At 38.7% G+C, this 105,051-nt stretch carries 92 protein-coding genes, 4 tRNA genes and 1 riboswitch; of the genes, 68 read left to right on the forward strand and 28 right to left on the reverse strand.

Features of this window, described 5'->3' with window-relative positions:
- The first annotated feature begins 585 nt into the window (after positions 1-585).
- The gene (locus tag H4J67_RS21255) at positions 586-900 is read left to right on the forward strand and encodes a phage integrase N-terminal SAM-like domain-containing protein (RefSeq protein WP_259368598.1); all 315 of its coding nucleotides are present in this window, start codon (positions 586-588) and stop codon (positions 898-900) included.
- Positions 869-1,354 carry a tyrosine-type recombinase/integrase gene (locus H4J67_RS21260; RefSeq protein WP_259368599.1) on the forward strand — a complete coding sequence of 162 codons (486 nt, stop codon included), beginning with the start codon at positions 869-871 and terminating at the stop codon, positions 1,352-1,354. Before H4J67_RS21255 ends, H4J67_RS21260 begins: the two co-directional genes overlap by 32 nt.
- A 1,064-nt stretch (positions 1,355-2,418) precedes the next feature.
- Here H4J67_RS21260 and H4J67_RS12890 read toward each other — a convergent pair.
- A complete protein-coding gene (locus H4J67_RS12890; RefSeq protein WP_182171763.1) occupies positions 2,419-3,513 on the reverse strand; it encodes a hypothetical protein in 1,095 nt (364 codons plus the stop codon).
- A gap of 941 nt (positions 3,514-4,454) precedes the next feature.
- Positions 4,455-4,898 (reverse strand): ferric iron uptake transcriptional regulator, encoded by a 444-nt coding sequence (gene fur, locus H4J67_RS12895; RefSeq protein WP_182171760.1) that lies wholly within the window; start codon positions 4,896-4,898, stop codon positions 4,455-4,457.
- 186 nt (positions 4,899-5,084) lie between these two features.
- Here fur and H4J67_RS12900 point away from each other — a divergent pair, with 186 nt between their 5' ends.
- Positions 5,085-5,552, forward strand: a complete 468-nt coding sequence (locus H4J67_RS12900) for a DUF4442 domain-containing protein (protein ID WP_182171757.1) — start codon at positions 5,085-5,087, stop codon at positions 5,550-5,552.
- A 69-nt stretch (positions 5,553-5,621) separates the two neighbouring features.
- Here the strand turns inward: H4J67_RS12900 and fldA are convergent, their stop codons facing one another.
- From fldA to H4J67_RS12920, 4 genes are all read right to left on the reverse strand, one after another.
- Positions 5,622-6,149, reverse strand: coding sequence for a flavodoxin FldA (fldA, locus tag H4J67_RS12905; protein WP_182171754.1), 528 nt, complete (start codon positions 6,147-6,149; stop codon positions 5,622-5,624).
- Between the two features lie 12 nt (positions 6,150-6,161).
- Entirely contained in the window at positions 6,162-6,455 is a 294-nt protein-coding gene (gene ybfE / locus H4J67_RS12910; RefSeq protein ID WP_070376276.1) for a LexA regulated protein, read from the reverse strand.
- Positions 6,456-6,464: 9 nt separating this feature from the next.
- Positions 6,465-6,686 (reverse strand): DUF2788 domain-containing protein, encoded by a 222-nt coding sequence (locus H4J67_RS12915; RefSeq protein ID WP_070376277.1) that lies wholly within the window; start codon positions 6,684-6,686, stop codon positions 6,465-6,467.
- 172 nt (positions 6,687-6,858) lie between these two features.
- Positions 6,859-7,626, reverse strand: a complete 768-nt coding sequence (locus H4J67_RS12920) for an alpha/beta fold hydrolase (RefSeq protein WP_182203971.1) — start codon at positions 7,624-7,626, stop codon at positions 6,859-6,861.
- Between the two features lie 158 nt (positions 7,627-7,784).
- On the opposite strand from H4J67_RS12920, the gene seqA reads away from it, so the two are divergent.
- From seqA to H4J67_RS12950, 6 genes are all read left to right on the forward strand, one after another.
- Positions 7,785-8,372 carry a replication initiation negative regulator SeqA gene (seqA, locus tag H4J67_RS12925; protein WP_182171748.1) on the forward strand — a complete coding sequence of 196 codons (588 nt, stop codon included), beginning with the start codon at positions 7,785-7,787 and terminating at the stop codon, positions 8,370-8,372.
- A 52-nt stretch (positions 8,373-8,424) separates the two neighbouring features.
- The gene (gene pgm, locus H4J67_RS12930; RefSeq protein WP_070376280.1) at positions 8,425-10,080 is read left to right on the forward strand and encodes a phosphoglucomutase (alpha-D-glucose-1,6-bisphosphate-dependent); all 1,656 of its coding nucleotides are present in this window, start codon (positions 8,425-8,427) and stop codon (positions 10,078-10,080) included.
- A gap of 237 nt (positions 10,081-10,317) precedes the next feature.
- The gene (astE, locus tag H4J67_RS12935) at positions 10,318-11,421 is read left to right on the forward strand and encodes a succinylglutamate desuccinylase (protein ID WP_182171745.1); all 1,104 of its coding nucleotides are present in this window, start codon (positions 10,318-10,320) and stop codon (positions 11,419-11,421) included.
- Between the two features lie 243 nt (positions 11,422-11,664).
- A complete protein-coding gene (locus H4J67_RS12940; protein ID WP_146798941.1) occupies positions 11,665-12,849 on the forward strand; it encodes a thiamine pyrophosphate-dependent dehydrogenase E1 component subunit alpha in 1,185 nt (394 codons plus the stop codon).
- Positions 12,849-13,826, forward strand: a complete 978-nt coding sequence (locus H4J67_RS12945) for an alpha-ketoacid dehydrogenase subunit beta (protein ID WP_070376283.1) — start codon at positions 12,849-12,851, stop codon at positions 13,824-13,826. Before H4J67_RS12940 ends, H4J67_RS12945 begins: the two co-directional genes overlap by 1 nt.
- Positions 13,827-13,836: 10 nt before the next feature.
- Positions 13,837-15,432 carry a dihydrolipoyllysine-residue acetyltransferase gene (locus H4J67_RS12950; RefSeq protein WP_182171742.1) on the forward strand — a complete coding sequence of 532 codons (1,596 nt, stop codon included), beginning with the start codon at positions 13,837-13,839 and terminating at the stop codon, positions 15,430-15,432.
- Between the two features lie 89 nt (positions 15,433-15,521).
- On the opposite strand, the gene H4J67_RS12955 is transcribed toward H4J67_RS12950, so the two are convergent.
- A complete protein-coding gene (locus H4J67_RS12955) occupies positions 15,522-16,244 on the reverse strand; it encodes a hypothetical protein (protein WP_182171739.1) in 723 nt (240 codons plus the stop codon).
- Between the two features lie 154 nt (positions 16,245-16,398).
- Between H4J67_RS12955 and H4J67_RS12960 the strand changes: the two genes are divergently transcribed.
- On the forward strand, positions 16,399-18,240 hold the full coding sequence (locus H4J67_RS12960; protein WP_182203973.1) for a protein kinase domain-containing protein: 1,842 nt from the start codon (positions 16,399-16,401) through the stop codon (positions 18,238-18,240).
- A gap of 1 nt (position 18,241) precedes the next feature.
- Positions 18,242-18,544 carry a VOC family protein gene (locus tag H4J67_RS12965; RefSeq protein WP_182171733.1) on the forward strand — a complete coding sequence of 101 codons (303 nt, stop codon included), beginning with the start codon at positions 18,242-18,244 and terminating at the stop codon, positions 18,542-18,544.
- Positions 18,545-18,727: 183 nt separating this feature from the next.
- On the opposite strand, the gene H4J67_RS12970 is transcribed toward H4J67_RS12965, so the two are convergent.
- The 3 genes from H4J67_RS12970 to cmoA all read right to left on the reverse strand — a co-directional run bounded on the left by H4J67_RS12970 (position 18,728) and on the right by cmoA (position 21,894).
- Positions 18,728-20,068: an anti-phage deoxyguanosine triphosphatase gene (locus H4J67_RS12970; protein ID WP_182171730.1), complete on the reverse strand. Its 1,341-nt coding sequence runs from the start codon at positions 20,066-20,068 to the stop codon at positions 18,728-18,730.
- Between the two features lie 120 nt (positions 20,069-20,188).
- Positions 20,189-21,151, reverse strand: a complete 963-nt coding sequence (gene cmoB, locus H4J67_RS12975; protein WP_070376289.1) for a tRNA 5-methoxyuridine(34)/uridine 5-oxyacetic acid(34) synthase CmoB — start codon at positions 21,149-21,151, stop codon at positions 20,189-20,191.
- 8 nt (positions 21,152-21,159) lie between these two features.
- The gene (gene cmoA / locus H4J67_RS12980; protein ID WP_182171727.1) at positions 21,160-21,894 is read right to left on the reverse strand and encodes a carboxy-S-adenosyl-L-methionine synthase CmoA; all 735 of its coding nucleotides are present in this window, start codon (positions 21,892-21,894) and stop codon (positions 21,160-21,162) included.
- Between the two features lie 181 nt (positions 21,895-22,075).
- On the opposite strand from cmoA, the gene H4J67_RS12985 reads away from it, so the two are divergent.
- The 23 genes from H4J67_RS12985 to H4J67_RS13095 all read left to right on the forward strand — a co-directional run bounded on the left by H4J67_RS12985 (position 22,076) and on the right by H4J67_RS13095 (position 44,203).
- A complete protein-coding gene (locus H4J67_RS12985) occupies positions 22,076-24,922 on the forward strand; it encodes a transporter substrate-binding domain-containing protein (protein WP_182203975.1) in 2,847 nt (948 codons plus the stop codon).
- A gap of 175 nt (positions 24,923-25,097) precedes the next feature.
- The gene (gene aspS / locus H4J67_RS12990; RefSeq protein ID WP_182171721.1) at positions 25,098-26,897 is read left to right on the forward strand and encodes an aspartate--tRNA ligase; all 1,800 of its coding nucleotides are present in this window, start codon (positions 25,098-25,100) and stop codon (positions 26,895-26,897) included.
- Positions 26,898-27,283: 386 nt separating this feature from the next.
- Positions 27,284-27,820 (forward strand): crossover junction endodeoxyribonuclease RuvC, encoded by a 537-nt coding sequence (gene ruvC / locus H4J67_RS12995; RefSeq protein ID WP_182171718.1) that lies wholly within the window; start codon positions 27,284-27,286, stop codon positions 27,818-27,820.
- 75 nt (positions 27,821-27,895) lie between these two features.
- The gene (ruvA, locus tag H4J67_RS13000) at positions 27,896-28,519 is read left to right on the forward strand and encodes a Holliday junction branch migration protein RuvA (protein WP_182204013.1); all 624 of its coding nucleotides are present in this window, start codon (positions 27,896-27,898) and stop codon (positions 28,517-28,519) included.
- 123 nt (positions 28,520-28,642) lie between these two features.
- Positions 28,643-29,647 (forward strand): Holliday junction branch migration DNA helicase RuvB, encoded by a 1,005-nt coding sequence (gene ruvB, locus H4J67_RS13005; RefSeq protein WP_182171715.1) that lies wholly within the window; start codon positions 28,643-28,645, stop codon positions 29,645-29,647.
- A gap of 505 nt (positions 29,648-30,152) precedes the next feature.
- Positions 30,153-30,563, forward strand: coding sequence for a tol-pal system-associated acyl-CoA thioesterase (gene ybgC / locus H4J67_RS13010; protein WP_182203977.1), 411 nt, complete (start codon positions 30,153-30,155; stop codon positions 30,561-30,563).
- A complete protein-coding gene (tolQ, locus tag H4J67_RS13015; protein WP_182171709.1) occupies positions 30,553-31,236 on the forward strand; it encodes a protein TolQ in 684 nt (227 codons plus the stop codon). Before ybgC ends, tolQ begins: the two co-directional genes overlap by 11 nt.
- A gap of 15 nt (positions 31,237-31,251) precedes the next feature.
- Entirely contained in the window at positions 31,252-31,677 is a 426-nt protein-coding gene (gene tolR / locus H4J67_RS13020) for a protein TolR (protein WP_182171706.1), read from the forward strand.
- A gap of 4 nt (positions 31,678-31,681) precedes the next feature.
- Positions 31,682-32,578, forward strand: coding sequence for a cell envelope integrity protein TolA (tolA, locus tag H4J67_RS13025; protein WP_182203979.1), 897 nt, complete (start codon positions 31,682-31,684; stop codon positions 32,576-32,578).
- Positions 32,579-32,634: 56 nt separating this feature from the next.
- Entirely contained in the window at positions 32,635-33,981 is a 1,347-nt protein-coding gene (gene tolB / locus H4J67_RS13030) for a Tol-Pal system beta propeller repeat protein TolB (protein WP_182171700.1), read from the forward strand.
- Between the two features lie 52 nt (positions 33,982-34,033).
- Complete coding sequence (pal, locus tag H4J67_RS13035) at positions 34,034-34,579, forward strand: peptidoglycan-associated lipoprotein Pal (RefSeq protein ID WP_182171697.1); 546 nt, start codon at positions 34,034-34,036, stop codon at positions 34,577-34,579.
- Positions 34,580-34,591: 12 nt separating this feature from the next.
- Positions 34,592-35,404: a tol-pal system protein YbgF gene (ybgF, locus tag H4J67_RS13040; RefSeq protein ID WP_182171694.1), complete on the forward strand. Its 813-nt coding sequence runs from the start codon at positions 34,592-34,594 to the stop codon at positions 35,402-35,404.
- 162 nt (positions 35,405-35,566) lie between these two features.
- Positions 35,567-35,642 (forward strand) — tRNA-Lys (locus tag H4J67_RS13045).
- Between the two features lie 82 nt (positions 35,643-35,724).
- Positions 35,725-35,800 (forward strand) — tRNA-Lys (locus H4J67_RS13050).
- 90 nt (positions 35,801-35,890) lie between these two features.
- Positions 35,891-35,966, forward strand: a tRNA-Lys gene (locus H4J67_RS13055).
- A gap of 542 nt (positions 35,967-36,508) precedes the next feature.
- The gene (nadA, locus tag H4J67_RS13060; RefSeq protein ID WP_182203981.1) at positions 36,509-37,552 is read left to right on the forward strand and encodes a quinolinate synthase NadA; all 1,044 of its coding nucleotides are present in this window, start codon (positions 36,509-36,511) and stop codon (positions 37,550-37,552) included.
- Positions 37,553-37,813: 261 nt separating this feature from the next.
- Positions 37,814-37,903, forward strand: a tRNA-Ser gene (locus H4J67_RS13065).
- A gap of 249 nt (positions 37,904-38,152) precedes the next feature.
- A complete protein-coding gene (locus H4J67_RS13070) occupies positions 38,153-38,683 on the forward strand; it encodes a sigma-70 family RNA polymerase sigma factor (RefSeq protein WP_182171688.1) in 531 nt (176 codons plus the stop codon).
- Positions 38,680-39,378, forward strand: a complete 699-nt coding sequence (locus tag H4J67_RS13075; protein ID WP_182171685.1) for an anti-sigma factor domain-containing protein — start codon at positions 38,680-38,682, stop codon at positions 39,376-39,378. The genes H4J67_RS13070 and H4J67_RS13075 overlap by 4 nt, the downstream gene beginning before the upstream one ends.
- Positions 39,379-39,818: 440 nt before the next feature.
- A complete protein-coding gene (locus H4J67_RS13080) occupies positions 39,819-41,372 on the forward strand; it encodes a DUF4331 domain-containing protein (protein WP_404842797.1) in 1,554 nt (517 codons plus the stop codon).
- An 11-nt stretch (positions 41,373-41,383) separates the two neighbouring features.
- Positions 41,384-41,926, forward strand: coding sequence for an Ig-like domain-containing protein (locus H4J67_RS13085; RefSeq protein WP_182203983.1), 543 nt, complete (start codon positions 41,384-41,386; stop codon positions 41,924-41,926).
- 35 nt (positions 41,927-41,961) lie between these two features.
- Complete coding sequence (locus tag H4J67_RS13090) at positions 41,962-43,038, forward strand: lipopolysaccharide assembly protein LapB (protein ID WP_182203985.1); 1,077 nt, start codon at positions 41,962-41,964, stop codon at positions 43,036-43,038.
- 55 nt (positions 43,039-43,093) lie between these two features.
- Positions 43,094-44,203 (forward strand): HupE/UreJ family protein, encoded by a 1,110-nt coding sequence (locus H4J67_RS13095; RefSeq protein ID WP_182203986.1) that lies wholly within the window; start codon positions 43,094-43,096, stop codon positions 44,201-44,203.
- Positions 44,204-44,407: 204 nt separating this feature from the next.
- Here H4J67_RS13095 and katG read toward each other — a convergent pair whose 3' ends face one another.
- Positions 44,408-46,582: a catalase/peroxidase HPI gene (gene katG / locus H4J67_RS13100; RefSeq protein ID WP_182203988.1), complete on the reverse strand. Its 2,175-nt coding sequence runs from the start codon at positions 46,580-46,582 to the stop codon at positions 44,408-44,410.
- 378 nt (positions 46,583-46,960) lie between these two features.
- Here katG and H4J67_RS13105 point away from each other — a divergent pair, with 378 nt between their 5' ends.
- A complete protein-coding gene (locus H4J67_RS13105; RefSeq protein ID WP_182203990.1) occupies positions 46,961-49,747 on the forward strand; it encodes a hypothetical protein in 2,787 nt (928 codons plus the stop codon).
- Between the two features lie 175 nt (positions 49,748-49,922).
- Complete coding sequence (locus tag H4J67_RS13110) at positions 49,923-52,616, forward strand: TonB-dependent receptor domain-containing protein (RefSeq protein WP_182204014.1); 2,694 nt, start codon at positions 49,923-49,925, stop codon at positions 52,614-52,616.
- A gap of 174 nt (positions 52,617-52,790) precedes the next feature.
- On the opposite strand, the gene H4J67_RS13115 is transcribed toward H4J67_RS13110, so the two are convergent.
- Positions 52,791-53,150, reverse strand: a complete 360-nt coding sequence (locus H4J67_RS13115; RefSeq protein WP_182171664.1) for a DUF3718 domain-containing protein — start codon at positions 53,148-53,150, stop codon at positions 52,791-52,793.
- Positions 53,151-53,609: 459 nt separating this feature from the next.
- On the opposite strand from H4J67_RS13115, the gene H4J67_RS13120 reads away from it, so the two are divergent.
- The 24 genes from H4J67_RS13120 (at position 53,610) to H4J67_RS13235 (ending at position 74,985) form a co-directional block, all read left to right on the forward strand.
- Positions 53,610-54,287: a methylamine utilization protein gene (locus H4J67_RS13120; RefSeq protein ID WP_182171661.1), complete on the forward strand. Its 678-nt coding sequence runs from the start codon at positions 53,610-53,612 to the stop codon at positions 54,285-54,287.
- 443 nt (positions 54,288-54,730) lie between these two features.
- Positions 54,731-55,972, forward strand: coding sequence for a hypothetical protein (locus tag H4J67_RS13125; protein ID WP_182203992.1), 1,242 nt, complete (start codon positions 54,731-54,733; stop codon positions 55,970-55,972).
- A gap of 103 nt (positions 55,973-56,075) precedes the next feature.
- Positions 56,076-56,489, forward strand: a complete 414-nt coding sequence (locus H4J67_RS13130; protein WP_182203993.1) for a GNAT family N-acetyltransferase — start codon at positions 56,076-56,078, stop codon at positions 56,487-56,489.
- Positions 56,490-56,571: 82 nt separating this feature from the next.
- The gene (locus H4J67_RS13135) at positions 56,572-56,883 is read left to right on the forward strand and encodes a hypothetical protein (RefSeq protein WP_182203995.1); all 312 of its coding nucleotides are present in this window, start codon (positions 56,572-56,574) and stop codon (positions 56,881-56,883) included.
- 27 nt (positions 56,884-56,910) lie between these two features.
- Positions 56,911-57,261, forward strand: coding sequence for a hypothetical protein (locus H4J67_RS13140; protein WP_182203996.1), 351 nt, complete (start codon positions 56,911-56,913; stop codon positions 57,259-57,261).
- 272 nt (positions 57,262-57,533) lie between these two features.
- Complete coding sequence (locus tag H4J67_RS21265; RefSeq protein WP_220471653.1) at positions 57,534-57,854, forward strand: DUF1801 domain-containing protein; 321 nt, start codon at positions 57,534-57,536, stop codon at positions 57,852-57,854.
- 107 nt (positions 57,855-57,961) lie between these two features.
- Positions 57,962-58,354, forward strand: coding sequence for a hypothetical protein (locus tag H4J67_RS13150; protein ID WP_182171649.1), 393 nt, complete (start codon positions 57,962-57,964; stop codon positions 58,352-58,354).
- Positions 58,355-58,458: 104 nt separating this feature from the next.
- The gene (locus H4J67_RS13155) at positions 58,459-58,698 is read left to right on the forward strand and encodes a hypothetical protein (protein ID WP_220463218.1); all 240 of its coding nucleotides are present in this window, start codon (positions 58,459-58,461) and stop codon (positions 58,696-58,698) included.
- A 321-nt stretch (positions 58,699-59,019) separates the two neighbouring features.
- Positions 59,020-59,526 (forward strand): helix-turn-helix domain-containing protein, encoded by a 507-nt coding sequence (locus tag H4J67_RS13160; RefSeq protein WP_310650627.1) that lies wholly within the window; start codon positions 59,020-59,022, stop codon positions 59,524-59,526.
- 136 nt (positions 59,527-59,662) lie between these two features.
- A complete protein-coding gene (locus H4J67_RS13165; protein WP_182171643.1) occupies positions 59,663-60,022 on the forward strand; it encodes a hypothetical protein in 360 nt (119 codons plus the stop codon).
- A gap of 116 nt (positions 60,023-60,138) precedes the next feature.
- Positions 60,139-60,873: a hypothetical protein gene (locus H4J67_RS13170; RefSeq protein WP_182203998.1), complete on the forward strand. Its 735-nt coding sequence runs from the start codon at positions 60,139-60,141 to the stop codon at positions 60,871-60,873.
- A 107-nt stretch (positions 60,874-60,980) separates the two neighbouring features.
- Positions 60,981-61,541: a flavodoxin family protein gene (locus tag H4J67_RS13175; RefSeq protein ID WP_182171637.1), complete on the forward strand. Its 561-nt coding sequence runs from the start codon at positions 60,981-60,983 to the stop codon at positions 61,539-61,541.
- 556 nt (positions 61,542-62,097) lie between these two features.
- Positions 62,098-62,556, forward strand: a complete 459-nt coding sequence (locus H4J67_RS13180; protein WP_070376337.1) for a GNAT family N-acetyltransferase — start codon at positions 62,098-62,100, stop codon at positions 62,554-62,556.
- Positions 62,557-63,023: 467 nt separating this feature from the next.
- Positions 63,024-63,815 carry a DUF3450 domain-containing protein gene (locus H4J67_RS13185; protein ID WP_182204000.1) on the forward strand — a complete coding sequence of 264 codons (792 nt, stop codon included), beginning with the start codon at positions 63,024-63,026 and terminating at the stop codon, positions 63,813-63,815.
- A gap of 10 nt (positions 63,816-63,825) precedes the next feature.
- On the forward strand, positions 63,826-65,220 hold the full coding sequence (locus H4J67_RS13190) for a MotA/TolQ/ExbB proton channel family protein (RefSeq protein ID WP_182204002.1): 1,395 nt from the start codon (positions 63,826-63,828) through the stop codon (positions 65,218-65,220).
- A 3-nt stretch (positions 65,221-65,223) separates the two neighbouring features.
- Positions 65,224-65,754 carry a MotA/TolQ/ExbB proton channel family protein gene (locus tag H4J67_RS13195; RefSeq protein ID WP_070376340.1) on the forward strand — a complete coding sequence of 177 codons (531 nt, stop codon included), beginning with the start codon at positions 65,224-65,226 and terminating at the stop codon, positions 65,752-65,754.
- A gap of 27 nt (positions 65,755-65,781) precedes the next feature.
- Complete coding sequence (locus H4J67_RS13200; RefSeq protein WP_182171628.1) at positions 65,782-66,195, forward strand: biopolymer transporter ExbD; 414 nt, start codon at positions 65,782-65,784, stop codon at positions 66,193-66,195.
- A gap of 3 nt (positions 66,196-66,198) precedes the next feature.
- Positions 66,199-66,828, forward strand: a complete 630-nt coding sequence (locus tag H4J67_RS13205; protein ID WP_231907376.1) for an energy transducer TonB — start codon at positions 66,199-66,201, stop codon at positions 66,826-66,828.
- A 10-nt stretch (positions 66,829-66,838) separates the two neighbouring features.
- On the forward strand, positions 66,839-68,176 hold the full coding sequence (locus H4J67_RS13210) for a lipopolysaccharide assembly protein LapB (RefSeq protein ID WP_182171625.1): 1,338 nt from the start codon (positions 66,839-66,841) through the stop codon (positions 68,174-68,176).
- Between the two features lie 232 nt (positions 68,177-68,408).
- On the forward strand, positions 68,409-69,944 hold the full coding sequence (locus H4J67_RS13215; RefSeq protein ID WP_182204004.1) for a Re/Si-specific NAD(P)(+) transhydrogenase subunit alpha: 1,536 nt from the start codon (positions 68,409-68,411) through the stop codon (positions 69,942-69,944).
- A gap of 11 nt (positions 69,945-69,955) precedes the next feature.
- Positions 69,956-71,359, forward strand: coding sequence for a Re/Si-specific NAD(P)(+) transhydrogenase subunit beta (gene pntB / locus H4J67_RS13220; RefSeq protein ID WP_070376344.1), 1,404 nt, complete (start codon positions 69,956-69,958; stop codon positions 71,357-71,359).
- 150 nt (positions 71,360-71,509) lie between these two features.
- Positions 71,510-72,913: a sodium:alanine symporter family protein gene (locus H4J67_RS13225; protein ID WP_220463217.1), complete on the forward strand. Its 1,404-nt coding sequence runs from the start codon at positions 71,510-71,512 to the stop codon at positions 72,911-72,913.
- Positions 72,914-72,991: 78 nt separating this feature from the next.
- Complete coding sequence (locus H4J67_RS13230; protein WP_070376345.1) at positions 72,992-74,311, forward strand: DEAD/DEAH box helicase; 1,320 nt, start codon at positions 72,992-72,994, stop codon at positions 74,309-74,311.
- A gap of 20 nt (positions 74,312-74,331) precedes the next feature.
- Positions 74,332-74,985, forward strand: coding sequence for a hypothetical protein (locus H4J67_RS13235; RefSeq protein WP_182171616.1), 654 nt, complete (start codon positions 74,332-74,334; stop codon positions 74,983-74,985).
- A 10-nt stretch (positions 74,986-74,995) separates the two neighbouring features.
- Here the strand turns inward: H4J67_RS13235 and H4J67_RS13240 are convergent, their stop codons facing one another.
- The gene (locus tag H4J67_RS13240; protein ID WP_182171613.1) at positions 74,996-75,886 is read right to left on the reverse strand and encodes a GGDEF domain-containing protein; all 891 of its coding nucleotides are present in this window, start codon (positions 75,884-75,886) and stop codon (positions 74,996-74,998) included.
- 249 nt (positions 75,887-76,135) lie between these two features.
- Between H4J67_RS13240 and H4J67_RS13245 the strand changes: the two genes are divergently transcribed.
- Complete coding sequence (locus tag H4J67_RS13245; protein ID WP_182171610.1) at positions 76,136-78,103, forward strand: monovalent cation:proton antiporter family protein; 1,968 nt, start codon at positions 76,136-76,138, stop codon at positions 78,101-78,103.
- 530 nt (positions 78,104-78,633) lie between these two features.
- Here the strand turns inward: H4J67_RS13245 and H4J67_RS13250 are convergent.
- The 10 genes from H4J67_RS13250 to H4J67_RS13295 form a co-directional block, all read right to left on the reverse strand.
- Positions 78,634-79,788: a patatin-like phospholipase family protein gene (locus tag H4J67_RS13250; RefSeq protein ID WP_182171607.1), complete on the reverse strand. Its 1,155-nt coding sequence runs from the start codon at positions 79,786-79,788 to the stop codon at positions 78,634-78,636.
- A gap of 199 nt (positions 79,789-79,987) precedes the next feature.
- Positions 79,988-80,347 (reverse strand): DUF3718 domain-containing protein, encoded by a 360-nt coding sequence (locus H4J67_RS13255; protein WP_220463216.1) that lies wholly within the window; start codon positions 80,345-80,347, stop codon positions 79,988-79,990.
- A 63-nt stretch (positions 80,348-80,410) separates the two neighbouring features.
- Positions 80,411-80,510, reverse strand: a riboswitch (cyclic di-GMP riboswitch).
- Between the two features lie 235 nt (positions 80,511-80,745).
- Positions 80,746-81,405 (reverse strand): 3-oxoacid CoA-transferase subunit B, encoded by a 660-nt coding sequence (locus H4J67_RS13260; RefSeq protein ID WP_182171571.1) that lies wholly within the window; start codon positions 81,403-81,405, stop codon positions 80,746-80,748.
- A gap of 20 nt (positions 81,406-81,425) precedes the next feature.
- The gene (locus tag H4J67_RS13265) at positions 81,426-82,133 is read right to left on the reverse strand and encodes a CoA transferase subunit A (protein ID WP_182171568.1); all 708 of its coding nucleotides are present in this window, start codon (positions 82,131-82,133) and stop codon (positions 81,426-81,428) included.
- A gap of 68 nt (positions 82,134-82,201) precedes the next feature.
- Positions 82,202-83,119 carry a hydroxymethylglutaryl-CoA lyase gene (locus tag H4J67_RS13270; RefSeq protein WP_182171565.1) on the reverse strand — a complete coding sequence of 306 codons (918 nt, stop codon included), beginning with the start codon at positions 83,117-83,119 and terminating at the stop codon, positions 82,202-82,204.
- Positions 83,119-85,143 carry an acetyl/propionyl/methylcrotonyl-CoA carboxylase subunit alpha gene (locus tag H4J67_RS13275; protein ID WP_182171789.1) on the reverse strand — a complete coding sequence of 675 codons (2,025 nt, stop codon included), beginning with the start codon at positions 85,141-85,143 and terminating at the stop codon, positions 83,119-83,121. Before H4J67_RS13275 ends, H4J67_RS13270 begins: the two co-directional genes overlap by 1 nt.
- A 34-nt stretch (positions 85,144-85,177) precedes the next feature.
- Positions 85,178-86,002 carry an enoyl-CoA hydratase/isomerase family protein gene (locus H4J67_RS13280; RefSeq protein ID WP_182171562.1) on the reverse strand — a complete coding sequence of 275 codons (825 nt, stop codon included), beginning with the start codon at positions 86,000-86,002 and terminating at the stop codon, positions 85,178-85,180.
- A gap of 11 nt (positions 86,003-86,013) precedes the next feature.
- Positions 86,014-87,621 (reverse strand): carboxyl transferase domain-containing protein, encoded by a 1,608-nt coding sequence (locus tag H4J67_RS13285; protein WP_182204005.1) that lies wholly within the window; start codon positions 87,619-87,621, stop codon positions 86,014-86,016.
- 123 nt (positions 87,622-87,744) lie between these two features.
- Positions 87,745-88,914, reverse strand: a complete 1,170-nt coding sequence (locus H4J67_RS13290) for an isovaleryl-CoA dehydrogenase (RefSeq protein ID WP_182204007.1) — start codon at positions 88,912-88,914, stop codon at positions 87,745-87,747.
- 39 nt (positions 88,915-88,953) lie between these two features.
- Complete coding sequence (locus H4J67_RS13295; RefSeq protein WP_070376356.1) at positions 88,954-89,355, reverse strand: MerR family DNA-binding transcriptional regulator; 402 nt, start codon at positions 89,353-89,355, stop codon at positions 88,954-88,956.
- Between the two features lie 251 nt (positions 89,356-89,606).
- Here H4J67_RS13295 and H4J67_RS13300 point away from each other — a divergent pair, with 251 nt between their 5' ends.
- Positions 89,607-90,791 (forward strand): acetyl-CoA C-acyltransferase, encoded by a 1,185-nt coding sequence (locus H4J67_RS13300; RefSeq protein ID WP_070376357.1) that lies wholly within the window; start codon positions 89,607-89,609, stop codon positions 90,789-90,791.
- Positions 90,792-92,037: 1,246 nt separating this feature from the next.
- Positions 92,038-92,511, forward strand: a complete 474-nt coding sequence (locus tag H4J67_RS20720; RefSeq protein WP_259368600.1) for a PEP-CTERM sorting domain-containing protein — start codon at positions 92,038-92,040, stop codon at positions 92,509-92,511.
- On the opposite strand, the gene H4J67_RS13310 is transcribed toward H4J67_RS20720, so the two are convergent.
- The 5 genes from H4J67_RS13310 to H4J67_RS13330 form a co-directional block, all read right to left on the reverse strand.
- Positions 92,485-92,811 (reverse strand): hypothetical protein, encoded by a 327-nt coding sequence (locus H4J67_RS13310; protein WP_182204008.1) that lies wholly within the window; start codon positions 92,809-92,811, stop codon positions 92,485-92,487. The genes H4J67_RS20720 and H4J67_RS13310 overlap by 27 nt on opposite strands.
- Before the next feature lie 99 nt (positions 92,812-92,910).
- A complete protein-coding gene (locus H4J67_RS13315; RefSeq protein ID WP_182204009.1) occupies positions 92,911-93,330 on the reverse strand; it encodes a hypothetical protein in 420 nt (139 codons plus the stop codon).
- Between the two features lie 160 nt (positions 93,331-93,490).
- Entirely contained in the window at positions 93,491-93,646 is a 156-nt protein-coding gene (locus H4J67_RS13320) for a hypothetical protein (RefSeq protein WP_182204010.1), read from the reverse strand.
- A gap of 511 nt (positions 93,647-94,157) precedes the next feature.
- Complete coding sequence (gene recQ, locus H4J67_RS13325; protein WP_182171544.1) at positions 94,158-95,954, reverse strand: DNA helicase RecQ; 1,797 nt, start codon at positions 95,952-95,954, stop codon at positions 94,158-94,160.
- 309 nt (positions 95,955-96,263) lie between these two features.
- Entirely contained in the window at positions 96,264-97,187 is a 924-nt protein-coding gene (locus H4J67_RS13330; RefSeq protein ID WP_182204011.1) for an AraC family transcriptional regulator, read from the reverse strand.
- Between the two features lie 177 nt (positions 97,188-97,364).
- On the opposite strand from H4J67_RS13330, the gene H4J67_RS13335 reads away from it, so the two are divergent.
- The 5 genes from H4J67_RS13335 to gmhB all read left to right on the forward strand — a co-directional run bounded on the left by H4J67_RS13335 (position 97,365) and on the right by gmhB (position 104,545).
- On the forward strand, positions 97,365-100,745 hold the full coding sequence (locus H4J67_RS13335) for a methylmalonyl-CoA mutase family protein (protein ID WP_070376364.1): 3,381 nt from the start codon (positions 97,365-97,367) through the stop codon (positions 100,743-100,745).
- 113 nt (positions 100,746-100,858) lie between these two features.
- Positions 100,859-101,902, forward strand: coding sequence for an oxidoreductase (locus H4J67_RS13340; protein WP_182204012.1), 1,044 nt, complete (start codon positions 100,859-100,861; stop codon positions 101,900-101,902).
- A gap of 49 nt (positions 101,903-101,951) precedes the next feature.
- Entirely contained in the window at positions 101,952-103,058 is a 1,107-nt protein-coding gene (locus H4J67_RS13345) for an enoyl-CoA hydratase/isomerase family protein (RefSeq protein WP_182171532.1), read from the forward strand.
- Between the two features lie 19 nt (positions 103,059-103,077).
- Positions 103,078-103,839 (forward strand): SDR family oxidoreductase, encoded by a 762-nt coding sequence (locus H4J67_RS13350; protein WP_182171529.1) that lies wholly within the window; start codon positions 103,078-103,080, stop codon positions 103,837-103,839.
- Positions 103,840-104,008: 169 nt separating this feature from the next.
- Positions 104,009-104,545, forward strand: coding sequence for a D-glycero-beta-D-manno-heptose 1,7-bisphosphate 7-phosphatase (gene gmhB, locus H4J67_RS13355; RefSeq protein WP_182171526.1), 537 nt, complete (start codon positions 104,009-104,011; stop codon positions 104,543-104,545).
- The last annotated feature ends 506 nt before the right edge of the window (positions 104,546-105,051 follow it).

Raw genomic sequence — 105,051 nt, forward strand, 5'->3', positions numbered from 1 at the left:
TTGCACTCACACTTTCTTCACAGCCCCCTTTAATGGCAGTGTGACTTTCAGACGCAATGCTACTGAATGATAAAATTGTGATAAAGAAAAGAAGATAATGCACTCATTCTCCAAGGGAATATAACAGCTTATTATGGATACTTCTCAGTAATGTCCGTTCCATAATTTTTATTAATTATCACTTAATGTTTCACAATTTCAATAAATTAGAAAGATTAATTTAACTAAAACTTATTGTGTTCGGATATTACTGAGAAGTCTCAGTAATATCCTACCAACACACAAAAAAAAAAGCGTTTCTATTCAGTAAGATAACTTGAAATTTTACCGGTATATCAGGGTTTTGGTCATTTACTGAGACTTCTCAGTAATATCCATTTGATAAAATATTTGATCTTTATTTAATTGAAACCTATAACTGTGTATAAGCACAGTTATAGGTTGGTAATAATGTCTACATCGCATTTTATTGAAAGTATCCGTCATATCCTTCGTACAAAACATTACAGTATCCAAACTGAAAAAGCGTATTTTCTTTAGATTAAACGCTTCATTCTTTTTAACCAAAAGCGACACGCCAAAGATATGGGAGAGCAAAAAGTAAGTAATTATCTCAATTACTTAGCTGTTGATGGGCAAGTAACGTCTTCAACCCAAAACTTAGCGTTATGCTCAATTGTTTTCATGTACAAGCATGTATTTAAAAGAGAACTAACCCTCTTATCTGATAAGGTTAGGGCTAGAGCGCGTACTAGGATGCCAATGGTATTATCAAACCAAGAGGCTACTGCTATTATCAAAGAATTAAAGCCTCTGTACCACCTTATTTTCAGCTTGTTATATGGGTGGATTAAGAAAAGCAGAACTATTGAGATTGCATATCAAAGATATCGATTTTGACGGTAATTCAATTTACGTTTTTAGGTGGAAAGGGGCTAAAAACAGAATGACCTTATTGCCTAAAATACTCATAGAGCCACTTAAGGCCCAAATAGATAAAGTCGAAGACTTGCATAGTAAAGATTTAGCTGAAGGAGAAGGTAAAACGAGTTTGCCTTCAGGATTATCACGCAAATACTCAAAAGCAATTACTCAGTTTAAATGGCAATATTTATTTCCCTCAACCGTGAGGTGTAAGCATCCAATGGACGGCTATTTTTGTCGTCATCACTTACATTGGACCTCATTAACCAAAGCTCTGAGATCTGCCGTTGTGAAAACTGATATTAGAAAGCATGTCACAGCACATACTTTCAGACACAATTTTGCGACTCAGTTACTGTTAAATGGAGCTGATATTAGAACGGTACAAGGATTACTTGGCCAATTACATGAATATAGATTTGAAGACTAATCAAATCTATATTCATGTAATTTTTCAGCATTCTTCAGTGACTCTTAGCCCCATTGATAGATAACTTAACCATTAGAAAAAGTATCTTTTTTTTTATTTTGCTGATGCCCTCAGTTAGCATTGACTGTTTGATGATGAATGACCGCTGTGGTGGCTTTTGTTGACTATCAAGATGAAGGTAGCTAACGTCTAATGAACACTAATAACAGCTCGGGAATCCATTGATGTTAACGTCCGCTTTCGTATCTTTGCTGACCTTGCTGGATCGTTGACGAGTTACAAAATTTTTATCAGGTATAACTTGAATGTTAAATTTCCTAATCGTGTGACGCATTTCTCATTATTTGTGACGAACCACGTAACTTATTGCAGACAATTGCATTTTTGATTAAATATTTGTAAGACATATCTTACGTTAATGTAAGATATTGAGTAAGTAGATGTAAAAATAAAGACGTGTTATATGCTTTAGTTGTTGATTATATTGGTTTTTGTTTATCTGTATGCTTGTTACATTTTTATATCGTTAAATATAAAATATTATTATGGGTACGAATAAATCTTAATTAACGTAATATTTACCACATCAGGAAGATGCAGGTCAGGAAGACCGATAGAGTAGGGTACTCTAAAAAGGACGCTTGAAGGAATAGGCCCGATGACAGGAGTCATCGAAGGAATTAAACGGATTTAGGTTAAAGGAATAACGGCTGATGGAACAAGCCAGATGACAGGAGTCATCGAATGAACTAAATGGATTTAGGTTAAAGGAATAACGGCTGACGGAACAAGCCAGATGACAGGAGTCATCGAATGAACTAAATGGATTTAGGTTAAAGGAATAACGGCTGACGGAATAAGCCCAAGGATGAAATATCACTATTGATGTGACTTAGGACGAGTTGCAATCACGGAAGATGAATGGAAAGCAAAGGATTATTAGGAAACACTACGGACAGTTCTTTATGGATGAAGCGAGACACATATAATATGCAGGATGCATATAAGCTAGTTCAGGAAATACGGCTCTTAGAGCCGTATTTTTTTGCTTGAAATATAGGGATTTAATTCTTAAGAAATGTTGAATAATATGGGTGCTTACCTAAAATGGCTTGGCTACCGTTTAGAGAAAAGGTATAACCACACAAGGTAAAGCTGCTTCTAATGGCAATATTCTTGATTATCACTTTAGTATCTAGTGGTGAAAACCGCGCTAAATAGTCACCATTATTTTCTTGATTAACGTCCAATGTTCTAATCACTTCACCACTATCATAAGAGATAACCTGACAGCTTTTATCACCTTGTGCAATCATTTGTTGCCATAAAAAACCACTAATAGATTTGTCACCCTGCCATTTTATAGTAATACCATCAAAAGATGATACGAATAAAGAAAAGTTATCAGGTAGTGTAACTTCGTGTCTCAGGGATAATTTTGATTGCTCTATTGCTGTTGTTTCATTAGTGTTTGCTGCTATAACGTCATCATCAACTGAGGTAATACTCGATGGCAGAATTATTGCCGTTATGATGATTAATATCAGTACTGTTAACGCTAATACCTTCTGTTTATTGTTAAGTAGCTTCAGCCTGATCGCTTCACCGATATCATTAGCAGGTGAAATAGGCGAGTCTTTAGCTTTGTTGTCATGTTGAGCCAATCTATCAGGGGTCTCTTGATAGGAGCATGCCAATGAATCTTTTACTTCGTGCTGATTAAATGTCGGTTCTATACGTTTTTGAGGTTGAAAACTTCCTTTTTTTATATAGCCCGTTAAATCGATATGACCAGCGTAACCAAGAATATGATTAATTTTTTGGCTTTTGTAGGTCATTAAGAAGGTAGAAATAGCTAAAGGGAGTAAAAGTAACCAGTAGCTTATGGTGTTATCACTGATGATGATAATTAACCCAGCAAGTAAAAAGCTGGCTGTAGGTGGCAGCAACCAGCTTATCTTGAGGTTGGCATCATTTAGACGACGCTTTGTTGAAAGAGTAAAAATACCTGCAAAAATAGACAAGGCCATAAAAGATAATAAGTTGTTAAAAGAAAAAATGGCGCTAGTAAGGGTAAACAACAAGTAACAACTTATATGAATAGCGATGAATCGACGACGATTATCTGAACCGGTTAAACAAAATAGTGACTTCAACAAAAGCACATAAACTCCTAAAAATATTGTTTGATCTGAAAACTTTGGCAAGAGTAACCAATTTTCTTTTAACTTTCAGTGATATTTTCATATTCCACCACTTACCATCTTGATACCTCCCGACAAAGTCACACCTCTGGTGTAAGCCATTTCGCACAATGACGTCAGTGATCATACAATAATTTGTAAGTGTAAAAAAAAACACTTCGTAACTATATGTTTAATATTAATAAATTTTCATTATTCGTTAAATAGAGAAAGTAACGTTAATTTTATTTTGTTTACCTTGCTAGCGACAAAGCACATGAATGCTAATATTTGTCTTGTCAGGACGACACAAGTTACGGATAACACTACAAATAAGTTTAAGGGATAAATACTATTTGTTGAACACGTATAGGAAGTACGAAATGGAAAGTGGTATAAGTTAATATTCAGTTGATAAAGGATTTACCCGCAAGGACACTAACATTTCCAACGGAATGGAAGGTAAATGGATTTACATGAATGGATGCAACAACAAGTGCTGAAGTTAACTTAATTTACTACGCTTATAATGAATAAAAATTTATGGATAAAACTAGCTGAGAAGGGATACTTAACACAGAGATAATACCTCTGCTTATACGGAGTCATTTAAACGAATTAAATGAACAGTTAGTACTGAAATGGATGTTAATTAAGGATAGTAATAAAGTTTGAGTAAAGTGATATTACCCAAAAATAATTTCCGTATGATTTAGGAAATTTAAAAATTAGTAAATGGATTTGCAGTATTATATCTAGTAACGAAAAAAAGCGACTTTTATGTCGCTTTTTCTTTGTCTAGAAAAAGATTATTTACACACCCAATTTATCTTGATAATTGTCGAAATTATATTGTTGTTCAGTAAAGAAAAAAACTGCTCAAAGCAGGTTTTATCAAGCGAAATTCATACTACAACTTAGCTATTAGATGTTCGGTATGAATCACAAGCTTCTTCATCTTCACACTCACCATATAAATATAAACTATGGTTTGTTAGCTTTATTTTATGTGATTTAGCAATATCTTCTTGGCGTTGTTCAATGACGTTATCTTCAAACTCAACTACTTTGCCACATTTTAAGCAAACAAGATGGTCGTGATGTTTTTTATGACTTAATTCGAAAACTGATTTACCGCCTTCAAAATGATGACGACTAACAATGCCCGCATCGTCAAATTGATTAAGTACCCGGTAAACGGTAGCCAAGCCAATCTCTTCATTTTGCACTAATAATATTTTGTAAACATCTTCCGCACTAATATGCTGATTATTCGGATTTTGCAAAATAGTGAGAATTTTGATTCGCGGCAGGGTGATTTTTAATCCAGCTCTTTTTAGCTCTTCATTTTGGTCTACCATTAACTTTAATTCTCTAATTCGGTAATTTGAACAAAATTATAGGGGGTTCTTCTGCTTGAGGGAAGCCTTAGTTGAAATGAATAGTAAATTCATTGGCTTTGATTTTCGAAATTTGTATAAACACCAATAGCTTACTGGTACGATGAGTTGTATTAGCGAGTAATTATAGGATCAAAGGAGATTTAGATGTTAAGAAAAGCGTGGTTATTAAAATTACTGCTAAATATTTGGCCACCATTTTTATTTACGGGTATCAAAGTTACAGAGCTATCTAGTGATTTTAGACAAGCCAAGGTGCGTTTAAAAATGAGAGCATGGAATAAAAATGCTTTAGGCACACATTTTGGAGGCTCACTATTCTCAATGACCGACCCTTTTTATGTGTTAATGATTTTAGCGCGTTTAGATAATCAATATTATGTCTGGGATAAATCAGCTGATATTGATTTTATCAGACCAGGGAAAGGCGAAGTAACAGCTGATTTTTACGTCAGTGATGATTTTATTAATGAGATTATTGAAAAAACCCGTCATGGTGAAAAATATCAACCCACGGTGAATGTTTATGTCAAAAATATTGATGGTGAGCTAGTGGCTAAACTAAATAGGCGTTTATATATACGTCAGAAGAATAAACCTACTTTATTGACCTAATTAGGTAAAAGTAAGACAAAAAAAAGCCTGTCGATACAGGCTTATGATTAGTGAGTTATAAGAAATAAATTAGTCTGCAAGTTCTGCTAAACACATTTCTTCAAATATTTGAGTAACCCACTTGTCAATTCTCGCTTCGGTTAATTCTGGCTGACGGTCTTCATCAATACATAAACCAATAAACGTCTTTTCATCAACTAAGGCTTTTGATGCTTCAAATTCATAACCTTCAGTTGACCAGTTACCAACAATAATTGCGCCTCTTGACTCGGCAATATCTTTTAAAGGTTCCATTGCGTCACAGAAGTATTCAGAATAATCCTCTTGATCACCTAAACCAAAAATAGCGACTAACTTATCGGTAAAGTCGACTTCTTCAAGCTCGGGTAAGAAGTCGTCCCAATCACATTGATTTTCGCCATAATACCAAGTTGGGATACCTAAAATGATTAAATCAAATTCAGCTATTTCTTCTTTTGTACTTTTTGCGATGTCTTTTACTTCAACTAATTTTTTGCTTAACTTTTTTTGAATAGTTTTGCTGACAGCTTCAGTATTGCCTGTATCACTACCGAAAAATAAACCTACAATTGCCATGGTATAAAACCCTTATTTACTAATGTTTAATGCTGGTGCCGTCATTGAATTTTTCAATATCGACTCAATAAGTTCTCCGCGACTAACACCTTTAACTTTAGCTAAGTCGTCGAGTTGCTCAAACAAGTCTTGATGTATTTTAAACTCAACTCGTTTTAAGCCATTGTTTTTATCGCGTTTAACTTGATTGCGCTTGTTTATTTTTACTTGCACGCTACGCGAATGAGGATTTGTTTTTGGGCGCCCGGGACGCTTTTCATCACTAAACAAATCAATAGTGGTTAAATCACTTGCTTCTTTTGCCATTGTTAACTCTTACCCAACCCCTTGGCTTTCCCAAACCAGTTGAATAATGCCTTTGGCAATAAAGCCAGCACAACCTAAAAATAGAACCAAATAAACGACCATACGGCCCATTTTGGGAACATCATTTTTTGTCATTACATCATGGACTGATAAGCCAATGAAAATAAAGATAAAAGCAAAAAATAAATTCAAACCAATAGTTTCAATAAGTTCTAAGTTTTCAGCTAACATAATTCACCCTAAAAATTTCACGCGTACTATAGCATAATTTAACGCTTAAACACATAATTTTTACCACAAATGACAAGGCAATTTGACGCTATTTTTTCAATCAATCAATTAATTGTAGCAAACCTAAAAAGGTCATTCGATTCATCCGTTTTAAAGCGTTTATAAGTCGATATTAAAGGCTTAAATAGTCATTAACAATTTTGTTAAATACTGTCGTTTTCTCTGCATGTAACCAATGCCCCGTGCCTTGTATTATTTTGGCTCGACTATTTGGATATAATGCATGGATAATATCACGATGCGCTGCGGTTATATAATCAGAGTTACCACCTTTGATAAAAAGGGTTTCACCTTTAAAATCTTGTTTACCTTCATTTTCCGCCATTATTTGTCGATAACATTGCTGAATATTATCTAAATTGCATTTGAAATTGAATTTTCCATCTTTGGCCACTAAATTACGCAATAAAAACTGCCTAACGCCTATGTCATCAACGAATGCAGACAATTGCTTGTCTGCATCTTTTCTATTATTAATGTCTTCAAGCTTAATACTTTGTAAACCTTCAATAATTAGGTTGTGGTGAGGTGGATAGGCAACAGGTGCAATATCAGCAACAATAAGTTTATCCACTTTTTCACTATGGTCTAGTGCAAGCTGCATGGCTATTTTACCGCCCATCGAGTGTCCAAGGATATGGGCACGTTCAATATTAATCATTGCCATTAGATCGACAACGTCTTGGGCTAATTCTTGATAGCTCATTGAATTTTTGTGAAAAGATAAACCGTGATTTCTCACATCGATATTAGTTACTCGGTAATTATCTTTTAAACCTTTTGCCACCATATTGAGATTTTCTAAACTACCGAACAAGCCATGTATTAAAATAATATCGGCGCCGGAGCCTTGTTGTTGATAATGTAAATTTTTAGTCATTGATAGCTCATCGAATGTATATACTTGCTTTAACGTTATTGTCTTAGCTTTTATTGCACCATGCAATTATTTTGAGGCTTTATCGAGATATTGGCGCTGGAAAGTTTTCCTTAAGCTAAGTATAATCCTGCGCGAATAATAAAATTCTAGGGTAATTAATGAAAAACATTGAAATAGATGAAGAACTTTATCAACACATAGTGTCGAATACCCAATTTATTGGCGAAAGTGCTTCGTCAATCTTGCGTCGCTTACTGAGTTTAACGTTAGCTGAAGATGCGCTTGATGATCTTGTCGAAAGTGTTCAAGATGTTGAAGTCACCACTGACAACTTAGTGCCTGGCGTTGAAGAAAATATCGAAATGGAAGCCGTGATAGTTGAAGAAGTAATGGTAGAACCACCTAGTATTGATAATGTACTCAATTATATCAATAAAGAAGAGTTAGCCATGCAACGTGGTGCAGTTGGTCGATTTTTACTTATTCTTGCCGCTTTATATCGCGTGCACAGTGAAAGTTTTGCTGTTGTCTCTGAGATCCGTGGGCGAGACCGTCTATATTTTGCCAAAAGCAAAGATGAGCTTTCCGCCAGTGGTAGCAGTACCAAACCATTGCAAATACCTGATAGTCCATTTTGGGTAATGACAAACTCGAACACTACCCGTAAAAAGATGATGTTAACGAAAGCATCGCTAATGTTAGGTTACACTAACGAAGATGCCGAAAATATTAGAGATCTTTTATAAGCGCTATAAAGTTGTCGACGATAACATTTAAATAAAAAATAAAGGGAATATCATGACTATTCATGCACACGCAGGAAAACCAGTTAGACCACAAGACCGTATCAATATTGGTAAATTAGTTAGTGATTATTTTTTATTAAGGCCAGACGTTGCTATTACCGCGCAAAGGGTAACTTTTGGTACCTCAGGTCATCGCGGTAATGCCAGTAAAACCAGCTTTAATGAGCAACATATTCTGGCTATTTGCCAAGCAGTTGCCGAACATCGCATTGAACAAGGATTGAAAGGGCCATTGTTTTTAGGTAAAGATACCCATGCCCTTTCAGAGCCCGCTTTTGCGAATGCGCTGTCGGTGTTAATTGCCAATAACATCCCGGTCGTTATTCAAGATGATGATGGTTTTACACCAACCCCAGTTATTTCTAGGCTCATTATTGCTCATAATAAATTATCGATAAATAAAGATAAGCAAGCCGATGGTTTAATTATTACCCCTTCTCACAATCCACCAACAGATGGCGGCATTAAATATAATCCACCTCATGGCGGGCCTGCTGAAGGTGGTGTAACTAAAAAAATTGAACAACGAGCAAATGACTTAATTGCCGAAAAGCTTATTAATGTCAAACAAGTTAGCTACCAGCAAGCTTGTTCGTCCGCTTTATTATCAAAAGAAGACTTTATTACTTTTTATGTTAACGAACTTGAACAAGTGGTTGACATGAAAGCTATTGCGAAAGCCGGTGTTAAAATTGGTGTTGACCCACTTGGTGGTTCAGGGATTCATTATTGGCCCGTTATCGCAAAGAAATATCAGTTAAATCTTGAAGTTGTCAACCCTGTTGTTGATGCCAGTTTTGCTTTTATGCCACTTGATAAAGATGGCAAAATTCGTATGGATTGCTCATCTCCTTATGCTATGGCTGGACTCATTGCTTTAAAAGACAAGTTTGATATTGCTGTTGGCAATGACCCCGATTTTGACCGCCACGGTATCGTCACTCGCACGGGCGGGTTAATGAACCCTAATCATTACTTAGCCGTTGCTATATATTATTTGATGACCCATCGCGATTGGCCTAAAACCAGTAAAATTGGGAAAACGTTAGTGTCTAGTTCACTTATAGACCGTGTTGCTAAGTATATTGACCGTCCTTTATCAGAAGTGCCGGTAGGTTTTAAATGGTTTGTCGATGGCCTCAGTGATGCTTCATATGCGTTTGGTGGTGAAGAGAGTGCGGGTGCTGCTTTTTTATCTCGTGATGGTAGTTGCTGGACAACAGATAAAGACGGTTTTATTATGGCGTTATTAGCAGCAGAAATTCTTGCTGTTACCGGTAAAGACCCCTATCAATTATACCAAGAGCTTGCTGAAAAATTAGGTGAACCTTGTTATGGACGTGTTGAAGCCGTTGCAAGTTTTGAACAAAAACAAGTGCTAACTTCATTAAGCGCCAACGACATTACGACTAAGATGCTCGCCGGTGAAAAAATTAACCAAGTTTTATCACACGCGCCTGGTAATAATGCCGCTATTGGTGGTGTGAAAGTTACGACTGACAATGGTTGGTTTGCTGCGCGTCCCTCAGGGACCGAAGACATTTATAAAATTTATGCCGAGAGTTTTATCGATCAAAAACACTTAGCCCTTATTATAACCGAAGCCCAAGTACTGGTAAGTGCTGCTTTTACTAAAGCCGGTTTATAGGTTGATAGTTAAGATGAAAGTATCATAATTTTTACCCTGCTATAAATTGAAATAACATAATAATATGGGTTAGTACCTAGATAATTAATCCATACTATATGCTCGCACTGCTAAACGTCGCTGACTTATCGTCACTCTTCATTATCGTCACTTTAACTTTTATTCTGATCAAACCAAGCAATAACCTCCATTTCTTTGTACAATATAAGCAATTTTTATTGCCTTAGTGAATGTGGTTTGAATAAATTACAAGTAGTCTTACAAGAACAACAGCAAGCGTTACAATCTACGGGTGACTTTCTCGCCTTAACTCGTGAGAATGAGTGGTCATTAGCAGGACGTTTTTCCTTTCAAGTTAAACATCAAGCAAGTAACAGCCAAACAAACGTCACCGTACTTGATACCGGTCTTATTACTTTTGAACCCGTTGAACTACAAACATCTACTAAAGACATTGTGCTCTCTAGTGCCGTGCACGGTAATGAAACCGCGCCAATTGAAATTTGTGCTGAGCTCATTAAAAAGCTTATTTTAGGAAAGCTTGCCTGTACTGAGCGTGTACTGTTTATTTTTGGCAACCCGGCTTCTATTAATATTTCTGAACGTTTTATTGAAGAAAATATGAATCGTTTATTCTCTGGTGGCCATTCTGCTGATCAGGGACAGGGGGCGGGTTTAATTAATAAAGAACGCCATCGTGCCTTATTACTTGAAAATACCGTGCGAGATTTTTTTCAGCAAGGTCAAAGCTTATCCAGTAATAAAGAGAGAGAGCGTTGTCATTACGATTTACATACTGCCATTAGAGGCTCAAAAAACGATAAATTTGCGGTTTATCCTTTTCGACATGGTAAAGCTTGGAAAAAATCTCAACTACAATTTATGCATGCGTGTGGGGTAAGTACTATTTTACTTTCGCATTCACCCACCACGACCTTTAGTTACTTTTCATCAAATGAATTTAATGCTGACGCTTTTACTGTGGAATTAGGCAAAGTGATGCCCTTTGGCGAAAATGACATGGCTAAATTCGTTAAAGTTAAAGAAACACTGACGCGTTTGATTTCAGGACAAGACTTGTTGCTAAAAGACTATGATGAAAATGACTTTAGTATTTATGAGATCTACCAAACCATTAATCGCCAAGGTGAAAACTTTGCTTTAAATTTTTCTGATAACGTTGAAAACTTTACTGACTTTCCAAAAGGTACCGTACTCGCAATAGATGATGGTAACGAGATCAAAACAGATAAAGTCGGTGAAGCAATTATCTTCCCTAATGCTAATGTTGCTATTGGGCAACGAGCATTATTAACCGTTATTCCTACATCTATCGAATAATGGTCATGCTTATGTAAACTTTTATGGGCATATTGATGATATTGTCGTATGCCCAAAACTTTACTTAGCTCACACAACTTGTGTTTCAGTTTACGTAAAGGTAAAGTACGTTCGATTATTTACAACAGCTCATTGCGCAAAACCCAAAAAGTACTAAAACTAAGTACACTTACATCAAGAATAATGGGTATAGCAAACCCTGCAATGAACATATTCCATAAGACAAGAAGAGAAGAGAAGGCTATGAACACTGACGTATATAAAGAAAGTCCGGTGGTACATCAACCCGCTTTTATTGATGGTCATTCAGTTGAAATTCCCATCCTCAAAGTATTACAACAAGACGGCACCGTATATGAAGGTGCTGAGCTTCCTGAAATTGATCAAGAATCAGCAACAAAAATTTATAAAACGTTAGCGTTTCACCGTGTACTCGATGAGAGAATGGTCGCATCGCAACGTCAAGGTCGTTTAAGCTTTTACATGACGGCACTGGGCGAAGAAGCGGCAAGTGTCGGTGGTGCTGCCGGTTTAAAACCTCAAGATATGATCATGGCGCAATACCGAGAGCAAGGTGCATTAATGTATCGTGGTTTCTCACTTGAAAACTTCATGAATCAAATGTTCAGTAATGAAAAGGATTTAGGCAAAGGTCGTCAAATGCCCATTCATTACGGCAGCCGTGAATTAAACTACATGACGATTTCATCGCCACTGGCTACTCAAATACCACAAGCGACCGGTTATGCATATGGCCAGAAGTTACAAGGGCTTGACGCGGTAACTATTTGTTATTTTGGTGAAGGCGCTGCGTCAGAAGGCGACTTCCATGCGGGATTAAATATGGCAGCAGTACATCGTGCTCCTGTTATCTTTTTCTGTCGTAATAACGGCTACGCAATTTCAACACCCGCAGATGAGCAGTATGCAGGTAATGGTATTGCTTCTCGTGGTGTGGGTTACGGAATTAAAACGATTCGAATCGACGGCAACGATATACTTGCGGTTTTAAAAGCGACACAAGATGCTCGTACTTATGCTTTAGCAGAAAACAAGCCAGTACTTATTGAAGCCATGTCTTATCGTTTAGGTGCACATTCTACCTCAGATGATCCTTCTGGATATCGTACGCGTGAAGAAGAAGCTAAATGGCAAGCACATGATCCTATTCTTCGTATGAAAAATTGGATGTTAGCGAATAAGTGGTGGGATGAAGCACAAGAAACAACCTTGTTTGATAAATTACGTGAAGAAGTCTTAGCGGCAGTAAAAGTTGCTGAAAAAATTGATAAGCCACCCGTTGAAGATTTAATCACTGATGTTTATGATGAACCACCAACGCTATTAAAAGCACAACTTGCCGAGCTGAAAGTACATATTAAAAAGTATCCAGAAGCCTACCCATTCACCGCGGGGAGAATTAAATAATGGCACAAATGAATTTATTACATGCAATTAATAACGCACTTGAAATTGCAATGACAGAAAATGAACGCGCCGTGTGTTTTGGTGAAGATGTTGGTCATTTTGGTGGTGTTTTTCGCGCAACCAGTGGTTTACAAGAAAAATTTGGTAAATTACGTTGTTTTAACACACCTTTAGTTGAACAAGGTGTTATTGGTTTTGCTAATGGTCTAGCAGCTCAAGGCAGTGTGCCTATCGCTGAAATTCAATTTGCTGATTATATTTTCCCTGCTTTCGATCAAATTGTTAATGAATCAGCAAAGTTTCGCTACCGCAGTGGTAATGAATTTGATGTGGGTAATTTAACGATACGTACACCATACGGTGGCGGTATCGCGGGAGGCTTATATCATAGCCAATCACCAGAAGCTTATTTTGCTCATACGCCGGGCTTAAAAGTTGTTGTACCTCGTAACCCTTACCAAGCAAAAGGTTTATTGTTAGCGTCTATTCGTGATAAAAACCCGGTTATCTTTTTTGAACCTAAGCGTTTGTATCGTGCCTCTGTGGGCGAAGTGCCTTTAGAAGACTATCAATTACCCCTGGGCAAAGCTGAAATAGTTACGCCAGGTAGTGACATCACGTTATTAGCGTGGGGCGCACAAATGGAAATAATAGAGAAGGCGGCTGAAATGGCTGCAGCTGATGGTATTTCATGTGAAATCATAGATTTACGTACTATTTTACCATGGGATATTGAAACTGTTGTTAATTCTGTTACCAAAACAGGACGCTTAGTTGTTAGCCAAGAAGCGCCATTAACGGCGGGTTTTGCTAGTGAAATTGCAGCAACGATTCAAAAAGAGTGTTTCTTACACCTTGAATCACCGATTGCACGCATCTGTGGTATGGATACACCTTACCCATTATCACTAGAAAAAGAATATGTTGCCGACCACTTAAAAGTGTATGAAGCCATTAAACACAGCATAAATTACTAAGGTTTTTGTCATGAGTATTGATTTTATTCTACCCGATATTGGTGAAGGTATCGTTGAATGTGAGCTAGTTGAATGGCTAGTTAAAGAAGGCGACGTTATTGTTGAAGATCAGCCCATTGCTGATGTGATGACAGATAAAGCGCTGGTACAAATTCCGGCGATGCATAATGGTACTGTTACTAAGCTTTATTACGCTCAGGGCGATATTGCCAAAGTACATCAGCCACTTTTTTCAATGACAACCGATCAAGAGCAGGCACCTTCGCCTGTGCAAGCAAGCCCAGTGGTTGCTGTGCCTAGTTCGCCAGTTGCTGAGCATTCAGTTGCGGCTTCGACTCATGGTGAGCCAAAACTTGAACGTGAAGACTTTATCTTACCTGATATTGGTGAAGGTATTGTTGAGTGTGAACTCGTTGAATGGTTAGTTAAAGAAGGTGATGTGATTGTTGAAGATCAACCCATTGCTGATGTAATGACAGACAAAGCGCTAGTACAAATTCCAGCGATGCATAACGGTACTGTGACTAAGCTTTATTATGCTAAAGGTGAAATTGCGAAAGTACATGCGCCTTTATTTGAAATAGAAAAACTGGTGGCTAATGGTAATCAGACTTCAGTTGTCGCTGCAAAAACTGTTGAAACACCAACGGTTTCTGCCGTTGAAAAAGTGGCTTTAACAACAACTACTGCAGCAGCTGTTGAGAAAAAGATTATTAACAGTAAAGCTGTTGCTAGCCCTGCGGTACGCCGTGTAGCTCGCGAATTAAATGTTAATATTCATGAAATACCAGGCAGTGGCAAGAAAGGGCGTGTTTATAAAGAAGACGTCGTTTCTTTCACTAAAGCGCCAGTTATAAGCACTGAAAATATAGCGCAAGTTGTTGCTGTTGCACAAAGTGGCGGTAAACGTATTGAGCCTATTCGCGGTATTAAAGCGGCGATGGCAAAGGCTATGGTACGTTCAGTGTCAACGATTCCTCACTTTACTTATTGTGAAGAAATTGACATGACGAATCTAATGGCGTTACGCAGCGGCATGAAAGACGCTTATGCGAAACAAGATATTAAATTAACTATGATGCCGTTTTTCATGAAATCGATTTCTTTAGCATTAAAAGAATTCCCGATTGTAAATACGCAAGTTAATGATGATTGTACTGAAATTACTTATTTTGACGATCATAATATTGGTATGGCAGTTGACTCTAAAGTCGGCTTACTCGTCCCTAATGTTAAGCAAGTACAAAACAAATCTATTGTTGACGTTGCTAAAGATATCATGCGTTTAACTGACTCTGCCCGTGCAGGTCGTGTTGGGGCAGAAGATTTGAAGGGTGGAACTATTACCATTTCAAACATTGGCGCGATTGGCGGCACGGTTGCTACACCGATAATCAATAAACCTGAATCAGCAATTGTTGCGTTAGGTAAATTACAAAAATTACCACGTTTTAATGATAAAGGTGAAGTTGAAGCACGTTACATTATGCAAGTAAGTTGGTCTGGTGATCATCGTGTTATAGATGGCGGTTCAATTGCCCGTTTTTGTAACTTGTGGAAATCATTCTTAGAAGAGCCAAGCAATATGTTGATGCATATGTCTTAGTTTTACGCTTTTGACTATTAAAAAACCTGCTAATGCAGGTTTTTTTTATTTATCAGTACCAATAAAGAAATTCGTTTATCAAGAGTATCTTATAGGGTTAGGAACATATATATAGAAACATTATTCGATGAGGAGTTCATTGATGAAAACTTCCACCAGGGCTGCCCTGACAAACCTTTAACAATATTATTCCAAGCATCTTCTTGTTTTTCAGTCACTAGAATTTCGCAATAAGGCTGTTTACAAATAACTGATATTAAATCTAGGTTCATGCCATCATAGTGGGTTAGTACAAAGTCTGAAATATTGTTTTGCATATTATAACCCCAATCTAAATCGTCTTCTTTTTGATGAAAATCATAGATGTTATTTCTCGTTTTACCTCTAAAGGCACTCAGGAACAAATTGAACGGTTCAGGAGCGAGTTTTTCCATTTCTTCGTCGGTTGCTTCACTGCCATCAAATTCACTTAATTGATATTTTAATGATGACACTTTACGTTTAGATTTTTTATAGTTCTCTTTTAATTGTTGATGCTCAGTTTTTAAGTCAAGGTATTGCTGAGTCAACACTTCATCATTGTCAGTAATAGCAAGGGTTGTTGGCTTCTGATGGATAACTTGTGGTTGAGTTTGTACAAGGGGTGTCGCTTGCTCTTCAAGGTCTACTGTCTTTTTTAAGGTTGATGGTGTTTCAACCGCTATTACCGCCGGCAAAGTCGAATTATCTTGATGACTTCTTGTGGTCGACGAAATGCCATAACCGAGTGCTGCACCGATGACCAAAAGTATCAGTGCTTTTAGTAAATTCATATAAATCCTTTTATCCATGTTTTATTATTTTTTAAAGATATTACCTCAATAGAATTATCTTTCAAGCGCTTAAATTTAAGCGGGAGCTTTGAGTTAACATCAAGTGACTTTAAAGATATACTTTTTAGCAGAGCAAGCATTGTTAGGAAATCACGTGCACGAAAATAAACTGCAACATTTTTATATTGCCGAAGAGCAATCGGTTTACTTATTAAACACTAAAGACGCTACTAAATTAAAAGTTTGGGTTGAATTATGTCAGCAACAGTTAAGTTTACTGGGCTATAAAAATATCGCCTTATTGGGAAAGGGCGCCTATGGGTTTGTGTTTAATGGTGATGATGACTTAGGAAATGCCTTCGTTTTCAAATTTTCACGAATGAATTTACCGCAACACGTACAAGACAGACTAGCAGAAGAAGCTGAAATTCAAGGTGAGTTATCGCATCGCCGCATCCCAAAAGTTATTAAATATTACAAAATTAAGCGCCAATCTATCGTGCATATGGAACGAGCGCCGGGCATTGATTTAGAAAAGTATTCTCAACAGCATGGGCCGTTAGCACCTGAGCTTGTCGTTAATATCGCGATTCAACTCGCTGAAATTTTGCTTTATTTACGCAACCCTAAAAAACACGGCAAAGGGAAACCCTATGTTCATGGGGATATTAAACCCTCGAATGTTGTTTTTAATGAACAAACGGGCAAGGTTTACTTAGTCGACTGGGGTTCTGCTGTTGTTGCGCAGCTAGATGCTACTGGGCAAAATACCGCGAATAGTGTCATGGACTTAATGAGTAGTGATTTGCAAAATACTAATGCGCGTTTAGGTGATGTTTACTTTATTGGTCAAGACCAAATAAGTGGCGCAATGTCCTCGCCCCGCTTCGATGAGCAGGGGTTAGCGGCAACTATTTATGCGATTGCGTCAGGTCAATCGTGTCGATATGGTCATCAGGTTATTTCTCCACTTTCATTAGGTTTACCAAAGTTACTGGCGAAAATTATTGATGCTATGCTTAGCGACGATCTAAAAATACGGAATAGCGCCGGTGATTACTTTTTTAAACAGTTACCTTATTTAAAACGCATGGTCATGGCAAAAAAGCATACGGCTTTCGATGCTAAATTACTTATTCCTGTTTGGTTAAAATCTAAAACAGACAAAATTTTTGATACTGTGGTTTATGGTTCAAGAAAGTCTTTTTTAAGAGAGTCTACCGAGAGTGATGAGTTAAACGAGATTGATGATGCGCAACTAGAAAAATATTATAAAAACTTTTTGATGGGCATGGGCGATACCGAAAAAGCATTTATTGCCGCAGTTGGTCGACTAGGTAATTTTCCTGTAGTGGGTGGTTTAGCGATACGTTGGCAGACCGATGGTGTTTATATTGATTCTAATTTAACCTTGTTTGACCCTAACCTTAATGCTTCTTTTCAAAGTGCGGTTAATAATATGGTGCATCTCGCTCAAGGTATTCACCGCGTTGGTATGTTTAAGAGTTGTTTATTTAATGCTAGAAATACTTTGCATGTCGAACGACAAAGTAGTGAGCACGACTTTATTGCTGAGTTGGGACAGGAGTTTTCATTTGAGATCAGTGATGTTGCTGAGGTTGATGATATTACACGTTTGCATTCATACTTTGAAGACGGTAAAGACCCCGATGAATACCTATACCTACCCGATGAAATAATGGCTGTATTAGGACGTTTAAATCTAATTCATCATACCGGATGCATTATTTTTGAAGTTTTGCCCACTCACTTAAAAATTCATAGCTATTTAATGTTACTTAACCATGAAAAAAAGCAAGAATTTGCCGAGTGTTTAGCTGAAATTATTACGCTATTACCAACAATTCAAGGTCAGGGGATTTCAGGCTTTATGAAGTTACCCTATAAAGATACCCGATATTTTGAACATATCAGTACCTTGCCTGAAAAGTATTATCCAAGAAACCCAAAAATAACTGAATCAGTGGAGAAATAAGATGAGTGACAAAATAGGTGAAATGGCTTGGTTAGATTTAACGGTAGACAATGCCACTGAGGTGAAAAACTTTTACCAGCGCGTTATTGGTTGGCAAGTTGAAAACGTGGCGATGGGCGATTATAACGATTATGTCATGAAGAGTCCTGATAGCGGAGAAGCGGTCAGTGGTATTTGTCATGCTAAAGGTGTGAATGCTAGTATGCCTGCGACATGGTTACCTTATTTTTTAGTTAAAGATATTAACGATGCCGTTGCAAATGTTATCGAGCTTGGCGGCGAATTGCTCACTGAAATAAAGTAGGTAGGTAAATATAAGCATGTGGTGATTAAAGATCCCACAGTTGCTGCTTGTTCACTCTATCAGCAAGGTTGAATTAAGCTTTATCTATTACGTTAATTTTTATCAGTATCTACCGTTTTATTTTTAGCGCACACAGTAAACAATAAAGCCGAGTCAATATCTAGCTTCATTTTTTGCTTAGAGTTAGCGCTCACTTAGTGGAAATGAACTACTGGGCAGGAACAGTCGCTGATAAAGATGAGTAGCATAGTCATCCGTCATCCCTGAGACATAATCAGCAATTACTCGATGTTCGTTCAAGTTATGCGTTTTTGCATAAAGCCAACGCTGCTTAGTATGTTTAGGCAATAACCGAGCGGGATCATTAGCCAGTGCTTCAAATAACTCCATCACTATTTGTTGCCCACGATATTCGAGTTGTTGAATACTTGTTTGTTTAATAACAAATGAGAAGACAAAGTCTTTGAATATCTGTAGTGCTTTCGCGGCATTAATTGGTAGCTTAGCGTTGTAGCGTAATAAGGGCTCAGCAAAGCTTATTGTCGAGTTTTCATTTAAATCAGCTAAATATATTTCGGTAATTAAATAGTTGACTAAGCCGCCAATCGCTTCTTTTTGAATGTAGTGTTGTTCATTAAAAAGCTTTGCCGTTAACCGTTGACAATAATCCTGCAACCAAGGTTCATCGATTGCTTTAAGTTTAGTGATAACTTCTTGTTCAAAATCCTGCTGGCTAACTACACCTGTAACTATTGCGTCTTCTAGGTCATGAATACCATAAGCTATGTCGTCAGCTAGCTCCATAATTGAGCAATCGAGTGATTTAAATATTGTTTTATTATGTTTGTTTTTGGTGTTTTTTATTGATTGAAAAAGAGCGCGATCATCAGCAGATAATGGCGATAAAACCCAGTCAAACATTTCAGCGTCATCACTATATAAGCCTTTGGCAGGATGCCAGTCAGCCGCTTTTAATTGTCTAAAGCTGTGCGGAGCAACAGGTAAAGGTAATTGTGTTAACTCGGTTAATAGTTGCGGATATTTTATTAAGCCTAATAATGTTCGGCGAGATAAATTCATCCCATAAAATTCACTAAAGGGCTCTAAGTGTGAAACAATGCGAAAAGTTTGCCCGTTGCCTTCAAAGCCTCCATGGTTACGCATCATATAATTAAGAGCAACCTCACCACCGTGCCCAAATGGAGGGTGACCAATGTCGTGGGCTAAACAAATAGATTCAATTAAATTCTCATCATCAGGAAAAAGCTCAGCCGATAATTGTGCATGCTTGTTTCTTAATTGGGCACTAATTCCTGAGCCAATTTGCGCTGCCTCTAATGAATGCGTAAGACGTGTTCGATAGAAATCACTTTGTCCACTGCCCATCACTTGGGTTTTAGACTGTAAACGACGAAAAGCAGCAGAATGTAAAATGCGCGCACGATCACGCTGAAAAGGGCTACGGTGATCATTTAGACGTTTTGCAACACTAGCTAGTTTTCGCTGCGACCAAAGTTCGTTCATAGACACCCTTTTATCTTAATTGTGTTAATTTTTTACCTATCACAATCATATACTTAAATAATAACAGTCACTACCTAAATATACTCTATAGATAATTAACAGACTACTTATCTCGACAACTTAAGTATTAGCAATAAAAATAGCGCGTTTTGGCGCGGGGTAACCTTCTATTGTTTTGCTGTTATCGTCAGGGTCAAGGAAATCAGCCAGTGACTCAGTATCTATCCAGTCAGTTTTTCGCTGTTCATCAAGGGCGGTAATATCAGTATTAACCACCCGGATATTTTTAAATCCACATCGCGAAAGCCATGCACACATCGCATCACAACTAGGTAAAAACCAGACATTACGCATTTTAGCATAACGTTCGCCAGGCACTAAAACGGTATGTTCATCACCATCAACCACTAAGGTTTCTAGCACTAACTCGCCCCCCTTAACTAACTGTGCTTTTAATTGGTAAAGAAAATCAATGGGAGAACGCCGATGGTATAAAACACCCATGGCAAATACGGTATCAAATGCATTGAGCTCAGGTAATTGTTCTACGCCTAGCGGCAATAAGTTAACTTTAGGGTCATTAACAAAGTGCTGAATAGCATTAAATTGTGTAAAAAATAATTGTGTTGGGTCTATGCCAACAACAAATTTAGCTCCATCACCGCGCATACGCCATAAATGATAACCACTGCCACAACCAATATCTAACACGTATTTATTGTTAAGTGGGCTAATATGCTCTTTTAAACGATCCCATTTAAAATCAGAGCGCCATTCAGTGTCTATATGCAAACCATGGATATGGTAGGGGCCTTTACGCCAGGGTTTAAATTTTTTCAGTAAATTTTCTAAACGCTTATATTCACCTTCAGTAATATCTTCTTTTTTACCGACTGTAACACCGTCACTGATATTAACGACTGATGGTGTCGTCTTTGGTAAAGCGGTTAAGGTTTTTTGCCATTGGGCAAACTCGCCATGCAATTGTTCTTTTTTCCATTGGCTAAGTTGCGCAGGAAGAGTGTTTAACCAATGGCTAAGGCGGTTTTGAGCTATTTCTTGATAAAATTTATTGAATGACATGAATAAAGTTACTTAATGGCGATGAGTGAAAAAAAGTTAAAACATTGGAACCAAGGCGTTTGATGGTTGAAACCAGCATTTTCTAAGCGTGCAATATGTTCGGGTAAGCTATCAATGCGCATAACTTTTTCAATAGCGGTACGTTTTTGGGCTATTTCTAGTTCGCTATAACCGTTGGCGCGTTTAAAGTCGAGATGCAAATCGACAAGTAGTTCATTACAGATCTTATCATCAGCTGATATTTTTTCTGATAATAACAATAAGCCACCAGGCTTTAAGCCCTTGGCTATTTTATCTATTAATGTCGAGCGTATTTCTGGCTCAATAAACTGTAAGGTGAAATTAAGTACTACCATTGAAGCGTTTTCAATCTCAATATCTAAAATATTCCCTTCAATAATTTCTACCGGTGTAGCACCTTTGAATGCACTAACATGCATTTTACAGCGCTCAACCATGGCAGAAGAATTATCAACACCTATAATTTTACAGTTTTTTGCGGTGATCGCTTTACGCATGGCTATCGTTGCGGCGCCGAGTGAGCATCCTAGGTCATACACATGACTATTGTCAGTGACAAAACGCTGACTTAAGCGGCCAATGGTATCAATAATGGTATTATAACCAGGTACAGAGCGGGAAATCATATCAGGAAAAACTTCGACAACATGTGCGTCAAAAGTAAAATCTTTAATTTGGCTTTGTTTTTTTGAAAAAATTAAATCGGGTTCTGATGGTTTCATTAGGCTGAACTTGTCTTGGTATTTAAATATCAATTTTGCGTTATTTTAACCCAAATTTATTGTCATAGGGTAGTATTGCGTACTTTTTAGTAGTTAAAGCTAAAATTTACCCTGCAACTTATGACGAATAAGGTCTATAATCGTTGTTATTTCATCCACTTTAACCATTAAGGAATTGCTGTTGCAACTCAATTATTTTGTTCGTTGTCTAATCTTACTGGTGATGTGTTTTGCTGTAATAGTGCAAGCAAACAACGAACGTTTTGAAATCTCAGCAAAGCCACTCACAATAGCGATAAACAAAACCAGCTATCCTTATATGTTCCTCAATGACAAAGGACAGGCGGATGGATTAATGCCCGATCTTTGGAAGCTATGGGCAGAGCGACAAGGTGTTGAAATTGAATTTATTACCACGGACTGGTTATCAACATTATCACAGGTTCAATCAGGAGAAGTTGACATTCATGGCGGAATGACTAAAACAGTAAAGCGCAGTAAGGAATTCTCGCTTACACCGTCATTTTTCTATCACGATTTCTATTTTTATACCCATAGAGACTTCACCAATTTAACTGAAATTAGCCAATTGTCACCTTACATTATTGGTTTGGTTCGCGGGTCAAGTCATGCCGCAATCATTTTAGAAAAATATCCACACCTTAAATTACGTTTATACGAAAATCGCCATGTCTTATATCAAGCGGCATTAGCTAACGAAATAATGGTTTATACGGACGTTGAAAAACCTTCTAAACTTTTTAGTGAGTATTTTGAATTAAATAAACAATACCCACCTTACAAAAGAATTAGTTTTTATCAAGGTGAATATGTAGCCGCCACATCAATAGAAAATACGTTGTTAAAAGACTTTATTGTTGAAGGTTTTGATAAAATTACGCTTGCCGAAAAATCGCTAATAGAAAAAAAATGGTTAGGACGAGAGAAAAGTAGCAAAACATTGTTATTAAGCTTCCTAACACAAGCACCACCTTATATGGGGGTATCTCCTACGGGGCAACCGCAAGGTTTATTTATTGATTTATGGCGTTTATGGGCGAAAGAAAGTGGCATTGAAATTGAATTTATTGCTCAATCTCCATCACAAGAATTAGCGATGTTACAAGGCGGTGATGTCGATATACATATTGGGTATTCAGCCGAAAATTTTAATAATAAATTACAGATCGCTTCGCAAATTTATGGTGTTGATGCTGGCGTGTTTGTTTCTACCCGAATTGATAATGTTTATTCATTGAAAGACTTACAAGGTAAAAGAATAGGTATTTTAGCGGGGACTACTTATGAAAATACCTTAACTAAGAGGTACCCTAATCTAAAAGTTCAGGTTTACCAGACAGCTAATGAACTACTTCATCAGGCTGAATTAGGCAATGTTGATGCTATGGTCAGTGCTCAAGAATACCTAAATGCCCGTTTAATACAAAGCAATTTACAATCTTCATTTTACCAATTAAAAAATGTTACTTTCCCAACACCGGTTTACTCCTTAGTAAAAAAAGGTAATGATAAATTGGTTGAATTGATTAACGAAGGCTTTAACAATATCCCTATTGAGCAACTTATTAGACTTGAGAGAAATTGGCTTATCGACAAAAATAACGGTTATTTTGTTCGCTCTGCTGAAAAAGTGAGTTTGTCTCAATCTGAACAATTATGGCTAGAAAAAAATCAAAAAGTAAATGTTGGACTGGTTAATAACTTGATGCCAATGGAATTTGTTAATGCAAAAGGCCAAGTAACAGGCATCAACCCCGATGTACTTAAGTTGATATCTGATCGCTCTGGTTTAGCGTTTGAATTTACATTTTTTGATAGCTGGAGTGACTTATATCAAGGATTAGTCGAGCAAGAAATTGATATGCTTGCCAGTGTTTCTGTGACACAAGAGCGTAAGAAACAAGTACTATTTACCCAGCCTTATTGGAGTATGGCTTGGGTTATTTTACACCAACGTCAATTGGGCTCTCAACTGACACTTAACAGTTTTCATGGTAAAAGATTAGCCATAATTAAAGGCTACTATTTATCGTATGCTATTAGAAAAGAACACCCATTAATATCGTTAAAACTTGTTGATACTCACAATGCGGGCCTACTTGCCGTTCAGCAAGGTAAAGTTGACGGTTTTATTTCTAATATAGCGTCGGCTTCTGAATTAATGAAACGAGAAAGTCTCAGCGTTTTAGATATGTCAGTGTTGGAAGAATTGCAAAGGGACATTAGTCACTTTGCCATTAGACCCGATTGGCTTGAATTACAACAAATCATAAACAAAACCTTATTGACTATTTCTGAGAATGAAAAACAGAAGATTTATGACCGCTGGTTTGGAGTAAATATAGAAACAGGGTTTAATAAAGACGTTGTTATGCGAGTATCTGCACAAATTGGCGTACTTATTCTCATTATTATTATTGCGATAATAATGTGGAATAGGCGCTTATATGGTGAAATAAAAACGCGTAAATTGCTTGAAGAAAAAATGAAACATATGGCGACCCATGATGAATTAACTGGATTAGCCAACCGAGTATTGCTAAAAGACCGGATCAATACAGCTATTAGCTTTCATCAACGCCAACAATTGCAAATGGCCGTTTTATTTCTCGATCTTGATGGCTTTAAAACTATAAATGACACCCATGGCCATGATGTTGGCGATGAACTGTTAGTCAAAGTGGCTAATAAACTTAAAAGTTGTGTTCGACAGTCAGATACGGTTGTTCGTTTTGGTGGTGATGAATTTGTTCTACTGCTAACAGGTTTGCATAAAAAAAGTGAAGCGGCTTATATTGCTGATAAAGTATTAAAGCTGATGCAGCAGCCTTTTGAATTGTCGGTGGAACAGGTTAATATTGGTTGTAGTATTGGTATTGCTATGTATCCCGATGATGGCGTGACAGATAATGACCTGCTAAAAATTGCTGATACGTTAATGTATAGGGTTAAGGCAAATGGAAAAAATCATTATGTCTTTAACTCAGATACATACACAGCTAAATAAATAAAACCCAACTAATTTATCATCCGTAAAATATTTTTTAATCATTTTACGGTCACTATTCCCCTTAATGCTTTTTTTGTCGTCATATTCCTTTATAATGTTGGCAATTTTCTATCCTAACGATTGCCATGCTAATACTTTGCATGAGCTAGTTAGTATTATCAGGACAACAGACATGCGCGATCTTTATTGTGGTGATGTGAACGAATCTCACATTGGCAAAGAAATTACTTTATGCGGCTGGGTTAACCGTCGTCGAGACTTAGGTGCGGTGATCTTTTTAGATCTACGTGATCGTGAAGGTATGGTGCAAGTCGTTTATGATCCAGATTTACCTGAAGTTATTGCTAAAGCGAATACCTTACGTAATGAATTTTGTGTTCAAATTAAAGGCAAGGTGCGTGCCCGACCAGAAGGTCAAATTAATAAAGACATGAAAACCGGCGCTATTGAAATTTTAGGTTTAGAACTGACTATTTTAAATAAGTCGGCACCATTACCACTTGATTCCAACCAAAATAACTCAGAAGAACAACGGTTAAAATATCGCTATTTAGATTTACGTCGTAGCGAGATGACAGAACGTATGCGCTTTCGTGCAAAAGTAACATCGGCAGTGCGAACGTCCCTAGAAGGGCAGGGCTTTTTAGATATTGAAACACCTATTTTAACTGCGGCGACACCTGAAGGTGCACGTGACTATTTAGTACCAAGTCGCACACACAAAGGTCAGTTCTTTGCTTTACCGCAGTCACCTCAGTTGTTTAAACAATTGTTAATGATGTCGGGTATGGAACGTTACTATCAAATTGTTAAATGTTTTCGTGATGAAGATTTACGCGCTGACCGTCAGCCTGAATTTACTCAAATAGATATTGAAACGTCATTCATGAGCAGCGAGCAAGTGATGAATGTTGCTGAAACGATGATCGTTAAATTATTTAAAGATTTGATGAATGTTGATTTAGGTACATTTCCTCGTATGACTTATTTAGAGGCAATGACACGTTTTGGTTCAGATAAACCTGATTTACGTAATCCACTAGAATTAGTGGATGTTGCTGATATTGTTAAAGATGTAGAGTTTAAAGTTTTCTCTGGACCTGCAAACGACGAAAAAGGCCGTGTATCAGTAATTTGTGTTCCAGGTGGTGCAGCAAAATTCTCACGCAAGGGTCTTGACGAACTGACTAAGTATGTTGGCATTTATGGTGCTAAAGGTATGCCTTGGTTAAAAGTTAATGATGTTGATGCAGCCTTAAGTACTGGTATTGACGGCATACAATCGCCGGTCTTGAAGTTCTTAAATGAAGAAGCGGTAAAAGCGTTATTAACACGTACTAACGCTAAAACAGGCGATATTATTTTCTTTGGCGCCGACAAGTACAATGTTGTCACTGAATCACTCGGTGCATTGCGTCTTAAACTAGGTGAAGATTTAGAATTATTACAAGGTGATTGGAAACCATTGTGGGTTGTTGACTTCCCAATGTTTGAAGAAGCTGATGGCGGCATGCATGCAATTCATCACCCGTTTACCGCACCTATTAATTTAACGGCTGAAGCATTAGAAGCTAACCCTGTTGGCGCGCTTTCTGATGCTTACGATATGGTGTTAAATGGCTGTGAATTAGGCGGTGGTTCGGTACGTATTCATAACCAAGATATGCAAGCTGCAGTTTTTAGAATTTTGGGTATTAGTGACGAAGAAGCGCAAGAAAAATTTGGCTTTTTACTTGAAGCACTTCAGTATGGTGCTCCACCACACGCTGGCTTAGCGTTTGGTTTAGACCGCCTAGTAATGTTAATGACTGGCGCATCATCAATTCGTGATGTTATGGCTTTTCCAAAAACAACCACAGCGGCTTGTCCATTAACCAATGCACCAGGTAAAGCAAATCCAGCTCAGCTTGTTGAACTGGGCATCGCTTGTTTACCTAAAGCTGAAAAGAAAGAAGAACCTTTAGCTGAATAGTTTATAAATAATCAGTGTTCGATAAAAAGCAGCTAAATTAGCTGCTTTTTTATCTATATAATGTACGGTCATGAAAACTCTTAGACAGCCATGGCATCACTGCATTAGTCCTTTCTATACGTAATTATTGTTCCAGGTAAATCATAGCCTCTGCTCTCTGTAGGCAATGTCGTAGTGCCATGGATGCACCAGCCAATCATGTACTAGGGCTCTTGTCGTCTTGCTGAATTCATTTTAGTATATGAATAACCGTTCTTATCTGCATAACGTTCATTGTCAAAATGAACGACGACATTGCCATTTAACTGACTTCAACGCATAATCTCGATACTCTTTTAAGCCGTTCCTGCTTTCGTTAAAAATACTATTAAATAAGAGAACTCAATTTGACCATAATCCTAGGTATCGATCCTGGCTCACGTATTACCGGTTACGGTGTTATAAAAAAAGAAGGTCGCAAAATCTCATATTTGGGCAGTGGCTGTATAAAAGCATATGCGGGCAATAAAGAGGAAGATGACTTTAGCCTGCGTCTACAGACTATTTTTGCTGGTGTTTCTGAGTTGATCCTGCAATTTTCTCCCGAACTTTTTGCTATAGAACAAGTTTTTATGGGCGTTAATCCAGGTGGCGCGTTGAAGTTGGGCCAAGCGCGAGGAGCTGCTATTGTTGCGGCAACCAATAAAGGCTTACCGGTTGCAGAATACTCAGCCAGACAGATAAAACAATCGGTTGTTGGCACGGGCGCCGCCGATAAAAGCCAAGTACAACACATGGTAAAATCTATTTTAAAACTGCCTGCAATGCCGCAAGCGGATGCTGCCGATGCACTCGCTATTGCGCTTTGTCATGCACATAGCCATGATACACTTGCAAAAATGGCGGGGCAGGTCAGTAAAGTTGTCCGCGGACGATTACGATAAACCACGCAAGCGACTTTACTGTATAAATATATAGTGGTATGGTTGCCAGAAGTTAATGTAGAGAAGGTTTTAGCTGTGATTGGTCGTTTACGTGGAACATTATTAGAAAAATTAGCACCAGAAGTCTTAATTGAGTGTGGGGGAATTGGCTACGAAGTGACAATGCCAATGACCAGTATTTATGCCTTACCTGAATTAAACGAACAAGCCATTATTTATACGCACTTTGTGGTTCGTGAAGATGCGCAATTATTATATGGCTTTGCTAATAAAATCGAACGTAGATTATTTAGACTGGTTATTAAGGTTAATGGCGTTGGCCCTAAATTAGGTCTTGCCATACTTTCAAGCATGTCTGCAGACCAATTTGTTAGCTGTGTTGCTCATGACGACTTGACCAGCATTGTAAAAATACCAGGCGTTGGGAAAAAAACAGCTGAACGTTTACTTATTGAAATGCGCGACCGCTTAAAAGATTGGCAAGTCACTCATACGACATCGCCATTAGCATCGGGAACACTTCCGATTGAGGTTCATCATGAAAATACTTTTGTGACTAATGCAAAAGGTGATGCAATTAACGCATTAGTTTCTTTAGGCTACAGTCAGCAACAAGCTGAAAAGTCGATACGAAACGTATTTAAAGCAGAATCAACAAGTGAAGATCTTATTCGTGACGCATTAAAGTCAATGCTTTAATATCTACTACATTGATAAAATTTAGATAAAGCTAACACGTAAATAACAGGCTGCTAATAGTAACATCGGCCTGACAATACTTACTTAGCCGTATTTAAATAAGTAAAGACACAAGAGAAAATAATGATAGAAGCTGATCGTCTTATTGAACCCACTGCCCAGCCAGAAGAAGAAACCGTTGATCGTGCTATTCGTCCTAAACTACTAGCTGATTACACTGGACAAGATCATGTCAAAATTCAAATGGAAATTTTTATCGCAGCGGCAAAGAAGCGTGATGAACCACTCGATCATTTATTGATATTTGGTCCTCCTGGTTTAGGTAAAACCACACTTGCCAATATTGTGGCTAATGAAATGGGCGTGAATATCCGCACAACTTCCGGTCCTGTTTTAGAAAAAGCCGGAGATTTAGCGGCTTTACTGACTAACCTCGAAGAAAATGATGTGCTCTTTATTGATGAAATTCATCGTCTAAGTCCTGTAGTTGAAGAAATCCTTTACCCCGCAATGGAAGATTATCAGCTAGATATCATGATTGGAGAAGGGCCCGCAGCTCGTTCAATAAAATTAGACTTACCAGCATTTACCTTGATTGGTGCAACGACCCGTGCCGGCGCCTTAACATCACCACTGAGAGACCGTTTTGGCATTGTGCAACGACTTGAGTTCTATAACACTAAAGATTTAACTGAAATAGTTAAACGTTCAGCCTACTTTCTCAAGCTACCTATCGACGAAGAAGGTGCATTTGAAGTGGCCAAGCGTTCTCGTGGCACACCAAGAATAGCTAACCGATTATTACGCCGAGTTCGTGACTATGCAGATGTGAAAACCCAAGGCATTGTTAGCCAAGCAACGGCCGCTAAAGCACTAAATATGTTAGAGGTTGATGATCAAGGATTTGATTTAATGGACCGGAAATTATTACAAGCGATTATTGATAAATTTATGGGCGGTCCTGTTGGCCTTGACAATGTTGCAGCAGCCATTGGCGAAGAGCGCGAAACGATTGAAGATGTTATTGAGCCTTATCTTATTCAGCAAGGTTTCCTGCAAAGAACACCGCGTGGACGTATAGCAACTGAACGTGCTTACCAGCATTTTGGTTTAGATAAGCCGGTTTAATAACCAACTCAGATCGTCGTATCAAATTTTAGGTAAAAAAAAGCCCACATCAATTATGTGGGCCAACTTATAAATTAAGTTGATAAGAGGAAATAGGGTTCCAATAAACATGTCAGAGAGAAGAGATAAAATCTATTCAAGTTGTCTGGCTATCAATTACCCCGCTATATCAGTGAAGATAAACTTGAATAATTATTACGTTAGCTCGAACAACAGGCGGATTTTAGAGTAACTGTTCTATTTATACAAGATAAAAAAATTAGATATTTCGCATTAGAAAAACTAATGTTAATTTTTGTGGTGTGTCTTAACCAGCGCGGTACAAACCGCTAATTCTCCGCTAGAAACTATTTTTCAAAATGTTACATTCGATTACCACTAAACGCTTGTCGTTAGAAGTTATTATCATTAATATAGAAGAAATTATAATTGAGTGCCTCGAATTTTATTTTTAACGATAAAAATACAAATAACGATGCTCTGAGTGTTTTACATCATTTAACTTATGCCAGATATTAAACACGTTTATCCAGTTAGGATATATTATGAAGACACAGATGCCGGTGGTATTGTTTATCATGCAAACTATTTAAAGTTTTGTGAACGTGCACGTACTGAGTGGTTGAGAGAATTAAACGCGAATCAATCATCTTTTTTAGAACAAAACATCGGTTTAGTGGTCAGAAGAGTGGAAATGGATAATGTAGCCTCAGCCAGCTTAGATGATTTAGTTATTGTTACCTCATGGATTAGTGAATTGAAACGCGCCAGTCTGGTTTTTACTCAACAAATTAGTGATCAGCAAAATAAGCTTATTTGTGCTGTTGTTGTCCAAATTGCTTGTGTTAACTTATCACTTGCCAAACCCTGTGCTATTCCCGAAAAAATATTAGGAGCGTTAAAACGTGTCAGCTGAAATTTCTATATTTGATTTATTTCTGCAAGCCAGTTTGTTAGTTAAAAGTGTAATGTTAATTCTATTAGGTTTTTCTATTGCATGTTGGGCGATGATATTTCAACGTCGAAAAGCACTTAACGACGCACAGGCACAAATGAAAATCTTTGAAGATAAGTTTTGGAGCGGAGCAGACCTAAGTAAACTCTATAATGAAGTTTCGTCTAAAGGTCCCGCCACCGGTATTGAAAGTTTATTTGTCTCAGGCTTTAAAGAATTTGCCCGTTTACGAAAAAGCAATATGGATTCACCACAAGCGATTGTTGACGGAACTCATCGAGCAATGCGCGTTGCACTTTCACGTGAAGTTGACCATCTTGAAACACACTTACCATTTATGGCGACCGTGGGCTCTATTAGTCCGTACATAGGTTTGTTTGGTACTGTTTGGGGGATTATGAATTCGTTTATTGCGCTTGGCGCTGTTGAACAAGCAACACTTGCGATGGTTGCTCCGGGTATTGCTGAAGCATTAATTGCAACGGCTATGGGCTTATTTGCTGCAATTCCAGCAGTAATCGCTTTTAACCGTTTTAGCCATCATGTTGAAAGATTAGAAAATGGCTACGGTAATTTTATGGAAGAGTTTTCCAGTATTTTACAACGTCAAAGTACCAGTGAACCATCAGCATAAACGGAGTAATATCTTATGTATAAAAGAGTAAGACGCCGTAAAGTTGCTGAAATCAATGTTGTTCCTTACATTGATGTTATGTTGGTGTTGTTGATTATTTTTATGGTTACCGCGCCATTGGTCACTCAAGGTGTGAAAGTTAACCTACCTAAGGCCGATGCAGAAGCGCTTGATAAAGAGTCAAAACCGCCTTTAGTCGCTTCTGTTGATGCCGACGGTAATTATTATTTAGCGGTTGGTACCAGTAAGAATGAACCTATGTCTGCTGAACAAGTGGCAACACTGGTTGCTGCCCATTTAAAAGTTGAACCTGACACGCCAGTCGTTGTTAACGGTGATGGCGCTGTTTCTTATGATGCTGTGATACAACTAATGGTGTTATTACAACAAAAAGCAGGTGTGCCATCGGTTGGTTTAATGACAGACCCTGGAGCTAAATAATTAAATGAGCCGAAAATTTGCTATCGCATTATCGTTTAGTTTCTTATTACATATCGTATTAGCTGCGGTATTATTGATGGGCGATTTTGACAGTGAACCAAAAGTGGCGCCCAAAGTTGTGCAAGTTCAAACTATTCAGGCAACTATTGTTGATAAAAGTAAAATTGAAGCACAAGTTAATAAAATTAAGCAAAAAAAACTTGATGATGCCAAACAGTTAAAAGACTTGGAACAACAAGTGGCTTCCGCTAGGGTAAAACGTGCTAAAGAAGAAAAACGTATTAAAGCACTTGAGCGACAAAGAAAGAAAAAATTACTAGAGAAAAAGGCAGCTGATTCAGCAGCAAAAAAAGCGCTGAGCAAAGCCAACGCTGCTGAAAAAATACGTAAACAAAAAGAAGAAGAGCAAAAAATCGCAGAACAAGCGACGGCTGATGCAAAAGCTAAGCGCTTAAAAGAAGAAATAGCAGCCAAAAAAGCCGATGATTTACTGAAGAAAAAAGCAGCAGAGCGTAAACGTAAAGAACAAGAAGCTCAAGAGCGTGCACGACAGCAAGAAATGTTAGAGCAACAAATGGCTGAAGAAATGGCGGTTAGACAACAAGCCCGATATCAGCAAACAATGAGTGAGGTTGGTCGGTTTACCGCCCTTATAAGGCAAACCATTCAAGGAAACTTGATCACTGACCGCAGCACTATGGAAGGTAAGTCTTGTAAGTTAACCATAAGTCTTGCACCATCAGGTTTTGTAACCAACGTTGTTATTGGCAAAGGGGACCAGGTAGTTTGTAGCGCTTCAAAGACCGCTATTTATAAAGCAGGGACATTACCTGTCTCTAAAGACCCCGAAGTATTTAAAGAAATGCGTACGATTAGCCTAACAGTGGTGCCTGAATTTTAATGGTTCAGTTTATATTCAATGAAAAATAACCCATGACTGAGAAAATAGTAAAATATATGAATAAATTTAAAGTAGCCTTCATTTTCTTTATCGTACTGATTTCAAATAGTGCATTTGCAACGCTTGAGATTGTCATTACTGAGGGTATTGATAGCGCTAGACCTATCGCTGTTGTACCTTTTAAATGGACAGGACTAGAGCCGCTTCCAGAAAATATATCGTCGATTATTGGTGAAGACTTATTGCGCAGCGGTAAATTTAACCCAATAAAAAATAATCGTTTTCCACAAACACCCTTTTCTGATCAAGAAATTGATTATTCAGCTTGGGCAAATGAGGGCGTTGAAGCGGTTGTTGTTGGAGAAATTAATCAAATAGGTATTAGTCGTTACAAGATAAGCTACCAGCTGGTTGATGTTATTCGTGGGCAGATCACCGGTGGACAATCGCAAATGCTAAGCAATGGAGAATTGGTTCAAACTTCTGATCATATTTATGCTGAGGGTGCTTTTGAAATTAATGCTGACCAATTTCGTCGTTATGGACATCACATCAGTAATGTTATTTATGAAAAGTTAACTGGCAGTAAAGGTGCATTTTTAACCAAAATTGCTTATGTGATAGTGCGAGACCAAGGTGAATTTCCTTTTCAGTTAGTGATGGCTGATTATGATGGTGTTAATGAGCACGTTTTGTTGAGTTCTAAAGAGCCATTAATGTCACCTTCATGGCATCCAAGTGGCAATCAGTTAGCGTACTCGACATTTGAGAATAACCAACAAAAAATATATATTATAGATATCTATACCGGAAAGCGTACTATGATCAGCGATCACCCTGGTATAAATAGTGCGCCACGTTGGTCACCCGATGGTAATCAACTTGCGATGATGTTATCTAAAGATGGCAATTCAGAGCTCTATGTTATGGAAGTAGCAACAAGAAAACTACGTCGTATCACCCGTCATCGAGCGATAGATGCAGAGCCAAGTTGGAGCCCTGATGGAAAATCATTAGTATTTAGTTCAGAACGGGGTGGTAAACCTCAGCTTTATCGCGTAAATTTAGTCGATGGTCGTGTTAAACGACTCACCTTTGATGGTGAAATGAACCTTGGTGGTTCAATTACACCTGACGGTCGCCAACTAATTATGGTGAACAGAACACGAGGGAATTATCATTTAGCTAAACAAGAGTTGGCGTCAGGAATTTTTCAAGTTCTGACTAAAACACGTTTAGATGAGTCGCCGAGCATAGCTCCAAATGGTGGCATGATAATCTACAGTACTTTACACAATAATAGGCAAGTGCTTAGTTTAGTATCTGTAGATGGAAGATTTAAAGCGCGCTTACCCGCGGCTGATGGTGAAGTAAAAGCACCTGCTTGGTCACCATTTTTATAAAAAATTAAACATTAATTTAAAACATAACTTTAGAAAAATAAGGACAATTATAATGCGTTTGAATAAAACTGTGAAAGCTCTTGCGATTGCTTTGCCAATTTTGGCTTTATCTGCTTGTAGTTCAAATTCAGAAACTGATGAACAAAGCAATGTAGCGACTAATGCTCAAGAGTCTTCAGTAATAGAAAATAATACTGCTGATGTTCAAGTAAGCGCCGTACAACGTGCCGCCGAAATTGAAGAGCAACAACGTCAAGCATTAGAAAAACTTCGTGCTGAGCACATTGTTTATTTTGATTTTGATACCTCTACAGTTAGCACTGAATTTTCTGCTATTTTAGATGCACATGCTAAATTTTTAAACAAAAGCTCAAGCATGAAAGTTTTAGTTGAAGGCCATGCCGATGAACGTGGTACGCCTGAATACAACATTGCTTTAGGCGAACGTCGTGCTAAAGCGGTAGTAACTTATTTAGAAAATATGGGTGTTTCATCTGCACAGCTAAGTGTTGTTAGCTACGGTGAAGAAAAGCCGATGATTAAAGACCGTAGTGATAACGCATTTGCTAAAAATCGTCGTGCGGTATTAGTTTACTAATCAAGGATAGAAATGAAACTGAATAAATTTTTATTCGGGATGTCCTTTGCTGTTACTACCCTTGCGGTAGTGGCAGCAGAATCTGCTCCCGTTATAGATATAACCAAGACGGGTGCAATTAAAAGTAGCCCTTCGCAATATACCTCTTCGGTACCAGAAACAATGGCTGAGAAGTTGGTTAATCTTGAACGTAAACTTGATGCTCGTAATCGTGCCCAAGTCAAGGTGCAGCGACAGCTTGATGAACTTCAAAATGAAGTGAATGAATTACGTGGTGTTACTGAATTACATACTCATCAGCTTAGTCAAGTTTTGAATCGACAGCGTGAGTTATATCAAGAGCTTGACCGTAGGGTAACAGAAGCATTAAAACCTGAAAATAACGTTCCTGCGGCGATTATAGCCCCAGCAAAAGCCTCTTCAGACGCTTCAATAAATTATTCAATGAATTTAACTGAAAACCAAGCATATGACAGCGCGGTAAATTTAGTTTTAAAAGACAAACAATACGATAAAGCGATCCCTGAATTTCAAGCGTTTAATCGAAAGTTCCCAAATTCTAGTTATGCACCCAACGCACATTATTGGTTAGGACAGCTATTATTTAATAAAACTGAATACACCAAAGCAAAAAATGAATTTAATTTAGTGGTTGAACAATACCTCGACTCAAACAAGCGAAGCGATGCAATGTTGAAGTTGGCGATGGTTGAACAAAAGCTAAATAATAACGCAGCAGCAAAAATTTGGTATCAGAAAGTTCTCGCACAATACCCAGATTCAAGTGCGGCTCAACTAGCAAAACCTAGGTTAGAAAATTTATAACCAATAAAAGCGACGATAACTTACACTAACTGCCTTCTTTTTATGCAAGTAGTCAATTAATAAGAAATAAGTTGAATTTAAGGTTGCACTAAAAAAAATTATGAGTATTATATGCGTCGCGTTGAGGCACTAGTGCAACGCAGTGTGAATTAGCACTTATGTCGGCCGTTAGCTCAGTTGGTAGAGCAGTTGGCTTTTAACCAATTTGTCGAAGGTTCAAATCCTTCACGGCCGACCACTTCTTTATAATGTTTATTTCTTATAAAGTAAAAGAAGCACCTTGTAAGATTCGAAATTTATTTCGAAAAAAGAAAATATGGCGGCCGTTAGCTCAGTTGGTAGAGCAGTTGGCTTTTAACCAATTTGTCGAAGGTTCAAATCCTTCACGGCCGACCAACTTCTTTCTTAACAAGTACAATGCAAAATTAGCATATTAGTGAATTTTGCATTAGTTGATGATGATTCTCAACACCACAGTTTATATGTCGGCCGTTAGCTCAGTTGGTAGAGCAGTTGGCTTTTAACCAATTTGTCGAAGGTTCAAATCCTTCACGGCCGACCACTTCTTAAATAGTTAATTTCCAAATTTATAAATCAGATAGCAAACAACAAAAAGCCGAGGCTTTTAACCGTTAAGCCGATTAGCTCGAAGGTTCAAATCCTTCATGGCCGACCACTTCTAAAATAATTAATTTTCAAATTTATAAGTCAGATAGTTAACAATAAAAAGCCGAGGCTTTTAACCGTTAAGCCGATTAACTCGAAGGTTCAAATCCTTCACGGCCGACCACTTCTAAAATAATTAATTTTCAAATTTATAAGTCAGATAGTTAACAATAAAAAGCCGAGGCTTTTAACCGTTAAGCCGATTAATTCCAAGGTTCAAATCTTTTATGGCCAAACACTGCTTAAAGTAAGTCCTTAAGATAAACGCTTAACTTCAAGACGCTCCTTAATTAATATCTTATTCAAAAGCTACATGCTCAATAAAATCCCATCCTGTATTATCTTGTTTTAATCTTTAATAGTTAAAAGTCTTATACACATCACGATATCTATATCGTATAATTGCGTGGTATTTAAAGAGATAATCAGAGATAAATAATGTCGCAAAGTAATTTAGCCGTAGAATTTGATTTTCAATTTCCAGCGAAACCAGCTCCACTTTCAGATAATGAACGTAGCCAATATAAAGATCGTATTAAAACTTTATTGAAAGAGAAAAATGCGGTACTTATTGCTCATTATTATACCGATCCCGAAATTCAGGCTTTAGCTGAAGAAACGGGTGGCTGTGTCGCCGACTCTTTAGAAATGGCGCGCTTTGGCAACAATCATCCAGCAACAACGCTAATTATTGCTGGTGTTCGTTTTATGGGTGAAACCGCGAAAGTACTGACGCCTGAAAAGACCGTGGTTATGCCAACACTCGAAGCAACCTGTTCATTAGACTTAGGCTGCCCTATCGAAGAGTTCTCTGCTTTTTGTGACCAGCACCCTGACAGAACTGTTGTTGTGTATGCGAATACTTCAACGGCTGTAAAAGCTAGAGCGGATTGGATCGTTACCTCTTCTTGTGCATTAGAAATTATTGAACACCTTGATGAGCAAGGTGAAAAAATTCTTTGGGGACCTGACCGTCATTTAGGCGCATACATTCAAAAGCAAACGGGTGCCGAAATGTTAATGTGGCAGGGTGCTTGTATCGTTCATGATGAATTTAAAAGCAAAGCGTTAAAGGATATGAAGGCTTTGCATCCAGACGCAGCCATTTTGGTGCACCCAGAGTCTCCTGCAGATGTTATTGAGCTTGCTGATGCTGTTGGTTCAACCAGCCAGCTAATTAAAGCTGCTCAAGTGATGTCCAACAAAAAGTTTATCGTCGCAACAGACCGTGGTATTTTTTATAAAATGCAGCAGCTATGCCCAGATAAAGAATTCTTTGAGGCACCAACAGCGGGTGAAGGCGCAACCTGTAAAAGTTGTGCTCATTGCCCATGGATGGCAATGAACGGTTTAAAAGAGATAGAAGACGCATTGCTTAATCCATTAGGCAGAGAAGTGTTTGTAGACATGAAACTTCGCGATGGTGCATTGAAGTCATTGGATCGCATGCTAACGTTTAACAACGCTTTAGCCAGTAAATAACCATTAAGGTGATTTTTTGCTGGTAAAGTAATCAGTTGGCCTCTTTTTATTAAAATTAAGTTGTGTTGGCTATTAAATTTACCTACCATAGCGCAGCTTTATTTTATGACATGTCTATAAGTTTAAAGTGTTTATAAAGTTATTTTTTTACGCAGTAGATTCTCTGAGTAGCGAGTTAATACTTGTTTTAAAATGCCTTTAATAGATAAAATTAGCGTGCTAATCTATCTCAATAAAAATTAGCTTGTTAGTGAAAAAATTGGTGAGCTGGCCGAGTGGCTGAAGGCGCACGCCTGGAAAGCGTGTAAAGGTTTATCCCTTTCGAGAGTTCGAATCTCTCGCTCACCGCCACATTAAAAAACGGATGCTTCACTTGAAGTGTCCGTTTTTTTTCACCTAAAAAATAACCCCATCCTATATTCACCTAGCTTCCTATAGATTAACCTCCTCAATAATTATGCTGATAGTTATTATGAATCATTTATGCTTATTAGACTTTTGTTCAAAATTATTGATAAGAGTATTGTAGATAAATCACCACTGTTTAGGTTACTATCTTTGTATATATGTAATTTTCCTTAAAAAAAAGAGCAATAAATAATGGAACATGAGCAGCATTTAGCGTTACTTGGTGCTTCAGCCCAAGGCGATAAACAAGCGTTTTCGAAACTTTATCAAGCGACCAGTAAACACCTTTATGCAGTCTGTCTGAAAATGTTATCCAGCAAAGAATTAGCCGAAGAAGCTCTGCAAGAGGCTTATGTCCGCATTTGGCATAACGCGTCTGAATATAGAACGGGTAAAGGCACAGTGTTGACTTGGATGATCAGTATAGTGCGATATCGCGCACTAGACATTTTACGTTATCATAAAATTAGAAAAGAGGATGAACTCGTTGAGAATGAGAGTTTTGATCTCGATACCAGTGAGAAAATAAGTGACTCAGAACAACTCTTACTCGACAAATGTTTACAGCAGTTAGATCTTCAACAGCGACAAGCTATTTATTTAGCCTACTTCAATGGCTGTTCTCATCAAGAGGTGGTTAAACACCTAAATAACCCTTTGGGTACAATTAAAAGCTGGATAAGACGTGGTCTTATGAGTTTACAGAGTTGCTTAACACCATGAATTATCAATCTGAAAAAATCAAAAACGCCCTTGCAGCAGAATATGTGCTGGGTACTCTACGTGGCCCTGCTCGCCAGCGCTTTCAAAAATTGATGATGCAATTTCCACTGATCAGTGATGCAACCCAAACATGGGAGCAACATCTCAATGGCTTAGGGCAAAAAATTCCACCGGTTACTCCAGACATAGCTGTTTGGCAGCGTATCGAAGATCAATTAGGATTCATAGCTCAGCCTATAAAAAGTAATGTTGTAGCAATAACCAAGTCTAAGCCTCGAGTTTGGCAAGGTATTGCGGGTTTAGCTTCGGCGGCGGCGATCGTGCTTGCTGTGTTGTTATTTAGCTTTCAACCACCACCTCAGCCTGAAGTTCAACAACTTGCTTTAATGAGTAATGAACAAGCCGACTTATTATGGGCGCTAGAAATTGGTGCAGACACTATTAGCGTGCAAGCGACCAAGAAGTTAATCGCTAAGTCAGATGCTGATTATCAGCTATGGATAGTGGCAGCAGACGGTCGGCCTCCGATTTCTTTAGGCTTGCTACCTAAAAGTGGTAAGTTAGTTTTAAGTAAACCTCAGTTATTTGATCAGATTGAGATTGCGGCTTTAGCGGTCAGCTTAGAACCATTAGGTGGTTCACCCAATGGTTCACCAACCACTGTCTTATATACTTCAGAACTGGTTATTCTTTAGTTACTCTTTAGCTTTTACTGCGAATATTAAAAAGCGAAACGACAGTTTCGTTTTTTTTTATCTGTTGTTTTATGCTGAAAAAAGTCAATAATTTGTAAATATGTTGTTTATATTGAATGACAAGTAATAGACATTCTATAATTTTATGACCTAGGCTTACCTTAGCTGTTGTTGATTAAGTTGATTAAGTTGACTAAGGCGACATGACCTAAAAAAAGTGCAACAACGCTATCCAATATAAAAAGTAAAAATAACACGATTTGAAACTATGGTTTGGCTGAATAATTATTAATTTGTAAATAAGTTATTTTTCTTGCATCCAATTCATAATCTCGATCGTTTAACTTAATGAGCTTTCAAGAAAGTAACCATTAAGAACTATAAATTATAAAGGAAACGTCATGAAAAAATTTAAATTAACACTAATTGTATCGGCAATAATGAGTGCAACTTTGTCTCAAGCTGTATCTGCATCAAGCCATCGTGAAGCGCCTAACGTCACACGTATGCCAACAGTCGACTCAACAGACTTTTATGCATTCAATAGTTATGAAGAAGGGCGTGGCAATTACGTCACACTCATCGCAAATTACATTCCTTTACAGGATGCTTATGGTGGACCTAACTATTTCGCTATGGACCCTGCTGCAACTTATGCGATTCATATTGATAACGATGGTGATGCTGTTGAAGATATAACCTTTACTTTTAATTTTAACCAGATGTTAGGCAACAATAATGCAGGTGTTGCTTTGATGGTTGGCGCTGAAGGAGAACAGAAATCTGTTGGTGTACCACTTAAAAATGTTGGCGGCATCAGTATGGCAGATAAAAGTGCGGCTAATTTCTCTGAAAGCTACATGGTTAATATGATTTCTGGTCCAATGCGAATGGGTACCAGTGCTGCTGTTACTAATAGTACTTCGGGTGGGGCAAGTTTTGCTAAGCCACTCGATTACATCGGTAACAAAACATTTAGCAACGCTGAGCAATATTCAGCTTATGCTAACAGTCATATATACTCAGCCGCTATACCTGGCTGTGATGCACCAGCAAAAGTATTTGTTGGTCAGCGTAAAGACGCATTTGCGGTTAATTTAGGTAAAGTTTTTGATTTAGTGAACTTTGTTCCTGTTGAAGGTGACAGTGCTCCTGGAGCAGGCGATGGCGATGGCTTCCCCGGTGGTATTACACAATCAGCAAGTAATGATGATTTAGCTGACAAAAATGTTACGAGTATCGCTATTGAAGTACCGACAGCTTGTTTAACAGGCACAGGTAATGGCGTTATCGGTAGTTGGACTACGGCAAGTTTACCTCAGGCTAGAATTTTGAATCCTAATGCTAGCTTTGATAACACTGAAGTAAATGGTGGTGCATTGACGCAAGTTTCTCGTCTTGGCTCTCCTTTAGTGAATGAATTGGTTATTGGTTTGGCCGATAAAGATAAGTTCTCAAGTTCTCATCCAAGTGCAGATGGTCAGTTTGCTGATTATGTGACTCATCCAACGCTACCTGAACTGCTGAATATATTGTTTAAAGATGCAGTTAATACCACTTTAGGTGCAAATATCGAAACGTTGGCACCCACTAATTTCCCTAGGGTTGATTTAGTTACCGCATTTTTAACGGGTTTCCCAGGTGTTAATCAGTTATCAACAGTGACCGCAGCTGAAATGCTACGCTTAAATACTGGTATTGCAGCAGTGGCAGCCGATATGCAGTCATCGTTTGGTGTTGCTGGTGACGATTTAGCTGGCTTTCCAAATGGTCGCCGACCAGGAGATGATGTGGTAGATATTGCTCTTCGTGTTGTTATGGGTCGTTTATGTTATCCAATTCCAGTTAATGGCACAGATACCGATTTGGGCTTATGTGCACCAGAAGATGCAAGTGTAGGTAATGTACCCTTTACTGATGGTGCGCCAAGTAATGCCTCTATGATGGATACTAGCTTTCCATACTTAGCAACGCCGTTACCAGGCTCTAAATAAGGAACACTATTATGTTATATAGTAAACAAAATAAAGCATCTCATCTTAGCCAAGTCTTTAATCTTAAAGGGGTCGTGTTAAGTTTAGCGGTCGCCATGCTAGTTTCAGGTTGTAATAATGATGTCGATGAGCTACCTATTACGAAAAACGCATCACCGACTACGATATCGGTCGATTTGATCACTCAAACAGAAACGCCTATCACTGACATGTTAAGCGCAAATGATGAAAATGGTGACACGTTGACTTTTAGCTTAGACCAAGAGCCGATGCTAGGAATGGTCACCATTGATAGTAATGGTAGTTTCACTTATCAGCCTAATGCTGAAGTAACAGGAAGCGACAGCTTTACTTTTACTGCCTCTGATGGAATTAATTTTCCTGTTAGCGGTACAATTAATATTACAATTGAAGCGCTGGAAGTGTCATTTGCCAGTTATAGTCGTGCAGCTTTTAGTCAGCAATCAAGCGATAAACCCTTGGCCGTAAATGGTCGTGTGTTTATTCAAGATGTTGAGGAACCAGCAGCATACGACGACTTACTTCAACAGTAGAACCATCTTGACTGCGCCAAGGAAGGCGCCCTTTTATGGATAATGATATGCCAACTCTTCGTTTTATTAGCCCCTTGTTATTTTTGGTTTTTATTGCCACTTCATCGCCTGTGCATTCAGAAAGTTATGTGCCCAAATCAAATCAAAGTATCGTAGCTAGCTGGACGGTACCTAAACCTGCACAACAGCCAAAGATTTTTATCGCCCAACTGCTCAATGACGCAAATAAGCCTGGCTTAGCAAGTCGTTATTATGGCCGTGCTGGCGCTTTACTGAAACCCTTGTTGGTCGCTAATCCTGATGATCTAGAGCTACAATTTTATTCAGCAACCGTCTTACAGCATTACCATCAATTTAATCAGGCCCAACAATTACTGACTCAGATACTTCAATATCAGCCAGACAACGTCGCTGCTTGGTTAATGAAAGCCAATATACACATGGTACAAGGTGATCTTGACGCTGCGAAAAGTGCCTGTTTACAGGTATTGGGGCAGGGCAGTTTATTTGTCAGTAGCGCCTGTGTGCTAGAGGTTAGTGCTGAACAAGGCAACGTTGCCCAAAGTTACCAACAGTTAAAAAATATCGTTAAGGTTGCGGGTGATATACCTATCGCCCAACAGGTGTGGCTTAATCAAATTTTAGCTGACCTTGCTCACCGTCAGCAGCTAACACAACAAGCCATAGACCATTTGTCAGGCTACCCATTGAATCAGGCCCCGGTTAGTTATTTAGCGCTGTGGGCGGATATATATTTAGCACAACAACAAGGCCAAATTGTTTTAGAGACATTAGGACCCATCGTTGAAGAAAGTGATAGTTTTGATGATGCTTTGTTATTACGTTTGACCCTTGCCGAACAAATAACTAAGGCAACTAATGGCGAATGGCAGCAACGACTAACCCAACGTATTGAAATACGTTTGCAACGTAATGATACCGCTCATGCTGCAGATATAGCTCAATATTATCTCGATATTGTTCCTAACCCTATAAAGGCGCTTTATTGGGCGAGAATTAATTGGCAACAAGCTAAGCTGGGTTCGGATGAACGCTTGCTCAAACGTGCTTTAGCATTTAAAGAATCACCTGATAAAAAGCCTCAGATTTAAGCTACACCTCAACACAATAAACCTTAATAAACCGTAAAAGTAGTGAGATAAAAATATGCAGCAGTGGTTAAAAATAGGGCTAATAAGCCTGTCGTTATTACTGGCCAATACTGTCGCCGCTCATCAATTGAGTACCAGTTACATTATTGCCGAAATCGACGACACCGGTCGTATCAGTGGCGAATGGCAATTGAGTTTGACTGATTTAGAATTAGCTGTTGGCTTGGACATAAATGCCAACGGTGAGTTAACCTGGGGAGAGGTCAAGAGTCGACAAGCTGAGATTGCTAGCTATTTGGCTGAGCATTTATTATTGAGTCGTGAAAATTTAAGGTGTAACTTACGTTTTGAGATTATGGAGCGTTTGCAAGATCATGCCAATGAAGCTTTCGCTGTTACTGATTTCTCAGGTCAGTGCCCAATCAGTGGCCCATTAGAAATTGCCTACAGCGCAATATTTTCTTTAGATAGTAGCCATGAGGTGGTTTTAAATATTGGTGATGGTAACCACTTACACAGTTTAGTGTTAGATGACAGCACTCGAAAAATCACCATAGATTTGAGCAAAGGTAGTGCCTGGACGACCTTTACACAATTTGTTTATCAAGGTGTTGTACATATTTGGATCGGTATAGACCATATCCTGTTTTTGTTTGCCTTGTTATTGCCGGCGGTGCTACAGCGAAAAGATAAAAAGTGGCAAGCTATATCAAGTGTTAAAACTATTTTGACTAACACCGTATGGATCGTAAGTGCATTTACCTTGGCTCATTCGCTAACGTTAACAGCGACCGCCTTAGGCTGGTTAAGCCCAAGCAGTCGTTGGGTAGAGCTGGGCATTGCTTTATCGGTTTTATTTGCGGCACTCAATAATATTTGGCCAGTGGTTTTACGTTTAGCTTGGTTAACCTTTGCCTTTGGTTTGCTCCACGGTATGGGGTTTGCTGGTGTCTTAGGAGAATTAGGCTTACCTGCGGATCAACAGTTACTAAGTATACTAGCCTTTAATCTTGGTGTTGAAATAGGCCAGTTAGCGATACTTGTTATTTTACTGCCGATATTAATTTTATTACGTAATACCACGTTTTATACGAGAGGTATTCTACCTGTTGGCTCTATATTAATTGCGATTATGGCCGTGCAATGGAGTGTAGAGCGCTGGTAAACTTAAAAATTATTGCTAATGCAATCGCTTATAGCTCAAGTGATATTTTTGAAGGATACGGGGGGCACTTCAGCTATTGGGTTGAAGGGGTTATAGCTAAAAAAAAGTATTGCGGGTGCAATACTTTTAAGTCGCTACTTACTAAGTTAGCTAGATTAATCATTCACGCCACGGTAAATAGCGGCGTGAAATTTCAGCTAATCATCAAACTAGATCGAAGCGATCAGCGTTCATCACACTCGCCCATGCTGTAACAAAATCAGCAACAAACTTCTCTTGGTTATCATCCTGCGCATAAACTTCAGCATATGAACGAAGAATTGAGTTAGAACCAAAGATAAGGTCAACTCGTGTTGCTGTCCATTTTACTTCATTTGATTGACGATCGCGCATCTCATAGAGGTTATCACTAACAGGTTCCCACGTATAATTCATGTCTGTTAAATTAACAAAATAATCGTTAGAAAGTACACCTTCACGTTCGGTGAATACCCCATATTTTGTACCATCGTAGTTAGTGCCAAGCATACGCATACCACCGATTAACACGGTCATCTGATGCGCGGTAAGTCCCATTAACTGACTTCGGTCAAGCATCAGTTCTTCTGCGCTGACAACATAGTCAGCTTTTAGCCAGTTTCGATAAGCATCATGAGTGGGCTCTAGTACCTCGAAGGAGTCAATATCCGTCATTTCATCTGTTGCGTCGCCACGCCCTGGTGAAAAGGGTACAGTGACTTCAAAACCAGCCGCTTTTGCAGACTGTTCTATACCAACATTACCTGCCAAAACAATGACATCAGCGATACTTGCACCACTACTTATAGCAATACTTTCTAGCACAGAAAGTACTTTGCTAAGACGTGCTGGCTCGTTACCTTGCCAATCTTTTTGTGGAGCAAGGCGAATGCGTGCGCCGTTGGCACCACCGCGTTTGTCAGAGTTACGGTAGGTTCGCGCACTATCCCAAGCGGTTGCAACCATTTCGCTGATACTTAAACCACTCGCTGCTATTTTATCTTTCAGCAAGTCAATATCATAACTTGTGGCTCCAGCGGGAACAGGGTCTTGCCAAATAAGGTCTTCTTGAGGGACCTCTTTACCGATATAACGTGCCTTTGGCCCCATATCGCGATGAGTGAGTTTGAACCATGCTCGGGCAAAAACGTCAGAAAAATATTCCGGATCTTTAGAGAAACGTTCTGAAATTTCACGGTACGCTGGGTCCATTTTCATCGCCATGTCGGCATCAGTCATAATAGGCGTTTGACGTTTAGTTGCATCTTCGACATCAACAGGCTTATGTTCTTCTTTAATATTTATTGGTTGCCACTGCCAAGCACCCGCTGGGCTCTTCTTTAATTCCCACTCGTGGTTAAGCAACATCGAAAAATAACCGTTATCCCACTGAGTAGGATGTGTAGTCCATGCGCCTTCAATACCACTGGTGATGGTATCGCGACCAATGCCACGTTTGGTTTTATTGTTCCAACCTAAACCTTGTTCAGTAATATCTCCAGCTTCTGGCTCTGGCCCTATTTGCGAAGCGTCACCATTGCCGTGACATTTACCGACGGTGTGACCACCGGCCGTTAGGGCAACCGTTTCTTCATCGTTCATTGCCATACGTTCGAACGTTACTCGAATATCATGCGCTGTTTTAAGGGGATCGGGCTTGCCGTCTACACCTTCAGGGTTAACATATATTAGCCCCATCATTACCGCAGCTAAGGGGTTTTCTAAATCACGCTCACCAGAATAACGGCTGCCTTCTCCACCACTTGGTGCAAGCCATTCTTTTTCGGCGCCCCAATACGTGTCAATTTCTGGCTGCCAAATATCTTCACGACCAAAGGCGAAACCAAAGGTTTTTAACCCCATAGATTGATAAGCAACAGTGCCAGCGTAAGCAATTAAATCAGCCCAGCTAAGTTTGTTACCGTATTTCTTTTTGATAGGCCACAGCAAACGTCGCGCCTTATCTAAATTGGCGTTATCTGGCCAAGAATTTATTGGCGTAAAACGCTGATTGCCAGTCGCTGCACCACCGCGACCATCCGCGATACGATAGGTGCCGGCAGAATGCCAAGTCAAACGGATCATTAGGCCACCATAATGTCCCCAATCAGCAGGCCACCAGTCTTGACTATCTGTCATAAGGGCATGCATATCTGTTTTAAGAGCAGCCATATCAAGGTCTTTCAGGGTTTCACGGTAATTAAAATTCGCGCCCATAGGATTAGTCTTACTGTCATGTTGATGAAGAATGTCAAGATTTAGTGCCTTTGGCCACCATCCCATATTTGACATACTGCTCTTTGTTGCACCGCCGTGCATTACTGGGCATTTGCCAGCTGTCGTTGTTGTTTTGTCATTCATATGCAATTTCCTTTCATTAATATAGGCTGAACTGTTAAAAGTTAGGATGAAAAAATACCAGATGATAATGCTAAGTGATTATTTTGAATTACCAATGATTATTAAAATACATCATAGTACATTCTTGATAAATTATGAGTTTTACTTACGTTAACGCATTCAATAACGCATCTCAATCTGTTCAGCTTTAAAAGCTTAGTTTTGAAACGTTAACAGATCAGTGAGTAAGTTAAGCGATTTCAGTAATAGAAATTTATTATGTAACACTTATGTCATTTTTCTTAAATAAAAACTACATATTACTTCAACAATTCTGTCATTTAACCTCAGTAGCATAGCCGCAACTTTATTCTAATAATTTCTGCGGAGCAGACTAACATGCAAATAAATTCACTCTTTAAAATCAGTACGCTAGCTTGTGCCATTACTTTAGCCAGTTGTGGTGGTGGCGATATTAAACTTTCATCTCAAGTAGATAACTCAGTAGGCGATACAACCATCACTAACCCTGCTCCAACTGACCCAATTGTGACCGAATTACCGGGTAAGTCTAGTTCGGTGTTGGGCCAAGATGTTTCAACAGCTTTAGGTTTTGATGTTGCTGTACAAGTGCTTGATGGAAAAATTACTAGTGATATGACTTTAGTCGCCAGTGCTGATAGCAAGCCGGTATTTTATGCTATTAGTGGTGCTTTAGAAGTGATGGCAGGAGCAACACTAACCGTAGAGCCAGGTGTTGTTCTTTTTGGACAATCAGGTGGTGATTATGTCGTTGTGCACCGCGACGCAAAAATAATGGCAGAAGGCATAAAAACTAAACCTATTATTTTAACCTCACTGCAAGATGTTAAGGGTGAAGAAACAACAGCCGGTCAATGGGGTGGCGTAGTTATTTTAGGTAATGCCCCTTCAAATAAATGTCCTACTGATGGTAGTGAATGTGCACTTCAAATTGAAGGTGCTGAAGAAGGTGCTGTCTTTGGTGGCTCAAACTGGGAAGACAATTCAGGTATCTTAAAATACCTTGTTGTTAAATATGCAGGGTTTGAAATTGCGCCTGACAACGAACTTAATGGTATAACGTTTGGTGGTGTTGGCTCAGGAACAACGGTTGATTATATTCAAGTACATTCAAATGCCGATGACGGTGTTGAATTTTTTGGCGGTGCGGTCAATGTTAAACATTTAGTTTTAACGGCCAATAAAGATGACAGTATCGATTGGGACAATGGTTACAAAGGTATGCTGCAACATATTTATGTTGAACATGCTAAAAATGCTGGCGAAGCAAACCGAGGAATTGAAGGGGATAACGATGGTTCTACTCCTGATAAAGAGCCACAGTCAGCGCCAATTATTGCTAATTTGACGATTGTGGGTAATAACTTTGACAGTGCAGATAAAGACTCAGAAGGTATTTATTTACGCGAAGGAACCGCAGCAAAAATATTTAATACGGTGGTAACCGGCACCAGTGAAATGGGTGAATGTTTAGAAATTGAAGGTGGTGCAACGAGCTCTGTAACGGTTAACAATGCTAACAGTGGTAAAATTGTTATGCAAAACAGTGTTATGGCCTGTAGTAATAGTGAAAATTTCAAAAATGCTAAAGCGGAAGACGGTAGTGTCTTGCTTGACCTCGAAGCATGGTTCAGTGCAGAAGCATCCAACAGTATTAGTAGTTCTATTTTAATTAATGAAAACGGTATCCCCGATGCTAACTCACCACTCGTTGCTGAGAATGCTGGACAAGATGTTGCAAATACACAAAATGCCTTTTTTGACTCCGTTGATTACATTGGCGCGTTTGACAGTGCTGACAACGCGGGTAACGATTGGCGTGAAGGTTGGGCCTTTGGTTACGGTGGTGGTGTAGTAACCGCTCAGGCAGAAACACAAGGATGTCCAACAGGTACATCGGCAATTTCTTCAGTCAATGGCTCAAACATTACTTGTCAATTAAGCGGTGTTATTGCTAATAACTTAACGTTAACCGCTAATAATATTTATGCTCTAAGCGGCGCTGTTTTTGTTGGTGGTGATAAAATTAACTCAGCAACACTAACGATTGAAGCCGGTACAACCATCTATGGTCGTTCAGGTAGCGATTACCTAGTGGTCAGTCGTGATTCAGAAATTCAAGCAAATGGCACAGCCTCAAAACCTATCACTTTTACGTCGAGTCAAGATTTGACCGGCGCTGAAACAGGTGCGGGTCAATGGGGTGGAATAGTGTTATTGGGTAATGCGACATCAAATAAATGTCCAACGGATGGCAGTGACTGTGCACTGCAAATTGAAGGTGCTCAAGATGGCGCAGTCTTTGGCGGCACAGACGATGCTGACAGCTCAGGTACATTACGTTATGTCGTTGTTAAGCATGCAGGTTATGAAATAGCACCAGACAACGAACTGAACGGGATAACGTTTGGTGGTGTTGGTTCTGGTACCAAAGTCGAATATATTCAAGTACATGAAAATGCTGATGATGGTATCGAATTTTTTGGTGGCACGGTTAACCTTAAATACGTGGTCTTAACCTCTAATAAAGATGACAGCGTTGATTGGGATAATGGCTTTCGTGGCAACTTACAATACGTACTCGTTAAGCATGACCCACAAAATGGTGAAGCAAACCGTGGTATTGAAGGAGACAACGACGGCTCAACACCAAACAAACTCCCACAATCAAACCCAAGTATTGCCAACATGACCATTATTGGTAATACATTTCACACTGCAGATAAAGACTCTGAAGGTGTTTATCTACGAGAAGGCTCGAAAGCACAACTTCATAACTTTGTTGTTACAGGTCCTGCAGGCATGGGCGAATGTGTTGAGTTGGAAGCTGGCTTAACGGTAGATCAAGCAAAATCTGGTGATACGCTAATGAGCAACTCAGTTGTGGCTTGTGATGAAGCGTTTAAAGATTCTAAAGACTCTAGTGATGCAACCTTTGATTTAATGAGCTGGTTTATTAACGATAATACCGAAAACAGTACGGCTGCAAATACAAGTGCGGTATTAGAAGGCATTTTCACCATCGATACCACAACACCTAAAGACTTCACCGGTAACAGCTTTTTTGAAAATGCTGACCATGTCGGTGCAGTAACGAAAGCGAAAAACTGGACAGCAGGATGGACAGTAGGTCTTGAAGAATAATTAGACGTTGAAGGCGAACACTGTTTTTTCCAATGATCAGTGTTCGCTTTTTTATTTCAGCATAACTAATAAATACTCAATCAACCTAACTGATGCAAGCGATTAGCAAAGCAGTAATAGCGTATCTAAAGCAAGCACAGAGACTTTATCGAGGTTAACGATGAACAAAAAATTAATGCATAGTGCCAAGCAAATCAAGGTAAACAAACCAAATAATTGTTTACGATTAAGTGGCTTAGCACTGGCGATAATAACAAGCCTAGCAACGACATCTGCAGTAGCAGAGCAAACATCAGCAGAAGATGAAGCTATTGAAGAAGTTGTTGTTAAGGTAAGTCGATTAAAAGGTACGGCGAGCGCTATTATTGAAGAGCGTCGCAACCAAGCCTTTATCGCCGACATTTTAGGTGCAGAGCAAATTTCACGCACCGGCGACAGCGATGCCGCTGCCGCATTACGACGTGTTACCGGTGTGACATTAGTGGATGGGAAATTTATTTATGTACGTGGTTTAGGTGAACGTTACTCAAGCACACAGTTAAACGGTGCCGCTGTACCCAGCCCAGATCCGACACGTAGTGTTATACCTCTGGATTTATTTCCAGCGTCAATTATCGAGTCTTTATCGGTACAAAAATCCTACTCACCTTCAATGCCTGCGCATTTTGGTGGCGGTAATGTTGATATCCGTTTAAAAAGTATTCCAACAGATTTCCTTTTTAATATCTCTGGTAATTTAGGTGGCAATAGCGAAAATTTTGACGATGGTTACAGCTACAATGGTGGCAGTGATGACTGGCGTGGCCAAGATGATGGCACTCGCGCAGCACCCAAAACATTACAAAAATTATGGAAAAATTACAGTTCATTAAAACATATTAGTCAAGATGAAAACCGTGCAATAGCCGCGCAGCTTAATCGTGATTACGATCCAGTTAAAGAAAATATCGCCCCAGATTTTGGTCTTGATATTGCGCTCGGTGATAAATTTGAACAGGGTAAATATCGCTGGGGTTATTTAACCTCTTTATCCTATGACAATGAATGGCAAGTAAGTGAATTATACGAAGGTCAAGATTTTCGTAATAACACCGATGGTTCATGGAGTTTAGTACGAGGTTTTGACCAAGTTACCTCAACTGAACATTCAGTAAAATGGTCTGGTCTGCTGAACTTAGGTGTAGAGTATGACCGAGATCATCGCCTTGATTACAGTTTCATTGTGCTACGTGATACCGCCGACGAAATAAAAGACAAACTGGGTAATACTAACAATGTATTACTCAGTGATGGTTTGCGCATTCGAGACAGTGACGTTAGCTACGAAGAGCGCGAAATGATCGCTAATCAGGTTCGTGGTACTCACAATCTGCCATGGCTGTGGAACATAGGTTTTGATTGGAAATATTCAGACGCTCGTTCAAGTCGTTACGCACCGGGTAATGTTTCTACGCGCTACATACTCAGTGATGAAAACGAAGATGGTACTTTTGATCTTACTAACGAAAGTAGTTTACGTAAGGCTTCAACCGCTACCCGTTATTCTTTTCAGGACTTGGAAGATAAAGTAGAAAACAGCGGTTTTAACCTATCTTTACCCATAACTTTTTCGCAATTAGAAGTAGAGCTTAAGTTTGGTGGTGATTTTATTGAAAAAACCCGTGACGCTTTTTCCAGACGTATCGATGTTAATACCTTAGCCTTTGAAGAACTGAGTCTTAGTGGTCACAAAATGAATGATATTTTAACAGACGATGTTATTCTCAATCAGCCATTACAAGGAAGTGAAACGGTTATACGAGACACCTCTGTAATGGGTGATGACTATTATTCAGCACAAATGACCGATGCTTACTACTTTGAGGCAGATTGGTTTATTGACAATACTTGGCGTATCAGTGGCGGTTTTCGCTGGGAAGATTACCGTCAAGTCGTCGCGCCTTTAGATCCCGCAACCGGTCGCTTTGATTTACCACCACAACCAACAGAAGAAGATTTATCTAAATTAGCCTTTCAAGAAGATGATATATACTCGGCGTTAGCGCTTACTTACATGATGAGTGAAGCTGTTCAGTTTCGTTTATCTTATGGTGAAACCACAATACGCCCAGATATTCGCGAGGTTGCGCCATCAACTTACCTTGACCCGCTAACCGGGTATCCTATTCGAGGTACTGCTGGTATAGAAACCACGGATATTAAAAACTACGATCTACGTTGGGAATGGTACTTAGATACGGGAGAAAACTTGTCAGTAGGCTTATTCTACAAAGATATGATAAATCCGATTGAATCAGTACAATCACCAGGCCAAGATGGCCCTCCGCTCATAGTTATTGCTAATGCAGACGACGGTGAAGTTTATGGTATTGAGCTAGAGTTTATGAAAGATTTTGCCTTTTTGGGTGATTTTGCTGGCATGAACGGTAACGATTTTTTCTTGTCAGGTAACGTGACCTTAAGTGACTCTGAAATAAACATCAACACGCAACGCGTTGTTGAGCAAACTGGAGTTTCTGCCGCGATTACTAATCCGACGCGTCGAATGACTGGCCACTCGCAATATGTGGTTAATCTCAATTTAGGTTATGATGCGCCAAATGGTAATCACTCGGTGACAATGGCTTATAATGTCTTTGGTGAACGTATTATTATCCCAGGTATTGAAGGGCAAGATGATAAGCATGAGCAACCTTTTCATTCACTTGATATGGTATATACCTACTATCCTACCTATTCAACAACGTTAAAATTCAAAGTACAAAACCTACTTGATGAAAGTAAAGAAATAGAGTTTTCTGATACTTTATTTCGTAGTGAAACGAAAGGCATTGCTTTTGATGTTTCCTTTAAATGGGATTTTGATTAGTTAGTTAAATTATTGCTGGCGTTTTACAACCCTGCAAATAGATGAATTAAGACCACCCCAAATTATTATTAATTAAAGGAGTGGTCTTGTTATTTCTATCATAATAACTGCCCGTAAATTTGAGCTAGATTAAAAACATTATTGTCTTGCTGTTGCTACTACTTGATAGATCACTTAACCGGCTCTTTTTTTAGCTATAGCGCCTAAGGTTGGCGAGGCAATTATTAATTCATCAACTAATTCACCTAATACTTTTCTTGGCAATTTTTTAATAATCATTTCACCGACATCATTAGCGTTGCTTGCTGCAGCAAAAAATAATATATTTTTACCGTTACAGGTTATTTCATCAAAAATAGAGCGTATTTTAATACGTTGTGCTTTTAATAAAGAACGGAACCTCCTTTTATCGTCAGCCGCGACATACTCACAAATGTTTTGAGCCATATTATAGGCCATGACCTTGGGTGAGTAATATTGTGTTATTAATAGTAATATTATTGAAGCGATGCCCGCTGCTTTATATCTCATCATTAATTTATTCCTTAAAAGCGTCATTTATTAATTTCATCAGTTTATCTAAGTGTAGCTATTAATTTTTTTATTACATTATGATTTTTTATTTTGTTAAAGTTATTAAAGAGAGTTGGATTTTGTCCTTTGGTTTTGACTTTAAAAACGAAGCTCACAAGTTTATAAGGTTTTGTTAGGAGCTATGTGGGTGAAATAAATGATTGGCTACTGCTAATAAAAATAGTAGTTAGCGCCTTTGTAAAGATCTAAAAGGAAAAAATGACTAATTGCTTGAACACAATTATTTTATCTTCAAGTATTGTTAAGTAAATAACATTTTTTAAATTAGAATAATATTCTTTAGTATTGAGTATCAAATGCTTAATGTTTTCATCTGAATGGCCAATTTTTTTGGTGAGATATAGGTATAAATCAGTGAACTGTGTTAATTTTATAAAATAGTGATATTTAATAATAAGCGTGGATAGTGAGATTATGGTAAGAGTTTTTAATTACAAAATAATTTCTTTTTTAATGATTCTTAGTTCCTTCGCTAGTCAAGCAAGCAATACAAACATTCTAGTGATTGATGTCGATAAAAAACCATTGTCTAATATAGTCGTTTCCGCTGAGCCAGAAATAAAAACTGCTGTGGCAGATAGTACTTTGTCGGTTCCTTATACTGCTATTATGGATCAAGTAAATCGACAATTTTCTCCTCACATTCTAGTTGTTAATAAATATACTAACATTGATTTTCCCAATTCAGACAGAATAAAACATCATGTTTATTCCTTTTCACCAGCGAAAACTTTTGAAATACAACTATACCGTGAGAAGAAATTAGACCCTCGTTTGTTTGATAAAGTTGGAGAAGTGATCCTAGGCTGCAACATACATGACTGGATGGTTGGTTATGTTTATGTTGTTGATACCCCTTGGTTTGGCAAAACTGATGGTGAGGGTAATATTAATCTAGCACTGCCTGATGGAAAATATACACTGAAAATATGGCATCCTTTACTCCAAGAGGTTGATCAATCTTTTACTCAAAAAATAACGGTTTCTAGTCATACCAATATCACTATTAATGTAAAAGAGGCGATGAAGCCTAGATATGCAGCTTATGAAGATGATGATGAATTAGATGACTATTAATTTAAAATCATTACAAAATCGTATTTTAGTACGATTTATATTTTTATTGATGTTAACGATAACGATAACGATAACGATTATTTTGTTTGTTACGCTGCAGCAAACCTATTAGCACTCTGAAAACCAAATTAATAAACAATTTACTATTGCACATTTAGTCATCACAGATAAATTAGTTAATCATAGTAAGGCAATTTACCGTGGTATTTTGCTTATGAGTAAAAACTTTGCTTTAAAAAATTGGTCAGCCATGTAGACAATGACCCTAGTTCGTTATTAAGCGCACAGCTTATGATTAAGTGTTGTGGCTGAAGGCGTTGAAAATAAATAAAGTCTTGATATGTTGAATAAAATGGGTTTAGAAACCGCACAAGGTTACTTTATTAGTAAGGCGATTCATGGTGATGAGTTTTTACCTTGGTTACTCAATTATGAGGAAAATAATGATTAGTACAACAAATAAAACACTATTAGCCACCTTTATTCTATTGAGTTCTGCAGTTAATGCTGCACAAATAACGGTTAAAGGGGGGATTGAAGCAGGATATATTAAAGCCGATTATCATCAGCCTTGGTTAAATAGCTGGCAGGAAGAAGGCGTGGGTATATTACGGTATAACGACGATGATAAACTGATGCTAACACAAGCGGCGATAGAAATAAGTGGCGACTTAATTTCTAATGTTAATTTTGATCTTGTCGCCAATTACAATCCTGATGGTGAAAAAAACATTGGCTTAACAGAAGCTTACTTTACTTATTCGCCATTAAATCCTGGCTTAAAACATCAAGTTAAATTCGGCATGTTTTATCCTCAAATGTCACTCGAAAATACAGCAACCGGATGGACAAGTCCTTATACTTATAGTTTTTCAGCGATCAATTCTTGGATTGCTGAAGAGCAAAGAACGCTAGGTGCTCAGTGGTCAATCACTCGAAGCGGACGAAAGCATAATAGCCCTCATAGTTTTACCGCATTAGCCTCTATATTTAAAGCGAATGATGGCTTAGGCAGCTTACTTGTTTGGCGGGGTTGGGCACAGCATAATAGGCAAACTTTTTATAATGAAGCCGTTGTCTTTTCTGATTACTTTTCCCAGCAAGACATCCCTATTAATACGCCTAATTTTGTTGAGCCTTTTATTGAAACAGATAGTAAATGGGGATATTACGTTGGTGGGCATTGGCGTTATCTAAAACAAACTGATGTGAGAGTTTATTACTACGATAATAGAGGTGATCCAGAGGCTATTGAAAAAAATCGTCAATATGCCTGGAAAACCCAATATTATTCTGTTGCCATGCAACATAAATTTACAAGTAACTTTAGGCTGTTAGCTCAGTATTTAGCTGGTGATACCGGTATGGGCAGTCAAGAAGCAGGTGTGTTTACTGATATTTCTTCATGGTATGTGATGTTTAATTATAAATTAGGATCACATAGATTTTCACTACGCCATGACCAATTCAAAGTAAAAGAAACTGATCAGAACAGACAAGACCCTAATGACAGCGATGGTGATAGCCTTACGTTGGCATGGCAATATCAACTGGATAAAAATTGGAATGTAGGCGCTGAGTTTATCAACTCAACCTCGAACAATGAAAATAGAACTTTATGGGAAAGTCGAGCAGCGGAACATAGGCAAAAGCAATATATGGCAATTGTACAATATAAATTTTAATTGAGAATAAACAATTGGCTAGTTCCGTTTCGCTCTACACTTTAGTCAACGACAATTTGCCCCTTAATAGGGTGTTATTTGACTATGGAGATTAAGCTAAGCGTTGATTAGAAATGCCAATGAAGATGACTTATCCATATCTTTAAAGGATGCCAAGTTAGAATTACTTGAAAGGCTAAATTCGCCGGGGTTTATCGTCACAGAAATAGATGGCTGCGTAGTTGGCTACGCGGTGTACAATCTCGTTACTAAAGAGCAAACAAAAATTCTACGTGCTCGACAATATTGCTACCTTCAGAGAATTGGAGTTGATATACATCAGCTAGAGGCTGGTATTAGGTATGAGTTGATCGCATATGTAAAAAATGAATGCCGTAGACTAGATATCGATGATATTGAATTAGATGTTTGGTCATTTAATGATAGAGGTCAAAAGTTTTTTGAAAAAGTTGATTTTGAATCATACGGTTTTAAAATGAAGGCGTCACATAACAAGGATTTGAAGGATGACTGCTAACAGTTTTCTCAGTTTCGCTTCACATTATAGCTAATAATTAAAAGCCTCTTAAAAGGGCGTTAAACGTATAGGGAAATTGTGTGTGAATTCTTCGAGTAAAATATTAAGCCTACTATTTTGTTGCTCGGTATCTGTAAATATTTATCAATACCGACAGGAAGGTATTTTAAGTTTCGCACCTGAAGTAAAACTGAATGATGAGGCTATAAATATAAAATTTGCTGATAACTTGTCATCTAGCAATAAGATACAAGAGAAGGGGCTTGCCAGAAACATATCATCAAGTAATTCTTCCAGTTCAATCAACAATGATATTAAGACTAATATCGAAAAGATAGAGACTGATGATAATGAAGTTAGTGAAGTAACTCATAGTACATATAGTAAATATTAAGAAAACGTTTTTGAATATGAGCTTTCGTTGTATTTAGATGATGATATTGTCAATTTAGTAAAGAATGGGAAAAATGAAAAAGAAATAACCGACATCATAGATATGCTTAGCAGTAACGATGTCAGGGAACAGGATATTGAGTTCGAGTCTAAAATCAATCTTCTCTTTGAAAATTATATAGATAGTATTCAGAGTGGCAGTCAATATTTCAGATGTAATTCATCTGGTTGTTATATCTCTTATGTTCTGACGAATGACAGTGAAGCAAATCATATTTTCTTGGATTTTCCAAGGATAGATGGAAGCACTTCAAGCGGTTATACACTTAGCAATCCTGATGGAACTCTTCGATATGTAGATTTTATTTTAATTCAATAGTTGCTCAATTGATACTTGATGGATCTATTAAAGATCCCAGTATAGCTTTGAAATATGGTGGTAAATACGTATAAAAAGCCATTCAAGCAGATCTTTTAACCGTTGGTTAGGTTAAGCTTGGCTTCACTTCACAATATAACCAACAATTAAAGCCTCTTAATGGGTGAGACATTTCGATAATTATGGAGCAGTGAAATGGAAGAAATTACCAATTTATATCGTGCATTGAAAATGAGACCAGAAAATCGGATTCATTTGCCTTGTTACCTTTTTTGGAAAGAGTCTCTGGATATAAGCCTTATTTAAGTGGCAGCATAATTGGCTTCGGTAAATATCGCTATAAATACGATAGCGGTCGTGAAGGAGATTCCGCAGTAATCTCGTTCTTTCCTAGAAAACAAAACTTAGTGGTTTACATAATGCCTGGTTTTGACAAAATTGAAGGCTTATTACAGGAACTAGGTAAACATAAACTTGGCAAATCTTGTTTGTACATTAATAAACTATCCGATATCAAACCGGATGTTCTTGAAAAAATAGCCAAGTTATCCATACAGTATATGCAACAAAAATATAGGTGTAAAAATGCATGACAAGAAATTAAACAAGGACAAAATATAGTTGGTTTTTGCTCCTTCGACGTTATTTTAACCAACAATAAATTTCCTCTTAATGAGGCGTTGTCAGTCATGGAAAGTGTATGCGTATAGTTTTTGTTTTTATCCTTCTACTTTTTTCAGTTACAGTGAATGCTGAAAATATTAAACCTTTCACATCAGATGGTTGCAGTTCTTTCCCTGACGGTACATTTGATCATAAAGAGCTATGGTTATCTTGCTGTACTGCTTACGATTATCCACCTTGGCAAGGTGGAACTTATGAAGAGAGGCTGGTTGCAGATAAAGAACTTCATCAGTGTGTTTCAAAAACTGGGGAGCCTCAAATTGCTAAGCTAATGTTAGTGGGTGTGCGAGGAAGCCCATATTTTCCTACGTCATTTAGATGGGGTTATGGTTGGTCTTATCCTCGCTGGTATAATGTATTAACTGAGGCCGAAAGAAAGCAGATAAAGTCGATTAAAAATGACACATAGCAAGGTATTCAAACGGACAAAAAAGTTGGCTGTCGTTTGTGTATAACTATTTTAGCCAACAATTAAAAGCTTCTTAGTGGAGCGTTAGCTATTTAGGAGTATTTATGAATTGGTTGCAGCTTTCAAATGACGAAATATTAGAAATAGTTAATCCTATAATGGATAACCTTATGGATGCTTCGACTCAAATTGACCATGAAAAGCATGTGCGAGATTTTAGTGACAATATGAAAAGTATCGTCACTAAAGATGAGTTTGAAAAACAGTGCAAAGCATATCAAGAAACTCTTGGTTTTTTTACAAAACGAGAGTTGGTTGGTGTGATTAGAAAAAAAGTGACGTAAGGTTTTTTTGGAAGCAAGGGTATTCAAAATCAGATGATGAGTTCCTAGCTTTCGTTCACATAGTTCAGCGCAATGGAACGTTGGAAGTTGTAAACGCTTCTGTATCACAGTAAAATAGCATAAAAGGCATTCAAACGCAGAAAATACAATTGGCTTTTGCTCCATCGTCGTTATTTTAGCCCGCTATAAATTTCCTCTTGATGAGGTGTTGGTGCCAAGCGTAAATTTATGTCTGTCGGCTATTTGTCGTCTGTTTGTCATTACCGACAGAATGGCCTTGGTGTATAGTGCATCAGCATTCAACAATAAATGGAGTTACCTGTGAAATCATTAAGACTCGAAAAATGCTGGTCTCAAGAACAATTGGCGCAACTAAGCGATTTAAATGTTCGCACAATTCAACGAGTAGAAAAAGGAGAGAGCATTGGAATTGAAACTTTGAAGTCTTTGGCTGCGGTTTTTGAAATCTCAACTGATGAGCTTATATGTGCTATAGATAATGAAAAAAACCTCCAAACAAAAGGGGATGCCAATATGATTAAAGATCATTCTCAGCACAACAAAGCAAAAGAGAAGGTTAAATCTATAAAATATTTTTATACATTCTCTGCACTTTTAATTGCAATTTTTCTCCTATTTATGTTGCCTAACTACAATGATGGAGAAAACTTAGGTCCATTGATTGTTGTATTCTTATCTTTTTGTGCACTTATTGCTGGCCTCGCTTTTCAGGTATTTCAACCCTTTGGTGAGGAATGGGAAAAAGAAAAAATATCCCAGATTTTAAATAAAAAGAGCAAGGGAAGTAGCTCTAGTTCTGAACACTAAATAGGCAAGACGCATATAAGCCATTCAAGCAAGGTAAAAAAAGTTGGCTATTTGCTCTTTCGTCGCTTATTTTAGTCAACAATTATTTGTCGCTTAACGTGGCGTTATAAATCTAAATAAAGTAATGGAATACGCTATGAAGTTTATCTACCTAATACTACCAATACTGGTATCTCTTTCCGGTTGCAACCAATCGGACTCTGACAATAATATTGAAGTATATATAAGTACAGGCGAGTTACAGTGTCAGGATAATGGTTTATCAATATCATTAACTAAGAGTTATCTGCAAGAAGCTGGTATTGAAGTTAAAGCTGAAAGCTGTGGTAACTTAACACTAGTTGATTACCCCTCAGTCTGTGGAGGGGGAACAGGAAAGTTGCATGTATTTACTATTCAGGAAAGTGATTCGCAATTAGCTGAAAACAGAGGTTTTACTATACCTGATAGTACAATTAGTGGTGGTGATTATGCTAAAGTCGAGTGTAGTGATTAACTGTTTATAAGTCATTAAAGCAAGGCAAATAACAGTTGGCTGTTTGCTCCTTTGTCACTTATTTTAGCCAACCATTATTTACCTCTTAATGAGGCGTTCGAGATAAAGGAAGTATCGTGTCAATCAACTATTCAAATTACACATTAGATGAATTATTTGATGTTAACGAAAATATCGATAAGGATAAATTTCCTGAACGATATAAGCAGTTATGTGAAGAAATTCAACGAAGAAAAGAAAGTGGAGAGTTTGAAAAAAAAGCCAAAGAAATTGAAGAGCAGGAAGACAAGGACGATGATGAAAATGAATTTATCATTGAATTCTCTGCTGAGGGAAATGGAAAAAAGCGTAAGCTGTTTTTTTTGGGTTTTATCTTAATCAATTTAGCTGTACTCGCCTTTGTAATACCTAAATATATAGTTACTGATTTTACGGACATACATGAATACTCAACAAAAATTGACTTTGTCGAATGTCATAAAGAAGAAATAATAGATGATGAAACTGATAAAGTATATTCATACTTCGATCTTAATATTGGCTCATACCAAGATACTTTTTCAGCAGTGGGTATTGGCGAGGGTAAGTGTAAAAACTTAGCTCGAAGTTTAAAGGTTGGATCTAATGTTTCTATTTGGCATGAAAGTGGATTAATCCATCAAATAAAATCAAAAAATAACATTCTACTTTCATATGTATATATGGAACCCAAAGTACGAGAGTTAAAAACAGAGGGTGCAAAATTATATTGGTTTGTCTTGTTGGCGTTGTGGGTAGTGTTATTTAAATCAGTCGCTAATGCTGTTGTTCCGGGGACGTTTACCTCTAAGCTATTAAAGCAGGACAAATAACAGTTGGCTTTTGCTCCTTTGTCGCTTATTTTAATTAAGGGTGTTTTGCCTCTTAACAAGGCGTTAGTTTTCTATTATACATAATAGAATAAAGGAGTTTTAAATCGATGTCCCGCATAGCGATAGTCTACTTTTCTAAGAGTGATGTCACAGGACAACTTGCTAAAGCAATTGCTTTAGGTGCTAAAAAAGAACATGGAATAACTGTACTTGTACATAAAATTGAAGGGCGCGAAATCCTTGAAGGAAGATTTGAAAACGAAGAGTTATTTGACGATCTAAAATTATGCGATGCGATCATCTTTGGAAGCCCAACATATATGGGAAGTGTATCAGCTCAATTCAAGGCTTTTGCGGATGCTTCAAGTGAACATTGGCAGAGCCAAGAGTGGGCCGATAAAGTATCTGCTGGATTCACCTCTGGAACAGGCCTAAATGGTGACCAATCAAGTACTTTGCAATACATGGCTACTTTAGCAAGTCATCATGGTATGTTATGGGTGAATATTGATGCTTCATATGGAACAGATAGTTCTACTTTAAATCGATTAGGTTGCCAATTAGGAGTCGTTTCCCAAACGACTAATAGTGTCGCACATGAAGTTGATCTTGCAACGGCAAAGCACTTAGGTCGTAGGGTTGCAAAACTTACTCTTCGTTTAAAATAGAAATATAATAAGAAATTAAATAAGGACAAAAAACAGTTGGCTTTTTGTTCACTCCGTTCATTTATTTTAGCCAACTAGTTTTGCCTGTAAATTAGGCGTTATTTGCCTTAGAGCATTGGAGTGTTAATGAAATTATTGATCAAGCTTTGTGTTTTTTTAATCCTTTTACTAAATACAACATCTTGCGTTACAACATCAACCTATGGAGCAACCTTCGAGGCTATAGCTAAGACTAACGATATTTATACTTTAAAAATTTACTACGGAGGCCACCTCCCCAATGGGCTATAGATGTAAACTTTCAAGAAGGAACTGATTCTGCTTTATATGAAAAAGCTATGGCGTTTATTGCAGAAAATCCAGAATATAATAGCTATAAAGTTGTTGATATTGAACATAGTCATATCCCAAGTTACTACAGATATAGTGTTCATTTTCTTCGTAATTAGCAAATAACAAGGTATTCCAAAGGACTAAAAAAGCTGGCCATTGCTCGTGCCTCGCTTATTTTAGCTTCTGAATGGGCGTTAGGTATACAGGTAAACAAAGGTGCAATATGGATATTAAGCTTGGCGAATTAAGACATGAAGCTGTAATTTTTTTATTACAAGAACATCATGAAGATATGCTAGCTCACTCACCTCCAGAAAGTGTTCACGCGCTAGATTTGCGTGCACTTGAACACCCCGATGTAACGTTCTGGAGTTTATGGGTTAATCAAGATTTAGCTGGTATTGGCGCTATAAAAGAACTTGATAAAGATCATTGTGAGATAAAGTCTATGCGCACATCGACCAAGTTTTTACGTAAAGGTATTGCTCGTAAGATATTAGAGCATATCGTTGAACAAGCGACTCTTCGTTCGTATAAAAGATTAAGTTTGGAAACGGGTACTATGGATGCGTTTATTCCAGCACAAAAACTTTATCAACAATTTGGTTTTCAACCATGTGCCCCTTTTGGTAACTATCAAGAAGATCCATATAGTATGTTTATGTCAAAGGCTATTGAGTAAATGTGTGACACATAATATCAACTGTGAAGTACGACAAAATTGCGATGCAAAACCTGAATCGAATCAAGATTAAAACTACAAGAGTTAATGGCCCCAGTTGAGGTAATAATAAACGTACGCTTGCCTACTTAACCGTCTGCTGTTTAAGTAAAGTTGTCGTTTAAATGACAAGTACCTACGCCAGCTATTATCTTGAAGCAATCATTAACTAAAGCATCGTGTGCAACCATAAAATTCTGATTTATTGACACGATTTTTATTTTAATGACTCCTCCACAATCCCCCAGATAAATTATTAATATCAACCTTAATTTTCAGCGTAAGAAAAATGTCACAACCTTGTCATTTAATAAATCGGCAATATTCCTGAAACTTAATTGTCATATTTAGCCATTAGTATTATCGACATTAATTTTAGGGGTAATCAAATAAGATCTGATTAGCTCAAACAAAGGCAAAAGGTTTTTATGACTCTTTCGAAAATTGCACAAGCTTGTTTATTACTGAGCTTAAGCACAACTAGCTTAATTAGCGATGCAACACCCACACTAGCCGATAATGATAAACAGCTCAGTCAAGTCGTTGATGCTGGTCAAGAAATCAACCAATCGGCCAGTCAGTCTCAACAGCGTGTTAATGACATTAATGAGCAAATACAAACGAAGTCACAACAGTTTAAGACCATTAATAAGGAAATTGATGGCTTAACTGTTTATAACCAGCAAATGAAAACCCAAGTGGCGAACCAATTGAAAGAGCTTGACCAAATCGCAGTGTCAATGGAACAAGTGAGCATTATAGAACGACAAGTTTCACCGTTAATGGCGCGTATGATTGAAACCTTAGCAAACTTTATTACCTTGGATGTGCAATTTTTAACAACTGAGCGAAATAAACGTATTGCTGATTTACACAGCATGATGGAACGCGCTGATGTTGCTATTTCTGAAAAGTTTCGCCGAGTACTCGCCGCTTATCAAATTGAAGTTGATTATGGGCGAACAATAGAGGCGTACTCTGGCTTAATTGATATTGACGGTAGTGAGCAAAATGTTGACCTCCTCAGAATTGGCCGCGTAAGTCTAGTGTATCAAACACGTGACGGTCAAAAGTTAGGTTTGTGGGATAACGCTTCTAAATCATGGCAGCCTCTTTCAGCGCAATATCGTTTAGATATTAATAAAGGATTACGCATTGCTCGTAAACAACTTGCCCCCGATTTAATTATTGTCCCCGTAACGCAAAACTCGGCCGAATAAGGAATAACCCATGAAAAAATTACTTCTATTAATATCGGCAATAACTTTGTCAGCTGTTTCAGTATTCAGTGGCAATGCCATCGCGCAACAAGCAACGAGTTTAGATGACTTACTGTCACAATTAGCGCAAGGAAAAATTGCACAAAGTAAGCAAAATCAAGATAGAGAAGCAGAATTCAATGCGAAAAAAAGCCAACAAATCCAATTATTAAACCAAGCAAGACAGCAGCGAGATCAAGCGATTAACTTAAGTACACAGCTTGAAAAAAACTTTCAAGATAACGATGTAACCTTAGGTAATAATACCGATGCGCTCAATAAGCGTATGGGTGAATTAAAAGAATTGTTTGGTGTATTACAACAAGTCGCTGGCGATACGCGCAGTAAGTTTCAAACTTCTGTTATTTCAGCACAAATTCCTGGTCGAGGTCAGTTTCTTGATGAGTTTGCGCAAAGTATGGGCTCCTCATCAAAATTAGCCTCTATTGAAGAAATTGAACGTTTGTGGTTTGAATTACAACGTGAAATGACACAAAGTGGAAAAGTACATAAATTTAGCCGAGAAATTGTGTTAGCAAACGGTGAGAAAAGTCAGGCAGATGTGGTGCGTGTTGGTGGTTTTAATCTAGTTTCACAAGGAAAATACCTTGAATATATTGATGAAACAGCTTCTGTTGCACAATTAATGAGACAACCATCAAGTCGTTATTTATCAAGTGCTAATGCACTCACTTCAAGCAATAATCAAGTCGTTCCTTTTGCTTTAGACCCAACAGGCGGTTCAATCTTAGGATTATTAGTACAAGCACCTGACTTACAAGAACGCGTTGAACAAGGTGGTGCAGTTGGTTATGTTATTTTAGCGATCGGTCTCATTGGTTTACTGATTGCGATTGAACGTTTTATCACACTCTTTTTCATTGGCAGTAAAGTCAATCGTCAATTAAAGAGCGAACAAGCATCAAATGACAATCCACTGGGTCGCGTTATGTTAGTTCAAGATAAAAATCCCCTTGATAACGTTGAAACCTTAGAGTTAAAGCTCTCTGAAAGTATTTTAAAAGAAGTGCCTGTATTAACAACGAGGCTCACTTTCATCAAAATCATTTCAGTAGTCGCGCCTTTAATTGGCTTGTTAGGCACGGTTACAGGGATGATCAATACCTTTCAAGCGATTACCTTATTTGGTACAGGTGACCCTAAATTAATGGCAGGTGGTATTTCTCAAGCACTAGTAACAACGGTACTGGGCTTAGTTGTTGCTATTCCCATGGTCTTTATTTCTACACTGCTCAACACCCGAAGTCGCGGTATTATTAATATTTTACAACAACAAAGCGCTGGGATTTTAGCCGAACGCTCAGAAAACTCTGAAAAACCGCTGACATCAAAGCAAGGAGCATAAACCATGATCCTCTTCATCGAAATGATGAATCGTATCCAAGAATTTTTGGATACGGGGGGGCTAGTGTTAAGCGTTATCGCCGCGGTTATTTGTTTAATGTGGTTACTTATTTTTGAACGATTGTTTTTTTACTTGCACAGTTATAAAACGGTGAAAGAAAACATTATTAAAAGTTGGTTTAAACGCCCAGAACGACATTCATGGAATGCTCAGCACATAAGAATTGCTCATATTTCAAGAGCCACCGAAATGCTTAAAACTAACGTTACCTTAATTCAATGTTTAGTTGTCTTGTGTCCACTGCTTGGTTTGATGGGCACGGTAACCGGTATGATTGAAGTGTTTGATGTTATGGCAATTTCGGGCAGCGGTAATGCTCGGTCAATGGCTTCAGGCGTTTCGCGCGCGACTATTCCAACAATGGCCGGCATGGTGGGCTCATTGTCTGGTGTATTTATGGTGACATGGTTACAGCGTAAAACGAAACGTAGAACCGAGCAAATGGAAGACAGTCTTCCGATGGCTCACCAATAATTAGCAGTTTAATTAAGGAGTAACGCGATGCGTTCTCAATTAGCAAATATTTTACAAGAACAAGAAGAAGCCGAAGAAATTAACATGACGCCTATGTTGGACGTGGTCTTCATTTTATTGATATTTTTTATTGTTACTGCCTCGTTTGTTAAAGAAGCGGGTATTGAAGTGAATCGACCAGAAGCGGCTACTGCCGTTAAAAAGGAACGTGCCAATATCTTAGTAGCAATTAGTGATAAAGGCGATATTTGGATCAATAAGCGTCGTATTGATATTCGAGCTGTGCAAGCCAATATTGAGCGCTTAAAGGCAGAAAATCCACAAGGTACTGTTGTTATTCAAGCCGATAAAGCATCGACAACCGATACGTTAATTAAAGTGATGGACGCTGCTCGTTCAGCGGGTGTTTTTGATGTTTCAATTGCAGCTCAAGAGGGATAAGTCATGGCAACCGTGATGAACACTCCTGCCCGTTACAGCATAGGTTTATTACTTGCTGTGGTGATGACTTTCTTTCTTTTATGGGGGATGCAAGCGCTTATTTCTGGTGGTAATAATGCCTTAACTGAAGCGCCTCGCGGTAATGTGCTCGACTTTATTAGATTGAAAAAAGAGCAGCAACTGACAAAAAAAGAACGCAAACCACAAAAACCACCAGCGCCTAAAGCACCACCACCGCAAATGCAGCAACCACAAATGCAACAAGCTAACCCCAATGCATTAAGCACTGCTAGCGGGTTTGGTGCTGATATTCAAACCGATTTAAGTTTAGCCGGGGGCTTAAGTTTAAGTGGCGGTGATGGCGACTATTTGCCAATAGTAAAAGTCTCACCTATTTACCCACGTCGTGCTCAATCTCGTGGCATTGAAGGGTACGTTATTGTTGAATTTATTGTCACCAAAAATGGTTCAGTACGGGACGCTATAGTTGTTGAAGCTAAACCTGAAGGTATTTTTGATCAAGCGGCAATGGCGGCAGCATTAAAATTTAAGTACAAACCACGGGTAGTTGATGGTGTCGCTATGGAAGTTGCTGGCGTGCAGAATAAAATTTCTTTCCAAATAGAAGGCTAAGGAGTCGGTGATGACTAAAATGACAACATTAAAAAGAAAAACACTATCGTGTCTTTCAATCGCGTTACTCTTTAGCGCTCCAGTAATACTTAACCAAAATATGGGTGGCAATATTGCCAATGCGCAATCATCAGCACAGTTGGGTAAAGAAACAACCTCAGTGAAAGTACCCGCGATGCGTAACCGTGTTTATACGCAATTAGCAAGAGCACAAAAACTTGCTGATGAAGGTAACGGTTTAGAGGGCTTTGATGTACTTGATGAAGTGCAAGACCGCATTGATAGTTTAAACAGTTACGAACGTGCCATGTTATGGAATTTTTATGGCTTTATGTATTACGGTAATGACGATGTTGCTTCAGCCATCGATAGCTTTGAAAAAGTTATCGATGAAAATGCGATCCCTAAAACATTAAGGCTGTCGACACTCTATTCTTTAGCGCAATTATCAATGCAAATGCAAAACTTTCCACAATCTTTAAAGTTTTTAGTTTTGTGGCAAGCAACTAACGACAAAGCTATTACCGATACTCAACAAGTCTTATTTGCGCAAGTTTATTATCAAAATAAACAATATCAGCAGTCTCTGCACTATGTTTCACAGGCTATTGAACAAAGTATTGCGGCCAATAAAATACCTAAAGAAAATTGGTTGATTTTGCAACGTGCAAATTACTTTGAATTAAAGCAGCCAATTGAAGTAACCGCTGTGATAGAAAACCTGGTTCGTTATTACAATAAACCTAAATATTGGTTACAGCTTTCAGCGATGTATGGTGAAATTGGCCAAGAAGATAAGCAACTTGCGGTGATGGAAAGCGCTTGGCAAGCGGGCTATGTGACTCAGTCAACTGACATTGTCACCTTAGTACAGCTTTATCGTTTTCATGACGTGCCAATTAAAGCGGCAAACTTACTCGCTGAAGCAATAGACAGTGGTAAAGTTATCGCCCAAGAAAAATATTTAGAGATGCTGGCTAATGCATATATAGCGGCAAAAGATGATGAAAAATCAATTCCGGTATTAATTAAAGCCGCAGAAATTTCTGAAACAGGTAAGTTTGATGCAGCTTTAGCACAAGCTTATTTAAACTTAGAAAAATGGCAACTTGCTATTAATTCAGCTAATGAAGCACTAAGTCGTGGTGACTTAGCTTCAGAAGTTAGTCTGGGTAATATGTACTTAGCCAAAGGTATGGCGGAATTTAATCTGCAAAATTTTGGCGAATCTTTATCTGCTTTTGAACAAGCAAAAAAAATTAAAAGTTCGGCTAAAACAGCTAAACAATGGTTTCAGTATGTTGAAAAAGAGCAAGTCGCTAAGCAAAATTTGGCAATGTTAAATTAATTATTTCGTAGTTTTACTTTATTCTCCTCGGTGAACTTCCCATTGACTGATCAAAAATTAGTTCTGGGGAACTAGCTATATTTATTATGAAAATAGCCGTTATTATTTTTAGGTGTATGAAATTCATTCAATTGATGGTAAAACATTAATTATAAAACCCATAAGAAAAGTAATATGTTGCAGCTTTATCTTAATTTACGTTGAAGTTGCGATCTTTTAAAAAAGGTGGCTTATGAATATTGGAATACCTAAAGAAACACTAACAGGGGAAAACCGAGTAGCAGCATCGCCAAGCTCGGTAGTTGCTCTACTTAAACTTGGCTTTAGTGTCCAAGTACAAAAAGGAGCGGGCACAAAAGCCAGTTTTACTGATGAAGAGTTTGCCGACGCAGAAGCTTCATTAGTCACTAAAAAAATATGCTGGCAGTCAGATATTATTTTTAAAGTAAATGCACCTTCACTTGATGAAGTTGCTCAAATGAAAGATGGCGCACATTTAGTCAGTTTTATCGCACCGGCGCAAAGTCCAGAGTTACTCGAAGCCTTACGCGCAAAATCAATTACGACCTTTGCCATGGAAATGGTGCCACGTATGACTCGTTCTCAGTCAATGGATGCACTAAGTTCAATGGCGAATATTGCCGGCTATCGCGCTGTTATTGAAGCAACCCATCTTTTTGGACGCTTCTTAACAGGACAAATTACAGCGGCGGGTAAAATGCCACCTGCAAAAGTAATGATTATTGGTGCGGGTGTTGCTGGTCTTGCTGCTATTGGTACCGCTGGAAGTTTAGGCGCTGTGGTTCGCGCTTTTGATACGCGCCCTGAAGTAAAAGAACAAATTGAAAGTATGGGCGCAGAGTTTCTTGAGCTTGACTACGAAGAACCTGAAGATACGGGATCAGGCGATGGTTACGCAAAAGAAATGAGTAAAGCATTTATTGATGCTGAAATGGCACTTTTTGCAGAGCAAGCCAAAGATGTTGATATTATTATTACCACAGCGATGATCCCAGGCAAACCAGCGCCTAAATTAATTACAGAAGCCATGGTTCATTCAATGAAACCCGGTTCTATTATTGTTGATTTAGCGGCCGCAGGCGGTGGTAATTGCGCCTTAACCGTTCCGGGTAAAGTTACTAATGTTGATGGTGTTAAAATTATTGGTTACACAGATTTAGTCTCTCGTTTACCCAATCAAGCATCACAGCTCTATTCAAATAATTTGGTTAATTTAACTAAATTAGTGTGTCCAAATAAAGACGGTACCATTACGGTTGATTTTGAAGATCAAGTGGTTCGAAACATGACCGTCGTTAATCATGATGAAATCACCTTTCCGCCACCACCAATCCAAGTCAGTGCGGCACCGACTAAACCTGCTACAGTAAAAATTAAAGCGGTCGAAGAGAAAGTAGAACCCGCATCACAAACTAAAAAACACCTGTTTATGGCAATAGGCGCGTTATTGTTTGCTTGGGTGGCCAGTGTTGCTCCCGCGGACTTTCTCTCTCATTTTACTGTTTTTGTGCTTTCTTGTGTCATTGGTTACAACGTGGTGTGGAATGTCAGTCATTCGCTGCATACGCCTTTAATGAGTGTTACTAATGCCATTTCTGGCATTATTATTGTTGGCGCTTTGTTACAAATAGGGCAAGACAATATATTAATACAAGTACTTGCGGGGATTGCGGTGCTCATTGCCACAATAAATATTGTTGGTGGCTTTGTAGTGACCAAACGTATGTTAAAAATGTTTAGAAGATAAGGGGCGCATTGATGGAATTTTCTCAAGGGTTAATTAGCGCAGCTTATATTGTTGCCGCATTATTATTTATTTTTAGTCTTTCAGGGTTAAGTAAGCAAGAAACGGCTGAAACAGGTAATTGGTATGGTATCACGGGTATGGCTGTTGCTTTAATCGCAACCATTGCCGACCCACGTGTCGATAATGTTTTAGTGATATTTATTGCCATGTCAGTTGGCGCTTTTATTGGTTTACATTTAGCCAAAAAAGTTGAAATGACGCAGATGCCAGAGCTGGTCGCTATTTTACATAGTTTTGTTGGCTTAGCTGCGGTACTTGTTGGCTTTAACAGTTATTTTGAAATGGACCACTCATTACTACTAAATTTGACTGATACTCAACAGATGGCGACTAATATTCATCTTGTTGAAGTCTTCTTAGGAGTCTTTATTGGCGCGGTGACTTTTACCGGTTCAATTGTCGCTTTTGCTAAGTTACGTGGTGTTATTAGTTCTTCGGCATTAATGTTACCGCATCGCCATAAGTTAAACTTAGTGGCAGGTATTGTTACTTTTATTTTACTTGTTAGCTTTGTGCAAAGTGGTGGCGATGTTAACGCCTTGTACTTTATGACCTTTATTGCGCTTGTTTTTGGTTGGCATTTAGTCGCTTCTATCGGTGGAGCAGATATGCCCGTAGTGGTCTCTATGCTCAATTCTTATTCGGGTTGGGCAGCAGCTGCGGCTGGTTTTATGCTTAATAATGACTTATTAATTGTAACTGGCGCTTTGGTTGGCTCATCAGGAGCTATATTGTCATACATTATGTGTAAGGCGATGAATCGTTCTTTTATAAGTGTTATTGCTGGTGGCTTTGGTACAGACGTTGTTATTGACAATGATACCGATTATGGCGATCACGTTGAAGTTAATGTCGAAGCGGTTGCTGATTTGTTATCTGCTGCTAAATCAGTGATTATCACGCCTGGTTATGGCATGGCTGTCGCTCAAGCACAGTATCCTGTTTATGAATTGACCCGAGTATTAAAAGAGAAGGGGATCGATGTGCGTTTTGCTATTCATCCAGTTGCTGGACGTTTACCTGGCCATATGAATGTTTTGTTAGCCGAAGCAAAAGTGCCCTACGATATTGTCCTTAGCATGGATGAAATTAATGATGACTTCCCTAAAACGGATGTTGTGTTAGTGATTGGTGCTAACGACACAGTTAACCCCGCGGCAGCAGAAGATCCAACCAGTCCTATTGCCGGTATGCCCGTGTTAGAAGTATGGAATGCTAAACAAGTTATTGTTTTTAAACGCTCAATGAGCACAGGATATGCTGGTGTACAAAATCCACTATTCTTTAAAGATAATACCCAAATGTTATTTGGCGATGCTAAAGACTCGGTAGATAAAATACTAAAAGCGCTGTAAGTAAGTTTATCAAATGAAAAAAACCAGTGATCCGTCACTGGTTTTTTTGCTTAGTACTATTTTTTTTCTTAACACTAATAGTGTCTAACGCTGGTAGTACTTTGTTTGTTATGATAATTAGTAATAATTTAAAAAGGTGAGAAAGATATTTTGATAGAACAATGGATAGGTACGATCAATGGTTATTTATGGGGCAGTGTGCTTATCTATTTACTGACCGGTTGTGGTATTTGGTTTACTTGGCGATTAAAGTGCCTGCAAATAACCCACTTTACTCACATGTTTACGTTACTTAAATTAAGTCGCAAAACAGACAGCCAAGGCATCTCTTCTTTTCAAGCATTATGTACTTCGCTTGCCGCCCGTGTCGGCACCGGAAATTTAATGGGGGTAGCTGTCGCTATTACCTTAGGTGGCGCTGGTGCTGTTTTTTGGATGTGGCTTATTGCTCTTGTTGGTATGGCAACTGCCTTTGCTGAAAGTGCATTAGGCCAACTCTATAAAGAAAAAGACGCCAACGGAAACTTTCGTGGTGGTCCTGCTTATTACATGAGCAAAGGCTTAAAAAGTAGAAAACTTGCGGTGACTTTTTCGCTGTGTTTATTTTTCGGATATGGTTTTGTTTTTAGCTCAGTGCAAGCCCATTCAATTACCAGTGCTTTTGATGGCTCTTTTGGTATTAACCCGTTATTTACCGGGATTGTCATTACTATAGCAACGGCCTTTATTGTTTTTGGTGGTTTGAAAAATATCGCTCGTTTTGCGGAAATAACAGTACCTTTTATGGGGCTTGCTTATTTAATGGTCTGTCTAGCGGTTATCTTTTTAAATATTGAAAAAATTCCTGCCATTATTAGCGATATATTTGCTTCTGCTTTTGGTTTAAAAGAAGCGGGCAGCGGTTTAGTTGGTGCGGCAATTGTCCAAGGCATAAAACGAGGTCTTTATTCTAATGAAGCGGGGATGGGTAGCTCACCCAATGCCGCCGCCGCCGCAGTACCTTATCCTCCTCATCCTGTTTCACAAGGTTATATACAAATGCTTGCTGTGTTTTTTGACACTATTGTTATTTGTTCTTGTACCGCTTTTCTTATTTTATTATTTAAAGAAACCGGTAGCGATGCACAGGGAATACAATTAACTCAGCAAGCTTTAGCTTATCAAGTAGGCGCATGGGGTAGCGATTTTATTACTATCGCTATTTTACTGTTTGGCTTCACCTCAATTGTTGCCAACTTTGCTTATGCTGAAAATAATTTGAAGTATTTAAATATGGATAATCCACTTGGACATTGGTTTTTACGTTGTGGATTCTTGGCAATGTTGATTTTTGGTTCAGTAGCGAGTTTACCTCAAGTTATTGCTTTAGCTGATTTATCTACAGGGCTTATGACGGTTGTTAATGTCACGGCTTTATTACTCTTGTCTAAAGTTGTGGTGAGTATTACTCAAGACTATCATCAGCAACATAGCCAAGGAAAATTGCCAAGCTATAAGCCAAGTGAAAGCGAACATAATCGTTTTAATTTGACGAAAGGGATCTGGCAAAAATAGTCTGATGAATAATGTTTAAACTATGCTAGAATGCGCGCCTTAATTTTGGGTTTCGTTTTTTTTGATAAGTGGTGATATATGAGTGTTGATGCAATAGGGTTGTCGGCTGAACTATTAAAGGCAGTTAAAGCCTGTGGTTATAAAACGTTGACGCCTGTTCAGCAGCAAGCTATACCGCTTATTCGGTCTGGAGTTGATCTACTGGCAAGTGCGCAAACAGGTACCGGTAAAACGGCCGCTTTTAGTTTACCTATACTAGAGGCTTTAGCTAAAATTCCGAGTGATAATAACTCATCGAAAACCATTCGCGCACTTATTTTAACGCCAACACGTGAGCTTACTCAACAAGTTGCCCGTAATATCGAAAGCTATAGCGAATTTTTACCATTAAGCTGCGGTGCTGTTTATGGCGGTGTAAATATGCCACCACAAACCAGAATGTTAAAGCAAGGTGTTGATGTACTTGTTGCTACACCTGGGCGTCTACTTGAGCATGTAGTGGCGAGAAATGTAGATTTATCACAAGTTAAATTTCTTGTTTTAGATGAAGCTGACCGTATGCTAGATATGGGTTTTTTAAATGACATTCAGCAATTAATCAGTGTTATTAAGCAAAAACATCAAACATTGATGTTTTCAGCAACATTTTCAAATAAAGTGAAAACGTTAGCTAAACAAGTCTTACATACGCCAAAAACCTTAGAGGTTTCACGCCAAAACTCAACATCAGGCAAGGTTAAGCAATCAGTTTATTGGGTATCAGAAACACGTAAATGTGAGTTGTTATCAGAATTGATTGGTATTAATAATTGGCAGCAAGTACTTGTTTTTGCAGGTACCAAAGAAAGTGCAAATATACTCGCCAAAGAACTTAAGCTTGACGGAATTAAGTCGGCGTTGTGTCATGGTGATAAAACACAAGGTGCAAGAAACAAAGCCCTTGAACAATTTACGCAAGGTAAAGTTCGCGTGCTCGTTGCTACCGATGTAGCAGCCCGAGGATTAGATATTCCAGACTTACCTTACGTTGTTAACTTTCACTTGCCTTATCTTGCCGAAGATTATGTGCACCGTATTGGCCGCACAGGCCGAGCAGGAAAGTCTGGTACGGCAATTTCATTAGTTAGCCCTAAAGATGAACAGTTTTTAGAAAATATTGAAGCATTAATTGGTCGAACTTTTGAACGAACAATTGTCCCTGGATATGAACTAGAACGTGCTTTACCAGCACAATATGCTGAAAAAGAAGATAAACCCTTAAAGAAAAGCCGTTACAAAGCGACACAAGAGAAAAACCAATTAATTGCCCGTAAAAAGGCAGACAGTACGCCAGCGGCTAAACGACGTGCAAAAGTGGCAAAAAAAGCCAAACCAGCACCTACCGGTAAACGTAGATAATTTATTGTTGAACAGTACTTATGGCACACACCTTAGTTGATATACCTTTTGAACAACGCCATCAGTGCTGGTTTTGTGGCGAGCCATCTGAATTAACATTTGGCTTCCCGCATCAATACTTTCTAGTTTTTGATTGCTCACACCCGCCATTATCTGTGCCTAGTTGTCGTGAATGTACTTCTTTAGCGAGAAAGGCAAAGCAGCATTCTATTTGGGCTGTTGCTAATAATGTTAAGCACTTTTTAGCACAAACCTATCAAAAAGATTTAGCGATAGGTATCAATTGGACGAAAGAAGAGCTTGCCGATAGTGAGTTTGAAAGCGGAAATTTTGTTGGCTTTCAAAAAAGTGCTTGGATGATGTATGAAATAGCCAAACAACGCTTAAATTATCAAGGCTGGCTATTGTCGCTTGAGGGCGTCGAACTCGATGTTGATTATATTGGCACCGAGTTTACTTTTGATGGGGTAACTTACCCAAGTGTTGATCTTGCTATTGAGCACTTTATTGAAACCTATGACTTGTCGGCTGAAAACTTTAAAAAAGCACTATCAATTGTCGGCATTGAAAAATTTGGCAAAGCGGTAAGATTTTGCCGCCTGCTTATTGGCAGAACGCCAGAGCAACAAAAATTAGCGCTTCGCTATTTTGCAGAAGACGAAAAGTTAAGCTAAGTTAACCTCACTAGACTAAACTTAGCTTACGGTCTTTAAATATTTTTCTTTGATATAGCGCTTTGTCGGCGCGTTTAAAAAAACTTGTTTGCGTATCCATCCTGTCCATAAAAGTATGCCCTAAACTACAACTGACCTGATATTTTGATAATAAAGGATCACAAGTCATTGCGTTGTATATGCGCTGTTCAATAAAGAGTAGAGAATCTAGTGTGGCATTTTCAACAATGATTGAAAACTCATCACCACCAAATCTAAATAAACTATCAGAATCTCGAACACTTTCTTTAAGCGCCAAAGAAAATTGAATCAAGACTTCATCACCTAAATTATGGCCATGACTGTCGTTAATTAATTTAAACTTATCGAGATCGCAGACGATTAAACCGACCTTACTATTTTGTCGGTTCGCATGGTGCATAGCACGTTTTAACTGCTCATCAAAGCATCGGCGATTATTTAAAGAGGTTAATCCATCTTGCATCGCTAACAGCAAAGCTTCCTGATACTGTAAAGCATTATTTAATGGGTGAATTAAATACTGATGTAACTCGTTAAGTATCTTATAATTAGTCATGCTTATTGGTGAATTAATGGCGTAGGTCAAAATACCAACAAATTTTTGGTTTAGTTTTAATTCAAAACTACGTTCATTTTTACCTTGTCTACTCCCTCTAATCGAAGCGGTCATATCACCTTTTTTGAAATATAGACCTGAAAAATCGACATACTTAGCTGCTTCCATTGCAAAAATATTGAGTAAACGATCAAGCTCTAGCGATGTTTGGAGTTGTTCCATTAACGCTAATTTTCTATTAGATTTTTCATGATCAGGGCTATCGAACACTTTAAAAGCGTTATATTGAAAAGCCTGATTATCTACTAAATTTAATGTCTGCATATCATCACCTGATTATTTTATCAGGTAAGACTAAGCAATTTTTATACCTAAATTTATTTTAAAGTGGTTTTTTTATAGTATTGATATTAAATGAATTTATATTAATAAAAACTTTGACGAATTTTTGACAATTCATTAATGGCAAGGAGTTGCCGCTGTCAAACTACCGATAATTGCTTTAGACTCAGTAGTGCTCATTCTATTTTTATAAATTTAATACCGATGCGAATGATATAATAAGGATTTTTTGTGACAGGTCATTTTGAACTTTTAGCGATTCTATCAAGTGCTGTACTTATTGTTTGGTTATTTCGCCGTTTACACTTACCAGCAATTTTAGCCTACTTAGTAGCAGGCATGCTGGTTGGCGATCATGGTTTATCTCTGGTTCAGGACCAAGTAGATTACGATCACTTTGCTGAGTTAGGTATCGTCTTTTTACTTTTCACCCTTGGCTTAGAATTTTCATTACCTAAATTAATCGCCATGCGCCATCTGGTCTTAGCGGTTGGTAGTCTTCAAGTGGGTATTTCGTTAGCTTTTTTTATGGGCATTGCTTTGTTGTTTGGTCAGACATTTGCTAGTTCCTTGATTATTGGTGGTATTATAGCGCTTTCTTCAACAGCCATCGTTATTCGGCAATTGAGTGAAACGGGCGCAATGAAAAGAAAGTCTGGGCAGCTCTCTGTTGCTATCTTACTTTTTCAGGATGTAGCCGTTGTTCCCTTATTAATTATTATCCCGATGTTTGCCCAAGAGTCTGATAGCTCAATGGTTGTTGAGTTATTGATTGCTCTAGTTAAAGGCGTCTTTGTCGTTACCTTGTTAATGTTTGCCGGTAAATGGTTGCTGCCACGTTTATTTAATTTAGTGGCGCAAGTTAGAACGGATGAATTGTTTGTTCTAACAACCTTACTCGTTACCTTAGTGGCATCATCATTGACTCAATGGTTTGGCTTATCTATGGCTTTAGGAGCTTTCCTTGCCGGTATGATGTTAGGTGAAAGCCAGTATAAGTATCAACTTGAAGCCGATATCCGGCCTTATCGTGATATCTTACTAGGCTTGTTTTTTGTAACGGTCGGTATGAAACTCGACATCGGTATCGTTTATTCTTCACCATTAGTTATTATCGGCGTTATGGTCAGCTTTATGGTGGTTAAAATACTTATTATCGCCTTTTTAGCAAAACGCGCAGGAGAAGCGGCTAAAGATGCTTGGGCTGCAGGTATTATGTTGGCACAGATGGGTGAATTTGGCTTTGTGCTTATCGCTTTAGCCAATCAGGTTAAATTGTTACCGGTTGAAACTGCTTCTATCTTGTTAGGCGCAGGTGTATTGAGTATGGCGATAACACCTTATATGATTAACAATGCTCGTCGTTGGTCGTTGATGTTGAGTAACGAAAAGCCCATAGATACCGATCATTTAGCCGAACTTCCCGAGCAAACAGAGTTAAGTGACCATGTTATTATTTGTGGTTTTGGTCGAATTGGCCAAACAGTGAGTCGTTTTTTAAAGCAAGAATCGATTAAATTTGTTGCTATTGATATCGACCCACTTAGGGCAACAAAAGCGCGTGAAGCAGGAGAAAATGTACTTTTTGGCTCATCAAGACAAACTGAATTATTACAAGCGGCCCACTTGTCGAAAGCTAAGCTTGTTGTTATTGCTTTTGGTGAAGATAAACAATCACTTGAGGTTATTCAAAAAGTCAGATCATTATCACCTGATGTTCCTATCCTTGTGCGTACTCGAAATGATGATCAACTGCAAGCATTGCAAGAAGCGGGTGCTAATCAAGTGGTACCAGAGAGTTTAGAGGGTAGCTTAATGCTGGTCTCTCAAGTGTTATCTTTAACCGGTGTGCCTTTTTCTCGTATTATTCGCCGTGTACAAAAAGAACGTAAAGACCACTACAGCCATTTGCATGGCTTTTTTCAAGGTGAACATACTGACATGAGCCCTGATGCTATGGATCGCATTGAATTCGCTAATGGGATTATATTAACGGAAAATTCTTTTGCTAATGGGCATTCTATAGCGTCACTGAATTTATCGGTAAAACGGGTCACGGTGGTTGCACTTCGCCGTAACAATATTGAATCAGAGCAACCCGATGAAGCCACTATTCTTCAAGCTCAAGATACTCTGATTGTACGCGGAAAACCCAGACGAGTAGAACGAGCAGAGCGCTTTGTCCAAAAGGGTGTTTAACTTTTCCCCTGACTTTATGCCGTGTTGTTAGATCTAGGCCTAGGTCTGATTCTAGGTCTAAATGCATAGAAATTGCAGGACATTTCATTCAAGTGTGGTTAACTTTTCTCTTGATTGTCCGCATTGTAGTTAGGTCTGAGTCTAGGTCTAGATGTTTAGAACGAGCAGGACATTTCATTCAAGTGGGGTTAACTTTTCTCTTGATTGTCCACAGTGTTGTTAGGTCTAGGTCTAGATGCTTAGAACGAGCAGGACATTTCATTCAAGTGTGGTTAACTTTTCTCTTGATTGTCCGCAGTGTAGTTAGGTCTGAGTCTAGGTCTAGATGTTTAGAACGAGCAGGACATTTCATTCAAGTGGGGTTAACTTTTCTCTTGATTGTCCACAGTATTGTTAGGTCTAGGTTTAGATGCTTAGAACGAGCAGGACATTTCATCTAAGTGAGGGTTAACTTTTTCCTTGATTGTCTGCAGTGTGGCTAAGCCAATAAACGCCTTGTTCAACAAGGCGTTTTCTTTAGTAATGGATCGCTATTCAAGAGATAAAAATTTTCTAATCGCTGTCTCTTGTTCCATAGCATCTTCAAATCCCAGTTTAATTAACTGCCGACAATAATTTTTTTCAAATAATAAATAACTGACAATACTTGATTCAGAGTCATTAGAGATACCTACGCTGCGTAATAATAAACGTATCGATAGCGGTAGGTCTGAAAAATACTCTACGGCCATGGCATTAAAGTCATGACTGGGATTAAGGAGAAATGATGATATCGGTTTTAAGCCATCTTTTTCTTTTCTAAGTTCTGGTGGAATAAGTTTTATCGTTTCATTAATTCGTTCTAGACGTTCAATATCGCTGTGTAATGTATCTGAGAAAATAGTATCAAGTAAATGACCGGCAACAGTAGAGGTTGTCGGTGGATGAGGATTATTCACTTTACTATGAAGTGGCGCTTTAGGTTGATCAACACCAACAATAAACAAATTTTCGCCACCTAAGTGTATCGCAGGGCTTAACGGTGAAAGTTGATGTATAGACCCATCACCATAATGCTCTTGGCGAATTTTGATAGAAGGAAACACGAGGGGAATAGCGGCAGAAGCCATTAAGTGTTCACTATTAATTTGGCAAGGCTCACCACGACGTTTAGCGCGAAACCAAGGAGAAATAGACTCATCTGATTGATAAAAACTAATTGAATCGCCATTACTGTAACTCGATGCAGTAATAGAAACTGCTGATAAATAACCACGTAAAATATTGGTGTCGATACGTTTAAAGTCAACCACCATATTAAGTAAGTCACGAAGTGGCGCGTTGTTTAGTAAACTACGCGCACTTTTATTGGCATAATCTGCTTGGAAACTTGCCAGCATACCTTTCGCCAAATGTGAAAAAACCCGTATACCATCACTATGGTATATTCGACTGGTATTAATATTATTCCAAACCCATTCTAATTTTTTTACCCCCAAATGAAAGCATGAAGAATAACAGGCTAGCGCTGTGGTATTTATAGCACCAGCAGAGGTGCCACATATAATGGGGAAGGGGATGCCATGATTTCTTGGGACAAATTTTGATATGGCAGAAAGCACACCTACTTGATAAGCCGCTCGAGCGCCACCGCCAGTAAGTATTAAAGCGTTCTTACTGTCTTTATAACTTCTTTTATTCAACATGTATATCGCAGTCTTCTTCGTATAACTTAAGTGTAATCAGTTTTTTAACATGGTGCTAGCTTAACGAGTCAAAAAATAGATTGAAATGACTAAGGCAAAAAAAAAGCCTGCAGAAGCAGGCTTTTTAAAATGACATAGAATTATTATCTAGTAAAACTGTACACTTGATTGAACAAATAACATCTACTAAAAAATAAGTTTAGCTGCTAACGCGTTCGTTAGCTGCGTCTATCAATGGTTGCGATCCGGTTTGCAAAATAGCTAAGTTTTCAGAAACAACTTTCTTTGGCAACTTTGAAATCATCAAAGCACCTGTTTTAACTGAACCATTAGACGATGCAAACGCCAACAGATTCTGTCCATTACACTCTATACCTTGAAAGATATTGCGAATTTTTAATCTATTCGTTTTTAAGAACGAACGCATGCGTTTCTTGTCGTCTGCAGCTACATACTCGCAAACGCTTTGAGCGATGCCAGCAGCTTGTGCTTTCGGCGCCGATACAACAGACGTTAATGTTAAAATAGTGATGGTAGAAGCTAGTAATAATTTTTTCATTTTAGTAACCTTGTAATTAATTTAGTTAGTAAAGGAAAAAACCACGGGATGTACCTTGTATAACGAGGTGACTCCGCTGTCATAGAATTTATATATAAAACATAAATCCCTTAGACCGGTGGTTTTGCGTAACACGATTTCACGTGTTTTGCCTTTTCTTTGTCCCTTTCAGTATTGCGAGTTGAGCCTATAAATGCAAGAAAAATGTGTAATACGTCAGTTACACAGGTAAAGTAATTTAATAAAAAAATACTTTTATCAATTTTTTTTCAAATATAACATGGGTTTAATCGGATGGTTGACTATCAAAACCGTTAAGTGAAATTTAAAATATAGAGTAAAAAAAAAGAGCTAAAGCTCTTTTTTTTATTCAATCTTATAATAAATATGCTACTAGGTTATCCAAATTTCATTTCAGGGACATGTTCAGGAACAATTAATTCACCGTCAGTGAGTTTTATTATTTCCTCTATACTGACCCCCGGCGCTCGCTCTAATAAATGAAACTTACCGTCTTTAATTTCGATAAAGGCTAAATCAGTGAGTACTCTTTTAATACAACCTTTACCTGTTAATGGTAGAGTGCAGTCGGATAAAAGTTTTGAAACACCATGTTTAGAAGCGTGAGTCATAGTAACAATAATATTGTCAGCACCTGCAACTAAATCCATAGCACCGCCCATACCTTTAATCAGTTTACCTGGGATCATATATGAAGCAATGTTACCGTTTACATCGACCTCAAAGGCACCTAGTACGGTTAAGTCGACATGTCCGCCGCGTATCATTGCGAATGATTCAGCACTATCAAAGATAGAGGCACCTTTTGCCATCGTGACCGTTTGTTTACCTGCATTAATTAAATCTGCATCAATCTCGTCTTCGGTGGGAAACTGTCCCATGCCAAGTAAACCATTTTCAGATTGAAGCATCACTTCTATTCCCGCAGGAATATAGTTAGCGACTAATGTTGGAATACCTATACCTAAGTTAACGTAATAACCGTCTTGTAATTCTTGTGCTACACGTTGTGCTAGCTGTTCTCTTGTTAAAGCCATTGTTTAGTCCCCTGAATTATTTATGACTGAGCAGTACGAACAGTTCTTTGTTCAATGCGTTTTTCAAATGTACCTAAAATCAATCGATTAACATAGATACCTGGTGTATGGATTTGGTCTGGGTCTAGCTCGCCAGGTTCAACTATCTCTTCAACTTCAACGACAGTAATTTTGCCTGCCGTTGCGGCCATAGGATTAAAGTTACGTGCTGTCTTTCTAAAAACTAAATTGCCGTAACGGTCGGCTTTCCAGGCTTTAACAATGGCAAAGTCGCCTTTAATTGCGGGCTCAAGGATATACATTTTACCGTCTATTTCACGCTCTTCTTTACCTTCTGCTACCGGTGTTCCATAACCTGTAGCCGTAAAAAAAGCAGGTATACCAGCACCACCAGCTCGCATTTTTTCAGCCAAAGTGCCTTGTGGTGTCAGCTCTACTTCTAATTCGCCATTCATCATTTGACGTTCAAATTCAGCGTTTTCACCAACATATGATGCAATGATTTTTTTGATTTGACGGTCTTGCAGTAACACACCTAAACCGAAATCATCGACACCACAGTTATTTGAAACCATCGTTAATGCTTTAGTGCCTTTGCGCTTTATTTCACTAATTAGATTTTCAGGGATACCACATAAACCAAAACCACCTGAGATAATGGTCATGCCATCTTCAAGTCCTGCCATCGCTTCTTCATAGCTTGCTACTACTTTGTCAAATCCGGCCATTATTCAATCCTCATTACATTTATTTCTATAAAGTATTTATCATACATCGTTATTTATTATTATATTTATTACTGTGCACGGTAAGCATTAGAAACTTTAGATGCCGGGGTTTTACCTAATTTATCACTGATAAACCAACCAGCATGGACTAACTTATCTAAATCAATACCGCTATCAATACCTAAACCATTGAGTAAATAAACCACATCTTCAGTGGCAACATTACCTGAAGCGCCCTTAGCATAAGGGCAACCACCCGATCCAGCAATGGCACTATCAATAACGGCAATACCATTTTGTAAAGCGGTGTAAATGTTAGTTAACGCCTGACCATAGGTATCATGAAAATGAACCGCTAGTTTAGCCTTAGGTACACGGGCACTAACCGCTTGTAACATCTTCTGTACATTAACGGGTGTTCCTACACCAACCGTATCGCCAAGCGATATTTCATAACAGCCCATTTGGTAAAGTTTTTCAGCCACTTCAGCCACTTTTTCTGGTGATACTTCACCCTCGTAAGGACAACCAACAACACAAGAAACATAGCCTCGTACCGGAATGTTTAATTTTTTGGCTGCGGCCATTATCGGTTCAAATCGCTCAAGGCTTTCAGCAATTGAACAGTTAATATTTTTTTGACTAAACGCTTCAGAAGCCGCGCCAAAAATGGCAACTTCGTTGGCATTCACCGCTACAGCCGCTTCAAAACCTTTCATATTTGGCGTGAGGGCGGCGTAAGTGACCCCTTTTTTACGTGCTATACCATTGAAAACATCGGTCGATGTTGCCATTTGAGGCACCCATTTTGGAGAAACAAAGCTGCCACTTTCAATGTAAGTGACTCCTGCATCACTGAGCAAATTAATTAAGGCAATTTTATCATCGGCACTGATTTGTTGTTTTTCATTTTGTAGGCCATCACGCGGGCCAACCTCAACGATTTTTACTTTTTTAGGTAAGGTATTATTAGCAAGGGAGCTCATTATGACTCCTGTGGCGTAAAAGCAAGTAATTCACTGCCGCCATCAACCATGTCACCTTCGGCGTAAAATAAGGTATCAATGGTACCGTCTTCAGGGGCTCTAATGGTGTGTTCCATTTTCATCGCTTCCATGATCATTAAGGGTTGGTCTTTAGTCACACTATCGCCGGCTTTGACTAATACGCTGACCATAGTACCGTTCATGGGGGCTAATAGGCCGCCATGATTATCATCAGCATTATTGTCACCACAATCAGGTTTAATATGAATAAAGTTAAAAACGCCATTTTGACGATATAAGCTAATATGATCACCTGAACTGTCAATGTTATGCGCGATAGTGGCTTGACTGCGATAGCCATCAATACTGACATGGAGTGTGTCACCGGCAATTTGACCTTGGCAGTCAACTGTTCGTCCTGCAACTGAAATTAAATAGTAGCTACGATTACCTTGACGTTTCTGTTCAACAGTCACTGGATATTCAATATGATTGTGGGCAAGAACTACCCGGTGATTATGCGCTTCGTTAGAGCGCCACGCTGAGGTATTATTCCAAGGAGAAAAAGGATCTTTGGTCGTTGCTACTTTTTGTTTCGCTTGTTCAGCCAGTGAAAGCACTAAATACAAAGCTGCCATCGGTAATTCGTCGGCTAACGCTTGTTTGTTATCATGAAATATTTCACTGTCGTATTTTTCGATAAAGCTGGTATCTATTTCTTCATTAATGAACGGTTTTGATGTCGCTAAGTTATAAAGAAAATCAATGTTGGTGGTAACACCTTTAATACGATATTCCGACAAGGCTTTTGTTAAGCGTTGCAGTGCTTTTTCACGATTTTCATCCCAGACAATTAGCTTAGCTATCATAGGATCGTAAAATACACTCACCTCATCACCTTGACGAACACCAGTATCAACACGAACATGTACGCTTTCTGCTGGCGGTTGTAAAAAATCTAGCGTGCCTGTTGCAGGTAAAAAATCATTATTTGGGTCTTCAGCGTAAATTCGCGCTTCAAAAGAGTGGCCATTAATGACTAACTGCTCTTGTGTTTTTGGTAAAACTTCACCAGCAGCAACTCTTAATTGCCATTCGACTAGATCTTGGCCACTGATCATTTCAGTCACCGGGTGCTCCACTTGTAAGCGAGTGTTCATTTCCATAAAGTAGAATGAACCGTCAACATCCAGTAAAAACTCTACCGTACCTGCGCCTTGATAACCAATAGCCTGGGCAGATTTTATCGCGGATTCGCCCATCGCTTTACGTAGCTTTTCACTCATTTTAAAGGCAGGCGCTTCCTCAATAACTTTTTGATGACGGCGTTGCACTGAACAATCACGTTCAAATAAGTAAACGGCATGTTGATGATTATCACAAAACACTTGAATTTCAACATGGCGAGGTTGTGTTAGATACTTTTCAACCAGCATTCTATCATCACCAAAGGATGACATTGCTTCACGTTTAGCTGCAGCAAAACCTTCACTAAATTCAGCTTCGCTCCACACTTGTCGCATGCCTTTACCACCACCACCGGCAGTAGCTTTTAATAATACTGGATAGCCCATATCGTCAGCCGCTTTTTTAATGATGGCTTCGGATTGATCATCACCATGATAACCAGGGACTAAGGGGACATTGGCTTTTTCCATAATGTTTTTAGCGGCAGACTTTGACCCCATCGCTTCAATGGCCGCAACGGGTGGACCAATAAAAACGATGTTTTCATCGCTACATCGACGACAAAAGTCAGCATTTTCTGAGAGAAAACCATAACCTGGGTGAATGGCTTGAGCGCCAGTACGTTTTGCCGCTTCAATCACTTTCTCTGATAATAAATAGCTTTCGCGAGAGGGCGATGGACCAAGGAAAATGGCTTCATCAGCCATGTTGACATGAAGTGAGTCAGCATCAGCATCTGAATATACGGCAACGGTTAAAATACCCATTTTACGAGCGGTTTTAATTACGCGACAGGCGATTTCACCACGGTTGGCAATAAGAATTTTAGTAAACATTTTAGCTGTTTTAGTTGTTAGTTGAGACATGTTTTTATCCTTCACTCGTCGGTTCTTTTTGCCAGCTTGCTGGTCGTTTTTCAAAAAAAGCAGTTAAGCCTTCTTGGCCTTCTGCAGAAACGCGAATTGATGCGATGCGTTCACTGGTCATGCTAAGTAAATCAAGATTAATTTCTTGATAAGCGACATCTAAAGCAAGTTTTTTTGCTTGACGAACGGCTTGTGGGCCGTTGCTCAATATTGTACTCACCATATCAATAACGGTGCTTTCTAACGCTTCTAACGCAACAACCTCATCAACTAAGCCTAACTGTTGCGCTTTGTCTGCAAAGAAACGTTCTGCCGTTTGAAAGTATCGACGACTGGCTTTTTGGCCAATAGCATTGACGACATAAGGGCTGATGGTCGCAGGAATTAAACCTAATTTAACTTCACTGAGGCAAAAGCTGGCTTTATTACTGGCGATAACAATGTCACAGCAACTGGCTAAGCCCACTGCGCCGCCAAAAGCAGCGCCTTGTATTTGTGCAATAGTGGTTTGCGGTAGAAAATTAAGTGCATGTAACATCTGAGCAAGCGCGTTAGCATCACGTAAGTTTTCTTCATATGAGTAACTGGCCATGCGCTTCATCCAGGCTAAGTCAGCCCCAGCAGAAAAGCTTTTGCCCGTCGATGCGAGTATCATCAGGTGAATATCGTCGCGTTGGGCTATTTCAATAAATATCACCGTTAATTGGGCGATAATTTTGTCGTCAAAAGCATTGTGCTTGTCAGGATTATTTAAGGTAACTGTTGCTACCCCATAACGGTCTACGTTAAATAATACTTGACCGGTATTGATCTCTTTTAATAGTGTCATCTTGTTCAGCTCTACATTCTAAAGATACCAAATTTGGTATCCTCAATAGGTTTATTCAACGAAGCAGAAATGGCTAAACCTAATATTTGACGAGTATCGGCAGGGTCAATAATACCATCATCCCATAAGCGAGCTGAAGCATAGTAAGGGTGGCCTTGATGCTCATATGTATCAATAATCGGTTGTTTAAAGTCAGCTTCTTCTTGCTCGCTCCACGGTTCACCGAGTTTGTCTTTTTGGTCACGTTTAACTTGTGCTAAAACGCCAGCCGCTTGTTCGCCGCCCATCACTGAAATACGGGCATTTGGCCACATAAATAAGAAGCGTGGATCGTAAGCACGACCACACATACCATAGTTACCTGCGCCGAAACTACCACCAATTAGCACGGTAAACTTGGGTACTTGTGCCGTGGCAACGGCGGTGACCATTTTTGCGCCATGCTTAGCAATACCGCCTGCTTCATATTGCTTACCGACCATAAATCCGGTGATGTTTTGTAAGAAGACTAAAGGAATTTTTCGTTGTGCACATAATTCAATAAAATGAGCACCTTTTTGAGCTGATTCGCCAAAGAGAATGCCGTTATTGGCGATAATACCAACGGGGTAGCCAAATATCCGTGCGAAACCACACACTAAAGTCGTGCCATAAAGAGCTTTAAATTCATCAAAATTACTACCATCAACGACACGGGCTATAATTTCACGAATATCAAAAGGTTGGCGAGCATCTTTGGGTACCACACCGTATATTTCTTGTGCGTCATAAGCTGGCTCAACCATAGGTTGAATATTCATGGTTACCGGTTTAACACGATTTAAATTACCGACGATACTACGGGCAATTTCTAAAGCGTGATGATCATTTTGTGCGTAATGATCGGCAACACCTGAGGTACGACAATGTATGTCTGCGCCACCTAAGTCTTCAGCACTAACGACTTCGCCTGTCGCCGCTTTAACTAACGGCGGTCCAGCTAAAAATATAGTGCCTTGTTCTTTAACAATAATAGATTCATCGGCCATTGCGGGTACATAAGCGCCACCTGCAGTACAAGAGCCCATAACAACAGCAATTTGCGGTATCGCTTGTGCTGACATATTTGCTTGATTAAAGAATATGCGACCAAAGTGTTCTCTATCAGGAAAAACCTCGTCTTGGTTAGGCAAGTTAGCGCCACCAGAGTCGACTAAATAAATACAGGGTAAGTTGTTTTCTTGGGCAATCGTTTGTGCGCGAAGATGTTTTTTTACCGTTAGTGGAAAATAGGTACCGCCTTTTACGGTAGCGTCGTTAGCGACAATAACACACTCTTGTCCTCCAACTCGTCCAATGCCGGTGATAATACCAGCAGCGGGAACATCTGCTTCATAAACTTCATAAGCGGCTAGTTGAGATAATTCTAAAAATGGTGAGCCAGCATCAAGTAAGGCGTTAACGCGATCGCGTGGTAATAATTTACCGCGAGATAGATGACGATCACAGCTGCGCTGTCCGCCACCTAATTTTATTTGCTCAAGCTTTACTTTTAAATCGTCTACTTGAACTTGCATATGAGCAGCGTTTTCAATGAATTCTGGGCTGCGTACATTGATTTTTGAAATTATTTTAGCCACGATATTTGCCTTTATTATGGAATTTTATCAGTAAGAACATTAGCTTTAATGTTACGCGCTAAACAAGAGCAGTGTGGCTCTCATCAGCCTCTCTAAATCGAGAGGCTGTAGCAAGTTATAACCTTATATAGACTCGGTGAATAACTCTCGACCTATCAGCATACGACGAATTTCTGAAGTACCTGCGCCAATTTCATATAATTTAGCATCACGTAACAAACGACCTGCTGGAAATTCATTGATGTAACCATTACCGCCAAGTAATTGAATAGCATCTAAGGCCATTTTTGTTGCAAGTTCTGCAGCAACTAAGATAACACCAGCCGCATCTTTACGTGTGGTTTCACCTCTGTCGGCCGCCTGTGCACATAGATAAGCATAAGATTTAGCTGCGTTCATTTGGGTGTACATATCGGCAACTTTACCTTGGATCAATTGGAATTCACCAATGGATTGACCGAACTGTTTGCGGTCATGAATATAAGGAACAACTAAGTCCATACACGCATCCATAATACCTAATGGCCCACCGGTTAATACGATACGCTCGTAATCAAGGCCAGACATCAAGACTCGAACACCTTTACCTTCTTCACCTAAAATGTTTTCTGCTGGTACTTCACAGTCTTGGAAAACTAATTCACAGGTATTTGAACCGCGCATACCCAATTTGTCTAATTTTTGATGACGAGAAAAACCGGGGTAATCACGCTCAACGATAAAAGCAGTAATACCTTTTGAACCCGCTGAAGTATCAGTCTTTGCATAAATAACATAAACGTTGGCATCAGGACCATTGGTGATCCACATCTTGTTGCCATTTAAAATATACTTATCGCCTTTTTTGTCGGCGCGCAATTTCATGCTGACTACATCAGAGCCTGCATTAGGCTCACTCATCGCTAATGCGCCAATATGTTCACCGCTACAAAGTTTTGGTAAATATTTAGCTTTTTGTTCATGCGAACCGTTTTTGTTTAATTGATTTAAACAAAGGTTAGACATAGCACCGTAACTTAGACCAACAGAAGCAGACGCACGTGAAATTTCTTGCATTGCCACCATATGTTCTAAATAGCCTAAACCTGAACCGCCATATTCTTCGTCAACGGTCATGCCTAATAAGCCTAAATCACCAAATTTGCGCCATAAATCATTTGGGAATTCGTTATCAATATCTATTTGTGCGGCACGTGGAGCAATTTCGTCACGAGAGAAAGCGTTAACTGACTCGCGGATCATCTCAACGGTTTCGCCTAGATTAAAGTTTAATGATGAAAAGGTAGAAATCATGTTATTTCCTTAGCTTAGTTAGCTACGTAAAGTTATGCGTTAGGTTTTTGTATTGTCGATAGCTGATAAAGTAGCTAAACAGCTTTCTTCTAAATTTGTTAATTCCATCAACACCACTTTTATATCGTCGAGTTGTTGATGTAAGTCTGATTTTTTTTGCTCAATAATATCCATCATCAGTTTTAATTGGCTGGCGCTGGTATTATCTAAGTCGTATAACTCAAAGATGCGACCGGTTTCGGCTAAAGAAAACCCCAAGCGTTTACCGCGTAGAATTAACTTTAGTCGAACTTTATCTCTTTGGTTATAAATTCGAGTTTGTCCTTTGCGAGTAGGGGCAAGCAAGCCTTGATCTTCGTAAAAACGAATACTGCGAGTCGTTATATCGAACTCTTTAGAAAGATCGCTGATTGAAAAAGTCCGTGCTTTTAATTCTGCCATGAAAAACTCTACATTTATGTTATACACTCACCTTACAGGAAGTTTACGTTAACGTAAAGTAAGAGCTTTTTTTATCAAGCTGCTAATAAATATCCCATCAACAATTTACCCACTCAGGTAAAATCATTACTATATAAATCGGTTATAATTCTGTCCTCACCATTAAAGTTTACGTTGGCGTAAACGTCAAATATAAGTTATGGTGTTAATCATTAATTTATCCCTTTTTATTTTTATCTCGGAGAGCTTTCATGTCTACTACAGATCCTATTGTTATTGTTTCAGCGTCTAGAACCCCTATGGGTGGTTTTATGGGCGGATTATCTGCTGTAACTTCACCTGACTTAGGCGCAACGGCTATACGCGGCGCACTTGCTGCGGCAAATATTGCTAACGATCAAGTTGATGAAGTAATCATGGGGTGTGTATTGCCTGCAGGTTTAAAACAAGCGCCTGCTCGTCAAGCAGCTTTGGCGGCTGATTTGGCATTATCAACAGTTTGTACCACCATTAATAAAGTCTGTGGCTCTGGAATGAAAGCTGCAATGCAAGCACATGACTCACTGATGGCTGGCTCTATTAATGTTGCTGTTGCCGGTGGTATGGAAAGCATGACTAATGCACCGCACCTTTTACCTAAAGGTCGCAGTGGTATAAAAATGGGGCATGGTCAAATTCTTGATCATATGATGACTGATGGTTTAGAAAATGCTTATGACGGCATAGCTATGGGGTGTTTCGCACAAGAAACTGCCGATGATGCTGGGTTTACTCGTGAAGACATGGATGAATATGCTATTCGCTCATTAGCACGTGCCAATGCAGCGATTGCTGGCGGTGCTTTCGAAAATGAAATATCGCCAGTAACGATTAAATCTCGTCGTGGCGACTCTGTCTTTGCAATAGATGAACAGCCGGGTAATGCCCGCCCTGATAAAATACCTTCATTACGTGCTGCTTTTAAAAGAGACGGGACTATTACGGCTGCGAACTCTAGTTCTATTTCAGATGGTGCTGCGGCATTAGTGATGATGAAACAGTCAGAAGCAGAAAAACGTGGTCTACGCCCTTTATGTAAAATTGTTGCTCATGCAACGCATGCACAAAAACCTGAAGAGTTTACCGTAGCACCCGTTGGCGCAATGAATAAAGTTTTAGCAAAAGCAAACTGGACGGCTGCAGATGTTGATCTATGGGAAATTAATGAAGCATTTGCCATGGTTACCATGTTAGCGATTAAAGAATTAGCCTTAGATGTTGAAAAAGTCAATGTCAATGGTGGCGCTTGTGCACTGGGTCATCCTTTAGGTGCTAGTGGTGCTCGTATTATGGTAACGTTAATCCATGCATTAAAAAACAAAGGTTTATCAAAAGGTTTAGCCTCTCTTTGTATTGGTGGTGGTGAAGCTACAGCGATTGCGGTTGAAATGTTTTAGGCCATTAAGTTCGCTGTTATTTTCAGATAATGCTGATAAAAATTAAATTTGTAAAGCCGCTATGTTAAGTCATAGCGGCTTTTTTATTAATGCTCAATGATTGCACAGATTCTTTTTGAACAAAGATAAGTGTAGAAGCTAAATAAATATCGAAACAAATGTGGCAGTAAGTTTTATCTATTAAAAAAGTACCAAAAAACACGTCAAATAAAGTTTGAACCTGACTTCAACAGGCATAAGTGAACCTTAATAATCATTCGAAACACATTATAAAATAACTTTGTTAATGTCTTCTGCGCATCGCTGACATTATCTGCTGGCTATTCTTTAGGTCAACTCATAGCCAAAACCGGTCATAGGCAGCAATCCTAAAGAGTGGCGAATCGCAACCCAATGCGGCCCCATTGCCGGAGCGGTTAGGTTATGGAGGCCACAGCCCATTCGATGTCTCAATGTGTCAGGTTTCTTTACAATGTTCGAGTGTAGATAATAGCTGACGATAGCGGAAGTCACCTCGATATCGCAAAGTTAGCATAGGGTCGAAAACCACTAAAATGGCTCTGAGTCGAGCCAGATCAAGCGCTCGGCTAGGTTCGTGAACCCGATATGGACAGTAATCACAAAAATAGCTCGCTTTCAAACCACCTCAGCCCAAACAAGGTTGCGCAAGCACTGGCTTACCCGTCAAGTGAGAGAGGGCAGTCACATAGGCGTTAAATTCGGGGTTGCCGTTAAATAAAAGTTAGTTCACTGCGCTTTAAGCATAATTTATTGCTCCCTCACCTTGGTAAATTAGCTGGGGAGGATGGGCATTTTTTGATTCAGTAGATATTTTTTACTGTTGCAGCTGGTTGTTTGTGGTTACTAGGCAAATCAAACAGAATTAGAAAGTGGTTGGCCTCGCCAGCCATCATCGTCGTATCAGATCGGCCTTGGTCGTGGGTGCTCAGCCAATAGAGCCTTTTTTTTGTGCTTTGTGTCAGGTTTTTTTACATATCAAGCTCAATACATTTTAATTAATATTTAAGTGCTTGTAATAATGGAATATTTTTACTTGGCCTGATTATTGCTATAATTGCATCCTGTTTGCAACGCTTTTGAAGTGTCGCGCATAATCAAGCTAAAATGTGGAAAGGAATACCATATGGATTTAAAATTTTTAAGATCTGTTTTTGCCGGATTGGTTTGGACAGTCAGTAGTTTGGCTAATGCCAGCCTTATAAACGATGATGTTACAGGGGCCGAATTGCTTTCATCAGCTAGTGGATTGGTCATTGGCACCACAATTGGCGCAACGATTGATAGCGGCGCACCATATGATGGCGTCCGCATTACCTCTCCCGGTGTCTGGTATACATTCTTTGGTAATGGATTAAGAACGTCATTCCATACGAACGATATAGCTACAAACTACGAGACACTATTATCGGTATATACAGGTCACATTAGCCCAATAGTAGAATTACAAGCGCTCGCTAATGATCACCATCCATGGTTATGCGACAGATCATCTTCGACTTATTGTTCTGATTATGATTTTAGAAGTACGTTAAATCAGCAATATTATTTGCTTGTACATGGCTGGGGAGGAGCCGCTGGCACATTCGGTTTATCCTATGCGGGAGTCGAAGCGGCCTCCGTACCGGAGCCATCAACACTTGCTATTTTCGCACTAGGCTTAATGGGTTTTGCATCACGTCGCTTTAAGAAAAAAGCTTAATGTAGCTTCGCCATTATCGAAATTAATTATCGATGACGGAATGCCTGCATAAACCCATGTAACCCAACGTCGTCGATAATCATCAAGAAGTATCTGCCAATTGGGTAGATGCTTTTTTTGCTCATAAAGCTGCGTTAACCGACGAAAGCGATTGTGTGCCGTTCGTTTTGACACGGTTAATTTATCTTTGCCAAATTGATACCCTAAAAAATCAAAACCTCTTGATATCTTTCCAATAAATTTCTTGTCCGGCGCTTGCTCGACCTTCAAACGGTTAAACGCTTGATTGACGGCCCTCACTGCTCTACGTAACTGCCAGCGGGTCTTCGCTAATACAATAATGTCGTCTATAAAACGGCGCTAAAAATAGCGAGGGTAACTTTCCATCTGCTCATCCAATCATTTTAAGTAATAAGCCGCGATAACCGGTGATAACGGGCAGCCTCGTGATATACCGCAGTGAATAGACTTAAACGTACCGCCCACTTCAACTGTGCGTTTCACAAACTGCACTAACAAGCGCCAGACAAACGGGTTGGCAATGTCTTTATCTAGTTGCTGGAGTAATATTGTGTGGTCAATCGACTCGTAGTAGTGCTTTACATCAGTTTTCATAACATAGCTGTAATCGGGTAGGGCTGAGTGCAGGGTATTCACGGTGGCCTTTAATCCACCATGCCCTTTGATATGGGTACAGCGAGGGGATAATGCCAAGGCATCCGGTAACGCCATGGCTAACATCTTTAGTACCAGTGCATCTTGAGATGACCACAGATGGATGGCCTCACCATTGGCCTTAGTGATCACACTGAGCGGCATTAACCTACAGCGTTGGTCGTTGAGGGATTGCAGCAGTTGCTTGCGGATTGCGGTCCAGTGAAAGCGCAGATGCCAGATGTCGGCATTGGGTGGGAAGTTAGCCCGCTGCTTACACAGCCATGTATAGGCGGTATCGAGTGCGGTTGAGTTGAAGATATCGTTAAGGTTTAGCATGCATTAAGCATCGCGCAATACCCGCTTTTGCACAAGCGGGAATGACGTCTTTAGCTCGATCTACACCAGCGATAGTATTGCTCATCATAGACGCCGTTTTAATATCTAAAAAGCAACCTAGAAAGGTTATCGCTAAGAGCATGAGGAGACTAATTCTCTATTTCGATATGGAGACTCTTGTTTGTCCGGTTAGGTGGCTTAGTTCTCTATCAGGATAAAGGTAGAACTACTTCTTCTGATCACCGCAAAAAGCTCAAAAAGCTATTGATGTTAATGTCGGCTACCGTATCAAAGTGAACATAACACAGGGTTGTTTTGACTAGTGAATTAGGTCAGGTTTGTGGTTTGTGGCTACTGCCCTTAGAGTTATATTTTAGGAGTTAGCTATTTCAACGTTTAATTAATTTTTTGAAAGGTATTTTCGGCGCTTAATCGTAATAATTCCAGTTTCTGATTTTATTTAACGGTTTGCATCTTTATCTTACTTCTACAGTTATTCATATATTCCCTTACAAGCGTGAGATTATTTAGCTTTATATACTTTAACTAAAAAAGCCCCAACATAAAAATGCTGGGACTTTATTTAATATTATTATTTCTATCTTTATTTGTTAGTTTACAACTTTATTCAGAACCAACAATAAGCGTTTTAGCTAGTGAAGTAGTGCGATAATTTTTTCACCATAAAGCTCAAGTTTTGTTTTACCTATACCATTAACGTTTAATAGTTGTGCTGAGTTTTTGGGATTAGCTCTGGCTATATCCATTAAGGTAGCGTCGTGAAAAATAACGAATGATGGTACATTTCTCTCTTTTGCCCAGAATGCTCTTTGTTGCTTCAGCTTTTCAAATACGGTTTCTTCTTGTGCTGATAAATTGCTGGCATTAGGTTGTTTTGATTTTCGTGCAAGCTTCGCCTTACCGTATTCTTTTACTTTGAGTTCTATGGTCAGTTCGCCTTTTAATAAAGGTCGAGATTTTTCAGTAAGTTTTAAAGCGCCATATTCCATTTCTACAGCTAAATATCCCATTGAAATGAGTTGCCTAAACACCGTTTGCCATTCCTCTGCTTTGTGCTCTTTACCAATACCATAGGTAGAAAGTTGTTGGTGATTGACCTGGATAACTTTAGGGGTTTGCTTACCTAGCAAGACATCAATTTGATGGCCTACGCCAAATCTTTGGCCCGTTCGATAAACGGTTGAAAGTGCTTTTCTAGCGGCAGCAGTGCCATCCCATGTTATGGGTGGATTCAAACAGTTATCACAATTTCCGCAAGGCTCAGCTAACGTTTCACCAAAATAATTGAGTAATACTTGCCGGCGGCAAGAGCACACTTCGCAATAACCAAGCAGGGCATCAATTTTACGTTGAGTTATAAACTTGAACTGTTCATTACCACTACTTTGACTTGTCATTTGTTTTAGTTTAATAACATCTTGCATGCCATACGCTAACCAAGTATTGGCGGGCATACCATCACGGCCTGCTCGGCCAGTTTCTTGGTAGTAGGCTTCGATACTTTTAGGCAAATTTAAATGGGCAACAAACCTAACATCGGGTTTATCAATACCCATGCCAAAGGCAATGGTGGCAACGATTATTATGCCGTCTTCTCTGAGAAAACGTTGTTGATTGCTATCTTTAATATTATTGGCTAAACCTGCATGATAAGGCAAAGCAACTTTTCCTTGTTCACTCAGCCATTGAGCTGTGGCCTCAACAGATTTTCTTGAAAGACAATAAACGATACCGGCATCATTGTTATGTTCGGTATTGATAAATTTAAGGAGCTGTTCTTTGTTATTTTTTTGTTCACTGATCCGATACTGAATATTGGGTCTGTCAAAACTATGAACAAAGATTTTAGCAGCCGTTAAATTTAATACTTGAACAATTTCATCTCGCGTTTTCATATCCGCTGTCGCTGTTAAGGCAATTTTAGGCGTGTGGGGATATCGCTGGCTGATAATGGACAGTTGTTGGTATTCAGGTCTGAAATCATGACCCCATTGTGAAACACAATGTGCTTCATCAAAGGCAAAGAGTGCAATGGTAATATTATCAATAAGGTTTAGAAAATAATCACTCAATAGTCGCTCTGGTGCAACGTACAATAAGTCGACATTGCCTGATCTTATTAGCTGCTCGACACGATTTTGTTCTTCATGGTCCTGCGACGAATTTAAAAACTCTGCTTTTACGCCTTGTAGTTTTAGCGCATCAACTTGATCTTTCATTAACGCTATTAGTGGCGACACCACTATGCCTACGCCATCACGAACTATCGCCGGTATTTGATAGCATAATGACTTTCCACCACCGGTTGGCATAAGCGTAAAAACATCTGCGCCACTTATTAATTCACTAATTATTTTCGCTTGTTGATGTCGAAAATCAGGGTAACCAAAGGTATTTTGTAAAACTGATTTTGCCGTATTGATATCCATATTGATTTCCTTTTAACGCTAGACAAGTCAGTGAAATTAAATAGCATAGATTAAGTGACATTAAGTTAAGTGGTGAGCATTAAATAGCGGGTTAAAAGTTAAGTATCGCTAATGTTATCGCGTAACCTTGAGTATAGCAGCCAATGATTATTTACTTTTAACGAGCAAACCTATGATAAAGGTATCATCAACGTCGTTATAAATGAAGACGAGGAGAATGAGCCTACTATAAATTACGTCTGGCTAGTATGGTCAAGAGTTAGCTATTGGCTAAATACATTGCTAACACTCTAACTTCTATTGATGTTTTTAAGCACTGTGACGAGAGTCACGATATTGCTTTGGTGACATTCCTAGCGACTTTTTAAATAGGCGTGAAAAATAGTAAGGGTCGCTATATCCCAAGCCCTCACTAATATCTTTAATAGTCTGTGAGCTATTATCAAGTTCAGAGCAGGCGCGTTGAATTTTCATATTAATAAAATGCTGTATTGGTGATGTATCAGTGAGTTCTTTAAACTTCTTTGAAAAATAAAATTTAGAAAGCTGACTGTAATGCGCTAATGTATCCAAACTCAACTCTTGATGAAGATTATTGCGCATTAAACGTTCGACCGCATCAATATCAAAAGTAGAACTTTTATTAAAGTCAGTTAAACGCAACTGTAATGCCAAAAAGCTTAAGGTTTGCTGTAAAATATGAACCGCGTGAATAACATTAGTAGCGGTATAGCCGCGGCGACCTAGCGCTAATAAATTGTCAAAATCTCGGATCACTTCATCTACATTCCCAACGTGTGCTAGGCCATCATCCATTTTCATTAATAAACGTTCGGCAAAATTACTGGCGAGGTCGCCTTTAAAATTTAACCAATAGACTTTCCCTGACTTGTTTTTAATTTCACTGTTACTTCCTCTATGAACGGCGGTAAATTTAAAACTCGCATTGGCTGGTATAATAACAAGATCGCCCGATTTAACTTCTCTGACTTTGTTTTTATAGTCTAGAGTTGCACTAGTAGATTGACAATAAAGTAAGCTGTGATGGTCACTGTTTTTTTTATCTATTTGATAGGCAATATCTGAATGCTTCCCAAGCGATAACGGATAAAGACTCGAGGTTAGCGGATGAACTTGCAGTTTTTTCAATAAAAAAACGGGAATAAGTAAACGAATATCATCAATGATAGTTGCTGTTTTTATCGGCTTTGCTGACTTTGATTGTTGAAGCATAATTAATAAGCTACGCGTTTTAATTTTATAGCAAGATAGTCCATCAAATTAGCAATAAAATCAATGTTAATACCATTTTCTTTATGATTTAATATTATTAATAAAAAATTTAAATAGCAATTCAGCACCAAAAATTACACCTATAATGGTGAGTAAGTTAATAAAAGAGAATTCAAAATGACAACTGAAAGATACCAACTCAAGAATAAAATTAGAATTGTCACTGCCGCATCACTTTTTGATGGGCACGATGCTGCGATTAATATTATGCGCCGAATTTTACAATCAAGTGGTGCTGAAGTTATTCATTTGGGCCATGACCGCAGTGTTGAAGAAGTGGTTAATACCGCAATTCAAGAGGATGCTAATGCTATTGCGATGACTTCTTATCAAGGTGGGCATAACGAATATTTTAAATATATGTACGACCTACTTAAAGAACGAGGTTGTGAACATATTCGTATCGTTGGTGGCGGTGGCGGTGTTATTTTACCTGACGAAATTAAAATGCTACAAGATTACGGTATTACCCGTATTTATTCGCCTGATGACGGTCGTGCACTGGGGTTATTAGGCATGATTGACGACATGTTAGAGCGCTGTGACTTTAAAACTGGCGTCAATGTTAAAAAAGACGATGTTGCTAATTTAAAGAAAAATGACAAACAAGCCATTGCGCGTTTAATTTCAGCGGCTGAAAATGCGCCTAAAGAAAATAAAGCCGACTTAGAGAAAATTCGTAAAATTGCCTCAGCAAGTAAAACACCGGTATTAGGTATTACTGGTACCGGTGGTGCGGGTAAATCTTCGCTGGTTGATGAATTAATCCGTCGCTTTTTAATGGCGACAGCAGACAGCAAAATTGCCATTGTTTCGGTTGACCCGTCTAAGCGTAAAACCGGTGGTGCATTACTCGGTGACCGAATTCGTATGAATGCGGTAAACAATGATCGCGTTTACATGCGTTCGTTAGCCACACGTCAGTCAAACTTGGCGTTGTCTGTTTATGTCAATGACACCTTAGAAATTTTAAAAGCGACCGATTTCGACTTAATTATTCTAGAAACTTCGGGTATTGGTCAATCAGATACCGAAATTGAAGAACATTCAGATGTTTCTTTGTATGTAATGACGCCAGAGTATGGCGCGGCAACACAATTAGAAAAAATCGATATGCTCGATTTTGCTGATATTATTGCGCTCAATAAATTTGATAAACGGGGCGCTTTAGATGCCCTGCGTGACGTTAAAAAACAATATAAACGTAACCGTGGCATGTTTGAAGCCGGTGATGATGAAGTACCAGTTTACGGCACGATAGCTTCACAATTTAACGACCGTGGTATGACCGAATTATATAATGCAGTGATCACAGCATTAAACACGAAAGCGGGCTTAATTGTTGGCGACATTCTCTCTACTGAAGGCACATTAGCCAATAAAAGTAGCGTGATCCCAGGTAATCGTATTCGTTATTTATCTGAAATATCAGAAAGTAATCGCGGTTATGATGCTTGGGTTGAAAAACAAACAACGGTTGCACAAAAGCTTTATGGTATTCATCAGGCGATTGAAACAGCAAAAGATAGTGAAACTGTAGTTTCTGCTGATCTAGTGACGCAACTTGAAGCGCTTTATACTCAAGTTGAATTAGACTTAGACCCTAAAAATAAATTATTACTCGAGCAATGGGCGACTAAAGTTCAGCGTTATAAAGACCCTGAATTTAAATTTAAAGTACGAGACAAAGAACTGTCGATAGCCACTCATTCAAAATCACTTTCTGGTAGCGATATCCCTAAAATTAGTATGCCTAAATATCAGGGATGGGGCGATATCTTAAAGTGGAACTTACAAGAAAATGTACCGGGTGAATTTCCATATACCGCCGGTTTATTCCCCTTCAAGCGTGAAGGCGAAGACCCAACACGTATGTTCGCGGGTGAAGGAGGCCCAGAAAGAACGAACCGTCGTTTTCATTATGTTTCAAAAGGCATGCCGGCTAAACGCTTATCAACAGCATTTGATTCCGTGACCCTATACGGTAACGATCCGGCTATTCGTCCTGATATTTATGGAAAAATAGGTAATGCCGGCGTTTCTATTTGTTGTTTAGATGATGCCAAGAAACTTTATTCTGGTTTTGATTTAGCTCATGCGATGACGTCGGTTTCCATGACCATTAATGGCCCTGCGCCGATGTTGTTAGGTTTTTTCTTGAATACCGCTATCGATCAACAATGTGAGCGCTTTATTACCGAAAATGGTTTGGAAAAAGAAGTTGCCGCAACCATAGCTAAAATTTATAAAGACAAAGGCTGTGAACGTCCAAGCTATCAAGGTGAATTACCCGATGGCAACGACGGTTTAGGTTTGATGTTAATTGGTGTTACTGGCGATCAAGTTCTCCCTCCAGCGGTATATCAAGCGATAAAAGCTAAAACCTTAACGCTGGTGCGTGGTACGGTACAAGCCGATATTTTAAAAGAAGATCAAGCGCAAAATACCTGTATTTTCTCTACTGAATTTGCCCTACGTTTAATGGGTGATGTGCAAGAGTACTTTATTGAAAAAGGTGTGCGTAATTTTTATTCAGTGTCTATTTCTGGCTATCATATAGCAGAAGCTGGCGCGAACCCGATCACTCAATTGGCGTTAACGTTGGCAAACGGTTTTACTTTTGTTGAGTATTACCTAAGCCGCGGTATGGACATTAATGAATTTGGTCCTAACTTATCGTTTTTCTTCTCAAACGGTATCGACCCAGAATACGCTGTCATTGGCCGAGTGGCTCGTCGTATTTGGTCAAAAGCGATGAAGAATAAATATGGTGCCAATGCTCGCGCGCAAATGTTGAAATATCATATTCAAACATCGGGTCGTTCATTGCATGCTCAAGAAATTGATTTCAATGATATTCGTACCACATTACAAGCACTTTATGCGATAAACGATAACTGTAACTCTTTGCATACTAATGCTTATGATGAAGCTATTACCACGCCTACCGAAGACAGTGTTCGTCGTGCGATGGCGATTCAATTAATCATTAACCGTGAATTAGGACTTTCTAAAAATGAAAATCCTATTCAAGGCGCGTTCATTATTGAAGAGTTAACTGATTTAGTTGAAGATGCCGTATTAACTGAATTTGATCGTATTAACGAACGTGGTGGTGTACTTGGTGCCATGGAAACTATGTATCAGCGTGGTAAAATTCAAGAAGAAAGTATGTATTATGAACACCTAAAGCATTCAGGTGAATATCCTATTATAGGTGTAAATACTTTCCTTAGTTCTACGGGCTCGCCAACGATTGTGCCTGAAGAAGTTATTCGCGCTACCGAGGAAGAAAAAACTTATCAAATTGATATGTTAGCGAGTTTAAACAAAGCCAATGCAGCAGAAGTAGAAGTCTTACTTAAGCGTTTACAAACAGCCGCCATTAATCATGAAAATATTTTTGAATTAATGATGGATGCTTGTAAGGTTTGTTCTTTAGGGCAAATTGTCAGTTCGTTATTTGAAGCAGGCGGTCAATATCGTCGCAATATGTAACACGAGTAAATAGTCAGTTTATTAGATTAGAGTAAAGTAGTGTCTATGCACTACTTATACCTTGATGTTAATTCTTCATACACCTTTATTTAGATAATTGAATAGGAATAATTATGTCAACGTTGATCACGGAGTTAAGGCAAGTACCAGATAAATTTACGGCTTTTCGTATTCATCAAATACAAGAGGGTGATAAGAAAAAAATCATCAGTGGGTTTGAGCAAGTTGGTATTGATGATTTAACCGCAGGTGAAGTGGTTATTAAAGTCGCCTATTCAGACATTAATTATAAAGATGCTCTAGCTGCCACAGGAAAAGGAAGAATCTTACGTACTTATCCCTTAGTAGGCGGTATTGATTTATCGGGTGTTGTGGTTAGCTCTGTTGATGAACGATTTAAAGTGGGCGATAAAGTGCTGGTTTGCGGCGCGCAATTATCTGAACTCTATGATGGTGGTTACAGTGAGTATGCGCGGGTAAAAGCAGATTCAGTCGTGGCATTGCCAACAGGCGTGAGTTTACGTGATGCGATGGCACTCGGTACCGCAGGATATACTGCCGCTCTTGCTATTCAGCGTATGGAAGATAATGGTCAACTTCCAGAGCGAGGTCCGATTGTTGTCACCGGCGCTACCGGTGGTGTTGGTAGTTTTGCTATTAATATGCTGTCAAATATTGGTTATGAAGTGATCGCTTTTACGGGTAAAACAGAACAAGAAGGTTATTTAAAAGCGCTCGGTGCGACTAAGCTTATTAGTCGTCATGATATTGAGATGGGTAGCAAACCGCTAGAAAATGCACAGTGGGGTGGGGCGGTCGATAGTGTTGGCGGTGAAACGTTAGCTTGGCTAACACGCACCACCCATGTTTGGGGAAATATTGCTTCAATTGGTTTAGCTGGTGGCTTCAAATTAGAGACCACTGTTATGCCTTTTATATTAAGAGGCGTGAGCCTACTTGGTATTAACTCAGTTGAAATGCCACTTTCAGTACGCACACAAGCCTGGAAGCGATTAGCAACAGATTTAAAACCAACAAAACTTGAGCTGATTTCTCCTACGACCATTGAATTTCGAGACTTAGGTAATGCATTTGCCGCTTATGTCGATGGCACGGTTACCGGACGAACTGTCGTAGCGATTGATGCCAGTCTTTAAAGTGCCATCAAACAGAACATTAACCCGTAAAGAATCGGAGCTAAATTAAATGACAGATGTGATATTTAAAGAGTTAAGCAGCAATAATAATAAACTAATAGCCATAGCAGAACTTAATGCGCCTAAATCGCTTAATGCATTAAATCTTTCGATGATTAAGCTGTTAACCAAAAAACTGCTGTCTTGGCAGCAAGATGACAATATAGCGATGGTTATTTTACAAGGCGCCGGTGAAAAAGCGTTCTGTGCTGGTGGAGATGTTGTTAGCCTGTATAACTATTTACACGCACTAGAGACACCAATAGATGATAACGTCATTACATCAGGCTTCGCTAATGAATTTTTTAGTGAAGAATATGTACTTGACCAATTAATTCATAATTTTAGTAAACCTATTATGATCTGGGGAGATGGTTATATCATGGGCGGCGGCATAGGTTTATTTGCTGGTGCCAGTCATCGTGTAACCACAGAGCGCACTTTGATGGCAATGCCAGAAGTATCAATAGGGCTATTTCCTGATGTAGGGTCAAGTTGGTTTTTTAATAAAACACCCCAAGACCTCGGTTTGTTCTTAGGGATCACCGGTGCTGTATTTAATGCCGTAGATGCTAACTATCTTGGCTTGTCGGATTATATTATTGATAGTTCATCTAAAAATGGTGTTTTTGATCACTTACTAACAGTCGACTGGCAAGACAATGATCGAAATCACTCACTGCTAAAGCAAGCATTGACCGATTTTTCGAACCGCTTTGAACACCATTTACCCAATGAGGTAAAAAACAATGAAGTGACTATAGCAAAATTATTAGCTTTCGATAATATTGCTGATATACATAAAGCGATTTTAAATGTACAAACAGACAATAAATGGCTAAATAAAGCAAAAAACAAATTACTGGCAGGTAGCCCATTGAGTGCTTGTATTATATATAGGCAGCTACAAACGACTAAAACGCTAAGTTTGAGTGAATGTTTTACCTCAGAGTTAAATTTAATCCTTCGTTTTTGTCAGTATGCTGAAGCTTGCGAAGGTATTAGGGCATTATTAGTTGATAAAGACAAAAATCCCAATTGGGCTTTTTCAAATATTAATGATGTTGACCATAAATTAGTTGATTGGTTTTTTAGCCCTATCAACGAAAAAATATAATAGAGATAAAGGAAAAACAATGGATTTGAATGATAAAGTTATCGTCATCACCGGTGGTGGACAAGGCCTAGGACGTTCTATGGCAATTAGCTTAGCAACAAATGGTGCCAAATTAGCGTTAATCGATTTAAATGAATCGTTATTACAAGAAACTGTAAAACTTATTGAAGCAGCAGGTTCTTCGGCAAAGTATTATTTAGCCAACGTGACAAATGAAAGTGAAGTAGAAGCGATTTTTAGCCAGATCAATGATGACTTTTCGGGGATCGACGGCTTAATTAACAATGCCGGAATTTTACGTGACGGTATGTTTGTTAAAGCTAAAGATGGAGTCGTCGCTAAGAAAATGTCATTGGATCAGTTCCAATCCGTCATCGATGTTAATTTAACGGGTGTTTTCCTATGTGGTCGCGAAGCTGCTGTTCACATGATTGAAGGTAAACGTAAAGGTGTCATTATTAATATGTCGTCTATCGCAAGAGCCGGTAATATGGGACAAACCAATTATGCTGCATCTAAAGCGGGTGTTGTCGCTATGACCGTAACTTGGGCGCGCGAGTTAGGACGTCATGGTATTCGTGTTGGCGCTATTGCCCCAGGTGTTATTCGCACCGCAATGACTGATGCGATGAAACCAGAAATGCGTGACCGTTTAGAAAAAATGAAACCCGTTGGCCGCTTAGGTGAAGCAGATGAAATTGCTCACACCGTAAAGTATATTTTTGAAAATGAGTTTTTTACCGGCCGTGTCGTAGAAATTGATGGCGGTCTTTGCATGTAACAAATATCTGCTGTTTATTAACAGCAGATATTGAGCACAATGTCGTTCTTGGGTATCTAAGCTGCAAAGTATTCGTTAATTCGTGCGGCAAAATATTCAAGAACGATGGCTTTATCAATTAATCTAACCAATAACCTATCATTAGCCGCTAAGTCAAAAGAAATTAACTATGAAAAAAGCACTGTTTTTAGACAGGGACGGCATTATAAATGTTGACCATGGTTACGTTTATAAAAAAGAAGCATTTGAATTTGTCGAAGATATCTTTACTGTTTGTTTGGATGCGCACCATAAAGGTTATGAAATATTTGTCATTACTAACCAATCAGGTATTGCTAGAGGCAAATATACGGTTGAGCAATTTAATCAACTGACTCTATGGATGGTAGAACAATTTAAATCGAGAGGGATCGTAATTGCAGATGTTTATTATTGCCCTCATCATCCAGATAAAGGCGTTGGTGAATACAAGGTGGCCTGTGATTGTAGAAAACCAGAACCCGGTATGATTTTATCTGCAGCTAAAAAGTATGACATTGATTTAGCAAAGAGTATTTTTATTGGTGATAAAGTATCAGATATGCAGGCTGCAGAGCGTGCTGGTATAAAAAGTAAGATATTGCTTGTTGATCAATATAGCGATAATGAGGCGATTAAAGCAGACCGTATCCATAAAATTAGCGAAGCTAGCGTGTATATTAGCTAAATTGTTCGATAAATAAGCGAACAAACGTTTATTTTAAAGTTATTACAAAAAAGGGTTGACGCCTAGCGAGAAATGTCTAGAATGCGCTCCAGTTCCAAGGGGTTCAGTCAAAACGAACCACGAAAGAGCTGTTTTGATAAGTTATCTACATCACTTTAGAGTAAAGTAGTTGACTTAACGTTTATCAATAAGGTTTGAAACTTCGAAAAGAACTTCAAATTAAATTAAATAAAACGTTGACATCGAAACTAGAGTGCGTAAAATACGCATCTCGCTTCAGGCAAGGCCTGTAGCAACGAAGCAAAGCGAATGAGATTTTGTTTCGGTTAACGCCTAGCGTTAACGTTCTTTAACAATTAGTTATCATGCAATTTGTGTAGACACTCACATTACATTGATTTTACATAGTCGGTTCTTAATTCTCTAGCGAGAAGCAAGGAAAGACGTAAAACAGTTTAATAATGATGTCACACAGATTAAGTATTAATTATTAATTTAATTAGTAC

It is taken from the genome of Colwellia sp. BRX10-4 (genome assembly GCF_014077465.1).
Lineage (GTDB): Bacteria > Pseudomonadota > Gammaproteobacteria > Enterobacterales > Alteromonadaceae > Colwellia_A.

Excerpts from the sequence above, each read along its gene's own strand:
- H4J67_RS13180 (WP_070376337.1), top strand. The coding sequence starts at position 62,098 with ATGGATATTAAGCTTGGCGAATTAAGACATGAAGCTGTAATTTTTTTA.
- H4J67_RS12965 (WP_182171733.1), top strand. The coding sequence starts at position 18,242 with ATGAGTGACAAAATAGGTGAAATGGCTTGGTTAGATTTAACGGTAGAC.
- seqA (WP_182171748.1), top strand. The coding sequence starts at position 7,785 with ATGAAAAACATTGAAATAGATGAAGAACTTTATCAACACATAGTGTCG.
- H4J67_RS13240 (WP_182171613.1), bottom strand. The coding sequence starts at position 75,886 with ATGCAGACATTAAATTTAGTAGATAATCAGGCTTTTCAATATAACGCT.
- H4J67_RS13255 (WP_220463216.1), bottom strand. The coding sequence starts at position 80,347 with ATGAAAAAATTATTACTAGCTTCTACCATCACTATTTTAACATTAACG.
- recQ (WP_182171544.1), bottom strand. The coding sequence starts at position 95,954 with ATGGATATCAATACGGCAAAATCAGTTTTACAAAATACCTTTGGTTAC.
- katG (WP_182203988.1), bottom strand. The coding sequence starts at position 46,582 with ATGAATGACAAAACAACAACGACAGCTGGCAAATGCCCAGTAATGCAC.
- H4J67_RS13190 (WP_182204002.1), top strand. The coding sequence starts at position 63,826 with ATGAAAAAATTACTTCTATTAATATCGGCAATAACTTTGTCAGCTGTT.
- ybfE (WP_070376276.1), bottom strand. The coding sequence starts at position 6,455 with ATGGCAAAAGAAGCAAGTGATTTAACCACTATTGATTTGTTTAGTGAT.
- H4J67_RS13080 (WP_404842797.1), top strand. The coding sequence starts at position 39,819 with ATGAGTGCAACTTTGTCTCAAGCTGTATCTGCATCAAGCCATCGTGAA.
- H4J67_RS12940 (WP_146798941.1), top strand. The coding sequence starts at position 11,665 with ATGAACACTGACGTATATAAAGAAAGTCCGGTGGTACATCAACCCGCT.
- H4J67_RS13090 (WP_182203985.1), top strand. The coding sequence starts at position 41,962 with ATGGATAATGATATGCCAACTCTTCGTTTTATTAGCCCCTTGTTATTT.
- H4J67_RS21255 (WP_259368598.1), top strand. The coding sequence starts at position 586 with ATGGGAGAGCAAAAAGTAAGTAATTATCTCAATTACTTAGCTGTTGAT.
- H4J67_RS13070 (WP_182171688.1), top strand. The coding sequence starts at position 38,153 with ATGGAACATGAGCAGCATTTAGCGTTACTTGGTGCTTCAGCCCAAGGC.
- H4J67_RS12920 (WP_182203971.1), bottom strand. The coding sequence starts at position 7,626 with ATGACTAAAAATTTACATTATCAACAACAAGGCTCCGGCGCCGATATT.
- H4J67_RS13205 (WP_231907376.1), top strand. The coding sequence starts at position 66,199 with ATGGCAACCGTGATGAACACTCCTGCCCGTTACAGCATAGGTTTATTA.
- H4J67_RS13125 (WP_182203992.1), top strand. The coding sequence starts at position 54,731 with ATGATTAGTACAACAAATAAAACACTATTAGCCACCTTTATTCTATTG.
- H4J67_RS13270 (WP_182171565.1), bottom strand. The coding sequence starts at position 83,119 with ATGAGCTCCCTTGCTAATAATACCTTACCTAAAAAAGTAAAAATCGTT.
- H4J67_RS13295 (WP_070376356.1), bottom strand. The coding sequence starts at position 89,355 with ATGGCAGAATTAAAAGCACGGACTTTTTCAATCAGCGATCTTTCTAAA.
- cmoB (WP_070376289.1), bottom strand. The coding sequence starts at position 21,151 with ATGTCATTCAATAAATTTTATCAAGAAATAGCTCAAAACCGCCTTAGC.
- H4J67_RS13300 (WP_070376357.1), top strand. The coding sequence starts at position 89,607 with ATGTCTACTACAGATCCTATTGTTATTGTTTCAGCGTCTAGAACCCCT.
- ybgF (WP_182171694.1), top strand. The coding sequence starts at position 34,592 with ATGAAACTGAATAAATTTTTATTCGGGATGTCCTTTGCTGTTACTACC.
- tolA (WP_182203979.1), top strand. The coding sequence starts at position 31,682 with ATGAGCCGAAAATTTGCTATCGCATTATCGTTTAGTTTCTTATTACAT.
- H4J67_RS13320 (WP_182204010.1), bottom strand. The coding sequence starts at position 93,646 with ATGCTCTTAGCGATAACCTTTCTAGGTTGCTTTTTAGATATTAAAACG.
- H4J67_RS12945 (WP_070376283.1), top strand. The coding sequence starts at position 12,849 with ATGGCACAAATGAATTTATTACATGCAATTAATAACGCACTTGAAATT.
- cmoA (WP_182171727.1), bottom strand. The coding sequence starts at position 21,894 with ATGAAACCATCAGAACCCGATTTAATTTTTTCAAAAAAACAAAGCCAA.
- H4J67_RS13345 (WP_182171532.1), top strand. The coding sequence starts at position 101,952 with ATGACAGATGTGATATTTAAAGAGTTAAGCAGCAATAATAATAAACTA.
- H4J67_RS13280 (WP_182171562.1), bottom strand. The coding sequence starts at position 86,002 with ATGACACTATTAAAAGAGATCAATACCGGTCAAGTATTATTTAACGTA.
- fur (WP_182171760.1), bottom strand. The coding sequence starts at position 4,898 with ATGGTAGACCAAAATGAAGAGCTAAAAAGAGCTGGATTAAAAATCACC.
- H4J67_RS13215 (WP_182204004.1), top strand. The coding sequence starts at position 68,409 with ATGAATATTGGAATACCTAAAGAAACACTAACAGGGGAAAACCGAGTA.
- pal (WP_182171697.1), top strand. The coding sequence starts at position 34,034 with ATGCGTTTGAATAAAACTGTGAAAGCTCTTGCGATTGCTTTGCCAATT.
- H4J67_RS13075 (WP_182171685.1), top strand. The coding sequence starts at position 38,680 with ATGAATTATCAATCTGAAAAAATCAAAAACGCCCTTGCAGCAGAATAT.
- H4J67_RS13330 (WP_182204011.1), bottom strand. The coding sequence starts at position 97,187 with ATGCTTCAACAATCAAAGTCAGCAAAGCCGATAAAAACAGCAACTATC.
- H4J67_RS13115 (WP_182171664.1), bottom strand. The coding sequence starts at position 53,150 with ATGATGAGATATAAAGCAGCGGGCATCGCTTCAATAATATTACTATTA.
- H4J67_RS12950 (WP_182171742.1), top strand. The coding sequence starts at position 13,837 with ATGAGTATTGATTTTATTCTACCCGATATTGGTGAAGGTATCGTTGAA.
- H4J67_RS13350 (WP_182171529.1), top strand. The coding sequence starts at position 103,078 with ATGGATTTGAATGATAAAGTTATCGTCATCACCGGTGGTGGACAAGGC.
- aspS (WP_182171721.1), top strand. The coding sequence starts at position 25,098 with ATGCGCGATCTTTATTGTGGTGATGTGAACGAATCTCACATTGGCAAA.
- H4J67_RS12955 (WP_182171739.1), bottom strand. The coding sequence starts at position 16,244 with ATGAATTTACTAAAAGCACTGATACTTTTGGTCATCGGTGCAGCACTC.
- H4J67_RS13340 (WP_182204012.1), top strand. The coding sequence starts at position 100,859 with ATGTCAACGTTGATCACGGAGTTAAGGCAAGTACCAGATAAATTTACG.
- H4J67_RS13290 (WP_182204007.1), bottom strand. The coding sequence starts at position 88,914 with ATGATTTCTACCTTTTCATCATTAAACTTTAATCTAGGCGAAACCGTT.
- ruvB (WP_182171715.1), top strand. The coding sequence starts at position 28,643 with ATGATAGAAGCTGATCGTCTTATTGAACCCACTGCCCAGCCAGAAGAA.
- H4J67_RS12970 (WP_182171730.1), bottom strand. The coding sequence starts at position 20,068 with ATGAACGAACTTTGGTCGCAGCGAAAACTAGCTAGTGTTGCAAAACGT.
- H4J67_RS13110 (WP_182204014.1), top strand. The coding sequence starts at position 49,923 with ATGCATAGTGCCAAGCAAATCAAGGTAAACAAACCAAATAATTGTTTA.
- H4J67_RS13200 (WP_182171628.1), top strand. The coding sequence starts at position 65,782 with ATGCGTTCTCAATTAGCAAATATTTTACAAGAACAAGAAGAAGCCGAA.
- H4J67_RS13195 (WP_070376340.1), top strand. The coding sequence starts at position 65,224 with ATGATCCTCTTCATCGAAATGATGAATCGTATCCAAGAATTTTTGGAT.
- H4J67_RS13275 (WP_182171789.1), bottom strand. The coding sequence starts at position 85,143 with ATGTTTACTAAAATTCTTATTGCCAACCGTGGTGAAATCGCCTGTCGC.
- H4J67_RS13335 (WP_070376364.1), top strand. The coding sequence starts at position 97,365 with ATGACAACTGAAAGATACCAACTCAAGAATAAAATTAGAATTGTCACT.
- nadA (WP_182203981.1), top strand. The coding sequence starts at position 36,509 with ATGTCGCAAAGTAATTTAGCCGTAGAATTTGATTTTCAATTTCCAGCG.
- H4J67_RS13155 (WP_220463218.1), top strand. The coding sequence starts at position 58,459 with ATGAATTGGTTGCAGCTTTCAAATGACGAAATATTAGAAATAGTTAAT.
- pntB (WP_070376344.1), top strand. The coding sequence starts at position 69,956 with ATGGAATTTTCTCAAGGGTTAATTAGCGCAGCTTATATTGTTGCCGCA.
- H4J67_RS13105 (WP_182203990.1), top strand. The coding sequence starts at position 46,961 with ATGCAAATAAATTCACTCTTTAAAATCAGTACGCTAGCTTGTGCCATT.
- H4J67_RS12915 (WP_070376277.1), bottom strand. The coding sequence starts at position 6,686 with ATGTTAGCTGAAAACTTAGAACTTATTGAAACTATTGGTTTGAATTTA.
- H4J67_RS13165 (WP_182171643.1), top strand. The coding sequence starts at position 59,663 with ATGAAGTTTATCTACCTAATACTACCAATACTGGTATCTCTTTCCGGT.
- gmhB (WP_182171526.1), top strand. The coding sequence starts at position 104,009 with ATGAAAAAAGCACTGTTTTTAGACAGGGACGGCATTATAAATGTTGAC.
- fldA (WP_182171754.1), bottom strand. The coding sequence starts at position 6,149 with ATGGCAATTGTAGGTTTATTTTTCGGTAGTGATACAGGCAATACTGAA.
- H4J67_RS13210 (WP_182171625.1), top strand. The coding sequence starts at position 66,839 with ATGACTAAAATGACAACATTAAAAAGAAAAACACTATCGTGTCTTTCA.
- tolR (WP_182171706.1), top strand. The coding sequence starts at position 31,252 with ATGTATAAAAGAGTAAGACGCCGTAAAGTTGCTGAAATCAATGTTGTT.
- H4J67_RS13235 (WP_182171616.1), top strand. The coding sequence starts at position 74,332 with ATGGCACACACCTTAGTTGATATACCTTTTGAACAACGCCATCAGTGC.
- tolB (WP_182171700.1), top strand. The coding sequence starts at position 32,635 with ATGAATAAATTTAAAGTAGCCTTCATTTTCTTTATCGTACTGATTTCA.
- H4J67_RS13315 (WP_182204009.1), bottom strand. The coding sequence starts at position 93,330 with ATGCCGCTCAGTGTGATCACTAAGGCCAATGGTGAGGCCATCCATCTG.
- H4J67_RS12900 (WP_182171757.1), top strand. The coding sequence starts at position 5,085 with ATGTTAAGAAAAGCGTGGTTATTAAAATTACTGCTAAATATTTGGCCA.
- H4J67_RS13230 (WP_070376345.1), top strand. The coding sequence starts at position 72,992 with ATGAGTGTTGATGCAATAGGGTTGTCGGCTGAACTATTAAAGGCAGTT.
- ybgC (WP_182203977.1), top strand. The coding sequence starts at position 30,153 with ATGCCAGATATTAAACACGTTTATCCAGTTAGGATATATTATGAAGAC.
- H4J67_RS13250 (WP_182171607.1), bottom strand. The coding sequence starts at position 79,788 with ATGTTGAATAAAAGAAGTTATAAAGACAGTAAGAACGCTTTAATACTT.
- H4J67_RS13150 (WP_182171649.1), top strand. The coding sequence starts at position 57,962 with ATGCGTATAGTTTTTGTTTTTATCCTTCTACTTTTTTCAGTTACAGTG.
- H4J67_RS13085 (WP_182203983.1), top strand. The coding sequence starts at position 41,384 with ATGTTATATAGTAAACAAAATAAAGCATCTCATCTTAGCCAAGTCTTT.
- pgm (WP_070376280.1), top strand. The coding sequence starts at position 8,425 with ATGACTATTCATGCACACGCAGGAAAACCAGTTAGACCACAAGACCGT.
- H4J67_RS13095 (WP_182203986.1), top strand. The coding sequence starts at position 43,094 with ATGCAGCAGTGGTTAAAAATAGGGCTAATAAGCCTGTCGTTATTACTG.
- H4J67_RS13265 (WP_182171568.1), bottom strand. The coding sequence starts at position 82,133 with ATGGCCGGATTTGACAAAGTAGTAGCAAGCTATGAAGAAGCGATGGCA.
- H4J67_RS13175 (WP_182171637.1), top strand. The coding sequence starts at position 60,981 with ATGTCCCGCATAGCGATAGTCTACTTTTCTAAGAGTGATGTCACAGGA.
- H4J67_RS13260 (WP_182171571.1), bottom strand. The coding sequence starts at position 81,405 with ATGGCTTTAACAAGAGAACAGCTAGCACAACGTGTAGCACAAGAATTA.
- H4J67_RS13185 (WP_182204000.1), top strand. The coding sequence starts at position 63,024 with ATGACTCTTTCGAAAATTGCACAAGCTTGTTTATTACTGAGCTTAAGC.